The sequence below is a fragment of the Rhizobium sp. P1_B8 genome (assembly GCF_056406515.1).
Genome location: NZ_JBFTZZ010000027.1, coordinates 1 through 92,075 on the forward strand (window position 1 = coordinate 1; position 92,075 = coordinate 92,075).

The following is a 92,075-nucleotide window of genomic DNA, read 5'->3' on the forward strand; positions in this document are numbered from 1 at the left end:
TGACATCGGTCCCGGTACGCTCGGCCTCGCTGCTGTGTACTCTTCCGGCCCGAACTCCTACTACTCGACGGCTGAATGGGCAGTTGCTGCCGAATACGCCATCAAGGCAACCGACAAGCTGAAAATCACCCCGGGTGTTCAGTACTACGCCAACTACATCGGCGGTGCCAGCGCGTTTGAAACCGTTCCTACCGATTACGACGGTGCCGGTGATGCATGGAAGGTCGGTCTGACCGTTGATTACCAGATCGTCGACAACTTCTACGCCAAGGCTTCGGTTCAGTACCTCGATCCGGAAGATGCTGACGACTCCACGACGGGCTACTTCCGTCTGCAGCGTTCGTTCTAATCTGATCTGACTTCGGTCAATCAGGAAAGCCCGGCTCTCGAGCCGGGCTTTTTGTATTTGGGCGAGACTGGCACGTTGTGCCAGCTGACCAGTGTCGATGAGGTTATCGGCAGGTGGCGAGAAAAGTGCGAATTGCTGTGGGGATGTTATCGAGATACAGGAGCGGGGCATGGCCTTGCCCTTCGGCAGTATGTCGGATCAAGCCCGAATGCCGCCGCGCCATTTCGCCGGCGCTTTCCTGTGAAAGCAGCGACGTATTTTCGCCGCGGATCAGCATGAGTGGCAGCCGACTCAGGCTTTCGAATTGCCCCCAGAGATCAGGCAGCGGCTGGCTGAAATCGATCGATTTCAGTGCCTCCGCGATCGCTGGGTCGAAATCGGCGATCGGCCTTCCGCTGATATCGCGATAAAGGGCAAGCGCCATCTCGCGCCAGTCTTCCTCTGCAAGCGCGGTAAACGACGCGCCATGATTTTCCTTCAATAGATCGACTGCCTCGTTCCAGTCCGCTGGCTTCCTGCCGCTGTTGAGGTAATCGCGGATCCGTGCCAGCCCCTCAGCCTCGAGCACAGGTCCGATATCGTTGAGGATGACGGCTTCGAGAAGATCCGGCTGCGTCGCCGCGATCAGATGCAGGATCAGCCCGCCGCGCGACGTGCCGATGAAAATCGCCCGCTCAATGCCAAGCGCTGCGCAGGCGGCAATGACGTCGCCGGCCTCGACGGCGAGATTGTAGTTCGCCTTGTTGTCGTCCCATGCCGAGTTTCCCCGCCCGCGCGAATCGAGCGCGATCACCCTGCGCGGTGCTGTCATATCCCGGGAGAGAAGCAGCGCAAGCGGATGAAAATCCCGTGTATTGCGGGTCAGGCCGGGCAGGCAGATCACCGGCAGCCATCCGGCAGTTGCTGCCTGGTCGGGTGGGTAGTCGCGGGCATAAAGCCTCAGCCCATCAGAAGAAGTGAAAAATCGCTCCTGGAAACCACCTGCATCCGTATCCGGCATCACATCCCTCGAGACCTGTTTGACCCCGAAGATGTAACTTGCTTTTCAAGCCGCGCCAAACGGCTTCAAGAGGCGCTGCGTCCGCCGATCAGGTCACGCTCGATATCGGTGGGCTGGCCGAGGCGAGCCTTGTAAACTTCGTAATTCTCCATCACCCGCTGCACATAGTTGCGCGTTTCGGGGAAGGGGATGCGCTCGATCCAGTCGACGATCTCGTCGATCGGCCTGCCGCGCGGATCGCCGTAGCGGCCGATCCATTCCGGCACCCGCTTCGGCCCGGCATTATAGGCAATGAAGGTGAGGATATAGGAACCGCCGAAGGCGTCGATCTGCTCGCCGAGATAATGCGCACCGAGTGTCGCGTTATAGCCGGCATCGGCCGTCAGCTTGTCCTTGGAAAAGGCGATGTTATTGCGCTTGGCTACCGCCTGGGCCGTGCCCGGCAGAAGCTGCAGCAGGCCGCGCGCATTCGCCGCCGAAACGGCGGCCGGGTTGAAGGCGCTTTCCTGCCGGGCGATGGCATAGGCGAGTGCCTTGCCGGAGCCAGATATATTGGCGTTCGCCGGGATCACGCCGATCGGAAAGGCAAGCGCTGCGACATCGATGCCGCGCCCATAGGCGATCTTGCCGATTTGCAGCGACAGATGATGATCGCCGGATTGCTCGGCCTGTGCCGCAAGGACAGCCAGTTCACCGGGGCTTTGCAGTTGATCGGCGAGCGCGAGATAGAGAATGGCGGCCCGCCATCCATGGCCGGCGGCCTCCAGTCGGGCGATCGCCTGCACGGCTTCGCGTGCCTGGAAGCGTTGCCGGTCAGCCGTGCTCGGTGCAGGATAGGTGACATTAAGCGTCTTTCGCCCCAGCCTTTCCGCCGCGAGCTGGCCATAGAAGGTGCCGGGAAAATTCGCGGCCTTCGCATAGAATTCGCTGGATTTGCCGGGGCCTCCGGCCTCCGCGGCGCGTCCCAGCCAATACCAGGCGCGTGAGACCGAGATCGGCCCGTTTGAGGTATCGAGGATCTTGCGGAAGTGTTTTTCCGCCGTTGTCGGGTCCTGCAGGCCGCGAAGCGCGTACCATCCGGCGTGGAATTCAGCCTCGACGATATCCGTCGGGCTCGTTGCGGCGTAGTTTGCGACGATGCGATAGGCCGGCTTGAATTGTCCCTGGTCGACGAGACCACGGCTGACGATACGTTGCTCGTTCCACCATTCGCCGGAATTGACGAGTTCGCTACGCTCGGGCGGCATCTGCTCGAGAAGTGCTGCCGCCTCGGCATATTTGTCCTGTTTGCGCAGATATTCGATCCGCGCAAACAACAGGCCGGCATCGGCTCGCCACTTCGCATCGACGGCGTTGAGCAAGGCGCCGGCATTGCCGGCTTTGGCGTCAACGGCAGCCCAGGCCTTGTAGAGCGACTGGGCTTGGCCCATGTCGCCGAAGCGCTTGGCCTGCGCCACCCGGCCGCGATACATCAGATAGTCCATCCGCGCCTTATGGTCGGCGGGCGTCAACAGCGCGGAAAACTCGACGAGGATCTTGTCCTCGGTCGCCTTGTCGAGAGCCTCTCCTCGCCAGCGTTTGCGGATATGTTTTGCCGCCTGCGCCTGCTTGCCTGATGCAACCAGCGCCCGGCCGAGGATGACGGCGCCCTGCATCGTCTCAGGCGCGGTATCGCCGAAGGCGGCAAGTATGGCGGAAGGGGCGGGATTTTCGTCATAGAGCGCGCGCTCGGAATAGGCGCGCAGCCGCGAAAGACCCGGCCAGCCCTTGAGCTCCTGCGCGGCGCTGGCGATTTCATAGGAGGGAACGCCCTTCAATCCGGAAACGGCAATCGCCCAGGTGAGGATATGCCGGTCGAGCGTAGCGTCGCGCATGCTGTCACGGATCGAAAGCGCCAGTTGCGGGTCCTTGTCGGAAAGCGCATCCAGGCCGGCTTTCAGGTCGCCGCTGACAGGCGCGATAGCCGGGTTGCGCGGAATGGCGCCCGTTGTCATCGATTCCGGTATGGCTGTCTCGGGAATGAAGCCGAGCGGCTTGACATCAGGCATAGGAGTGCTCTCGCCGGGAAGCGGCGACGCAACACTGCCCCACGCGGCGGCAACAAAGCCGAAGGCGGACAGAATCAGGACAGCTTTCTTCATCCGGGATCTCGCAACGAAAACACGCCCTGCCATTAGGCTAGAGGCATCTTAACGAAACCTTACCGTACCAGGTAAAATTCATTCACATCTGCTATCGGAATTTGCCCTAAACCGAACTCTACGCGCTTGTCGCGATGATTTCGGCGCTCTATGGTGCGCAACTCTTATTCATGGAATGCGGCCGAAGCAAGGATTTGGTCGTGAGGAGCTTTGCATGTTCAATGGGTCCATTCCCGCCCTCGTCACCCCCTTCACCGATGCCGGACTGATCGACGAAGATAGCTTCGCCGCGCATGTCGACTGGCAGATCAAGGAAGGCAGCGCCGGTCTCGTCCCGGTCGGCACGACGGGCGAATCCCCGACGCTGTCGCATGCCGAACACAAACGGGTGGTGGAACTCTGCATCGAAGTTGCCGCAAAGCGCGTTCCCGTCATGGCCGGCGCCGGCTCGAACAATACGCGGGAGGCGATCGAGCTCGCCCAGCATGCCGAAAAGGTCGGTGCGAACGCCGTATTGGTCGTCACTCCCTATTACAACAAGCCGACGCAGAAGGGGTTGATCGCGCATTTTTCAGCCATCGCCGAGGCCGTCGATCTGCCGATCTATATCTATAATATCCCCGGCCGCTCGGTGGTCGACATGACGCCGGAAACGATGGGTGCGCTCGCCAAGGCGCACAAGAATATTGTCGGCGTCAAGGATGCAACGGGCAAGATCGAGCGCGTCTCCGAACAGCGCATCACCTGCGGCACGGATTTCAGGCAGCTGTCCGGAGAGGATGCGACGGCGCTCGGCTTCAACGCCCATGGCGGTGTCGGCTGTATTTCGGTAACCGCCAATGTCGCCCCGCGCCTCTGTGCCGACTTCCAGGCGGCGACACTGGCAGGCGACTATGCCCGCGCGCTGGAATTTCAGGATCGGCTGATGCCGCTGCACAAGGCGATCTTCCTTGAGCCGGGTCTTTGCGGTGCCAAATACGGGCTCTCCAAGCTTGGTCGGATGAGCCGCAACGTCCGCTCGCCGCTGCTTTCGACGCTGGAGCCGGCAACGGAATCAGCGATCGACGCCGCCATGCGCCATGCAGGCCTTTTGAACTGACGGGACCGGCCTTCTTCACAAGACGGGGTCTCTCCCTTACATAAAGGGCAAGAAATGAGGGCGCGGCTTTTCGCGCCCTAAAAAGAAATTGGAATGTCGTCATGGCCCCCAAAGGCAGCCAGCGCGTGGTGAACAAGGTCGTGGCCGAAAACCGCAAGGCCCGCTTCAACTACGAGATCATCGATACCTACGAGGCCGGCCTCGTGCTGATGGGCACGGAGGTCAAGGCGCTGCGCGAAGGCAAGGCCAATATCGCCGAATCCTACGCCTCGGATGAGGGCGGCGAGATCTGGCTGATCAATTCCTACTTGCCGGAATATCTGCAAGCCAACCGCTTCAATCACGAACCGCGCCGACGCCGCAAGCTGCTGCTGTCGGGCCGTGAAATCCATCGCCTGCGCTCGGCCATCAACCGCGAAGGCATGACGCTGATCCCGTTGAAGATCTATTTCAACGATCGCGGTCGGGCGAAGATGGAGCTGGCGCTGGCCAAGGGCAAGAAATTGCACGACAAGCGCGAGTCGGAGAAGGAACGCGATTGGAATCGGCAGAAGAGCCGCCTGCTGAAGGATAGAGGCTGACCACGACGCCGTGGCTGACGATCACCGGTCCAATCCGGCCCCTATCGCGCGACTTCGAGACGCCCGACGAGATCAGTCTTCGAAATCGCTGGCCGGGGCGACTTCGGCCTGGCGTGGCGCCCGCTCCGAGGGATCGCGACCGATTTCAGCCTTCAGAGACAAGAGATCGATGAAATGATCGGCCTGACGGCGCAGGTCGTCGGCAATCATTGGCGGCTGGGTTGCCATGGTTGAGATCACCGAGACCTTGCGGCCTCTGCGCTGCAACGCCTCGACCAGGTTCGTGAAGTCGCCGTCGCCCGAGAAGATGACGAGATGATCGACCGTTTCGGACTGTTCCATCGCGTCGATCGCAAGCTCGATGTCCATGTTGCCCTTGATCTTTCGGCGACCCATGGAATCCGTGAATTCCTTGGCAGGCTTAGTGACGACTTTGTAGCCGTTGTAATCGAGCCAGTCGATCAGAGGCCGGATCGATGAATACTCCTGATCCTCGATCAGAGCGGTATAATAATATGCGCGCAGCAGGTATCCGCGTTTCTGGAATGCTTTCAAGAGCTTGCGGTAATCTATGTCAAATCCCAGGCTCTTGGATGCAGCGTAGAGGTTGGCGCCGTCAATGAAGAGTGCAATTTTTTCGCGTGGGTCAAACATCGCTTACCAATCCAATGAGAGCAATCGAAATTCGCAGGTGCCAAACTTCAATAAAAACAATAGCTTGTGTTTCGATTTCGATTTGATCCTTACTTTATGAATTATTCATATATGAAAGATTTAGGGCACGATTCGACATATTCCAAGCAACCTTCGGTGGAATTATGACATTCTCCATGGAAATCTAGCTCAGCCGCGGATAAAGACGAGGGGAGCCGGAATGAAAAACTTGTATTTGCCCGGTTTTAATTGTATCGGGCGTGCTAATCCCGAAATGACGACCGTAAAGGACAGGCAATGGCCCGTGTCACAGTTGAAGATTGCATCGACAAGGTGGAGAACCGCTTCGAGCTGGTTCTGCTCGCCAGCCACCGCGCCCGGCTGATTTCCCAAGGTGCCTCGATCACCATCGATCGTGACAATGACAAGAATCCCGTTGTGGCCCTGCGCGAAATCGCCGACGAGACGCTTTCGCCCGACGACCTCAAGGAAGATCTGATCCATTCGCTGCAGAAGCATGTCGAAGTCGACGAGCCCGAGCCCGATCCGGCAAGCATGATCGCCGCCGGCAGTGTCGCCGCAGCCGACAGCGAAGAGCAGGACGACCTGCCGGAGACGATCACTTTCGACCAGATGTCGGAAGAAGAGCTGCTTGCCGGCATCGAAGGCCTTGTGCCGCCGGAAAAGAGCGACGACTACTAAGCGCGTCGGCCGGATCCCCGGTCGCATCGCTTGGGCATGATCCTCCCGGTCGCATTGATGCGATCCGGAAAAATGCTTCATGCGATGCAAAAGAGCGACGATTACCAATCGTCAATCTTGCACCTTTATTGCTTAGGCATATTATTGCCCATGTGTGCGCCAATCGTTGATTGGCGCGCTTTTATTTTTATCGGAGTGGCTTTGGAATGATGCGGCAGTACGAGCTCGTGGAGCGGGTTCAGCAATACAAGCCCGATGCCAATGAAGCACTGCTGAACAAAGCCTATGTCTACGCCATGCAGAAGCACGGCCAGCAAAAACGCGCGAGCGGCGATCCCTATATTTCCCATCCGCTCGAGGTCGCTGCCATCCTCACCGACATGCACCTCGATGAATCGACGATCGCGGTTGCTCTGCTGCACGATACGATCGAGGATACGACGGCGACACGCGCCGAGATCGATGAACTCTTCGGCGAGGATATCGGCCGCCTGGTCGAGGGTCTGACGAAGATCAAGAAGCTCGATCTCGTCACCAAGAAGGCCAAGCAGGCGGAAAACCTGCGCAAGCTGTTGCTCGCCATTTCCGACGATGTGCGCGTGCTGCTCGTCAAGCTGGCCGATCGCCTGCACAATATGCGCACCCTCGATCACATGTCGGCCGACAAGCGTGCCCGCATTTCCGAGGAGACGATGGAAATCTATGCGCCGCTCGCCGGCCGCATGGGCATGCAGGACATGCGCGAGGAACTCGAGGAGCTTTCCTTCCGGCATATGAACCCGGAAGCCTATGAGACCGTCACCAAAAGACTGGAAGAGCTTTCGAAGCGCAACGAGGGCATCGTCAAGAAGATCGAGGCCGAACTGCGCGATCTGCTGGTGGCAAGCGGCCTGACGAGCGCCTACGTCAAGGGCCGGCAGAAGAAGCCCTATTCGGTCTTCCGCAAGATGCAATCGAAGTCGCTTTCGTTCGAGCAGCTTTCTGATGTCTACGGTTTCCGCCTGATCGTCGAGGATATCCCTTCCTGTTACCGGGCGCTCGGCATCGTCCACACGCGCTGGCGCGTCGTGCCCGGCCGCTTCAAGGACTATATCTCGACGCCGAAGCAGAACGATTACCGTTCGCTGCACACCACCATCGTCGGTCCTTCCAGCCAGCGCATCGAACTGCAGATCCGCACCAAGCGCATGCACGAAATCGCCGAATTCGGCATCGCCGCCCACACACTCTATAAGGACGGCGCCACCAATGCCGATGGCGACATCCTTTCTCGCGAATCCAATGCCTATTCCTGGCTGCGCCATACGATCGAGGCCCTGGCCGAGGGTGACAGCCCGGAAGAATTCCTCGAACACACCAAGCTCGAGCTGTTCCAGGATCAGGTTTTTTGCTTCACGCCGAAGGGCAAGCTGATTGCCTTGCCGCGTGGCGCCACCCCGATCGATTTCGCCTATGCGGTGCACACCAATATCGGCGATACCACCGTGGGCGCCAAGATCAACGGCCGCATCATGCCGCTGGTGACGCGGCTTGCCAATGGCGACGAGGTCGAGATCATCCGCTCCGGCGTGCAGGTTCCGCCCGCCGCCTGGGAGGAAATCGTCGTGACCGGCAAGGCGCGCGCCGCCATCCGCCGGGCAACCCGCATGGCGATCCGCAAGCAATATGCCGGCCTTGGCCACCGCATTCTCGAGCGCACCTTCAATAGGGCCGGCAAGATCTTCTCGCGTGAGGCGATGAAGCCGGCGCTGCACCGTCTTGGCCAGAAGGATGTCGAGGATGCGATCGCCGCCGTCGGTCGCGGCGAGATGTCCTCGCTCGACGTGCTGCGCGCCGTCTATCCCGATCATCAGGATGAGCGCGTCACCGTGAAGCCCTCCGGCGACGACGGTTGGTTCAACGTCCGCAGTGCCGCCGGCATGATCTTCAAGATCCCCGGCAAGACCAAGGCCGGGCACGACGGTGGCCATTCGGAAATCGACGCGGATGCCGATATCGGGCCGATCCGCGGACTGTCCGGCAATGTCGACGTCAAGTTCGCTCCAACCGGCGCCGTGCCCGGCGATCGCATCGTCGGCATCATGGATCAAGGCAAGGGCATCACCATCTATCCGATCCAGTCGCCGAGCCTGCAGCGCTTCGACGATCAGCCCGACCGCTGGATCGACGTTCGCTGGGATCTCGACGAAGCCAACAAGTCGCGTTTCATGGCGCGCATCATGGTGAATGGGCTGAATGAGCCAGGCACGCTTGCCAAGGTCGCCCAGACGGTCGCAGGCCTCGACGTCAATATCCGCTTGCTGAACACAGTGCGGGTGGCTGCCGATTTCACCGAAATGATGCTCGAGGTCGAGGTCTGGGATCTGCGCCAGCTCAATCAGTTGCTCGCCCAGATGAAGGAACTGGATTGCATCGCCACGGTCCGGCGGCTCTACGAGTAAGCTTTTGTTAAGCCCTTCAGGGGTTTGGACGAAAAATTGCACATTTTATGATCTTGGCGGCGCATCAAAAAGGCAAGCAATGCGCACAGCGCATGGCTGTCTCCATGTTGCGGCGGTGGTAATTAACCTTTGCCGAGCCTATCTTCTGGTCTTCGAAACGCAAACAGAAGATGAGACAAGGTAATGTTTGACCCTATCAAGAAATTCGCTCGCGCCTTTCGCGCTCCGACCACGCAGGAACGTGAAATGGCATATTTGAACGGCTCGCTCGATCGTATCGATCTCGAGTTTCGTCAGCGCCAGGTCGACCGCGGTCTGTTCCGCAATCGCTGATACTGAACTTAATACTTGAGGCGGGTGAGGGACGTTATGCATAACGGACGCCCCTCGGCATGAGAAGCTCCTCTTCGCAGAGAGAACTGAGGGGCTGTTTTTCGAGCGGTATCATTTGCCGCTCTTGTCATGGCGGTGTGCGCTGCACTAAATACCGGCCATGTTGTTTCGCCGTCGCAAACCTGCGGGATTCAGGGAAAAGATGCGGGAGCTTTTGTGGCCTCGCAAGGGTTTCCTTCGCCCGATCCGTTACCTGACAATGCGCGTCCTGCGCCTGAGCGCTTCGCCGCATGCGGTTGCCGCCGGCGTCGCTGCGGGTGTCTTCGTCTCGTGGACGCCTTTCATCGGCGTGCATTTCGTCATGGCTTTCGTCATCACCTATTTCCTTTCCGGCAGCATGGTGGCCGCCGCCCTCGGTTGCGCCGCCTTCGGCAATCCGCTGACCTATCCCTTCATCTGGGGCATCACCTGGGAGATCGGACATCTGCTGTTGAGCCGCGAGGATCACCTGGCCGGCCAGACGGTGGATCTCGCCGCCCTTTTCCACAAGCTGAACTTCACTGAGCTATGGAAACCGGTGCTGGAGCCAATGCTGGTCGGCGCCATTCCGCCGGCGGCCGTCACCTCCGTTGCGCTCTATGCGCTGACATTCTACACCGTGAAGGGTTTTCAGACGCGCCGCCATATACGGCTGATGGAGCGGGCGCGCCTGCGCCTTGCCGTTCCGGCCGGCGACATGCCGAGCATATGAACCCGATCAAGAATTCTTAAGCGACGGAAGGTTCCGGCATGATCATCGGCATTGGCAGCGATCTGATCGACATTCGCCGTATCGAGAAATCCATCGAGCGCTTCGGCGAGCGCTTCACCCATCGCTGCTTTACCGAGATCGAGCGCGCGCGTTCCGACCGCCGGGCAAACCGTGGCGAATCTTATGCCAAGCGTTTCGCCGCCAAGGAGGCCTGTTCCAAGGCGCTCGGCACCGGCATAGCGCAGGGCGTCTTCTGGAAGGACATGGGCGTCGTCAACCTGCCGAGCGGCAAGCCGACCATGGTTTTATCAGGCGCGGCCGCCCTGATCCTCGAATCGCTGCTGCCCGCGGGTCACAGGCCCGCCATTCATTTGACAATAACGGATGATTATCCCTTGGCGCAGGCCTTCGTCATTATCGAGGCGTTGCCCGAGAGCCTCTGATCGTGACCGCGGGAGCGTTGATCGCGACCTCTCGTCGCTTTTGATGTTGTCGCCATTGCCGCAACCGGCCGAAGCCGCTAGAGAGAACGACAGAAAGAATTGCGCCGCCGCGGCGTCTTGAAGGAATAAGACTGCGTGTCCGAAAAAGTCGAAGCCAAGCCGAACGCCCTCTGGGAAAATATCAAAGTCATCATCCAGGCGCTGATTTTGGCGATGGTGATCCGAACGGTGCTATTCCAGCCCTTTACCATTCCGTCCGGTTCGATGATGCCGACGCTGCTCGTCGGCGATTACATCTTCGTCAACAAGTTCGCCTACGGCTATTCGAAATATTCGCTGCCCTTCTCGCCTGATCTCTTCAGCGGCCGCCTGTTCGGCGCCGATCCGAAGCGTGGCGACATCGTCGTCTTCCGCTTCCCGCCAAACCCCGAGATCGACTACATCAAGCGCTGCATCGGCCTGCCGGGCGACCATATCCAGGTTACCGACGGCGTGCTCTACGTCAACGGCAAGCCGGTTCCGAAGGTGGCGGACGGCAGCTTCACCTCGGATTACAAGCTTGATCCGGGCGCGGATGTGCCGGTGTTCCGCGAAACGCTCGACAACGGCAAGACCTACGACACGCTTGATCAGTCTCCGGTGTCGCGCGGCGATAACACCCGCGAATTCATCGTGCCGGAAGGCCATTATTTCATGATGGGCGATAACCGCGACAACTCGCTCGACAGCCGCTTCGACGTCGGATTCGTGCCCGCCGAAAATCTTGTCGGCCGCGCCAGCGTTATCTTCTTCTCGCTTGGCAACGATACCTCCTTCCGCGAAATCTGGAAGTGGCCGACGAACATGCGTTGGGACCGCCTCTTCAAGGTTGTTGAATGAGCAAGGCGCAGACGCTTTCTGCGGCGGACCGCGCAAAGCTTGAAGGCCTGATCGGTCATGACTTCGCTGAAAAGGAACGCCTGGATCGCGCGCTGACCCATGCCAGCGCCCGTACCGAAAAGGGCGGCAATTACGAACGGTTCGAATTCCTCGGCGACAGAGTTCTTGGGCTCTGCATCGCCGAGCTTCTGTTTCGCACCTTCGGGACGGCGGGAGAAGGCGAGCTCTCGGTTCGCCTCAACCAACTCGTCAGCGCTGAAACCTGCGCTGCGGTTGCCGACGAACTCAATCTTCACCTCTATATCCGTACCGGCGCCGATGTGAAGAAGTTGACCGGCAAGCGCATGATGAACGTGCGCGCCGACGTCGTCGAAAGCCTGATCGCCGCGATCTATCTCGACGGCGGCCTCGAAGTTGCCCGCCGGTTCATTCTGCGTTACTGGCAGGGCAGGGCAGTGCGGGCCGATGGCGCTAAGCGCGACGCCAAGACCGAGCTGCAGGAATGGTCGCACGCGAAATTCGGCGTCACGCCGATCTACCGGGTTGATGAACGCAGCGGACCGGATCATGATCCGCGCTTCAAGGTGACGGTGGAAGTTGCTGGCATTAAGCCGGAAACCGGCGTAGAGCGGTCGAAGCGTGCCGCCGAACAGGTCGCGGCAACGAAGATGCTCGAGCGCGAAGGCATTTGGCAGCAATCGTCTGCCGGAAACTGACGGGACAATGACACAAGAAGAAGATATCGCGGCCGAGGCTGCCGCAGAAACCAATGGTCCGACGCATTCGGGCTTCGTCGCGCTGATCGGACCGACCAATGCCGGCAAGTCGACGCTGGTGAACCGCCTCGTCGGCGCCAAGGTCTCGATCGTCAGCCATAAGGTGCAGACGACGCGCGCCATCGTTCGCGGCATCGCGATCCACGACAACGCCCAGATCGTCTTCATGGATACGCCTGGTATCTTCAAGCCGCGCCGCCGGCTTGACCGCGCCATGGTGACTTCGGCCTGGGGCGGTGCGAGGGATGCCGATCTGATCGTGCTGCTGATCGACAGCGAGCGCGGCTTGCGCGGCGATGCCGAAGCCATCCTCGAAGGCCTCAAGGAAGTCCGGCAGCCGAAGATCCTGCTGCTCAACAAGATCGACCGCGTCAACCGTGAGGATCTGCTGGCGCTGGCCGCTGCCGCCAACGAGAAGATCGCTTTCGAGCGCACCTTCATGATATCAGCCGAAAACGGCTCCGGCTGCGACGACCTCATGGACTATCTGGCGAAAACGCTCCCGGAGGGGCCGTGGTATTATCCGGAAGACCAGATCTCCGATCTGCCGATGCGCCAGCTCGCGGCCGAGATCACCCGCGAGAAACTGTTTCTGCGCCTGCACCAGGAGCTTCCCTATGCCTCGCATGTCGAAACGGAGAAGTGGGAAGAGCGCAAGGACGGCTCGGTGCGCATCGAGCAGGTGATCTATCTCGAGCGCGACAGTCAGAAGAAGATCGCGCTCGGCAAGGGTGGTGAAACCATCAAGGCGATATCGACTGCGTCGCGCAAGGAATTGTCGGAGATCCTCGAACAGCCTGTCCATCTCTTTTTGTTCGTCAAGGTTCGCGAGAATTGGGGGGATGATCCCGAGCGGTTCCGCGAAATGGGTCTCGATTTTCCGAAATAAGCGTGGCAAGGATTTCATCGGGCTGGCGCCAGCCCTTTGTTTTCGCATAAAAAATTAGCCTCGCTCATGGAACAAATCCGTCGCTTGCGCATTCCTTGATGGACGGCGCGCCAACGTTGGCGCGCCGGTTTTGTGACGGCAAGGGCAAGTATGGCGACGTCGAGACCCATCAATTCTTTCAAGACCCCTTGCGAGCAATGTCCCTTGCGGCCGCTGCCGCATTTCAGGGAGTTCAGCCGTGATGAGTTGGAGTTCGTCTCGAGCTTCAAGAGGGGTGAGCTTGCCGTCGATGCCGGCTCGACCATCCTCGTCGAGGGCGCACATAGCGCTCATCTCTTCACGGTGCTCGCCGGCTGGGGCTTCCGCTACAAGATGCTGGAGGACGGACGCCGCCAGATTCTGAATTATATTATGCCGGGCGACCTGATCGGCCTGCAGGGAACGATCGCCGGCGAGATGCAGCATTCCGTCGAAGCGCTTTCGCCCGTTTCCCTTTGTGTCTTCGAGCGTGACAGGCTGATGACGCTTTACAACAAGCACGCCTCGCTCGCCTTCGACATTACCTGGATCGCCGCGCGCGAGGAGCGCATCCTGGATGAGCATCTCTTGAGCATCGGCCGTCGCACGGCGCTGGAACGAGCAGCCTACCTGATCGCTTTCCTGTTTGAGCGCGGCCGGAAGCTGAATATCTTCAACGGCCGAAAATTCATCCCCATCACCCAGCAGCACATTGCCGACACGCTCGGTCTTTCCATCGTTCATACCAACAAAACCTTGAAAAAGCTCAGCGAACGTGGGTTGATCCGCTGGCAGGAGCGTGGCTGCGAGGTGCTGAACGGCGAGGAATTGATGGCGATCGCCGGCTGGGAAGGGCTCGGAGAGGGCAAACGCCCGTTCATCTAAGGCATGTCGCGCAAAGCAGCGGTTTGCGATAACGGCATGAGTTGGAAATATAGAGCTAAAGCGCGAGGAGCGTATCTGAAGGATTGCGACCCGCTTTAGAGCATTCCTCATTTCTCCCGGGTGACGGATATGCTCCGTCTTGTTTGGCGCAATTCCGGACGCCAACCACTGCGCAATTATACTGGAATTGCTCTCCAGCGCCGCGCGTCCTTTCGAGACGCCGCAAAGGACGCTGTAGCACTTTGAATGGCTGCACAAATATGCCGTAGCCAACCGGCCGGCTTATGTCTTTTTTAAATGCGCATTAGCAGCACGGAAAATAAAGTGAGCCGTCAACTTTCCTCCGATTTTGATTCTTATCGACCGGGCAGAAAAATGGTTTATTCAGAAAAGGTGGCGGAATTCACCGATAGCGTGGCATGCGGGGCACCGGAGGGCAATGATGTTGGCGAAACGGCCGGGGCGCTGCGACAGGCGCCCGACGGGGGGCATCGAATCATGAGCGCAATCCGTGTTCTGGTTCTTGAAGACAGTTTGATCATCGCGATGGAGGCGGAGGATATTCTGCGCCTGGCCGGCGTCGAGAGTATCGATATCGTCGGCAGTGTGGAACAGGCGAGGGCCGCCATTGCTGCGGAGACGTATGATTTCGCCCTTCTCGACGTCAATCTCGGCGAGGGCATGAGTTTCGGATTTGCCCGCCATCTTCTCGATATCGGCATCCCCTTCGGCTTCGTCAGTGGCTATTCCGATACCGGCGATTTCCCGCCCGACCTGCAACAGATACCGCTTCTGGTAAAGCCGTTCGACGAAACGGCGATGCGGGAATTCCTGCAGAGGCTTTTCCCGGCTGTAGCCTGACACGGTCCGTGACAGAATCCAGTCCTTGCTGACGGCGCCGCGCGTCTTTCAGACGTGCAAAGGACGCTGTAACGCCTTGAATTATGCAGTAGGATGGATTCGTCACCCGCAGGGACTTCTTTCGATGCAATGGCAGGACCAGGCGATCATTCTGGGCGTCAAGCGCCACGGCGAGACGAGCGTCATTGCCGAGGTGATGACGCGTGATCGCGGCCGCCATCTCGGCCTGGTGCGTTCCGGCCGCTCGCGCGCCATGCAGCCGGTGCTGCAGGCGGGCAATGCCGTGGAGGTCAACTGGCGTGCCCGGCTTGACGAACATCTCGGTGAATTCCGCGTCGAGCCGGTGACACTGCGCGCCGCCCGCCTGATGGAAACGGCGACCGCCGTCTACGGTGTCCAGGCGATGGGCGCGCTGCTGCGGCTGCTGCCGGAGCGTGACCCGCATCCACACCTCTTCGATGCGCTGGAGGTCATCCTCGATCACCTGCATAATCCGGCCGATGCCGGCGAACTCTTCGTGCGTTTCGAGCTTGCTGTGCTGAATGATCTCGGCTTCGGCCTCGATCTTGCCGAATGCGCTGCGACCGGCGCCCGTTCCGATCTCGTCTATGTCTCGCCGAAATCTGGCCGCGCCGTCAGCCGCACCGCGGGCGAGCCCTGGGCGGACAAAATGCTGCTCCTGCCGCCGTTCCTCAGCATCGAAGGCAATCATGCAGCCGACTTTGATAGTCTCTCGGCTGCATTCCGCCTGACAGGGTTCTTCCTGCATCGTCATGTCTACGAGCCGCGCGGCATCGAGGCGGCAGCTGCCCGCGACGGTTTCGTTCAGGCGGCGCTCAAGGCGCTTAATCCAGCCTTGCGGACGCTTTCCGGCCCGAACGGTATTTCCGCCTGACCTCGTTTTTTACGGGTGCAAAACATCCTCCGGATTTGGCGGTTTACCTGCTGATGAGCGCTTCCTATGTCTTCACAGGATTGCCAATCAAGGAGGACCCCATGCTGACCAAGACCGCATCACCGACGACGATCACGCTCTGGAACGGCCGCGAAATTCCGCGTCTCGGCATGGGATGCTGGGCGATCGGCGGCCCCTTCTTCGCCGGCGACACGCCGCTCGGCTGGGGCGATGTCGACGACGATGAATCCGTGGAGGCGATCGACCGTGCCACCGAACTCGGCATCCGCTTCTTCGACACGGCCTCGAACTACGGCGCCGGCCACTCGGAGGAAGTGCTCGGCCGGGCGATCGGTAATCGCGACGATGTCGTCATCGCTACCAAGTTCGGCTTCGCCACCGATCCGGCAAGCAAGCAGGCAACCGGCGCCTTTGCCGACGAGGCCTTCATCCGCCGTTCGGTCGAGACCTCGTTGCGCCGCCTCAAGCGCGATCGCCTCGATCTCCTGCAGTTCCACCTCAATGATTTTCCGATGGATCAATCGGATGCCGTCTTCGATACGCTGGAGGCGCTTCGCACCGAAGGCAAGATCGATGCGTTCGGCTGGAGTACCGATTTTCCGGATCGTGCCGCCCGTCATGTCGGCCGACAGGGCTATGTCTCGATCCAGCATACGATGAATGTTTTCGAACCGGTGCCGGAGATGATCTCGGTGATCGAGGGGAAGGGCCTGATCTCCATCAATCGTGGCCCACTGGCGATGGGGCTGCTGACCGGCAAGTTCACCGCCGACAAAGCGGTGGGCGCGGGGGATGTCCGCGGTGCTGCCCTCGATTGGATGGTCTATTTCAAGGATGGACGTATGGCCCCGGAATTCGCCGCGAGGCTCGATGCCGTCCGCGATCTCCTGACGTCAGGCAGCCGCACGCTGACGCAGGGCGCGCTTGCCTGGCTCTGGGCACGCTCGCCGCGCACCCTTCCCATTCCGGGCTTCCGCACCGTCGCTCAGGTGGAGGAAAATGCTGGCGCGCTGGAGAAGGGACCACTGCCAGCCGATGTCATGGCGGGGATCGATGCCGCGCTCGATCGCTTCTGAGGGTTTTAATGCATGTCGCCCAAAAAGCATGCTTTTGGGCGACATGCATAAGTCAAAGACTCAAAGCGCATCGGATGAATCCGGTTTGAAGCGATGCCCTTCAGGCTGCGGCTCGACGTTTGAGCGCCCAGCCTTCCGGCCGCTCTTCAACGATGTTGACGGTGTCACCGATCGTGACCTTGCCGTTGCCGCGCGGCGTGACGTTCCAGCCGAAAAGCGGGCCGGGCACGCGCCGGTCGGCGGACATGCGGATGCGGCCCATGGCCTGCATTGGGTTTGGTCCCTCGCGGGACCCGGTCAACTGGTCTTGAGTCGTCATGATGCAGCGGGAGCAGGGTTTGACGAGATCGAAGCGGATGCCGGCGATCTCGATCGCCGCCCAGCGGTCCTCCGGCCAGGCCTCGTCGGTATCGATGACGATGTTCGGACGGAAGCGTTCCATGCCGACACTGCCTTCGCCATGGGCGGCGAGATCGGCATTCAATGCCTTCAGCGAGCCCGTCGTCGTCACCAGGATCTGATAACCGTCGGTAAAGGTGACGGGCGTGGCTTCGCCGGCCCATTCAGCATTTGCCGTCCGCCGTGCCTGGCCGTCGAAGAAGACTAGGCGCACCTCGCGGCCAAGCCATTCGGAAAGCTGCCGGTTGCTCTCCGGATCGGCGACGGCGGCGCTGACGGCAGATTTCCACACGGTCACATCCATGCGGTTTTCGGGCTGAGGCGGTGTTACCGATATGTCCGTTTTCCCCTGCATCAGCAGCCGAAAGGCGGTCGCCTCCGGTCGTACCTCGATGCGTGCGAGGTCGGGCAACTCGCGCTGGGTGATGAAGTGCCCTTGGGCATCGGTGATCATCGCCCGCCGGTCGCCGGGAAGCCCATAGGCGTCAATGTCGGCGGCCGGCAGCGCAATGCCGCGGGCGCTCTTGAGCGGGTAGATGAAGAGGTCGCTGACACGCATCTTGTGCTCCTAGATTTCGTCCATGAAGGCCGAGAGGAAGTCGCGCAGGCTTTTATCACGCGCGGCGGCCAGCCTGCGGCCGGTCTCGGTCTGGAAACCTTCCGCCAGTTTGAACAGCTTCGTCTGGAAATGGTCAATGGCATAACGCTTATCATCAAGCGGGCGGTCCGCTGCCGCCGGGTCGAATGGATCGTAGAGCCCGGATCCCAGTCGCCCGGCGATATAGAAGCAGCGGGCGGCGCCGACCATGCCGATCGCGTCCAGCCGGTCGGCATCCTGCAGGATCTTCGCCTCCAGCGTTTGCGGTGCCACCCCGGCGGAGAAACTGTGTGCAGTGATTGCGTGGGCCGCGGCTTCGACATCCGCCTCGCTCCAGCCGAGTTCCGCCAGGATCGCCGATGCCTTCTGCGCCGCCAAAGCCGATGCTTTTGCCCGCAGCGGCGAATTCTTCTCGACGGCGACGCAGTCATGCAGCAGCACGGAAGCGGCAAGAACCCGCCCGTCGCCGCCTTCTCCCGCATGGATGCGCATGGCATTTCTGAAGACGCGCAGAATATGGGCAAGGTCGTGCGAGCCGTCGTCGCCATCGGCCGCATGCGCAATCAGCGCCGCCGCAAGCGTTTCGTATGGGGAGAAGGCTTCAGCCGCGAACATAGCGCCACCTGTCATGAGGAAGATCGTTTTCCGCCGATAGGGCATCGGCGCGGAATTGAATGCGGGCGGTAAAAGGATGCGACAACGAAGATCTCAGGAATCGCAGCCGATTTTGTAGCGACTTGCCATGCGAGTCGCAATCGAGGGGGATCTCAGTGCTTGGCTTCAGGAAGATAGGTCACGCCGCCGTTCTTCGGCGGCAGGGAGAGAAGGTGGGGCACGTCACGCGCCGGTCGCGGCGGACTGATGTGATAGCCCTGGATCTCGTCGCATTCCTCGCATTCGAGCAGCGCCAGCTGCGCGGCCGTCTCGACGCCCTCGACGGTGACGCGCATGCCGAGCGCATCGCCGAGCAGGATGATCGCGTGCATGATCGCATGCGCTTCCTTGTTGTCGACGATGTCGTTGACGAAGGACTTGTCGATCTTGATCTTGTCGAAGGGGAAGCTCGAGAGATAGCTCAGTGAGGAATAGCCGGTTCCGAAATCGTCCATCGAGATGCGGATGCCGCGCTCCTTCAGCGCATGCAGGATCGGCAGCACTTCGCTGAGATTTTCCATCAGCACGCTCTCGGTGATTTCGAGTTCAAGCCGCGACGGCGACAGCGCGGCGGCGGCAAGTGCCTCGCTGACATCTCGCGTCAGGTCGCTGCTGCTGAATTGGATTGCCGAAACGTTGACGGCGATCTTGATGCCCTCCGGCCATTGCGCTGCATCGTTGCAGGCCCGACGCAAAACCCAACGGCCGATATCGACGACGAGGCCGACCTCCTCTGCCAGCGGAATGAAATCCATCGGCGGAACGCGGCCTCGGACCGGATGGTTCCAGCGGATCAACGCTTCGAAGCCGCAGATACGTCGCTGCGAGAGGTCATAGAGCGGCTGATAATGCAGCTCGAATTCCTCTTTCTCAACGGCTGTTCGGAGGTCTGCCTCCAGCGCGTGTCGCAACTGCATCTGCGCTTCCATCTCACTGGCGAAGAAGCGCTCGCGTTTGCGCCCGTCCGCCTTGGCATGTGACAGCGCCACGCCGGCATTTTTCAGCAGGATATCGGTTTCCTCACCATCATCAGGGGCGATTGCGATGCCCATGGAGACGCTGAGCTCCAGCTGTTTCTCGCCGTGGAGGAATGGTTCGGAAAGCTCACGGCGGATCTGCTCTGCAAGCGCCGTCACGTTCCGCGGCTGCTGCTTGCCCGTCTGCAGGATGGCGAATTCGTCCGAGCCGAGGCGCGCCAGGGTGTTTTCCGAACCGGCCGAGGCTCGGATGCGCTCGGCGACCTGCTGCAGGATCTTGTCGCCGGCCGAAACGCCCATCGTGTTGTTGATCGATTTGAAACCGTCGAGATTGAGGTGAACGAGGGCAATCCGCTGATCTGGCCTGCGCTCTGCGAGCGTCGCATCGACCTGCTCGCGGAAATGGATGCGGTTCGGAAGGCCGGTCAGCGGGTCGTGGTGGGCGAGATAGGTGATGCGTTCGGCCGCCCTTCGATCCTCGGTAATGTCGGCGTGAATGGAAATGTTGCTGCCGTCGGAAAGGATGGTCACCATGCTCTGGATGATGCGGCCATCGTCCATCAACCATTCGCGCCGACGGAGGCTATTGCTTCTTGCGGTTGCGGAGGAATGTCGCCCGGTCCGCCGGCCGGGTTTGGTGCTGGCGCTCTCCGTGCCGCGCATTTTAGCCGTGAGATCGGCGATTGTCGCGCCGGCAATGACATCTTCGTCCGTCAGGTCGAAGAGCTGACGGAAGCGGATGTTGGAAAGCGTCAGCCGCTGGTCGGCGTCGAAGACGCTGAGACCGAGCGGCAGGTTGTTGAGAATGACTTCGAAGAGTTTTTTCTGTCCGTCGAACGCCTGGCTAAGGGCTGATATATTGCCTCTCAGCGCATGGTTTTCCCTCAGCAGCGTTTCCGCGCTTCTCTCGATTTCGTCATAGTCGCTTTCATGGACGCGATAGGTCGCGATCACAAGATCCATCAGGCGCTGCGCATCGATCGATCCGTCGGCGGTGACGGCCTCGGTGCATTGCCGCCAGAAGAGCGCTTCAGCTTTCATGTGCATACGTCTCGCGGGACGACAGCAGAGGAAAGCGTCCTCGTTTGATGAACGTGCCTCATTTCGCCGGACATGAAAGACCTTTCTAAAATGAATACAGAGATTGATTTTTTATACGCTGGACGCCTGCTGGTGATGCGTGATGTCCATTTTGTATGGGCCGGATTAATATTCGGTTGCAGTGCAGCAGCGGGGTCGATGCGTTAGACGTTTGTTTTATATGTGAAAAATAGCTGAAATACGCAGGAAAGCGGCCTTCTGACGCTGGCGGAGGCCTGCGTTCAGGCGTTCCGTTAACTTTTGTCAATCATCGTTAATGAGAAGTTAACAACTTATTGACGCACTGCGCAAATCAGTTTAACCACCGAGTCAACAGTGATTTTCCAACGTTCGTATTGCGTGCAAACACCACCGGCAGAAGGCGGTGAATGGAGGTTTGTATGACCAGCACCACATCCGTTTCAGACACCTCATACGCATATCTGGCGACGCTTTCGCGGCTCGATGCCAATGGCGATGGCGTACTCAGCCGCGGCGAACGTGCCGCCGATGAGAAGCCAGGCATCATCAAGGAACTCCTCGAAGACGATAAGGCCAGCGACACGCAGCCGAAATTTTCCGGCAGCCTGATTGCGCTGATGATGGACACCCGTGACGGCGGCAGTGCAAGCAGCATCGCCGTTCCCTATCCGCTGCAGCAGGCCGCGCCGACATCAGGCGATCAGTCCGACGATCTCTACCGCAAGACCTACGGTCAATTCGATTTCGACGCCGTCGCCTGAGCGGCGTCTCAAATCGAAAGATCTGCAAGCCGGCCGGTTGTCCGGCTTTTCTCGTTCGATATTCCTGCGCATAACCCGAAAATCAGAGTGATTTTCGGAAAGGATTAGGCGCCACGCAAAGTGCTGGAGCGTCCTTAGCGCGTCCTATCGGACGCGCGGCTCAGGAACACCTTCCGGTTTGACACGTTCAGAAGGACAACCGGACGCAAGGAGATCTCCATGAAAGCCATGAGCATTATCGCCACCTTGAGCCTGCTTGCGGTTGCATTGCCGGCAGGCGCTCAGGACAAGCAAACGGCGGTCGCCAATTTCGTCGGCAAGGACGGCAAGGAGGACGGTCGCGCGCAACTGACGGCTGCCGCCAATGGCGGCGTCCTGATCGAAGTCGAGATATCGGGATTGCCGGCGAACAAATGGGTGGCGTTCCATGTTCATGAGACCGGCCGCTGCGACGCCGCGACCCATCACGAATCAGCGGGCGGTCACTTCAACCCTGATAAGGCCGAGCATGGCATCCTTGCCGCCAAGGGACCGCACGCCGGCGATATGCCCAATCAATATGTCGGGCAGGACGGCAGGTTGCGGGCACAGATCTTCGACGGCATGGTCACGCTCGACGGCAAGACTGACGGCATTCGCGGCCGCGCATTGATGGTGCACGCCAATTCGGATGATTATCGCAGCCAGCCTTCGGGTGATGCCGGGGAAAGACTCTCCTGCGGCGTCATCCAATAGGCTACGGCGCAATTCTTAGATCGGCATCGATTTAGGGACAAAATTAACAATTCAAACTGCACAGCGCCACGGGTCTTAAAAAGATCGGTGGCGCTGCAATGTCTTACTGCCGCGTCGGCGTCGGTTTTTCGGCCGTCGCCTTGCCGTTGGACTTTTTTGCCGGCGCGGCATCTGAAGCATCCGGCACGGCGTCAGGATTGTCATCGAAGGCGAGTTTCACGCGTTTCACCATGTCACGGCTGACCAGCCACCAGTCACCTGTCTTTGCCCAGTAGCGCAGCGCGACGGAGATCGTGCCATCACCGAGGCTGTCGATGAAGACGCTGGGTGCCGGTGACGTCAGCACCCTGGAGTCGGCTTTAGCAAGGTTCATCAGCGTCTCCATTGCCAGATCGATGTCATCCTCATAGGCGACGCTGATTTTCAGCTCGTTCCGCCGGGTGGGCTCGCGGGTGAAATTGGTAATGGGCGTGTTCCAGAGCGTCGAATTCGGCGCCAACCGGTAGAGCCCGTCGCCGGTTTTGAGCTCGGTTGCAAACAATCCGATTTCGCGCACCGTGCCGGCCACGCTGCTGGTCTCGATATATTCACCGACGCGGAAAGGCCTGAGGATCAGCAGCATAATGCCGGCGGCGATATTCTGCAGCGTCCCTTGCAGCGCTAGTCCGATCGCCAGGCCCGCTGCGCCGAGGGTTGCTATGATCGAGGCGGTCTGGACGCCGAATTGACCGAGGACGGTGATGAACACCAGGATGAGCAGCGCATAGCGCAGCACATTGGTGAAGAAACGCGCCAGCGTCTCGTCGATGCCATGAACGCGCGACAGGCCTTCATAGGCCCAGCGGCTGGTAAAGCCGGCCAGCGCCCAGCCAAGAACGAGCAGGATCACCGCCCCGAGGACGGAGAACGAATATTGCACCGCAAGCGCGCTTGCCTGGCTGAGTGCCGTTTGCGTGGCGAGGAGGACATCGGCTGCCTGTTGTTCCATGATCTGGCCCTGTAGATTGTGCGTGGTCGGGGGCTAGATGGAGCGGCTGGCGGCAGCGTCAACCGCCAACGGCGTCCCGGATCGCAAGCACGAAGGGCGCATTGCCGTCGGCATCCGCACCACGTCCGATTGCCCGTACCGCCGCGACCAGCCGGCCGCTGCGGCCGAGCAGCGCGTCACCGATCTCGATCAGCCGGGCGTTGGGCGTCGCGAAAGGTGAGGCGGCTCGGAGTCGGCGAGCAAGCGTTTCATCGCTCTGATCCGGTGCCAGCGACAGCGCGGCGATGAGGGCTGCGGCCGGCGAGCGCGACACGCCCATCCAGCAATGGATGAGCAGCGGCGTCTCCTGCCGCCACGATGCGGCAAAGTCGATAATCTCGCGGACATGCGTCTCGTCAGGCGCCACGAGATCGCCGGTGCCCTTGAAGACGATATCGTTCATACCAAGTGTCAGATGACGTTCGACCGCAATCACGCCCGGCCGGTGAAAGGCCTGATTCTTGGCGATCAGGCTGATCATGTCGCGCGCCTTGTGACGCACCGCCATTTCCGCGATGCGCGACAGCGGCGAGACGACGATGAAGGTCACGAGACCATCCCCCGCTCGGCCTCGATCGCCGCGAAGCGCGCGCAGAACAATCGCTGCGCTTCGAGCGCAGGCAGGGGCTCGATCATCAGCATGTCCTTGCTGATGCCGCGCGGCTGCCCGAAGAATTTCTGCGCCTCGGCGGGTGTGAAACCGGCAAGCACGGTCGCCTCGAAATAGGCGGCGATCGTGTCGGCCTTCTTGATCCGGTCCTTGAGGTCGCGCGAGGGATGCGGCGGCAGGCCGAAACGCAAGTGCACGGCCGCCTCCAGCCGCTTTTCCACCGTCTTGTAGCCGCCGCCGACCACCGATTTGAACGGCGAGATCATGTCGCCGATCACATATTCAGGTGCGTCGTGCAGCAGCGCCATCAGGCACTCCTGCGGCCGCGCATCGTTGAAGCGGCGGAAGATATCCTCGACGACGAGACTGTGTTGCGCCACCGAAAAAGCATGATCGCCGGAGGTCTGGCCGTTCCACCGGGCAACCCGCGCAAGCCCATGGGCGATGTCGATGAGTTCGACATCGAGCGGCGAGGGGTCGAGCAGGTCGAGCCTGCGCCCGGACAGCATGCGTTGCCAGGCACGCGGAGCTTTCGTCGTTGTCACGCGCTGGCCTCGTCGCCGCTTGTGGGAAAGACAAGGCCGGACCATGCCGGCAGGACGAGGGAAACGGGCGTTTCGCCGGCGAGCAGCGGCGTACCTGCCGCCATCGCGGCGCCGGCGCGGTCGATGCGCACGATCGCAAGGCCGCTGCCGCCCTCGACAGAACCGAGCGCTCCCACGGGCTTGCCGCCGGCGGTGATCTCCGTCCCGGTCTCCGGCAAGGTTGTCGCGGCGGACACCGTGACGACGCGCCGGCGGGCGGTGCCGCGGTGCTGCATGCGCGAGACGACCTCCTGCCCGACATAGCAGCCTTTCCTGAAGGAGAGGCCGCCGTTGAAATCCATCAGCACGTCATGCGGGAAGGCGTCCTGCAGGGCGAAGTCCGATCCTGATGTGACGATGCCGTGGCTGATGCGCAGTGCGTCGTAGAGCGCTTCGTTGCCATCGCCATGTTTGCCGGGCCGGCGGATCAGCGTGACGCCCGCCTTGGCGAAGCGGCTGTCTCGGACGCCCTGGCTGTCTCGGACGCCCTGGCTGTCCCGGACGCCCTGGCTGCCCTCGGCATCCTCGCTCCAGGAAACGGTGACGCCCTCTTCAGTGCTTGTCGCCAGTGTGACGGCGGCGCGCAGCTTGTACATTGTCAGCCGCTTCAGCAGGCCGTCGCGCTGGCCGGCATCGGTTTCGATCATGTAGCCGTCGCCGTCCTGCCAGATCATGAAGTCGAACAGGATCTTGCCCTGCGGGGTCAAGAGTGCCCCGGGCCGTGCCTCGTCGGCGCCGAGCGAGGTGATATCGGTTGTGATCAGGTTCTGCAGGAAGGATTGGGCTTCCGCGCCGCTGACAAGGAGCAATGAGCGGTCATTCAGGAATACGGCTGGCATGGCGGAACCTGTCGCGTTGGTCATCGCTCAGAGGTATGTCTTCATGAGGTGGATCGCAAGCGCCATGCGTAACGTGAAAAGCGCAGGCGAGACGGGCATCAATCGCCTGCTGTGAAGAATTTCCATTTGCCTTGAGGCGTAATGCCGAGGCGGTAGAAATTATATCCGCCGAACTCCTGCATGTCGGAGAGATCGCCGGCAGTGACGATGCGCAGGAGCTCGACGCGCTCCGGCGGCGTCAGCGACTTTAGGTCCTTCTCGGCAAAATAGGGCCAGACATACATGTCGTCTGCTGTGCCCTGGCCGACATGCACGAAGCCGGTCGAGACGATATCGAGCATGATGGCAAGGATCTCGTCGCCATCAGGATCGCCCGACAGATCCTTCAGCGCGCCGATCGGATCGTCCGTCGGTTCACCCACCGTCACCTGTGTCTGGTCGGTGCCGGTGCCCATCAGTGGCCGCAGCCGTTCGAGATCGCCGGAGGCGGCCGCTTCGACGATCTGCTCGCGCATCTTGCGAACCGGCTCTGGCACCTTGCTGATGTCGTAGATCACCTCGGTGGGCTTGGAATTATCCTGGGTGCCGGGCGTCTTGTCGACACCCTGATTGTTCTGGCTGTTGACCAACGGATCGGCCATGGGAACGCCGGGAGTGGTCTGCGGCTGGCTCTGTCCTTGAGCGCTTCCCTGTGCGGGCGGCGTCTCGTTGGCCGCCTGGCCGGGGATGTTGTGCAGTTCGGAAAGCGCGTAGGCGGCCGGTGCAAGGAAAACATTGCCGGCGGCGAGGCTGAACGCAAGCAGCACCGGCGCGAGCGAAATTCGCGAAACTTTCTCTTTACCGGTGTGCATCAAACTCTCTGATAACAATTATTGCAGGGTGCGGTTCGCGGAGAATTCGCCGGCAAGCATGCGCTCACGCAGCGAATCCAGCAGGGCTTCGGCGCTCTTTTCCCCATGCAATCTGATCGTCTCGCGCAGCGCATGTGCAATGGCGGCATCAGCGATGATTTCAGGCTCGATCCCGTCGGCCATGCCGTCGGCCCAAGCCTCGTTCTGGTACTCCAGAGCTGCCTGCATCTTTTCGTGGACGATCATGTCGTCGATGTCGTTGAGGCTTGCTTCCATTGTTTTTTCCTCAGCACTTCTCATGTCTTACTGCACCGTTAACAACACTAACAGCCTTTTCCCAAAACGACACGTCCGCATGCGAAAACAGGTTAATTAAACGTCAATTTCCAAAGCGCGAGGTAATTTCTGTGGCAAGTGTTGCACCTTCGTTACGGTAGCGCTCTTCTGCCACGATGGCCGCCGGGGTGCAATCCGTATAGACCGAGGCGAAGGCGCGATAGCCGCGATTGAAGGCCGCTGTGAGCTTTTCCTTGCGCTGCTGCTCGTTACCGGTCTCCGAATCGAGCAGCTGCTGCATGCCGTTTCGCCACTCATCGCCGCCAGGCGCCTTGCAGAGCGTTCTGAGATAATGCACCGAACCCAGCACCTCGGCGAACCGCACCAGCTTGTCGTCATAGGGCACGTTCACGATCGGCGGTGCAATCTGCTCCTCCTGTGGAGGCGGCGTATTCTTGCCCTGCGCCATCGTGGGGCCGGCGAGGACGAGCAGGGATAGAAAAACACGTCGAACGGGAATCATGCTCGTAGTTGATACGCTGAGCATGACGGCAACAAGGCGTGCTTGAAAGTTTCCACGTCTATTCGCCGCCCGCCAGCCGCTCAGCGCATTCAAGTACGCTCTGTGGCACGGGCAGCCGCCGGATTTCCTCCACCGTGTACCAACCGAGGGCGGCTGCATCGTCGGCGGCTTCCGCCACCGCGTCCCGATCCGCGTCGACGCGGAAGACCGACAGCAGGAAATGGCTGTTGACGCTGCCGTCGGCCGCATGCGTCTTCAGGTCGTAGGTCGAAAATAACCGCGGATTCCGTGCCGAAATGCCGGTCTCTTCATGGAATTCGCGCAGTGCCGTTTGCTCCGGCGTTTCGCCGGGCTCGGCGCGCCCGCCGGGAAAGGCGTACATGTCGGCGGAAGGCGGGTTGCGGCGCAACACCAGAAGGAATCGTCCGTCGCGTTCGAGGATGGCGGCGGAGCCGGGTTTGGCGGTGGAGGTCATCGGGACTGCTCTTGCTGTGATCGCCTATCCTATCCGATGAACCGACATTTGCATGCCGGCGCTGCTTGGCTTCCACACTTTTCGCAGGGATAGTTGCCAATGCATGTCGCTCAAAAGTGTGCAGCGGCTTTGAGATAGCGACATGCATGAAGCAAAAAGCCGAAGGATTCGAAAGGGCTTCCGTGACCTACATCATCTATGCCTTTGCCGCGGTCTTCGAGATCGCCGGCTGCTTTGCTTTCTGGGCATGGCTGAAGCTCGAAAAGTCCATCTGGTGGCTGGCGCCGGGCATGGTCTCTCTGGTGCTTTTCGCCTGGCTTCTGACGCTGGTGCCGAGCGAGGTCGCCGGCCGTACCTTCGCGGCCTATGGCGGCATTTATATCCTCGCCTCGCTGCTTTGGCTGTGGCTGGTCGAAGCCCGCGTGCCTGATCGTTACGATATCGGTGGTGCGCTGATCTGCCTTGCCGGCGCCAGCCTCATCCTCTTCGCGCCGAGAGGCTGAGGTGTCTTGACCGAACACCAGCCGGGTGCAAAGACAAGCCGATGTGTGGACGTTTCGCCCTGACAATCTCCAGCGCCGACCTGCGCGACGTCTACTCCGGTCTCGATCTCGACGACTTTCCGGCGCGTTACAACATCGCGCCGACGCAACCGATCCTCGTCGTCATATCAGGCGAGGGCAGGGAGCAGGGCAGCAACTTGGCCGACCGGCGCGCCGTGCTCGTGCGCTGGGGCCTCACGCCGGGTTGGGTCAAGGACCCGAAGGATTTCCCGCTGCTGATCAACGCGCGCTCCGAAACCGCGATCGGCAAAGCCTCTTTCCGCGCAGCCATGCGTCATCGTCGCGTGCTCATTCCGGCCTCCGGTTTTTATGAATGGCATCGCCCGTCCAAGGAAAGCGGCGAGCGGCCACAGCCCTACTGGATCAGGCCGCGCCAGGGTGGGGTCATCGCCTTTGCCGGGTTGATGGAGACATGGTCGTCGGCCGACGGCTCCGAGGTCGATACCGGCGCGATCCTGACGACAGCAGCCAATTCAGCCATATCAGCGATCCACGACCGCATGCCTGTCGTCATCAGACCTGAGGATTTCTCCCGCTGGCTCGATTGCAAGACCCAGGAACCGCGCGAGGTGGCCGACCTGCTGCAGCCCGTTCAGGATGATTTCTTCGAGGCCGTCCCGGTCTCCGACAAGGTCAACAAGGTCGCCAATATGGGTCCCGACCTGCAGGAGCCGGTCGTCATCGAAAAGCCGCTGAGGGCGCCCGAGAAGCAAAGGCCTGACGACGGCCAGCTCAGCTTCTTCTGAACACTATCGGCCGCACCTGCGGGCCCGTCGGTGACCGATCGGCGTCGACGTCTCAGATAGGCGGCGGCGATGCGTCGCTTCGTCCATCAGGTTTTTCGGGTTGTGCTTATGTCGCCAGAGCGTTGTCGGGAGATTTCCGGCGATCGCCTCGTCATTCACTTCGTCAGCGGTGCCTAACGCATGTAACCCGAAAGCACGCATGTTTCCGATTTGAAGCTTTCCGCCTCAAGCGGATTTTTTGACGCCGGTCGGCTTATGCTTGGCCATCAGCGATGCTGCGGCAACAGCCTTCAGGCCGACGGGGCGATAGTTGGCGGCGAGGTCTGGCTTGGCCACCTGCTGTTCGCCGGTACTGCTCTTCTTCGAAGTCACGATACTCTCCTTGCGTGGTTCTTCCCTGGGCATTTTATAGTTTGATGTTTCGTCACGAATAGCGACAAAACGGGGGCGTCGCTTATCAGGATTTGTAAACGCCCACCATAATTCGCGAGGCTTAACTGAAGCCTACGTTGGTTAATACTTACTGAAGAGAGCAGTTCCAATAAAAGTCCGAAAGCGGTTTTCGGGGAAAAGCGCGGAACGGTTCTCACCCGGATAAAGCGCATGCTTTTCCCGGGGATCCGTCAGAACGAAGGGAGAGAAGCATTTCCGTCATTCGAAGAAATCCGGAAATGCTCGGAGGTCAGATGTGCCGGCCGATATCGTCGTCGCCGATGCCCGGCTCCTCGATCGTCAGCGTCCCGTATTTCCGCCGCCATTTCCGGGCGCCGAAGGGAAGCGATACGAGGTAGGCGGCAACGGTGAAGACCATCACTTCCCAGGTGTAGCTCATCAGCAGAGCCACATAGAGCACGACGCCGAGCATCATCGGCAGCACGAGATCGCGCCGCAGGCGGTTGCCTTCCGATTTGCCCGACCAGACCGGCAGCCGGCTGATCAGCAGGAAGGCGATGAGCACGGTGTAGATCGACGAGAGATAGGCAAAGGTGCGGTCCGTCGCCAGCCCGAGGAAGCCGAGATAGACCGGCAGCAGCACCAGCATGGCGCCGGCCGGCGCCGGCACGCCGACGAAATATTCCGATTGCCAGCTCGCCTTGTTTTCGCGTTCGGCCATGACGTTGAAGCGAGCAAGGCGAAGCCCGGCGGCGATCGCATAGATCAGGGCGGCAATCCAGCCGAGCGAGCGTGCCTGGTCGAGCGCGAAGACATAGACGACGAGGGCGGGCGCGACGCCGAAATTGACGATGTCGGCAAGCGAATCCATCTGCGCGCCGAACTTCGAAGTCGCCTTCATCAGCCGCGCTACGCGTCCGTCGATGCCATCGAGGAAGGCAGCGAGCAGCACCATGGAGACGGCGAGCTCATAACGATTCTCGAAAGCCAGCCGGATGCCGGTCAGTCCGGCGCAGATCGCCAGAATGGTGATGAGGTTCGGAAAGACGAGCCGGAGCGGGATTTCGCGCAGACGCGGGCCGCGGGCGGAATCATCCGGTCCATTGGGCTCGAAAGGCGGAAAAGGCGTTTCCATATCGCGTTCCAATCGTTCCTAAAGCAATTCCAGCAAAACTGCGCAGCGGTCGCTTCCGAGGAAACTGAACCGCTTTAGCTGCGGCGGCTGATGACGGGACCCTTGGCGGAGGCGAATTCGGCGATGACAGTTTCTCCCGCAACCGCCGTCTGGCCGAGCGAGACGCGTGGCGCGGCACCGGCGGGCAGGAACACATCGAGCCGCGAGCCGAAACGGATCAGCCCGAAGCGCTCGCCGGCATCCACCGGCTCGTTGGGGTTCGCCCAGCAGAGGATGCGTCGCGCCACGAGGCCGGCGATCTGCACGACGCCGATCTGGCCGTGGCGGGTTTCGATCACCAGTCCATTGCGCTCATTGTCCTCGCTCGCCTTGTCGAGCTCGGCGTTGACGAAGCTGCCGGAGCGGTAGTTGATGCTGACGATGCGCCCGCGCATCGGCGCCCGGTTCACATGGCAATTGAAGACGTTCATGAAGACCGAGATGCGCAGCATCGGCTCGGAGCCGAGGTTGAGCTCTGCCGGAGGGGTCACCATTTGGATCGCCGAGACCTTGCCGTCGGCGGGAGAGATCACCAGGTCGTCGTCCTGCGGGGTCACGCGCTCGGGATCACGGAAGAAATAGGCACACCAGAGCGTGAAGATCATGCCGATCCAGAAGAGCGGCTTGAAGATCCAGCCCAAGACCAGCGACGCGACGAAGAAGGCGGCAACGAAGGGATAACCCTCCTTGTGCACGGGAACGATCGTGTTGCGAACCGTGTTGAACAGGCTCATGGCTGCCGGTCTCCTTGCGTTTTCATTTTTGCTGGTTAGCGAAAAACCGTCTCCGGGGCAATGCTGCGGCCTCGGCCCTGGTTCCCATGCCGGGGTTCTGAACAACAAAAGCCGGCCGGCGTCAGTCTCCCGGCTCAGCTTGCCGGAGCAAGCCGCGTTATCACGCCGAGGTCGTCGCTTTCGCGCACCTGCTTCAGATGTTCCTCCGCCTGTGTCGCTTCGCGCTGGCGGTTCCACATCGAGGCATAAAGGCCGTTTCTTTCGAGGAGGGCGGCATGTGTTCCGCGCTCGGCGATCTCGCCGCTTTTGAGCACGATGATTTCATCGGCGCCGATCACCGTCGAAAGCCGGTGGGCGATAACCAGCGTCGTGCGGTTCTTCGAAACCAGGTCGAGTGCTTCCTGGATTTCCCGTTCCGTCGTCGTGTCGAGCGCCGACGTCGCCTCGTCGAGGATCAGGATCGGCGGTGCCTTGAGGATGGTGCGGGCGATCGCCACCCGCTGCTTCTCTCCGCCCGAAAGCTTCAGCCCGCGCTCGCCGACCTTGGTTTGGAACCCCTCGGGCAGCATTTCGATGAAATGCGCGATCTGCGCCACCTCTGCGGCTGCAAAGACCTCGCCGTCGCTGGCCGATGTGCGGCCGTAGCGAATGTTGTAGGCGACCGTGTCGTTGAAGAGCACCGTATCCTGCGGCACCATGCCGATCGCCGTACGCAGGCTCTTCTGCGTCACCGTGCGGATATCCTGGCCGTCGACGGTGATCGCGCCGCTCTGGATATCGTAAAAACGATAGAGCAGGCGCGACAGCGTCGATTTGCCGGCACCCGACGGGCCGACGACGGCGACCGTCTTGCCGGCCGGCACCTCGAAGGAAATGCCCTTCAGGATCGGACGGGCAGCGTCGTAGGCGAAGTGCACGTCCTTGAAGGAGATCGCGCCCTGGCCGATCCGAAGCTCCGTCGCATCGGACGCGTCATGGACCTCGGCCTTCACCTCAAGCAGGTCGAACATCTGCTCGATGTCGGTCAGCCCCTGGCGGATTTCGCGGTAGACGAAGCCGATGAAGTTGAGCGGCACGGAAAGCTGCAGCAGCATCGAATTGACGAAGACGAAATCGCCGACTGTCTGCTCGCCGCGCCGCACCGCCATCGCCGACAGCACCAGCATGATCGTCGTGCCGATGCCGAAGATGACGCCCTGTCCGAAGTTCAGCCAGCCGAGCGAGGTCCAGACATCGGTCGCGGCCTTCTCGTAGCGTTCCATCGATTTGTCGAAACGCTTGGCCTCCATCTCCTCATTGCCGAAATACTTGACGGTCTCGAAATTGAGGAGGGAGTCGATCGCCTTGGTGTTGGCGTCGGTATCGCTGTCGTTCATCGACCGGCGGATGGCGATGCGCCAGTCGGAGGCGCGGATCGTGAACCAGATATAGGCCCAGACTGTAAAGGCGGTAACGGCGAGATAGGAGAAGCCGTAGCCCCACCAGAAGATCACTGCCGTCAGCAGGAATTCGATGACCGTCGGGACCGAATTGAGGATCGTGAAGCGCACGATCGTCTCGATGCCCTTGGTGCCGCGCTCGATGATGCGCGAAAGCCCGCCAGTCTTGCGCTCCAGATGGAAGCGCAGCGACAGCTCGTGCATATGCACGAAGGTCCTGTAGGCGAGCTGGCGCACGGCATGTTGTCCGACGCTGGCAAAGAGCGCGTCGCGCAGCTGGTTGAGGCCAAGCTGGATCAGCCGGGTGATGTTATAGGCGATCACCAGCGCGATGGCGCCGGCCAGCAGCGGCGGCACAGAGCCGGCAAGATCCATCCTGCCGTTCAGCGCATCGGTCGACCACTTGAAGAAATAGGGAACGAGCAGCAGGACGAACTTGGAGATCAGCAGAAAGACCGAGGCCCAGACGACGCGCATCTTGAGGTCGGGCCGGCCGGCCGGCCACATATAGGGCCAGAGGTTGAGAAGCGTCTGCAGCAGGTTGGATTCCGAGACTGTCTTGCCGTTTGCCATGCTTGTCTCCAGCCCGGATGGGCTTGCCGCGACTACGGCGCTTCGATGCCGGCAAAAGCACGGAACCGGGATGTGCCTAAAAGCGCTTCCCATAGCCCGCAGCCGCCACCGCCAGATAGGGTGCCAGGCGGACGAATACAACAATTGCAGGGCTGAGGAAAAGACAGGCCGGGCGACGACAGCGCCGCGCATCTTTTCAGACGCGCAAAGGACGCTGTAGCACTTTGAACTGCAGTATGTTGCCCGGCCTCGTCATGATGTCTGCTGCTTAGAGGTGCTGGCCGGAAAGGCGCTTGCGGTGCAGCTCTTCGGCATTCGGCAACACATCCTTCGGCAGGCCGAAGATCTGACCGGGGCGAATGCGATCGGGATTGATGATCTTGTCCTCGTTGGCGATGTAGATCGTCGTGTAACGAACACCGAGGCCATAGGTGCGGCGCGAGATCTGCCACAGCGTGTCGCCGCGGCGAATGATGACCGCCGCGTTGTTCGCCGTCAGCGGCGCCTGTTCGATCGTCTTCGGCTGGCTGCTTCCGACATCGTTTGCAGATGGCGCTGCCGGCAGGGGTGCAGCGGTGAGTTCGGCGATCATCCCGCCCAGTCTTTCGAGCGCGGCGCCGACGGACTTTGCATCCTTAGGCAGGCCCTGCAGCAGCTTCAGCGCATTGCCGGCGATCTGCGAGGACGAGCCGGACGCTTGCTTGAAGCTGTCAGACGCATCGGCGGCCGGGCGGAAGTCGGCGACGGAGCGCAGCGCGAATTCCGTTGCCGAGCGCGCCGCCGCAAGCTGTTCGGCCCCCGGCAACTTGCCCTCGGTAAACAGTCCCTTCAGCAGGCCGTAGGCCTTGCCGGCCTCGGCTTTGAGTTTGCCAAGCTCGCCTTCGTCGAGCGGCACCATCGAGGAAGCGCCGTTCGCGTCGGCGGGGACCGATTGCGCGGCGACCCTTATCTGATCGCCGGCCGGGCGATTGAAGTTCACCGCCGCACGCACGATCACCTTGCCTGTGGGATCGACGACATCGACGCGGATCTTGTGGTCGCCGACCGAGAGCGACACCACACCGTCGATGACGAAATGCCCGTCGGAGCCGGCGGTATCCTGGCCGACGAGGCTGTCGTCGGCATAACCGATGACCTTGGCATTGGAACGAGTCGTGCCGGCGATGAAGATCTTGTTGCCCTCGATTTCGACGGCATTGACAATCACATCGGGCACATTGGTCTTATCCGGTGCCGTAGCTGCGCCATTGGAGGAGGTGTCGGTGAGGTTCGGCGTCTGCAACGCCAGCTCGCCGGTTGGTGCAGGTGTTGCAGCAGGCGCAGCCGAGCTTTCGCCCGTTGCCGGCTTGTCCGCAGGCGGCGCCATCGGATTGGAGGCATCGGCAACTTCGGTTCCGGCCTTTGGCGCGGCAATGATGCGGCTCGCCGCACCGGGTTTGGAGACCATGGCGAGCAGATTGGCGCCATTGCCGTCCTTCGGCACGGAAATGGTCGCGACTTCTTCGGAAAGCATGCTCTTGCCGTCCTTGCCCGTGAACTTGAGCACGAGCTGGTGGTCGCCCGCCGGAAGCGGATCGTCGAGGACCGCGGCGAAATCACCGCTCGCATCGACATTGGCCGTCGTCACCACCTTTTCGCCGTCGAGCACCTCGAGCTTGCCGTTCGGTTCGGCGGAGCCGGCAATCACCGTCGAGCCGTCGGGCTCAACGCGCAAGACGTCGAAGGCCGGAAGCTTCGGGCCGGTATTCTCCGCTGCCGTGTTCGCCGCAGGGGCAGGCTCCGGCGCACCGGTCAGCGCAGTTTCGGCCTTGGCGATCGCCGTAAGCGCATCGGCGATATTCTCGGGCAGCGACTGGACGATGGCGAGCGCTTTCGCGCCGCCGTCCTTGGCTTTGGCGGCAAGGGTCTGGGTCGCGGGATCGAGGCCCTCGGGAATTGTGAAATCGGCAAGTGCGGTCAGTGCGCTGACGGCCTTGGTCTTGGCGGCGGTGAAGACATCGATGGCGGGGCCTTTGCCGTCGGCAAACAGCGCCTTGACCTCGCTGAGCGACACGCCGGCATCGGCCGAAAGGCGACCCACCTGGTCGGCGACCGCAGCCGAGTCGGCAACGGCGGAGCGCGATGTCTTTGCGGCCTCGTTAACCGTGTTCTTGAGCTCCGTGCTCGCCTGGTTGATGGCGTCGCCGACCTTGGTTGCATCGCCGCCGATGCGCGGCATGACGAAAAATACCATCAGTAGGATTGCGATTACGAGCACTGCAAGGGCCAGCAAGCCGGCACGGTTCTTCATCATTATGTCTCCCAGAGCGGCAATTTGCCGTAGTAACCGAAATTGCTAGCGATTCCCGTTGCTTTTCACAAGCATTCAAAGCAATGAGGCAAGCTAGGCACGCTGCTTTTCAGTCAATTTTCTTGACTGCATTGAAATGGAATAGTTGTTTGCCTCTATGACCGAACAATCTGTATCGATTCGATCCATCTGCGTTTACTGCGGCTCAAGGCCGGGACGCGATCCTTCCCACATGGCGGCCGGGCGTGCTCTCGGAAGAGAGATCGCCGAATACGGCCTGCGCCTCGTCTATGGCGGGGGTACCAAAGGCATCATGGGCGCGGTTGCAAGCGGCGTGCTTTCAGGCGGCGGTCAGGTCACGGGCATCATTCCCGAATTCCTGATCGATATGGAAGCGACTCGCCATTCGCTTGGTCAACTCAACGAACTCATTGTAACCCCTGACATGCATGCGCGCAAACACACCATGTTCGAGCGCTCCGATGCCTTCGTCGCGCTGCCCGGCGGCATCGGTACGCTGGAGGAGATCGTCGAGATCATGACCTGGGCGCAGCTCGGCCGCCACGAGAAGCCGATGGTCTTTGCCAACGTCAACGGTTTCTGGGATCCGATGATGGAGCTGATGCGCCATATGACCGAAGAAGGCTTCCTGCACACCGCCCATCGGGTGCAGCCGCTCGTCGTCGACGAGATCTCCGGCATCATTCCGGCGATCATGGCCCAGGCAGCCCAACTCGCTGCCGATCGTAACGGCGAGGACGAGGTGATTTCGAAGATGTAGGCGCGCGCGCCTTTGGAGCGGTTCGGCTGTCGCGCAAGCGCAGAACCGCTCCAAGCTTTTGTTTTACGCAATCCCGGACGCAGAACCGCTGCGCATTTTTGCTGGAAAGGCTCTAGCGCCCGCGACTTCCCTTCAGCATCGACCAGCTATAGAGGAACAGCCCCGCCCAGATCAGCGGGAAGGCGATCATGCGCGCCGTACCGAGCGGCTCGTGGAAGACGAAGACGGCGATCAGGAAGATCATCGTCGGCGCGATATACTGCATGATACCGATCGTCGAGAGTTTCAACAGCTTGGCGCCGTTCGCATAAATCATCAGCGGCACGGCGGTGATGACGCCGCAGCCGAGCAGCAGGGTCGTGTCGGCAAGACCGGTGCGATAGAGGTGGCCCTGGCCGCTGCCGAATTCCAGATAGAGGATATAGAGGAGGGCCGGCCCGCTGAGGATCAACACTTCGAGGAAGAAGCCCTGGTTCGGCCCGAGTGGCAGCGTCTTGCGCAACAGGGCGTAGAAACCCCAGCTGATCGCCAGCGTCAGCGCCACCCACGGGATGCCGCCGCTGTCCAGCGCGAGAATGCCGACGGCAAGCGCCGCAAGCGCGATCGCCGCGATCTGCAGCGGCTGCAGCCTTTCCTTGAGCAATACCGCGCCGAGGAAGATGCTGAACAGCGGATTGATGAAATAGCCGAGTGCTGCATCGAGCGAATGGCCGGCGCCGATCGCCCAGACATAGGTACCCCAGTTGACGGTAATCAGCGACGCCGTCAGCGCCGCCATCGCCAGCATGCGCGGCGAGCTGAGTGCTGCGCGGATATCCCCAGTGCGCCCGAGCACGATCAGCACGATGCCCGCCAGCGGTAGCGACCAGACGATCCGATGCGCGATCACCTCGGCCGGCGAGATATGCGCCACCGCCTTCATGTAGATCGGCAGGAAGCCCCAAAGCAGATAGGCCGTCAGCGCGAAGGCGAACCCGCGCGGACTGTCTTCGTTCTTGGCCAACGGAACGGATGCATCGGTTGACATCGGTGTTTCCATCTTTGTTCTTCTTCTGATCCGGCCTAGCTTAAGCGCCGTGAATAGGCCAATTCATTTCGTTGAATGAAGGGTGAGAGGATTTGAAGCGGGAGACGAAGTGATGGACGAAGATATCCGACGCCCTTGGTTGGAAGACGAAGCCTGAGGGAAGCGAATGGCATTCGGGCGAGGGCTGGGGTCTCGTCGCCGAGCCGGCGGAATAGGTTTATTCCGCCGCGACCTTGCCCGCCAGCTGCCGGTTCTTCATCAGCTTGTAGATGACGGAATCCATCAACGCCTGGAAGGAGGCGTCGATGATGTTCTCCGAGACGCCGACCGTCCACCAGCGCACACCATCGCTGTCGGTGGATTCGATCAGCACGCGGGTGATCGCCTCCGTGCCGCCATTGAGGATACGCACCTTGAAATCGGCGAGCACCAGATCGTCGATCTCGTGCTGGTACTTGCCGAAATCCTTCCGTAGCGCGAGGTCGAGCGCGTTTACCGGGCCTTCGGCATCGGCAACCGACATCAGCGTCTGGCCGTCTATGGTGATCTTGACCACCGCCTCCGAGACGATCTTCACGCGGCCGAGACTGTCGAAGCGGCGCTCGATCATCACGCGGAAGCCTTCGATGGTGAAGAATTCCGGGATCGTGCCGAGCGTGCGGCGCGCCAGCAGTTCGAAGCTCGCATCCGCGCCCTCATAGGCATAGCCGATGGATTCGCGTTCCTTGACGATGGAGATCAGCAGGTCGAGCTTCGGATCGTCCTTGGCGACCGCGATGCCGCGCCGTTTCAGCGCATTGATGAAGTTCGCCTTGCCGCCCTGGTCGGAGACCATGACCTTGCGGAAGTTGCCGACGGTTTCCGGCGGCACGTGTTCATAGGTCCGCGGGTCCTTGATCAGCGCCGATGCATGGATGCCGGCCTTGGTGGCGAAGGCGGAAGCGCCGACATAGGGCATCTGGTGGTCGGGCGAGCGGTTGAGCAACTCGTCGAAGGCATGCGAGAGCCGGGTGAGGTTGATCAGCCGTTCCTCGTCGATCGCCGTTTCGAAACGTGTGTTGTAGGCGCTCTTCAGCGCCAGCGTCGGGATCAGCGTCACCAGATTGGCATTGCCGCAGCGCTCGCCGATGCCGTTCAGCGTGCCCTGGATCTGCCTGACACCGGCTTCGACGGCGGCAAGCGAATTGGCGACCGCCTGGCCGGTGTCGTTATGCGCATGGATGCCAAGACAGTGCCCGGGAACGCCCGAGGCGATCACCGCCTCGACGATCGCCCGCACCTCCGGCGGCTGCGTACCGCCATTGGTGTCGCAGAGCACCACCCAGCGGGCGCCGCTCTCATAGGCCGTCTTGGCGCAGGCGAGCGCATAGGCCGGGTTGGCCTTGAAGCCGTCGAAGAAATGCTCGCAATCGACGATCGCCTCCTTGCCCGCGCCAACCGCCGCCTTGACGCTTTCGGCGATGCATTCGAGGTTTTCCTCGTTGGTGCAGCCAAGCGCCACCGCGACGTGATAATCCCAGCTCTTGGCGACGAAACAGATGGCATCGCTTTTGGCCTGAAGCAGCCCGGCAATGCCGGGATCGTTGGAGACCGAAACGCCCGCCCGCTTCGTCATGCCAAAGGCGACGAAGCTGGCCTGGCTGGTGCGCTTCTCACTGAAGAAGGCCGTATCCGTCGGATTGGCGCCGGGATATCCGCCCTCGACGTAGTCGAGGCCGAACTCGTCCAGCATGGCGGCGATCGCAATCTTGTCCTCGACGGAGAAATCGATGCCGGGCGTCTGCTGCCCGTCCCGGAGCGTCGTGTCGAAGAGGTAGATGCGTTCTTTCATGTCGTTTCCTGCCGCCAAGCGGGTGTTGTTTTCTGTTGTGCGGAAGCCCCCTCATCCGCCCTACGGGCGGGGAGAAGGTTAGGGTGAGGGGGCCTCACGGTACAGCTTATACCTTCCCGGCAAACTTATCCGTCGCCCGGATCAGTTGATCGAGAATCCCCGGTTCCGAATAAGCATGGCCCGCGCCCTCGATCAGGTGGAATTCCGCCTTCGGCCAGGCCATGTGCAGCAGCCAGGCATATTTGGCCGGGCAGGGCATGTCGTAGCGGCCATGCACGATGACGCCGGGAATATCCTTGAGCCTGCCGGAATCGCGGATCAGCTGTCCCTCATCCATCCAGCCGGCATGGACGAAGAAATGGTTCTCGATGCGCGCAAATGCATAGGCGAATTCCGGCTCTTCGAACTTGAAGCTCGTCGAAGGTTCCGGCAACAGCGTGATCGTTTCGCCTTCCCAGATGCTCCAGGCCTGCGCGGCCGCGAGGCGGACGTTCCTGTCCTCATGCGTCAGACGCCGATGATAGGCATGCATCATTTCATGCCGCTCTTCCGGCGGAATGGGGGCGACGAAGCGCTCCCACTTGTCAGGGAACATCTCCGAGACGCCGAATTGATAATACCAGTCGAGTTCGGCCTTGGTCAGCGTATAGATGCCGCGCAGGATGAGCTCGGAGACATGCTCTGGATGCGTCTCGGCATAGGCGAGCGCCAGCGTCGAGCCCCAGGAGCCGCCGAACACCTGCCAGCTGTTGACGCCGGCCATCTCGCGCAGCCGCTCGATATCGGCAACGAGGTGCCAGGTCGTGTTGGCATGGAGTTCCGCATGCGGTGTCGACCTGCCGCAACCGCGCTGGTCAAACAGCATGACGTCGTAGCGAGCGGGATCGAAAAGCCGGCGATGGGCGGGCGAGATGCCGCCGCCCGGGCCGCCATGCAGGAAGACGGCGGGCTTGGCGCCAGGCGTTCCCGAGCGCTCCCAATAGATCACATGGCCGTCGCCGACATCGAGATGGCCGGAAGCGTAGGGTTCGATTTCGGGATAGAGCGTGCGCAGTATCTCGGTCATATCTTCACGCCTTTCGCGGGCCAGACTTCTGTGTCGTGATCGGGATGCTGGAAGGAGATGATCGCCTCCTGCCGTGCGTAGAAATCCTGATCCTTCAGCACCGGCGCCTCGAAGATTTCGTCGACCCAGGGCAGGCGGGCCTCGTAGTTGACCTGGATCAGCGGTGCGAGGTCGCTGCGGTCGTCGAAGGTGCCGATCGCAAGCTCCAGCCCGCCCGGATGACGATAGGTCATCGGCGTGCCGCAATTGCTGCAGAAGCCGCGGTCGATGTTGACCGAGGACTGGAAGTAGCTCGGCTCGCCGCGCGTCCATTCCATCCCTTCCTCAGGCGCGGTGACGAGCGCCGAGAAGAAACCGCCGAACTGCTTCTGGCACATGCGGCAATGGCAGATCGAGGGGCGTCCTAGTTTGCCCGAGATGCGGAAGCGCACGGCGCCGCACTGGCATCCGCCTGTCTTTATCGTGTCCGTCATGAGCTTTCTCCGAGGGGCCAGCTTTTCGTGTCGTGGTCGGGGTGCTGATGGTTGCTTGCCGCAATCGCATTCTCGCGGTCGGGTGTTTCAGGCTGTGGTTCAAGCGGCAGGCCGTCGAGCGCGTGAAACCAGGACATCTTGCGGCCGGTGTTCGATTGCATCACCGGCTTGACCGTATCGGGATTATCCAGCGATCCGAGCGTGAGATTGATGAAATCTGTATCCGGAATGTCGTAGAACAGCGGCGTGCCGCAATCGCCGCAGAAACCGCGCCGTACCAGATCCGAGGACTGAAACCATTTCGGTTCGCCGCGCGTCAGGGTGAAATCGCGGCGCATCGCGGCGGCCAGCGGCATGAAATAGTTGCCGGCCGCCTTCTGGCACATGCGGCAATGGCAAAGATGGGGATAGCCGAGTTCGCCTTTGGCGCGGTAGCGCACCGCCCCGCACTGACACCCGCCGCTTCTGTCTGATTCCGCCGTCATCTGAGCTCCTTCGGTGGCCATGCCTGCGTCTCATGATCGGGATGCTGGTAGGAGACGAGTTCGAGCAGGAAGGGGGCGGCCTGCGCATCCTCCTCCGTCCGGTGCCCCGGCAATTCATGCAGATGATCGACGAAACCGATCTTGCCCTCGATGCCGAATTGGATCACCGGCGGAAACGCCGAAGGGTCGTCAAAGGCGCCGGCGGCAATTGCCATTCCATCCGGCGCCTCATAGGTCAGCGGCGTGCCGCAATCGCCGCAGAAGCCGCGCTCGACGAAGTTGGAAGAGCGGAATCTTTTCCGCTCTCCGCGTGTCCATTCGAAATCGGCGCCGCGCACCGAGACCAGCGGTGCATAATAGGCCCCGAACGCCTTCTGGCACATGCGGCAATGACAGATCGACGAATCCTTGATGTCGCCGCTGACGTGGAAACGGATCGCTCCGCATTGGCAGCCGCCGCTAAAGGTCGTCATCTCTTGACCTCCCACGTCGTCACGCGCTCGCCGGTCACCGGGTCCTTGCCGTCCTTCAGCTGGATGCCCTTCGCCGTCAGCTCGTCGCGGATCTTGTCGGCCTCAGTGAAGTTCTTCGCCTTCAGCATTTCGAGACGCATTGCGATCAGCGCATCGATTGCCGATGCCACGGCTTCGTCGATCTCCATCTTTTTCGGCAGCAGGCCCAGAAGGTCGGCCGTTGCCGCAAAAGTGGCGCCCACGGCAGGATCCGTGTGGGCAGCTTGCGCCAACGCATGCAATGCCTGCACCGCCGCCACCGTATTGAGGTCGTCCGAAAGCGCGTTCAGCACGCTTTCATCAGGCGCCGCATCGCCGGCATCTGTTGCCGGCCATTTGGCGAGCAGACGTTCGGCCTCTTCCAGTCGCCTGATCGAGAAATCGATCGGCTCGCGGTAATGCGTCATCAGCATGGCAAGGCGCAGCACCTCGCCCGGCCATTTGCGGCCGCCGAAGGTTTCCGTGTGCAGCAACTCGTGGATGGTGACGAAATTGCCTTCGGATTTCGACATCTTGCGGCCTTCGACCTGCAGGAAGCCGTTATGCATCCAGACATTTGCCATCACCTCGGTACCGTGGGCGCAGCGCGACTGGGCGATTTCGTTTTCATGATGCGGGAAGATCAGGTCCAGCCCGCCGCCGTGAATGTCGAAGACATCACCGAGATAACGCTTGCTCATCGCGGAGCATTCGATGTGCCATCCGGGCCGGCCACGGCCCCAGGGGCTCTCCCAGCCGGGCTCGTTGTGGCTCGACAGTTTCCAGAGCACGAAATCGCCCGGATTCTTCTTGTGTGCGTCGACGGCGATGCGCGCGCCGGCCTGCTGCTCGTCGAGCGGGCGCTTCGAAAGCTGGCCATAATCCGCCATGGATTTGGTGTCGAACAGCACTTCGCCCGATGCGACATAGGCATGGCCGTTGCCGATCAGCTTCTCGATGATCTCGGTCATCTCAACGATATTGTCGGTGGCGCGCGGCTCGAAGCTCGGCTCCAGGCAGCCGAGTTCGGCGACATCGGCGTGAAATTGCGTCTCGGTCTTTTCGGTGACCGCGCGGATCGCGTCATTGAGCGGCAGGCCCGGATGGTCCCGAAGCGCCCGCGCATTGATCTTGTCGTCGACGTCGGTGATGTTGCGGGCATAAGTGACGTGGTCTTTGCCATAGGCATGGCGCAGCAGCCTGAACAGCACGTCGAAGACGATGACCGGCCGGGCATTGCCGATATGAGCGAAGTCATAGACGGTCGGGCCGCAGACATACATGCGGACATTGTTGGGATCGATCGGCGAAAACACCGATTTTTCCCGTGTCAGCGTGTTGTACAGCTTCAGTTCCGGCGTCGCGTCCATTTCACTCTCCCAAATGCACGATCAGAAAAATATCGCGACCGGCGGACCGGGGCGTTTCGCATCTTGACTATTTGGGAGACGAAAACGGCCGGGCCAGCGCTCGCGCTAGCGAATAATCTTCCGGCAGATAATGCAGATAACCGTTTTCATGGCGGGTTTTATGGCCCGGTTCGCGCTTCCGGTCAAGGGGGGCGAAGAGCGATCCAGCGGCAACAGGATCCATCCATGCGATGATGAAACCCGTTGGCGCGCCCTTGAAATTCGCCCGCCATTTTCGCGGCGCAAAATTCGCATAGCCGGTTGAGAAGCCGTTGTTAATAGGGAGGAAGGGATGCGGAGACTGGCTCGATCGGCGATCGGAGCGACTGCAATTCTGGTTGTCGCATTCGCGGCATATTTCGCATACGATTTCGGAATGCTTCGCTTCAACAATCCCTCCTTAAGCAGTTATCCGATCCAAGGCATCGATGTCAGCCATCACCAAGGTGATATCGATTGGAAGGTGGTTGCCTCGCAGGCGAATGTCCGCTTCGCCTTCATGAAGGCGACCGAAGGTGGAGATCATCGGGATTCCAAATTCGCCGACAACTGGCAGCGCGCCGGAGATGCCGGATTGGTCAAGGGCGCTTATCATTTCTTCACCTTCTGCCGACCGGGCAAGGAACAGGCGCAGAATGTCCTGGCGACCGTGCCGAAGGAGCAGGGAACTCTGCCCATCGCCATCGATCTGGAGTTTGTCGGCAATTGCAACAAAATCCCGACGCTCGAGGAAATGGCTGCCGAGGTGAAGGCCTTCTTCACCGAGGTGAAAGGCACTTTTCCGGAGAAGCCTATTTTTTACGTCACTCAGGAGTTCTTCGATCAATATCTGAAAGGCAATGAATCGCGCTTTCCTGACCACTATCTGTGGCTGCGTAGTGTGTTCAGGGCACCGAGACAGGAAGAGTGCAGTCGTTGGTCAATCTGGCAATTTGCCGACAACGGCACCTTGGACGGCATCCAGGGACCGGTTGACCTCAATGCGCTATGCCCGTCAGAAGCCGGCCTGGCGCATCTGTTCTCAGCCGTTGCAGCGAACTGAGACGTCGACAACGCCGCGCGTCTTTTCGGACCCGCAAAGGACGCTGTAGCACTTTGAATTGCCGCATAATTTTGTCCTTGAATCGATTCCGACTTAAGGAATTATACAGGTGCTTATTCCGGCAGGCGATAATCGACGAGCTTGTTCTCCCGCACAATGAACAGCTTGCCCGTCTCGGTCACACCAGGCCCCAGCAATGGCAGGATCGCCTTTGCGACCTCGGAGGGATGCGGTAGCGTCTGTGGATCTTCGCCCGGCACCGCCTGCGCTCGCATCGCCGTGCGTGTCGCTCCCGGATCGACGCTGGTGACCCGCAGCGGTGTGCTTTGACTTTCGCCGGCCCATGTGCGTGCCAGCGCTTCGACCGCAGCCTTGGAAGCGGAATAGGCGCCCCAGAAGGGGCGGCACTTGTGGGCAGCCCCCGAAGAGATGATCACCGCGCGGCCGGCATCCGAGCGGGCAAGCAGTGGGTCGACTGAGCGGATCAACCGCCATGTCGCGGTGACGTTGATGGTCATCACCTTCTCGAACACCTTCGCCTCGATATGGCCGATCGGCGAAATGATGCCGAGCACGCCGGCATTGGCGACGAGGATGTCGAGCTTGCCCCAGCGCTCGAAGATCGAGCCGCCGAGCGCGTCGATCGCGTTCATGTCGGCAAGGTCGAAGGGCACGAGCGTCGCCGCGCCACCAATGGCCTTGATCGCATCGTCGAGGTCCTCGAGCCCGCCGACCGTGCGTGCGCAGGCAATCACATGCGCGCCGGCTTTCGCAAGCTCCAGCGCCGTGAAATATCCGATGCCGCGCGACGCACCGGTGACGAGTGCGATCTTGCCCTCAAGATTGATATTCATGATGTCGTGTTCCCTCACGAGGGGAGAGGGGTGCGGTGAACCCCTCGGGATGGATAAAGGGAAAGCCGAGCCGTGTCAGCCGTTGCTGGCGAGCATGGAAATCTTGTTGCCCATGGATTCGCCGTTCTTGTCGAGCAGGCGGGTCGGATAGTCGCCGGTAAAATAGTGGTCGGTGAACTGCGGCCGGGCCGGATTGCGATCCTCGCCGCCAACGGCGCGATAGAGGCCGTCGATCGAGAGGAAGGCGAGCGAGTCCGCACCGATATATTTGGCCATGGCTTCGACATTGGCATATTGGTTTGCCAGCAGCTTGTCTGCGTCAGGCGTGTCGATGCCGTAAAAATCCGGGAAGAAGATCATCGGGCTTGCGACGCGGACATGGACTTCGCGCGCGCCGGCTTCACGGATCATCTGGACGATCTTGAGAGACGTCGTCCCACGCACGATGGAATCATCAACCAGTACCACGCGCTTGCCTTCGATCATCGCCCGGTTGGCAGAATGCTTCAGCTTCACGCCGAACGCGCGAATCTGCTGCGTCGGCTCGATGAAGGTGCGCCCGACATAATGGTTGCGGATGATGCCGTATTCGAAGGGAATGCCGCTCTGCTGGGCATAGCCGAGCGCCGCAGGCGTGCCGCCATCCGGCACTGGCACGATCACGTCGGCATCGACGGGCGATTCCTTGGCAAGGTTCATGCCCATGCTCTTGCGCGTCGTATAGACGTTGCGGCCGCCGACGACCGAGTCCGGGCGGGCGAAATAGACATATTCGAACAGGCAGAGGCGCTCCGGCTGCGGCTTGCTCGGCTTGCGCGCATCGATGCTGATCGAGCCGTCAGGCTGGATTTCGCATATGACGACCTCGCCGTTCTCAACGTCGCGGATGAACTTGGCGCCGATGATGTCGAGCGCGCAGGTTTCCGAACAGAAGATCGGCTTGCCGTCGAGTTCGCCCATCACCAGCGGGCGGATGCCGGTCGGGTCGCGCGCGGCAATCAGCTTCGTGCGCGTCATGGCGAGCATCGAATAGCCGCCTTCCATCTGGCGAATGGCATCGATGAAGCGGTCGGATGTGGAAGCGTGGCGGGAACGGGCGATGAGGTGGAGGACGACTTCAGTATCGGACGTCGACTGACAGATGGCGCCGGTCGCGATGATCTGGCGGCGCAGCGTCAGGCCGTTGGTGAAATTGCCGTTATGGGCAATGGCGATGCCGCCTTCTTCCAGTTCGGCAAAGAGCGGCTGCACGTTGCGCATGGCCACTTCGCCGGTTGTCGAGTAGCGGGTATGACCGATCGTAATGCTGCCGGGCAGGCGGGCGAGCGTCATCGGATTGGTATAGTGGTCGCCGACGAGGCCCATATGGCGTTCCTGGTAGAAGCGCTTGCCGTCGAAGGAAACAATGCCGGCCGCTTCCTGTCCGCGATGTTGAAGCGCATGCAGGCCAAGCGCCGTGAGCGCGGCGGCATCGGGATGTCCCAAAATTCCGAAAACCCCGCATTCTTCATGCAGCGTATCTCCGTCGAGCGGATCGTCGGTCGGGAAGGAATGGGACTGGTTCATTTCTGCGGGCCTCTGCTCTCACAAGAATGGATCGGCATTTCCAGAAATAGCTGAGCCCGGCGGAGCTGGAATGCCCGGCCGGACCCTCATTTCATGTCCCGCTCAAATGGCAATTGCCGGAAGGCGGGTCAAGCTCTTGAACACTGTGTCAATTCGCCGGCTGCTGTGCGCCGTCTGCGGGCGCGGTCGGTGCGTCTTCCGCCGGAGCCTGGTCGCCCGTCGGCGGAGTGGTACCTTCGGCGCCCTGTGCCGGCGGCTGCAGCTTATCACGGATGCTTTCCGGTATCATCTGGGCAAATTGCTCCGGCAGAACCGATTTCAGCTTCACGACCATCGAATCCAGGAAAGGTTTCGACTTCGCTTCGTTAACCCAGGCCGGACGGTGGTCGACATCGACCAGCCAGTTCCAGAAGGCGACGGCGACGACCAGGAGCAGCACGCCGCGCGCTGCCCCGAACAGGAAGCCGAGCGTGCGGTCGAGCGCGCCGACGCGGCTGTCGATGATGAAATCGGCGATCTTCATCGTAATGAAGGAGATGACGATGAGCGCGATCAGGAAGACGACCGCTGCCGAACCGACGATCGCGATGCGGTCGTCATCGGTATATTTTTTCGCGTAGGGCAGCAGGTAGGGATAGAGGTAATAGGCAGCGGCGGCCGAACCGCCCCAGCTCGCGATCGAGAGGATCTCGCGCGAAAAGCCGCGGACCATCGCCAGCACGGCGGAGAAGAGCACGACGCCGATGACAATACCGTCGAAAATCGTAATGGGCATGTAAATTCAACTCCAGGACTGCCGCTTGGCGGCCGTGTCGTGCCTTATCGTGTGCCTCCTATATCATCACCATTCCTGGCAATGAAAGGATCAAACATCGTCTTCCACACGCAGCGCTCCCTTCGATCCGGCGATGCGCGCGACCAGATCCGGCAGGCTTCCGACTTCGCTCCAGCGCCCGCCGGAGCCCTTCGGCAGTTCGGCGGAGGCGGATGGAAGCAGTGCAGCGGAAAAACCCAGCTTCTCGGCTTCCTTGAGACGCTGGGCGGTGTGCGCAACCGGTCGGATGGCGCCCGACAGGCTGACTTCGCCGAAATAGACGCAATCGGCAGGAAGGGCAATACCGGCAAGTGAGGAAACGAGTGCCGAGGCAACGGCCAGATCGGCCGCCGGTTCGGAGATACGGTAACCGCCGGCGACGTTGAGGTAGACGTCGTGCTGGCCGAGCCGGACGCCGCAATGAGCCTCAAGCACCGCCAGGATCATCGACAGCCTGGCCGAATCCCAGCCGACGACGGCGCGCCGCGGCGTGCCGAGCGAGGTCGGCGCAACAAGCGCCTGCACTTCGACGAGAATGGGACGCGTGCCCTCCATGCCGGCGAAGACGGCAGCACCCGGCGATTTCTCGTTGCGCTCGCCGAGGAAGAGCTCCGAGGGATTGGCGACTTCGCGTAAGCCTTTGTCTGACATTTCGAAGACGCCGATCTCGTCGGTCGGGCCGAAGCGGTTCTTGACCGTGCGCAGGATGCGGTAGTGATGGCCGCGGTCACCTTCGAAATAGAGCACGGCGTCGACCATGTGCTCGACGACGCGCGGCCCGGCGATCTGCCCGTCCTTGGTCACATGCCCGACCAGCACCATGGCGGCCCCCGTCTGCTTGGCGAAACGGATCATTGCCTGGACGCCGGTGCGCACCTGCGTCACCGTTCCCGGCGCGGATTCGGCAAGTTCGCTCCATAGCGTCTGGATAGAATCGATGATGACGAGGTCCGGCCGCTTGCCCTCGGCGAGTGTCGCCAGAATATCCTCGACATTGGTTTCGGCCGCCAGCATCACGTCGGTATCGGCCGCCGCAAGGCGTTGCGCCCGCAGCCGCACCTGCGCCACGGCTTCTTCGCCGGAGACGTAGATGATCTTATGGCCGCGCCGCGCAAGGGCGGCGGCTGCCTGCATCAGCAGCGTCGATTTGCCGATGCCGGGGTCGCCACCGATCAGCACCGCCGAACCGCGCACGAAGCCGCCGCCGAGCGCCCGGTCGAGCTCCGACATGGCGGTATGGATGCGCGGCGCCTCCTCGATCTCGCCCGACAGCGCCGTCAGCGCCACCGGTCGGCCCTTCTTCGGTGTCTTGCCGGGACCGGAGCCGATCCCGCCCATCGGGTCTTCCTCGACGATGGTGTTCCACTCGCCGCAGTTCTCGCATTTGCCGGCCCAGCGGTTATGAACCGTGCCGCAACTCTGGCAGATGAATTGTGTCCTGGCCTTCGCCATCAATTACTCTTTCAGTCCGGGTTTCCAAGTGAAGCAGACGCGCCGCCTCATCGAATCAATATCGTGCTTGAGATAATGGCTGTCGTGACGGATCAAAACTAATGATTTCCCCATCAGCGCACCCGTGCCTATCCTTTGCTCCTAGTCATCCGGAACGGTGGAAGATGTTCGATTATTCGCTCGCACACTGGCTTGCATTTCTGTCGGCGGCGGTTTTGCTCAACCTCTCGCCTGGCCCCGATATCGCCTTCATCCTCGGCCACACGATGAGAAGCGGAAAACGTGCCGGTTTTTCCGCGCTGTTCGGCGTCTGGTCCGGCGCCTGTCTGCATGTCCTGATGGCGGCACTCGGCCTTTCGGCCATACTTGCCGCTTCCGCCGTCGCCTTCTCGACAGTCAAATGGATCGGTGCCGCTTATCTCGTCTGGCTCGGCATTCAGGCTTTGCGCGCCGGCGGCGGCAATGGACTGATAAAGGCTGACGGTGAAGAAATGCCGGTCGCAAGGATCTACCGGCAAGGAATCCTTGTGTCGCTGCTCAATCCGAAGGTGGCGATCTTCTTCCTGGCCTTCCTGCCGCAATTCGTCGTCGAAGGGGCAGGACCGGCATGGGCCCAACTCCTGCTGCATGGCGGGCTCATCATTGTCGTCGCTGCCTTCATCGAGCCGCCGCTCGTCCTTCTCGGAGGGCGCCTTGCCGATGCGCTCAGGCATAATCAGAAAGTCGGGCTATGGCTCGATCGCAGCCTCGGCGCGCTCTTCGTGGCGCTCGGGGTCCGGCTTGCGCTCAGCAGCCGTTGACGGGCGAACTCTACTCCTCGGCGACATAGCGCCGCTCGTGGCGGAGCCCCATGCTGGTCAGGATCTCGTATCCGATCGTGCCTGCTGCCCGCGCCACGTCGTCGACTGGCATATTCTTGCCGAACAGCTCGACATAATCCCCGGCGCGCACGGCATTGTCAGGCAGGTCGGTGATATCGAAGATCGTCAGGTCCATGGTGATGCGGCCGGCAACCGGCACCTTGTGTCCGGCGATGAAACCTTGCCCACCTTGCGGCACCACTTGGCGCAGCGGCACGCCACCGCTCGACTGGCTGCGCATATAGCCGTCGGCATAACCGGCCGAGGCGATCGCCAGCCGGCTTTTGCGGTTGAGCTGCAGCGCCCGCCCGTAGCTGACGGTCTCGCCGGCCTCGACATTTCGCACCTGGATGATGCGCGCTTCCGCTGTTGCCACCGGCCGCATCGGGTTCGTCATGCCGCAGACCGCTTCGCCGCCATAAAGCGCAATGCCGGGGCGGGTCAGGTCGAAGTGATAATCCTCGCCGAGAAAGATGCCGGCCGAGGCGGCAAGACTTGAATCGATGCCTTCATAGGCGGCGCTAACCCTGTGGAATGATTCGAGCTGCCGCCGGTTCATCGCATGGCTGGGATCGTCGCCGCAGGCGAGATGGCTCATGACAAGCACCGGCGCGAAACTCGCCGGCCGCGAAACGTCGTCGACGAGCGCGATCGCATCGTCGATATGCAGTCCGAGCCGATTGAAACCAGTATCGACATGCAGCGCGCAGGGATAGTCGCCGTAATCGGCCAGCACCGCCATCCAGAAGGCGAGTTGCTCGTCGGAGGAAATCACCGGCACCAGATCATTGTCGAAGAAGCGCCGCTCGGTGCCCGGCCAGATGCCGGAGAGCACGAATATGCGCGCCTCCGGCGCATAGAGGCGAAGGGTGACGCCCTCGTCGACGGTCGCGACGAAGAAGTCGCGGGCGCCCGCCATATAGAGCGCTTCGCCGGCATCCTCGATGCCCATGCCGTAGGCATCCGCCTTGACGACGGCCGAGGCGCGCGCTGCGCCGGAGCGGCGCGCCATATCGCGCCAGTTCTCCGTCAGCGCGGTCAAGTCGACGGTCAGCCGCAGGCCTGCGGAAGCGAAAAGATCGTCGTCGTCGAAGGGAATGGGAAAATCTGTCATGAATCGCCGTGAAGAAATGAAGGGAAAATCACCTCACCCAGTCTAGTGAGCATTGCGACCAAGGGAAAGCGCGGGCGGTCACATACCATCCTTTGCCGCCTGTACGATCACTTTTGTTCAAGACGCATGGCGGCTTCGGCGCTAATCTACCCGCATGCAGAACGTATCTCAGAAAGAGGCGGCGGAGGCTATGCCGCTCGCCAACGTGGAATCGGCCCGCTTTTGGCGGGACAGCCGCTTCCGCGACATGGAGTGTCTGAGCGCTACCTTCCTCACTCATGAATATGCGCCGCATGCGCACGATACATTCAGCATCGGCGCGATTGAAAGCGGCAGCCAGATCGCCACGCTGAGCGGCAGGCGGGAGGAAACCGGCCCCGGCGACCTTTATCTTATCGATCCCGGCGTCATTCATGACGGTGCTCCCGGCGGCGAGGGCTACCGTTACCGCATGATCTATCCGGACATGAAATTATTCATCGATATTCTGGAGGATGTGACCGGCAAGGCCTTTCACGCGACGCCGTCTTTTTCCGGCGGGCTTCCACGCGATCCGCAGCTCGCCAATGCTTTTCACTCCGCCCATCGCACGCTCGAAAGGGGTGCAGGTGCATTGGAGTCCGATGAAAGCATGTTCTCGGTGCTGGCGGCGATCTTTGCGCGCCACGGCAGCACCATGGTCGTGCCTGTCGATACGCAGGAGCGAAGCGCCGTCGCCCGCGCCCGCGAATACCTCATCGAGAATTTCGACAGCGACGTCGGCCTTGAGGAACTGGCCGGGGTGGCGAGGTTGAGCCGCGCGCATCTCATCCGCGCCTTCCGCAAGGAATACCACATCACGCCGCATGCCTTCCTGACGGACCGGCGCGTGCAGGTGGCCCGCAGGTTGCTGCGGCAGGGGCGCATGCCGGCCGATATTGCGTTCGAATGCGGTTTTGCCGATCAGGCGCATTTCACCCGGCACTTCAAGGCGCGCACAGGCGTAACACCCGGTCAATTCCGAACGGGCTGATCACTTACGTTCAATACGGCTGGGTCGGGCTGGGCTACTGCTCCGCGATCTTAATCGGGAGGTTGCCATGTTGCAGCAGAGCCGGCCGGCCGGCGAATTTCTTGCCGGAATGCGCGCCATCTTTCCACTTGTCGTCGCCGTTGCTCCGATCGGCCTGGTTTTCGGCGCGATTTCGGCCACCAAGGGGCTTTCGGTCTTGGAAACAGCGCTGATGAGCGCGCTGGTCTTTGCCGGTGGCTCGCAGTTCGTGGCAATGGATATATGGGCGCATCCGGCAAGCTGGGTCGGCGTCGGCTTTGCCACCCTGCTGGTCAACATCCGCCATGTGCTGATGAGCGCCTCCATCGGCATGAAGATGCAGTCCTTCTCCACCATCAGGCGCTATGCCGCCATGTTGTTCCTTGCCGACGAACTCTGGGCCATGGCGGAGTTCCGCGCCGGCAGCACACGGCTGACGCCCGTATGGTATGCCGGTATCGTCATGCCCTTCTATGCCGCCTGGGTCGGCTCTTCGCTGGCAGGCGCGTTGCTCGGCGCCTTTCTGGGCGATCCCGCGGTCATCGGTCTCGATTTCGCCTTTCCGGCCGTGTTTGTCGTGCTGGTCATGGGCTTCTGGAAGGGACCGGAAACGGGCGCAATTCTGGCCGCGAGCGGAATTGCAGCCGTTGTCGTCCATCATTTCGTGCCGGGCGTCTGGTATATCGCAGCCGGTGCTTTGGCCGGACTGGTGATGGCTTTCTGGAAGGGTCGGGTACAGGAGCAGGCCGCATGACGCTTGATATCAATACCCTGCTTGCCATCCTCGCTATGGCATTCGCGACGATTTTCACGCGCATCAGTGGTCTCGTCCTCATCCGTCATGTGCAGCTGGACGAACGCTGGAAAACGGCGATTGAGGCGATCCCGCCGGCGGTCCTGATGGCCGTGATAGCTCCGACCGCCTTTGCGACCGGCTGGGCGGAGACACTGGCATGTGCCGCAACGGCGCTGGCCGCCCGCCGCCTGCCGATGCTTGCCAGCGTCGTCGTCGGCGTTGTGGCGGTGGCCTTGTTGCGGGCCGCAGTTTTCTAAGGGAAATTGACCCGGAAAACCGCGTCAATGTTCCTCGTACTGTGTGAAGGAAGGATCGGCGAGATCGGCAAAGCGCGTGAATTCTGACTGGAAGGCGAGTTTCACCGTGCCCGTCGGCCCGTGGCGCTGCTTGGCGATGATGACGTCGGCCGTGCCCTTCACCTTGTCGAACAGCGCTTCCCATTCCGGATATTTCGGATCGTGGATGTCGCGCGGCTCCGAATTCTTGACGTAATATTCCTCGCGGAACACGAAGAGCACAACGTCGGCATCCTGCTCGATCGAGCCGGATTCGCGAAGGTCGGACAGCTGCGGCCGCTTGTCGTCGCGGCTTTCGACCTGACGCGAGAGCTGCGACAGCGCGATGATCGGAACGTTGAGTTCCTTGCCGAGCGCCTTGAGGCCGGTGGTGATCTGGGTGATTTCCTGCACGCGGTTGTCGCTGGATTTGCCCGAACCGGTCATCAGCTGAATGTAGTCGACCACAAGCACGTCGAGGCCGCGCTGGCGCTTGAGGCGGCGGGCGCGCGCCGAAAGCTGGGCGATCGAGATGCCGCCGGTCTGGTCGATATAGAGCGGCACCTTCTGCATCATCATCGAGCAGGCGACGAGCTTTTCAAAATCGGCATCGTTGATGTCGCCGCGGCGGATCTTCGAGGAGGAGACTTCCGTCTGCTCGGAGATGATACGGGTGGCGAGCTGTTCCGACGACATTTCGAGCGAATAGAAGCCCACGACGCCACCGTTCTTCGCCTTCATGCTGCCGTCCGACTGGACTTCGCCTTCGTAGGCGGCGGCAATATTATAGGCAATGTTGGTGGCAAGCGAGGTCTTGCCCATGCCGGGGCGTCCGGCCAGCACGATCAAGTCCGAACGCTGCAGGCCGCCCATCTTGGAATCCAGCGAATGGATGCCGGTGGAAATGCCGGAAAGCCCGCCGTCACGTTCCTTGGCGACAGCCGCCATGTCGATGGCTAGCGCAACCGCATCGTTGAAGGCCTGGAAGCCGCCGTCGTAGCGGCCGTTTTCCGCCAATTCGAAGAGGCGGCGTTCCGTATCCTCGATCTGCGACTGCGGCGGCATGTCGAGCGGCGCGTCATAGGCGATGTTGACGACGTCCTCGCCGATGGTGATCAGCGCCCGGCGCAGCGCCAGGTCGTAGATCGCCCGGCCGTAATCCTCGGCATTGATGACGGTGACGGCATTGCTGACGAGACTCGCCAGATATTGCGAAACCGTCATGTCGCCGACCTTCTCGTCGGCTTTCAGGAAGGTCTTGATCGTCACCGGGTTGGCGATCTTACCCATGCGGATGATATCGCCGGCAACCTCGAAGATCTTCCGGTGCAGCGGTTCATAGAGATGGATCGGCTTCAGGAAGTCCGACACCCGGTAATAGGCGTCGTTGTTCATCAGGATCGCACCCAGAAGCGCCTGCTCGGCTTCGATATTGTTGGGTGCTTCGCGATAATGCTGCTCCGACGGGGCAACAGCTGTAATCTTTCGAGCGGCGTCGTTCATCATCATCCGTTCTGTCTTTTTCCAGCTCCGGAGTTGCAATTCCGGACGCGAAAATCAAGAGGCTACGAAAGGAGCGGGGGCTCGCTTCGCCTAAATCCTGAACGCTGTGCACGTTGTTCGACTTCTCCACAGTCTTGGGCGACACAAAGGAGAAATACTGGCAGTGTCACCCGCACGACACGGTATGGCGCCGACTCAGCCCATCCGTTTCGGAGAACGCTACTTTAGCGCGATGCCATAAGGCACGCAGCAAAAACATCCGGACAATCCCCTTAAAAAGCGACCCAGTCCACTACGCCTATGGAAGGGATGGAAACGAAAAAGCCCGGCGCGGTGGCCGGGCTTCCCTGTCGCGGATCGCTCCGACGAAATTATGCTTCGTCTTCGTCGACGCCGTCGGCTTCCGGATCGAAGAAGTCTTCCGGACGCAGCGCGTCTTCGTCGACGCCGTAGATCGCGTCGACCGAGGTGAGTTCTTCACCCTTGGACTGGCGCTCTGCCTCTTCGGCCGAACGGGCAACGTTCAGCTCGACGTGGATTTCGACTTCGGCATGCAGCTGCAGTTCGACCTTGTGCAGGCCGATCGACTTGATCGGCGTGTTGAGGTGAACCTGGTTGCGGCCGATGTTGAAGCCTTCGGCGGCGAGAATCTCGACGACGTCACGGGCAGCAACCGAACCGTAGAGCTGGCCGGTTTCGCCGGCGGAACGCACGACGATGAAGGACTTGCCGTCGAGAACGTCGGCGACCTTCTGGGCTTCCGACTTGCGCTCGAGGTTGCGGGCTTCGAGCGTCGCACGCTCGGCTTCGAAGCGGGTCTTGTTGGCGGCGTTGGCGCGCAGCGCCTTGCCGAGCGGCAGCAGGTAGTTACGGGCAAAGCCGTCGCGAACCTTTACGGTTTCGCCCATCTGGCCGAGCTTGGAGATGCGTTCGAGAAGGATGACTTCCATTTTCTTTTTCCTTTCTTGTGTCTCAGATTTTCGTATCGGATTGTTTGGGGGCATCAGCATCTTTCGTCGGGGTCAGCGCGATCGCCTTGCGCGTATCGCTGAGACCGAGAACGAGGATGAGGAGAGCTGGCAGCAGCATGAGCATCGAGGCCAGATAGCAGAGGATGAGAGCCGGTATGCGCCAGTCCTTGCCGCGCGTGCGGAAATGCAGCGAGGCGAAACCGGAAAGCATGAAGCCGGCGCCGAAGGTGCCGATCACGGTCGCACCGACCAGCGCCGGAATGCCGCCGAAAAAGCAGGCGGCAAGCCCGGCCAGGAAGATGAAGATCGAGTTGCGGTTCATGCGCAGCGACGAGGGAATATCCTCGCGCGGGCGAAGGCCGCGGCCGGACGCTGAGACGATGCGCACGGCGAAGTAATAGGCGGCAAATAACATGCTGACCCACATGCCGCCCTGCAAAGCCGGCAGCATCAGCAGGATCAGCGACTTGGTCTGCGCAGTCGCCGCCGGATCGGGCATGAATTCCGGCTGCTGCTGCTTGAGCGAGGTGATCAGCAGATCGACGATCGGATCGGTAATCTCAGGTCCGTAGCCGATGATCACACCGATGACGATGACGGCGAGCGTCACCAGACCGCAGAGATGCAGCAGGATATCGGAGAGCGGATACCAGGCAAGCAGATGGTCGGGGCCGCCGAGTTCGGCGGCCGGACGCGCCAGATTGGCGAGATGGCTGAGCCAACCGGCCGGCAGAAGCGTCACCAGCGTCATGATCAGCGCGAAGGAGGGCGAGATCAAGATCGCCCCGAGGGCCGCAGCGGTGACGACGGCCGAGACCGCGGCGGCATTGCCCCATCCGAGCCCGACGATCAGGATCGGCAGCGCCGAGGCCGTGTAGAGAAGCGCACTGAAAAACGACGGCTGCATGCTCGCGCCCAGCACCAGCAGGGCGGCGGTCAATCCGGCGAGTGCGCCGATCAGCAGCGTTCTAATGTTCGGTCGTTTCAAGGTCGCTGTCCTGCTTCATCAAGCAGTTAGAGGATGTTGCTGAATCAAATTCAGAAACGTCTCAACATGGGTTTTAAGAGTTCCGATCCGCGCCCATCGCGGAAGGGAGAAGGGAAGGCACGAATGCCTTCCCTAAAAGGTGTCGGCGTCGACCGATTAGGCGACGACGTAGGGCAGCAGGCCGAGGAAACGGGCGCGCTTGATCGCCTGGGCGAGTTCGCGCTGCTTCTTCTGGGAAACGGCCGTGATGCGGGACGGAACGATCTTGCCGCGCTCGGAAATGTAGCGCTGCAGCAGGCGTACGTCCTTGTAGTCGATCCGCGGCGCATTGGCGCCGGAGAACGGGCAGGTCTTGCGGCGGCGATGGAACGGGCGGCGGACCGGAGCGGAGGAAGTTTCAGACATATCTCAGATCTCCCTTATACACGGTCTTCGCGCGGACGGCGCGGACGGTCGTCACGGTCGCCGAAGCCACCTTCACGCGGCGGACGCGGGCCGCGGTCGCGATCACCGAAGCCGCCTTCACGCGGGCCACGGCCGCCTTCACGCGGACGGTCGTCACGGTCGCGCTTCTGCATCATGGCAGACGGACCTTCTTCATGCTTCTCGACGGCGATCGTCATGTAGCGAAGAACGTCTTCGCTGATGCGCATCTGACGTTCCATTTCCTGGACGGCAGCAGCCGGGGCATCAATGTCCATCAGGGCGTAGTGCGCCTTACGGTTCTTCTTGATGCGGTAGGTGAGGGACTTAAGGCCCCAGTTCTCGATACGCCCGACCTTACCGCCATTCGCTTCGATCACACCCTTGTACTGTTCTACGAGGGCATCGACCTGCTGAGCGGAAATATCCTGCCGGGCAAGGAATACATGTTCATAAAGAGCCATGACAGCTTTGCCTTTCTTGCGTTTGGTTCAACCCGATATTCGGCGGCTAAGCCTCAACGACTGCTCCTGATTGGGCGGACCCAGGCAAGAAAGCGTTTCCGAGACGGTCGAGAGCGGAGACACGGGAGGCTGGAACGCTTCCGTTCCGAACGATTTCCGAAAGGAAACCGGCCCTCCGTTCAGCCACCAGCCAGAAGACCGGGTTAACGAACAGCGCGGCTTATACGGATTTTTCGCGGAAAGGCAAGCGCAATCGGACAATCGAACCCGACGCAGACCGGTGAGTAGAGCGTGATGCCGAAAACTGTGAGCGGTTTTCGGGCGACATCATGCTCTCATCCCGTTCGGCGTCGGGCAGGCGTTAAAGGAATATGATCAAAGCGTCAGCGGATACTGCCGGTGCACCTTGGCGATCTCCGTGAGCACCTCGTCCGAAAGCGTTAGGTCGGCCGCACTGATATCGACTTTCAACTGCTCCATCGAGGTTGCGCCGATGATGACCGACGCCATGAACGGCCTTGATCGGCAGAAGGCAAGCGCCATCGCTGCCGGATCGAGACCATATCTGGCCGCGATCTGCAGATAGGCTTTGGTCGCCGGCTCTTGCAGGGGCTGCAGGCGGCCTCCGATATCGGGGTTGATCGAACCGCGCGAACCCTTCGGCCTGACACCATCGACATATTTTCCGGAGAGGATGCCGCCGGCGAGCGGCGAATAAGCGAGCAGCCCTACATCCTCGTGATGCGAGAGCTCGGCGAGATCGAGATCGAAATGGCGGTAGAGCAGATTATATTCGTTCTGGACGCTCGCAACGCGCGGCAGGTTCTTCTGTTCAGAGAGCGTCAGATATTTCTGTATGCCCCAGGTGGTCTCGTTGGAAAGACCGATCGCGCGGATCTTGCCTTCCTTCACCAGCGCACCGAGCGTTTCCAGGATGTCGAGCATATTGGCGACGGCCTCGTCGCGATCCTGGTTGAAGGGATTGTAGCTCCAGTTCTGGCGGAAATGGAAATGGCCGCGGTTCGGCCAGTGGATCTGGTAGAGGTCGATATAATCGGTCTTCAGCCGCGCCAGACTGGCCTCGAGCGCCAGGCGGATATTCTTTGCATCGGCACCTTCGCCGCCGCGTATATAGTCGCGGCCGCGGCCTGCGACCTTGGTGGCGAGCACGATATCGCCGCGCTTGCCGGTCTTCTTGAACCAACTGCCGATATAGTCTTCGGTCCAGCCCTGTGTCGCCGCCGAAACCGGGGTGGTCGGATAAAGCTCGGCCGTGTCGAAGAAATTGACGCCCTTTTCGACGGCGTAGTCCATCTGCGCATGAGCATCGGCTTCGCTGTTCTGCGAACCCCAGGTCATCGTGCCAAGGCAAATCTCTGAAACGGAAATCTCAGTGCGGCCTAGTGAATTGTACTTCATGAAAAAACCTTGGGAGAGAGGTGAAAGCCTTGGGGAGGTCCGCGCAAATCTAGGCTGGATTTGGCGGAGCGCAAGAGCAAAAACCGGGCTTTTGCGCCGGTGCGAAAGGCTTTGCGGAGAATGAGCCGCCACTTGACTCTGCCGGAAAGAATGTCAATTGGAGGCAAAACAGCCTTAAGGGGCGTAATCAGGGACATGAAAATGACCATCGCTTTCACTTTTCCCGGTCAGGGCAGTCAGGCCGTCGGCATGGGCAAGGATCTCGCCGAGAATTTCGCGGAAGCTCGCGCCGTTTTCGAAGAGGTCGATCAGGCGCTCGGTGAAAAGCTTTCGGACGTCATGTTCAACGGTCCCGAGGATACGTTGACCTTGACGGCGAATGCCCAGCCGGCGCTGATGGCCGTCTCGATCGCCGTCGTCCGCGTTCTCGAAGCCAAAGGGCTGGATCTGAAGTCGAAGATCGCCTACGTCGCCGGTCATTCGCTCGGCGAATATTCGGCACTTTGCGCCGCCGGCACCTTTTCGCTCGCCGACACCGCGCGGCTGTTGCGCATCCGCGGCAATGCCATGCAGGCGGCCGTCCCAGTCGGCGTCGGCGCTATGGCCGCGATCATCGGCCTCGAACATGCCGACGTCGTTGCCGTTTGCGAGGCAGCGGCCGCTGCCGGCGCCTGCCAGATCGCCAACGACAATGGCGGCGGCCAGATCGTCATCTCGGGCGAGAAGGCAGCCGTCGAAAAGGCGGCCGGCCTTGCGACCGACAAGGGCGCCAAGCGCGCCATCCTGCTGCCGGTCTCCGCTCCGTTCCATTCGACACTGATGGCGCCGGCCGCCAACGCCATGCGCGAAGCGCTGGCAACGGTCGCCAAATCCGATCCGGTCGTGCCTGTCATCGCCAATGTCCGTGCTGCGCCCGTGACAGGCGCCGACGAGATCGCCAGCCTCCTGGTCGAGCAGGTGACCGGCCAGGTCCGCTGGCGCGAGACGGTGGAATGGTTCGCCGGAAATGGCGTCACGACGCTTTATGAACTCGGTTCCGGCAAGGTGCTGACCGGCCTTGCCCGCCGCATCGACAAGACGATCAACGGCATCTCCGTCAACGGTCCGGCGGATATCGACGCGGCCGTCGCCGCCCTCATGGCCTGATTGGTATCTCCAGATATAAGGAACGTTTCCATGTTCGATCTTTCCGGCCGCAAGGCTCTCGTCACCGGCGCATCCGGCGGTATCGGCGAGGAAATCGCCCGACTTCTTCATAAGCAGGGCGCTATCGTCGGCCTGCACGGCACCCGCGTCGAGAAACTGGAAGCGCTGGCCGCCGATCTCGGCGAGCGCGTCAAGATCTTCCCGGCCAATCTGTCCGACCGCGATGAGGTCAAGGCGCTCGGCCAGAAGGCCGAAGCCGACCTCGAAGGCGTCGATATTCTCGTCAACAATGCCGGCATCACCCGCGACGGGCTCTTTGTACGCATGAGCGACGAGGATTGGGACGCCGTCCTCGAAGTGAACCTGACATCGACGTTCCGCCTGACGCGCGAATTGACGCACCCGATGATGCGTCGCCGCTATGGTCGCATCATCAACATCACCTCCGTCGTCGGCGTCACCGGCAATCCAGGGCAGGCCAATTACTGCGCCTCCAAGGCCGGCATGATCGGCTTCACCAAGTCCTTGGCGCAGGAAATTGCCACCCGCAACGTGACGGTCAATTGCGTGGCACCGGGCTTCATCGAGAGCGCCATGACCGGCAAGCTGAACGACAAGCAGAAGGAAGCGATCATGGGGGCGATCCCGATGAAGCGCATGGGCACGGGCGGCGAGGTCGCTTCGGCGGTGGCTTACCTTGCGTCCTCCGAGGCTGCTTACATGACGGGTCAGACGCTGCACGTAAACGGCGGCATGGCGATGATCTGAAACGACAAACTGTTGGCATGGGAATAATTCCGCCAATAGCATGTTGAGCAATCACGAACCGTTGATTTTCTGGCTTTGCGGCAGACATAAAGCATGTTAAGCGGGCCATGACTGTCAACAGTCGTCCCGAGAAAGCAGACGGACCGGCGGGCTTTTTTGCAAGCCTGGGACATCTCTGAAGCCGGGTAAACGAGTTTGCCGAGGATGTCTGAAAACATCGCAGGCTGAAACAGGGTAGGGGTGCCGCGATGGCATTCCGATCAGGACATAAGGTCGAGGAAACCGACATGAGCGATATCGCAGAACGCGTAAAGAAAATTGTTATTGATCATCTTGGCGTTGATGCCGACAAGGTCGTCGAGAGCGCCAGCTTTATCGACGATCTGGGCGCTGACTCGCTCGACACGGTCGAACTTGTCATGGCTTTCGAAGAAGAATTCGGCGTTGAAATTCCTGACGACGCTGCCGACTCGATCCTGACGGTCGGCGATGCCGTRAAGTTTATTGAGAAGGCCCAGGCCTGATCCTGTGAATTTGAGAAAGGGCGGGCCTGGAGTCCGCCCTTTTCTTTTCGGCATACTTCTCCATAGAACATAAGAGACGGGGGAAAGCACGCGATGAGACGTGTCGTCATCACCGGTACCGGCATGGTATCACCCTTGGGATGCGGAACCGAGGTGACGTGGTCGCGGCTGCTTGCCGGTCAGAACGGCGCCCGCCTCGTCACCGAATTCGAGGTCGATGACCTTCCCGCCAAGATCGCCTGCCGTATTCCTATCGGTGACGGCACCGACGGCACCTTCAATGTCGATCAGTGGATGGAGCCGAAGGAGCAGCGCAAGGTCGACCCCTTCATCATCTACGGCATGGCCGCCGCCGACATGGCGCTTGCCGATGCCGCCTGGCATCCTGAAACCGATGAGGACCAGATCGCCACCGGCGTGCTGATCGGCTCTGGCATCGGTGGTATCGAAGGCATTGTCGAGGCGGGTTACACCCTGCGCGACAAGGGCCCGCGCCGTATCTCGCCCTTCTTCATTCCCGGCCGCCTGATCAACCTCGTCTCCGGCCAGGTCTCGATCCGCCACAAGCTGCGCGGACCCAATCATTCGGTCGTCACCGCCTGCTCGACGGGTGCGCATGCGATCGGCGATGCCGCGCGGCTGATCGCGCTGGGTGACGCCGACGTCATGGTCGCCGGCGGCACGGAATCCCCCGTCAGCCGCATTTCGCTTGCAGGCTTTGCCGCTTGCAAGGCGCTGTCGACCCAGCACAACGACGACCCGCAGAAGGCTTCGCGCCCCTATGATCGCGACCGCGATGGCTTCGTCATGGGCGAAGGCGCCGGCATCGTCGTGCTCGAGGAACTGGAACACGCCAAGGCGCGCGGCGCCAGGATCTACGCCGAAATCGTCGGCTACGGCCTGTCAGGCGATGCCTATCACATCACTGCGCCGTCCGAAGACGGCGAGGGTGCCGGCCGCTGCATGGCGATGGCGCTGAAGCGCGCCGGGCTGACGCCGGCCGATATCGATTACATCAACGCCCATGGTACCTCGACCATGGCCGATACGATCGAACTCGGTGCCGTCGAGCGGCTGGTCGGCAACGCGGCGTCGAAGATCTCCATGTCTTCGACCAAGTCGGCGACTGGACACCTTCTTGGTGCAGCAGGCGCCATCGAGGCGATCTTCACCACGCTCGCCATCCGCGACAATATCGCGCCGCCGACGCTCAATCTCGACAATCCCGAACGTGAGACGGCGATCGATCTTGTTCCGCACAAGGCTCGTGAGCGGGAAATCAATGTGGCGCTGTCCAACTCGTTCGGGTTCGGCGGCACGAACGCGTCGCTCGTGCTGCGCCGTTACGCGCAATAAAAGTCCTGTGCGGTGGAGCGGGTCTCCCTTACACCGCAACCGGCCGTCCTCTACGTTGCGTAGGAGGGCGCGCGAAAGCATAACGACCGGCAACGGCGTCTTTGAACGGCGGCAGAACCTGCTTTTGCCGCATTGCTTCGCGAAATAGCGAAGTGAGGGTCAAGTTTTAGAGGATTGCCGGTGAGCGATACGACGAACCAGAGCAACGATAGCCAGGCGCAGAAGGGACCGATCATCCCGAAGTCGCCGAACGAAGCCCTGCGTCCTGAGCGTGTCCCGGAGCCGCCGCGGCGGTCCAGGAAAGCCCGCGGCCAGGTCGTTCTTTTCCTGAACTTCATCATGACGCTGGCGGTTCTGGTCTGCGTCGTCGCCGTCATCGGCTTCTACTATGCCACATCGACCTATCGGAACCCCGGTCCGCTGCAGACCAACACCAATTTCATCGTCCGCAACGGCGCTGGTCTGGCCGAAATCGCCTCGAACCTCGAGCGCAACGCAATTATCAGCGATGCCCGCATCTTCCGCTATCTCACGGCAACGCATCTTTCTGCCGGTGAGAGCCTGAAGGCGGGTGAATACGAGATCAAGGCGAAGGCCTCCATGAGCGATATCATGGAGCTTCTGAAATCGGGCAAGTCCATTCTCTATTCCGTTTCCTTCCCTGAGGGCTTGACGGTCCGCCAGATGTTTGACCGCATGCTGCAGGACACCGTGCTCGAAGGTGACTTGCCGGCCGCACTGCCGACCGAGGGCAGCCTGCGTCCGGATACCTACAAATTCTCGCGCGGCACCAAGCGCGCGGAGATCATCGACCAGATGGCGGCTGCACAGCAGAAGCTCGTCGATCAGATCTGGGACAAGCGCGACTCCTCGCTGCCGCTGCGATCCAAAGTGGAATTCGTGACACTCGCCTCGATCGTCGAAAAGGAAACCGGCGTTCCCGACGAGCGTGCCCATGTCGCCTCCGTTTTCCTGAACAGGCTCGGCAAGGGCATGCGCCTGCAGTCCGATCCGACGATCATCTACGGTCTCTTCGGCGGCGAGGGCAAACCCGCCGACCGGCCGATCTACCAGTCGGACCTCAAGCGGGACACGCCTTACAACACCTATGTCATCAAGGGTCTGCCGCCGACGCCGATCGCCAATCCCGGCAAGGATGCGCTGGAAGCCGTCGCCAATCCCTGGAAGACGCAGGACCTCTATTTCGTCGCCGACGGCACCGGTGGCCATGTTTTCGCTGCGACGCTCGAGGAGCACAATGCCAACGTCAAGCGCTGGCGCAAGCTCGAAGCCGACAAGGGCTCGGACCCGAACATCGCAGTCGACGGCCAGCCGGAAGAGCAGCCGGCGGATAATGGCGCCACCGTCGTGCCGCCGAAGAAAAAGAAGATCAACTGATACTTTCGGGAGGCACGCATGGCTTTGCAGTCCATGACCGGTTTTGCGCGGCGCGAGGGAACGAGCGGCCGCTGGCGCTGGGCATGGGAATTGCGCTCGGTCAACGGCAAGGGCTTCGACCTGCGCCTGCGCCTGCCGCCTGGCCTCGAGCGCATGGAGGCAGACGTCCGCCGCCTCGCCGGCGAGAGCTTCAGCCGCGGCAACCTGCAGGCATCGCTATCCGTCACCGCCGACGAGAACCGTTTCGAGGCGGTGCTGAACAAGGAGGCGCTCGCTGCCGTGCTGGCCATGCGCGAGCAGTTGGACGGCGTCATCGATCCGTCGCCACTGAAGCTCGATACGCTGCTCCTGGTGCGCGGCATCATGGAATTCCGCGAAAGCGAGGATGGCGAGGAGGCGCTTGCCGCCCGTGACGCCGAGATCGCTGCCGGCTTGCTGGCCGCGCTTTCCGATCTGAGAGCAATGCGCGAACAGGAAGGTTCGGCGCTGACGCGTATCCTCCTCGACCATGTCACGACGATCGAAGGCCTGACACGAACGATCGAGCTCGATCCGTCTCGCTCGCCGCAGGAGATCGCCGCGCGGCTGGTCGCGCAGGTCGCCTTGTTGATGGATGGCATGGCCGCACTCGACCGCGACAGGCTGCATGCCGAAGCCGCACTGCTGGCGACCAAAGCGGATCTGCGCGAGGAAATCGATCGTCTCAAGGCTCATGTCGCCGCAGCGCGCGATCTCCTGGTGAAAGGTGGGCCTGCCGGGCGCCGGCTGGACTTCCTTGCACAGGAATTTAACCGCGAATCGAATACCATCTGCTCGAAGTCGAACGCCTCGGCGGTCACCGCTGCCGGCATCGAGTTGAAAGTCGTGATCGACCAGTTCCGCGAGCAGGTCCAGAATTTGGAGTAAGACATGAACCCGGCGAAATCCTCGCCCGTGCAGATCGCCCGCCGCGGTCTGATGCTTGTCATCTCGTCGCCGTCGGGCGCCGGCAAGTCCACCATCGCGCGCACGCTTCTGGAGACCGACAGGCAAATCGGTCTTTCCGTCAGCGTCACCACACGTCATCGCCGCCCGAGCGAAGTCGAGGATGTGCATTACCACTTCAAGAGTGTGCGCGAGTTCGAGCGGCTGCGCGATAGCGACGCGCTGCTCGAATGGGCCGAGGTGCATGGCAATTTCTACGGCACACCGCGCGAGCCGGTCGAGCAGGCCATGGCCGAAGGCCGCGACATGCTCTTTGACATCGATTGGCAGGGCGCCCAGCAATTGCAGGAGAAGATGTCGGCCGACGTGGTCTCGATCTTCGTGCTGCCTCCGACCATGACGGAACTCCAGTCGCGGCTGCATCGCCGTGCCGAGGATTCCGAGGAGGTCATCCAGACGCGCCTCGCCAATAGCCGCGCCGAGATCGCCCACTGGCGCGAATACGACTACGTCATCATAAACGACGATCTCAACGCCGCCCTCGACGCCGTCCAGTCGATCGTCAAGGCCGAACGCCTGCGCCGCGACCGCCGCCATGGCATGTTCGACTTCGTCCGTGCATTGCTGGAAGAGACGCCCTCGCTTTAGAGCAGCTCCTGGGAAAACCGCTTCGCACGTTCCTGAATTGCCCTACAGGCTGTTTGCCAGAAGGCAGAATTCCTCGACAGATAGGGTTTCCGCCCGCCGCGCCGGATCGATCCCGGCCTTGACAAGCAGGCTCTCGCCGCCGAGCGATTTCAGGCTTTGGCGCAGCATCTTGCGACGTTGGCCGAAAGCGGCCTGCGTCACTTTTTCCAGATTGGCGACAACGCAGGGGATCGGGTTTTCGCGAGGGGTCAGCTGCACGACCGTCGAAGTCACCTTCGGCGGCGGCGTGAAGGCTTGCGGCGGCACGTCGAAGGCCATGCGTGCCTCTGTTCGCCAGCCGCAGAGCACGCCGAGACGGCCGTAATGGTCGTCGTCTTCGTTGGCGACGATGCGCTCGCCGACTTCTTTCTGAAACATCAGCGTCAGCGACTGCCAGAACGGTGGCCAGGCTTTCGGCAGCAGCCAGTTGACCAGCAACTGCGTGCCGACGTTGTAGGGGAGGTTGGCAATGATCTTGATCGGGCCTTCCGGCGCCAATGTCTCGAAATCCGTCTTCAGCGCATCGCCTTCGATCACCTCCAGCCGGCCGGGATAATGATCAGCGATCTCGGCGAGCGCCGGCAGGCAGCGTGTATCCCGCTCGATAGCGATAACCTTCCTGGCACCGAGCGCCAGGATCGCGCGCGTCAGCCCGCCGGGGCCGGGGCCGACTTCGAAAACGGTCGCATCGTCGAGCGCCCCCGCCGTGCGGGCGATCTTCTGGGTGAGGTTGAGATCGAGCAGGAAATTCTGCCCGAGCGCCTTGCGCGCGTCGAGGCCGTGACGCTGGATCACGTCGCGAAGCGGCGGCAGGCCATCGAGTGCTGCCATCAGCGGCGGCTTTCCGCGCTGCGGCCGAGCTGGGCGGCAAGCTTCAGCGCCGCAACAAGGCTCTGCTCGCGCGCCAGTCCCTTGCCGGCGATGCCGAAGGCGGTGCCGTGATCCGGCGAGGTGCGCACGAAGGGAAGCCCGAGCGTCACGTTGACGCTGTCGTCGAAACCAAGTGCCTTGGCTGGGATCAGTGCCTGGTCGTGATACATGCAGACGGCGACGTCGTATCGCGCCCGCGCCTCGTCATGGAACATCGTATCGGCGGGCAGGGGGCCGATCGCATCGATGCCCTCGTCGCGCAGGCGCTCGATCGCCGGTCGGATGATATCCTCGTCCTCCTTGCCGATCGCCCCGCCTTCGCCCGCATGCGGGTTGAGGCCGGCAACGGCGAGCCGGGGCGCCTCGATGCCGAAACGCTGCCTCAGGTCTTCATGGGCGATCCGGCAGGTCTCCACGATCAGTTCGCCTGTCAGCGCCTGCGGCACGTCCCGGACTGGAATGTGGATGGTGACGGGAATCGCCCGGAGCTTCGGTCCAGATAACATCATCACCGGTGTCACCGGCCGGCCGGTCGCCCGGGCGGCGAGATCGGCGAGAAATTCGGTATGGCCGGGAAATCGGAAACCCGCCTCGTAGAGCACGGCTTTAGAGATGGGATTGGTGACGACCGCGAGCGCCTCGCCGGTGATGACAAGCGACACGGCTTTCTCGATCGCCGCGATCGTGCCTTTCGCCGTTGCCGCATGCGGCTCGCCGGCCACCACCTCGATACCGGCCGGTATGGTCATGACGGGCAGCGCGTCGGCAAACATGCCGGCGGCCTCGCTGGCTTTATCGGTCTCGCGGATCGAAACCGCCAGATTGAGCTGGCGGGCTCTCAGCGCCAAGACATCAGGATCGCCGATCAGGAAGAAAGGCGGCAGCCCGAGTTCACGCCGCCGGAGCCAGGCCATCAGAGTAATGTCCGGCCCGATGCCGGCGGGGTCGCCCTGGGTCAGCGCAAGCGGTCGCGAAAACGGTATCGCCATTGTCGGTCAGCGATAGGCGATCTGCGCCTTTTTGCGCAGTTCATCCAGGTATTTCTTGCTGTTTTCGTTTTCCGGGCTGGCGTCCTTGCCGCCCTTGGACTTGTCGAGATCTTCCTGGCGGAAGACCATTTCGGCGGCCTGGTCGTCGGAGACCTGCCGCTGGCTGCAGATTGCCAGGTATTCGACGCCCTTGTCGGTGACGCGGGTCCCTGTCGTGTTGCCCTTGGCCTGCTCGACCAACGGCTTCCAATCCGGCGGGATCTCGGGGGCGAGCATGCGGCCGAGATCGCGCACGGAAACGTCACGCATCGTCGCGGCAAACACCTTTGCCTGGTCGCAGCCCGGAAATTTCGAGCGCGACGCCTCGGCCTCGCCCTTGCGCTTGCCGGTGATGGCCCCGCGCTTGGCTTGCGGAATGACGAAGATGATCTGCTGCAGCATATATTCCGTCGTTACCGGCTTCTGCTTGTTGTTCTGCATCATGCGCGAGACGAGATCGTAGTTCGACAGCCGCGACGTCGAGCCGTAGCGGGCGTTGACCACACGCGGCCAGCTCATCTGCACGGCGATGAAACCCTTGAAATGGTCGACGCCGACACCGGCGCGATCGAGGATCTGCGACATCTGCTCGGGGGAAAGCTTGTTGCCGCTCGAAAAGCGCGCGAAAGACGCATCGACGTCCTGCTGCGAAACCGACATATGAACGCGAGCGACCTCCTGCCGCTTGAGCGCCTCGTCGATCAATTGCTCCTCGGCGGCCTTGGCATCGGCCTTCGTATGCTGCAGGCGCAGGAAGGCCTGGCGCTTGGCGACATCGCCGCTGGTGATGGCGGTGCCGTTCACCACGGCCTTGACTTCACTTGCCGCAAGCGCTGGACCGGCAAGGCCTGTCAGCAATGCAAGCGCTGCCCCGGCGAGGAACTTGGTTATGGCCTTTTTCGCGTCAATCATCTGTTGACCTCCCGATAGCGCCGCGAGACGTTGTTCGCGGCGTTCTTACCACAGTGCGAGACACGCGGAAATCGCTTCCATCACGGCGCGAAACCCCTATGCCTCAGATACCGACTGGCGGCAATGTCCTGCACAGGCATACGGCGAAAGAATGGCTTCAGGCCATGTTTGCGCCGACCGTCCGTCAGTTGAGGCCATCCGAGCTGTCTCCAGAATAGCCGACCTTGATGTCGCCGAGCGTGCGGAAGGTCAGCCGCGCGCCGATCGTCCAGTCACTTGCCGACTCGTCGTCGGAATCCCTGCTGTCGGTATAGGCGATCGTGAAGATCGTGCATTCGTCCTCATAGGACAGGCCAAGCGTCCGGCGGCTAATCACATCATTGTTCAGATCCCAGGCGATGCCGCCGAAAATCGACCAGTAATCCTTGAACTTGATTTTGCTGCTGGTCTGGATCTCGTCATTGTCCTCGTCGAAGCCATATGCCGGCTGGGCGCTGAGATGGGTGAAGGTCACCTGCGAAGAGAAGGTGTCGTTCTGGTAGGCCGTCGTCAGGTCGCCGCGGCGGAAATCGAAATCCTTCTCGTCGAGGCGGTAGGAGGCGGTCACGGAAACGCCGTACGGTGTCTCGATGCCACCGAGGCCGACATAGTCGGAGCGAGTGGTTTCAAGGCCGGAATCGGCGCCGACATTGACGAGGTCATCGGTCGCAAACGAGTTCTGACCGGCGATCTGGTACGATTGGCCGAAAATGCCGTGCAGCTTGTAACCGCTGTCGAAAGTACCGGTGTACTGGATGCCGACATTGGCGCGGGTACCGCCTTCGACGCGGTCGTAGCCCGAGAATTTGTCGCGGTCGAACAGTGAGGTGGCGTCGAAGACGAAGCTTTGAGCATCCTCGTTCGGCAGGCGGCCTGCGAGTTGCTCGTCGGGGCGGGCATAGATCTGTGCGATCGGCTCGAGGACATGAGTGCTATTGTCAGTCGTCATCAGGATCGGATAACGCATCTCTAGCCCGGCCGTGACCATCGAGCGGGTGGCGGAATTGCCGTCGTCGTAGTTGCCGGCGTAACCTGTGGGATCGTCCATGTTCAGCGCGAAGGCGTCGCCGCGCGCGGCCAGCAGCGGCGTGATCACCAGGCCGGTCGGCGTGACGTAGGTGCGCTTCCACTGTAGCTCGGCAGTCAGCCGCGAGGTCTGACCCTTCAGGCCGCGGAAGCGGTCGAAGCCGTCGACGGTATAGAAGTCGTCATGGGTGCGCGAAATATTTGTCAGGTTGACATCAGCCGAAAGCTCGCCGCCTGCCAGCGGCTGCGGCGCCACATAGTGATAGTCGAGCGACGGATAGACGATCGCCTGCTGTTTTTCGGCAGTGTTCTTCCGGTCGGCATCCTGGACGTCGAAATAGAACGCCCGCATGTCGAAATAATTGCGTTTCCCAAGTCCCGTCAGGTAGATCTGGTTGGTACGATCGGTGCTGGTCAGGCCGCGCAGCTTGTAGGTGCGCGAGAAGTTGTTGTCGCTCTGCATCATGACGTCCCAGCCGAACGTCCAGCGCGGATTGATGCGGAATTCGGCCTTCGATGCCACCATGCCACGCTGGCCGGCTTCGGCATCGCTGGTGCCGGAGCTGAAATTGTCCGGCTTTGCCTGGTCTATACCGGCGACGCGCAGGATATGCGTGCCATTTTCGAAGCGCTGGCGGAATTCGCCTTCGACGAGGAAGCCCTGGGCGGTGTAGCCGGTGGCGGTGACCGTCGCGTCCATGCTCGGCGAGATCACATAATAATAAGGAACGGAAAGTCCGAAGCCAAGATTCTGCGACAGGCTCATCGTCGGGAAGAGAAAGCCCGACTTGCGCTTCACCGTATTGTCGGGAACTTCCATGACCGGGACGAAGGCGATCGGATAGCCGAGCAGCTCGAAGCGGGCTCTCTCCAGGCGGATCGTGTGGGTCACGCCGTTCTGGATGACACGCTTGGCCTTGACCTGCCAGAAGGGTGCGCGCTTCGGATCTTCGGCGCAAGGAAGGCAGGCCGTGTAGACGCCCTTGTTGAGAATCATCTGCGTGCCGCCGACGCGCTCGCCGGTTTCGGCGACGATACGGGTATTGTCGGCAGTTTCGATGCGCAGCGAGTTCATGAACCCGTCAGCGAAATTGTCAGTCACGTCAAGGTTGTCGGCATAGATGCGGTTGCCGTCGGGGCTGACCAGCTCGATATTGCCGATCGCCATCATCCGGCCGGTCTTCTGATTGTACTCGACCTTCTGCGCGACCATCTTGTAGCCGGCATAATTGATCTGCACGCCGCCGACCGCCGACACCAGATCGGCGTCACGGTTATAGACGAGTTCATTGGCCGAAAGCAGAAGCTTGGCCTCTGCAGGAATCTTCTTCTCGATCGTTTGTTCGGGCGCGCTGACCTGGCCGTATGAGACCGGGACACTGCCGAAATAGGAACATAGAGTCGCGCCGACAAGCAGGGCAACCAGCTGTTTACTAAAATACTTGCGGTCGCCTACCGCCACTAGCCGTCCTCCTGATGAAGCAGAATAGTCGCACCCAAGGCCAGCGCGACGACCACCGGTATCCACGTCGCCACGAAGGGAGGCACGACTCCACTGCTTCCGAATGCCTTTACAAGCACGGTGATGACATAAAGCATGAAGCCCGAAAGGATGCCACCCAGAATCACGGAGCGGGATTGGTTGAACCGGCTAAATTTTAGAGACACTGTTGCAGCAATGAGAGTCATGGCCACCAGCAGCAATGGCTGGGACAACAGGGAGTTGAATTGCGTCTCCAACGCCTTGGTTGAGATGCCGAAGGATTTGGCCGCCGCAATCCGGTTGGAAAGGTCAAAGAAACCAATTGTTTCCGGCGCTGTCAGCCGCTCCTGGACGAAGTCCTGTTTCAGATTGGTGCGAAGTTGAACCGAAGCTTTACGCACCGGGATTTCGCCAGGCTGGCGCTCGACAACATTGTTAAGTTGCCAGTAACCATCTTCCAATTTTGCCGTGGCCGCGTCCTGTCTCAGAATGACCTGACCCCTTGAATCAAAATGGATCAGCACGGCGTCGATCAGCTTGGTTCCGTTATCCTGGACCGTCTGGGCGCCGATGATGACATCGTCCCGGCCACTGATCTGGCGCAGCCACGGAATCTGCGGGGCCTTGCGCAGAACCGCGTTCTCGCCGCGCCAGTCGGATTCGACCAGCAGTGCCTGGCGCTGTCCCCAGGCCGCAAGCGGGTTGAGCGCCGCCATCGTCAACAGGCCGAGCGCCAGCGAGCCGGCGATGAAGGGGAACATGAACTGCCAGACCGAAATCCCGGCTGCGCGCGTCACGACGAGCTCGTATTTGCGGTTGAGGCCGATCAGCACCGTCATGCCGACGAACAGCGCGATGAACGGCACCGTCTGCTGCAGGATGAGCGGCAGGCGCACGGCGGTCATCAGCACGCCGCCGCTGATCGTGTAGCCGGGCAGACCGGACATGCGGCCTGCCGTCTCGCTGAAATCGAGGAGGAAAGAAATCGCCGAGACGCCGATCAGGAACCAGCCCGTCGTTACTAGGTAGCGGCGAAAGAAATAACGCGACAATGTCCCGAACATCATTGGGCGGTGCCCCCGCCGGTCCTGCCGGTCGCGGCAAGCAGCCTTTCCTGCATCTGTCTCCAGAAAGACGAAATCCGGTCCCGAATGAACGAAGGCATGACCAATCGTTTGTGCAGGCCGAGGAAGACGATCGAGACGATGCTGCTGACAATCGGTATGGCATAGAGGACGGCGATATATTCAGGGTCGGTGTCGATCTGATTGGCCGCGTAGAAGGCCGCCCATCGCATCGCGAAGGCATAGGCGAGAGCGCTCACCATCGGATGCAGCCGCGCTTCACGGTGCGAGCGCGCATCGCCGGCGATCGCCAGTGAAAACAGGGCAAAGACAACGGGCAGGATCCAGTCCGTCAGCCGGCGGTGCAGTTCGGCGCGGTAGCTTTGCGGCCGGATCGTATAGTCCTTGTCGGCAGGATCTGGATTGAACAGGAACCACAGGTCACGGTCGCTGGCGCGCAACGTCGCCTGACCGCGACTCTCCGTCATGTCCGAGAGGTCGAAGGAATAGGAATCGAAATTGATGACCGAGACGTTGCCATCGGGTGTTTTGCGGTGCACTTCGCCTTCATGCATGATCAGGGTCGTGCCCGTATCGTCGACGGCGCCTTCCTTCGCATAATAGATCAGTTCGTAGGCCGGATCGCGCTCGTCGGCGACGAAAAGGCCCTTCAGCATGCGGCCGGCCATCCGCTGCGAGATCTGCACATAGAGGCCTTCATCAAGCTTGCGGAAGGTCTTTTCTTCGATCACCGAAGAGAGGAGATCAGCATAGGTCTCGGCGATCATCTGGCGCACGACGGTTTTTGCGCGCGGCTCGACAACGTTGTCGACGAAGAAGGAAAAGACGCTGATGACGGCGGCAAGCAGCAGGATCGGGCGGATCAACACGCTGCGCCGCGCCCCGGCCGCGTCGATGACGGTCAGCTCGGAATCGTTGTTCATCGTCGTCAGCGTCTGGGTGATCGCGATAACGAGGGCGAAGGGCAGCACGACGGGAATGATCGACGGCAGGATCATCGTTGCGAGCTTGGCGAACGAGCCGATCGACTGGCCGCTGTCGGTAACCAGATTGATGCGCTGCAGAACCTGAGTCGTCCAAATGATCGCCAGAACGGGCAGGAGCGCCACGAGAAACATCTGGCCGACGCGCCGCAATATGTATGTCTCGAGTAGTTTCATGCCTGCCCTTGAAAGCACCTGCACGCCCAAACGGCTTTGCAGGAGAATCCCTCTACGCTCTTTGTCGCGCTTTTGCGACAAGCTGGTGTCAAAAATTCATTCAAATTTCAGAATTTTTTTGATGCTGTTGCGACTCAGTTAACGCCAGCAACGCGGCGAAGACGACAAGCGATGAAAGCCATCCAAGAACGACGTCGGAAAGATAGTGCGCGCCGAAGGATAGCCGCATCGCCGGGGTGAGGATCGAGATCGCCGCCACAGGCGCCGCCAGCGTATAACGCAGGGGCTTCGGAACGAAGAGCAGAAGGCAGAAGAGCCAGCCGGCGCTTGCTGCCTCGCCTGATATGAACGAACAGTTCGAAACGCATTTCCCGGCAAGCGAACCTGCCTCGGTGAAATGCAGCGCACCGCCGAAAATGTCCGTCTGTATCGGCCGCGGCCGGCCCCAATGCTCCTTCAGGATGACATTGACGAGCAGCACCGGCCCGATCAGCAGCGTTCCGAGCGCGACTTTGAGCTTCTGCGCCCGCTCGGTGTTAAAGGTTGCGCCATGCTGCTGGTAGCATTCGACGAGTTTCCACAGCATCACGATCGCCACCACATAGGGCAAGCGGAAGAAGAGGGTGCGCAGTAGGTCGAAGGCCGCGACGTCGCGATAGGGAAAGCCGCCGCAGATGCTCCCGGCGGCGGCAGCCGCGTCGCAATCTGCGCCTACGAAAAAAAGCTGGGAAAAATAGATGTCTATTTCGGGGAAAGCCCGGAAGACGGCAAGCAGCGCCCACCACGTCCAAAACAGCAGCATGAATGCACCGAAAGTCGTTTTCGGCAGGCGGATTGCGAGGTCCCGCCATCGATTTTTCGAAAAAACTGTCAACGCGAATATCTACGAAACTGACGAAAACATGAGGGCCGTGATGGCCGCGGGCGACCATAACAATTGTCGCAAGCCATTGACAGACCCGCTAAACGCGAAATTATCCGCCAGGGACGGATTTCAAAGAATCCCAGCGGAGAAGACATGTCAGTAAAGATGGAAATTTCATTCTCGAAGTCGGCAAAGCTCAGTGGCGGCCTGGCGATCCTGTTGAAGACTGCGGAGGCCGACAGCGCTGCCGGTGCCGAAACAGTCGACCCGGCAGGCGTGATCGCCAAGGCTGCCAGGATCGCCCGATTCTCCGCGAAATCCATGGGCGCGCTCGATATTGTCGCCCCCGAAGGCGCGTCCGTCGACCGCATCGTTGTTATCGGGCTTGGCAAGGTCGCCGAACTCACCGCCCATGACTGGCTGAAGGCCGGCGGTGCCGCAGCATCGAGAATCAAGAATACCGATAAGGCTGCTGTCTTCATCGACGTGCCCGGGCTCGAGACGAGCGCCCGGGCAGCCGCCGATTTCGCGCTGGGTATGCTGCTACGCGCCTATAGCTTCGATACCTACAAGACAAAGAAGGGCGACGAGGAGGAAAAACCGGCGAAATCCGTCAAGGTGACGATCGTCAGCGCCGATCCGGGTGGTGCCAAGAAGGCGTTTTCCGATTCCGAAGCGATCGCCGGTGGCGTCAATCTTGCCCGTGACCTCGTCAACGAACCACCGAACGTGCTCGGCCCCGTCGAGTTCGCCGCCAAGGCGAAGGAACTGGAAAAGCTCGGCGTCGAAGTGGAAATCCTGACGGAGCGGGAGATGCGCCGCCTTGGGATGGGCGCCCTTCTCGGCGTCGCCCAGGGCTCCGTGCGCCCGCCGCGCCTGGCGGTCATGCAGTGGAAGGGCGGCAAGGGCAAGGATCGTCCCGTCGCCTTCATCGGCAAGGGTGTCGTCTTCGATACCGGCGGCATTTCGATCAAGCCGGCCGCCGGCATGGAGGACATGAAGGGCGATATGGGCGGTGCGGCAGCCGTCACCGGCCTCATGCATGTGCTCGCCTCCCGCAAGGCTGCCGTCAACGCGGTCGGCATCATCGGCCTAGTCGAGAACATGCCTGACGGTAACGCCCAGCGTCCAGGCGACATCGTCACGTCGATGTCCGGTCAGACGATCGAGGTGATCAACACCGATGCCGAGGGTCGCCTCGTGCTCTGCGATGCGCTCTGGTACTGCAACGACCGCTTCAAGCCGCAGTTCATGATCAATCTCGCCACGCTGACCGGGGCGATCGTCGTGGCGCTCGGCAATGTGCATGCCGGCCTGTTCTCCAATGACGACCAGCTTTCCGCCCAACTGACGGCAGCCGGCCTTTCGAGCAATGAGAAGCTTTGGCGCATGCCGCTCGGCAGGGACTACGACAAGCTGATCGACAGCAAGTTCGCCGATATGAAAAACACCGGCGGGCGACAGGCGGGCTCGATCACGGCGGCGCATTTCCTCAAGCGCTTCGTGCAGGAGACGCCTTGGGCGCATCTCGATATTGCCGGCACGGCGATGGGCTCGCCGCAGGACGAGATCAACCAGTCCTGGGGTTCCGGCTTCGGCGTGCGCCTGCTCGACGAGCTCGTTCGCGCCCATTATGAATCCTGATGACGGACGTTCTCTTCTATCATCTGACCGAAACCAGGCTGGAGGACGCGCTTCCGCCGCTCATCGACAAATGCGTCGAGCGCGGCTGGCGCGTTGCCGTCCAGACGCGTGAGCCGGCGCGGCGTGACGCTCTCGATCAGCATCTTTGGACTTTCCGCGAGGAGAGCTTCCTGCCGCACGGCACCGACGAGGCAGATTTTGCCGAAAGCCAGCCGGTGCTTTTGACGGTGACATCAGGCAATGCCAATGCGGCGACCGTGCGTTTCATCGTCGACGGCGCCGAGCCGCCGCCGGCCGATGCCTATGAGCGAATCGTCTTCATGTTCGACGGTCACGACCAGGTGCAGCTGGAAGCCGCCCGTGCGCAATGGAAGAAGCTGAAGGGCGAGGGGCATAACCTCACCTATTGGCAGCAGACGTCAGAGGGGCGGTGGGAGAAAAAGGCCTGAGCGGTTTACCGCGACACGACGCTGTAACACTTTGAATTGCTGCATGAAGCCGTCCAACTTCCCTCTCACCGGCCGATGGAAGCCATTACCCGTTCGACCCTTTGTCCTCGTCGAGGTTCGTCAGGATGTTGAGGGGGACGATCCCTCCCGCACCTTCCGACGGATTGAGCGCCTCCACTGCCAAAACCCGCTTTCCGCTCGGACTGACGAAAGCGAATGCCCACGCGCTGTCGGCAAAAGGGCTGACCGGCATTTCCGCCCAGCCGGCTTGATGGACAAGGCGTTCGGCATAATAAGCCTTGATGCTCTGCGGGTTGGTGGTGCTGTCGAGATTGCGCGCCAGGATACGCACCGATTTCTCTCCGAACCGCCCTTCCAGTTGGTCCAGCACCTTTTTGGTGGCCTGCCAATCCTGGGCCTGGGTCGCCGATCCGAAGGAATATTCCTCGGATCGGGAAACGCCCGGTGCATCAGGAGGCATGACGACCTGTTCGCCCGAACATGCTGCAAGGCCGAGAAGCGGCACCGCAAGGATGCCAATCTTCAACACGCGGAAAAATCGGCCCATGCGGCGGATTTTGTTGCTCATGAGCGGCTGCCCCCGAACATTATTGCCATAGGCCGGCAAATCTTGCCGGTTTCTATGACGTTATTACGACCCTCAGTCGTGGAACGCGTCGACGAACTTCCGCTTGCCGAGCATGAAGGCGTCGGCGACGTGGCGTAGCGGCGCGAGGTCGACATCCGATTTGCCGGCCTTGATGATTTCGGCGAAGCGACGGTAGAGCGAGGGATATTCCTGCTCCGGCTCGGCGAATCTCAGCGCGCCGTCGATCAGAAGCTTGGCGCCGCCCTCGGCGAGCACCATCTGGCCGGCTGCCGTCTCCGCGACGATGTCCCAGCTTTGCTTGCCGGTCTGAAGCCAGTCGAATTCGGCGTGAACCGGCAGGCCATCGGCATTGCGGAAGTGAATGTCGGCCGCGATCGGCGCATCGCGATTCTCGGGAAATTCGAGCACGGCCTCGGTGATGAAGATCGGCCGCGGCAGGATATGGGTGACGATCGACAGCGCATTGATGCCGGGATCGAAAACGCCGAGGCCGCCGGCCTGCCAGATCCATTCCTGGTTCGGATGCCAGTGGCGGACATCCTCCTTCCAGATCACATGCACGCTTTTGATCGTTGTCGAGGCAAGAAACGCCTTGGCGGCCTCGACGCCCGGCGCATAGCGCGAATGCCAGCTGGCAAAGAGCGACGCCCCCTGCTTGCTCGCCAGTGCTTCGAGATCGGCCACTTCGCTCAGCGTGGCGCCGGGCGGCTTTTCCAGGAAGACGTGCTTGCCGGCGACGAGCGCCTTATAGGCTGCCTCGTAGCGGTATTGCGGCGGCATGCAGAGCGAAACGGCATCGATCGACGGCTCGGCGTCGAGCATCGCTTCGATCGTCGTATAGCTCTTGACGCCTTCGACCGTGCCGTGGCGGCTTGCCGTGGCGACGAGCGCAAAATCCGGGTTCTTGGCGATGGAGGGAAGGTGCTGGTCGCGGACGATCTTGCCGACGCCGACGATGGCGAGATTGATAGGAGACATGGTGTTTCGCTCGAGCCTGTATGAAAAGTATGATTATTGACGCGTTTGTATCAGAAAGAGGCGTGCCGACAAGCTCTCCTCCTCCATTCTATGACATCCTATCGCATGATAGTTTGGCGAAGGAAGCTGTAACCCATCGCTGCGCGGGCGGCGCGCTCTTCGGAGTTGCCGTCGCCGCCATGCCCGCCGGAGCCGAATTCATGGAAGAGCGGCCGGTGTCCTTCTTCCTCCAGCCGCGCGGCAAAGCGGCGCGCATGCGAGGGATGCACACGGTCGTCATTGGCTGAGCTTTCGACATAGATCGGCGGATAGGTGACCTCGGTCGCCGGCCTGACATTGTGAAGCGGCGAATAGCCGAGCATGAAATCCCGGTCCACCGGCGTCTCCGGGTCGCCGTATTCGTCCATCCAGGCTTGCCCTGCGCTGAACAGGTGGAAGCGTGTCATATCGAGGACCGGCACCTGGCACCAGACAGCGCCGAAATCATTGGGATAGCGCGTCAGCATCACGCCGGTCAGCAGACCGCCATTGCTGCCGCCCTGGCAAGCGATCCGCGACGCCACGGTATAGCCGCGGGCGACGAGATCGCGGGCGATGGCGACGAAATCGGCAAACGCCCGGTCTCGCCCCTGCCGCTTGGCGCTGCGATACCAGTCGGGCCCGAATTCGCCGCCGCCGCGGATATAGGCCTGCACATAGGCGCCGCCTTGCTCCAGCCAGCGTCCTGTTACCCCGGAATAGTTCGGCGATAGCGAAACATCAAAGCCGCCATAGCCGTAAAGCAGTACCGGCAGCGCGCCCTTGGTCCACTGCTTCGGCAGGACCAGCCGGTAGGCAACCTTCGTTCCGTCCTCGGAAACAGCCTCCAGCAGTTCGGATGACATATCGGTCGCATCGAAATAGCTCGGCGCTGTGGCGACGAAAATCGGTTCGGCCTGCTTGCCGCGATCCGACAGCTCGAGGCGGTAACAGGCCGGAGGCTGCAGGAAGCCCTGGCCGACGATGTAGAGCGTATCGTCGCCAAGATGCAGATCCGCATGGAGCGGCCTGAAATGAGCCGTCTGCATGTCCGCCGGCAGTGCGATTTCGCGCTGCTCGGCGTCGGGCCTCGTCAGGTCCAGCACCACGAGACGCGGACGCAGCCGATCGGAGATGAGGAAGACGCACCACTCGCGCATCAGCATCATCTGCGAGACCGACTGGCCCTCGCCAGGCTGAAACAGGATCCGCTCCGGCCCAAGCAGGGCTGTCTCCGAGCGGGGATCGAAGCGCTGCAGCACGAGGCTGCCGGTCGCAACGCGCTCATCGGTCTTTGCCCGCCAAAGGCAATGATCATGATTGAACTGGAAATCGGCTTCCTTAGGCAGATCGATGCGCCGCTGCGTCCCGTCGTTGGCGATCAGGAAAGCGCTGGCGACGCCGATCTCGTGGGCGGCGACGAAAATGTCGATCAATCCATGATCCGCCGAAGCGCCTGATAGAGCAGGGTCGATGATGAGATTGAAGCCGTAGACGTCCTCATCTGCTGCTTCGAACATGACGGCAGCCTCTTCCGGTCGCTGCCCGCGCTTCAATCGCCGCCCGACCCGTGGCCATCCGGAGCGGGTCGCCGAAAATCGGTCGATGGAACCGAAATAGCAGATTTCGTCGCGGCTCAGCCAAGTGGCATGCGATCGTGCAGCCGGCGTATCGAAGCCGCCCTCGACAACCTGTTTCCGCCCGGCGTCGAATTCGAGCAGGCGGAGAAGGTCGGAGCCGCCGTCCGAAAGTGTGAGCAGTACCCGTGTCGGTTCCCATGGGCAGGTGACGGCGCCGCGCCAGTTCCAGCGCTTGCCTTCGCGCACGCAGAAGGCATCGAGATCGAAGACCGGTTCCCAGCCGGCATCGGGCAAGGGCTGCTGATCCGCGGGCAGGCGGAGCCAGACGCCGAGCGGATTATCCTTGCTCTGCCGGAAATCGAACAGCCACCCGCCTCGGCGCATCGGGACAATCAGCCTGTCCTGCCGTTCGATCAATGCTTTTATCGCATCGCGATCCCTAGCGAATTCCGGTGTTCTCAGTGCCTTGTCGGAAAGCCCGTTATGCTCGTCGATGAATTGGCGGGTACGCGGATCGTCGTCCGTTTCGAGATGAAGGTTCATGTTCGGCCTGCCTGATTCCATTGACGTGGTGTATCTAGCCAATATTTCGCACAGTTAGGGCGAAAATAGTGCCGGCCGCGCGAGGCCGAGATGCTCGCGCAGTGTCGAGCCATCATATTGGGTGCGGAACAGGCCGCGTTCCTGCAGGATTGGCACGACCATCTGCGTGAAGTCTTCGAGCCCTTCGGGAAAAAACGGCGGCATGACGTTGAAGCCGTCGGCGGCGCGGCTTTCAAACCATTGCTGCATCCGGTCGGCGATCTCGACCGGCGTGCCAAGCACGATATGGTGGCCGCGGCCGGCGGCAACGCGCAGCGCCAACTGACGGATGGTCAGGTTCTCGCGCCTTGCAAGCGCGGTCAGCAATTCGGCACGGCTGCGCAACTGGTCGGAGATCGGAAGGTCCGGCAGAGGGCCATCGACATCGTAATCGGCAAGGCTGTGGCCGATGCGTTCTTCCAGAAGCGGCATGGCGCTTTTGATGTCAGTCCACTTGTCGAGTTCTGCAAGCTTGTCCGCGGCTTCCCTGGCGGTGCGGCCGATCACCGGCAGGAAGCCCGGCATGATGGCGACCTCGTCCGGCTGACGTCCGAAGCGCGCGACGCGCTCCTTGACGCTCTTGTAGAAGGCCTGCGCCTCTTCGAGGCTCTGCTGCGCGGTGAACACCACGTCGGCGGTGCGGGCGGCAAGATCCTGGCCGGGGCCGGATGAGCCGGCCTGGATCAGGATCGGATGGCCCTGCGGTGTGCGCGGAATGTTCAGCGGCCCCTTGACTGAGAAATACTTGCCCTTGTGATCGAGCACATGGAGCTTGGCAGGGTCGGCATAGACGCCGCTCTGCTTGTCCTTGACGAAGGCGTCGTCATCCCAGCTGTCCCACAGTCCGCGCACGACGTCGACGAATTCCTCGGCCACGGCGTAACGCTCATCGTGCTCCGGGTGCGCCTTGGAGAAATTGTTCGCCGTGCGGGCATAGGATGTCGTGACCACGTTCCAGGCGGCCCGGCCGTGGCTCAAGTGGTCAATCGAGGCGAAGGCGCGGGCAGTGTGATAGGGCTCCCCATAGGTCGTGGATGCGGTTGCCGCGAGGCCGATCTTGTCTGTCACCACGGCGAGCGCCGAAAGCAGCGTCAAAGGCTCGAAACGCGCGATCGTCGAGGGATGAGCATCGATGCCGCTGGTCAATCCGTCGGCCAGAAAGACCATGTCGAATTTCGCTGCTTCGGCGATCTGGGACACGCGTCTCAGCAAGTCGAAATTCTCGCTTCCCGCCTCGGCGTGAGGATGACGCCAGCCGGATACGTGGTGGCCGGCCCCTTGCAGAAACAGGCCCAGGTGGATTTCTCTTTTGCGAGTCATGACAATATCCTTCGTCATTCTGGATTTTGGGCGGCATCCTGGTTGAGCAGCGCCAGAAGTTGGCGAAGGTCGGCCGTGCTGCTCATTGTCCGGACGAGCGACGGGACATCCGCGAAGGCGGGATTGCGCGCAGTTGCGTCGCGAAATTTTTCGGCCGGATCGCTCAGCCCCGGCAGGCCGTCGAAGCGGCGCTGTATCGCGCTGCCGTCGCGAAGCACGATATCGACGATCACGAAGCGGGTGCGTGGATCGCTCGACATGCGCGGCGCAGTCTCGTCGTGGCGGCGGCCGGCGCGCCGGGCAAGGTCCATCAGGCGCGGCAAGACAGGCCGCTCGTCGAAATGGTCGAGCCGCAGAGCCCCGTCGATGAGGGCGGCGGCGAACACGTATTCGGGACTGAAGCGCGCCTCGATCCCATTGCCGGGCTTGCTCACCACCAGGGCGGCATCGGCGCCGGGCGGGTAGGTGAAGGTGATATACTCGATCGCATCAGCCTCCAGACCTTCCCGGTTGAGGCCGATGCCGAGAGACGCGACCGGATGGCTGGCGGTGCAGCAGGGATAGGCCTTCAGCGTCAGCCCGGGCGCCACGATCTGCCATGGCGAACCCCAGTTCTCGGTCACGGCGGACGGGCGTTCCGCGCCGAAGGCATAGACCGAATGGAAGCCGACCGGATTGTCGAGGAAATCCGGCGCGCCGCCGAAACCTGCAGCGGCCATCCTCGCCGACAGGAGCCCGGATCGCGCCGCCATGCCGGCGTGGAAAGGTTTGGCGTCCGTGCCGAACTGCAGCCGCAGGCCGGACGATTGCGTTGCCGCAAGGCCCAGCGCGACGGCGGTCTCGTCGATGGAGGCGCGGGTCAAGTGGGCGATTGCCGCCGCCGCGCCGATCGTCCCGAGCGTCGCCGTGGCATGGAAACCGTTCTCGTAGTGCTTTGAGCCGAGCGACAACCCCAGCCGCGCCATGGCTTCGAGCCCGACGATATAGGAGGCGATCAGCGCATCTGCGGAAAATTCGCGCTCGGCGGCGAACGCCAGCAGGGCCGGGATGATCACGGTCGTCGGATGGCCGCGCACGCTTGCATGCACGTCGTCATAATCGAGCACATGGCCGGCATGACCGTTGACGAGCGCCGCGACCAGCGGATCGGTTCGGCGCGAGCTGCCGAGCAGGATCGCTTCGCCCGCCAGATTGGCACCGACGGTATCTGCCAGAATGCCGGTCGTGCGGTCGCCGGCGCCTGCGATCGCACAGGCGAGAAAATCGATGCTCGCCGTGCGCGCCGCGTCCAATGCCACGGGATCTTTCGATGGATCCGAGGAGATGATCGCCTGGGCGAATGCCGAAGTCAGGGGCGCGAATGTGCTCGTCATGAAAAAATCCTAGATGCCTTCGCGCACTGGCCCGCGCCCACCGGCGAGACCACCGACGAATTGGCGGATACGGGGATTGTCGAAGGTGTGGAAAATCTGTTCAGGCGAGCCTTGGTCGACGATGCGGCCGTTCTCGGTGAAGACGACGATGTCGCTGATCTCCTCGGCGAACCGCATTTCGTGGGTCACGAGGATGCTGGTCATGCCGTCGCGGATGAGGTCGCGGATCACCCACAGCACTTCGCCCACCGTCTCGGGGTCAAGCGCCGAGGTGACTTCGTCGAACAGCACCAGTTCCGGCTTCATCGCCAGCGCGCGGGCGATCGCGACGCGCTGCTGCTGACCACCGGAAAGCTGGCCGGGATAGGCGCCGGCCTTTTCCGAAAGCCTGACCTTGTCGAGCAGTTCGCGTGCGAGTTTTTCCGCTTCGCGCCGCTCGACGCCGAGGATGCGGGTCGGGGCCAGCACGATATTGTCCAGCACGCTCAGGTGGGGAAAGAGATTGTACTGCTGGAAGACGATGCCGATACGCTTGCGCAGCGCGATGCGTTCGCTCTCCTTGGCCAGTTGATCGACGCGGGTGCCGTCGACCGTGATGCGGCCGCGCTGCGGCGCCACCAATGCGTTGATGCAGCGCAGGATCGTCGACTTTCCCGAACCGGACGGGCCGATAATGGAAACCGCATTGCCCTTATTGACGGTGAGGTCTATGCCCTTCAGCACCTCCGTCTGGCCGAAGGACAGGTGCACGTCTTCCAGTCGCACGATCGTTTCGTCGGTTTTTGCGTTCATCATTCAAATCCTCAGGCCGTCTTGAAGCGCCGCTCGAGGCGTCGGGTCAGGCGGGCGATCGGGTAGCAAAGCGTGAAGAAGGCGGCCATCACCACGATATAGGCGATGATCGTGAAATCGAGGCGGCGCACGGATGTGCTGGCATCGGTTGCCGCATGCAATAGTTCGTGCACGCCAACCAGCGAGGCGAGCGACGTGCCCATGGTGATGGAGGCCAATATGTTCATCCATGGCGGCAGCGAGCGCCGCAGGCATTGCGGCAGGATGATCCAGCGCAGGGCCTGGCCGCGCGAAAAACCGAGCCCCTTTGCCGCTTCCCATTGCGTGGTCGGGATCGAAAGGATGGCGCCGCGGGTGATCTCGGCCACATAGGCGCTGGCCGGTATGGCAAGGCCGATCACCGCCTTCATCCAATCCGGGAAGGGCAGATAGTTGCCGGCCACCACGATTTCGAAGGGAAAGATGTAAGTCGTCGCGAAGATCAGCACGAGATGCGGGGCATTGCGGAAGACTTGCACATAGGCGACGACCGGGTAGCGCACCAGCTTGAAGGGAACCAGTTCCAGTATGCCGAACACGGCTCCGACGGTCGTTCCAAGCGTCATCGCGCACAGGCTGATGACGACGTTCATCATGAAGCCCGAGCCGAGATAGGGAAGCCACGTCACCAGTTCGCGCCCCAGCGTCAGGTCGGCCAGCGACCAGAGGACGATAACAAGCGGGAGTGCCGTAAAGCCGATATTGCGCAGCAGGCGACCACTCCTGCGCTGCTCGGAAAGTACCGCAGTCGTCATAGGCCATACCCCGGAATGGCGAGCTTGCGCTCCACCCACAGGCCGATGCGGGCAACGGCAAGGTTGATGATGCTGAAGAACAGCAGAATGACGATCATCAGTGACACCACGTTGTCGCGCTGCGTCCAGACCATGATCGAGGCATAGGTAATCTCGCTGACTGCAATCGCATTACCCACCGTCGTCAACTTCACGAGATTGATGAGATTGTTGACGATCGCGGGCAGCGATGCCCTCAATGCCAGGGGAACTTCGACGTAACGGAGGATCTGCAGCGTGCTGAAGCCGATGCCGCGCGCCGCTTCCACCGTGGCCGACGGCACCGCCTCGATACCTGCGCGGATCGCCTCGGCATGCAAGGCGGCGATGTGCAGTCCGACCACCGCCACCACCCAAAAGAAGGGTGTCAGCGGATTGTTCTGCGTCCCGCCGACCAGGTTCGATACGAATGTATTGAGAACGAGGAAGCTGAACATCAACTGTACCAGCGTCGGCGTGTTTCGGGTGATTTCCACGAAAGCGCGGACCGGCGTCGATAGCCAGGGCTTGCCGGATGTCAGGCAGGCGGCAAACAGCAGCCCGGCAATCAGGCTGACGGGGATCAAGAGGGCAATCAGATAGAGCGTGGTGATGAAACCATCACGCCATATCTGCGCCTCGTACCCCGTCGCTAGGAACTCGTAGTTAAGGCCAAGCCTGTTCGTCAGGTTGACGAACAGGCTGGTCATGCTGGTGTCGTGCATGTCGATCCGCCAGTGTAACCTGTCTTACTTGCCAGCCGACAGGGTCTTGCGCTCTTGTTCGAGATAGTCGGTATTGCGGAGCCGGTTCGCCTTCGCAAATTCCAGGAGCTTTCCTGACGTATGGAGCTGCCGGATCGACTTATCGAGTGCCTCGGCCGTCTCCTTTTCGCCTTTTCGCACCCAGATTACCGAGTCGGAAGGGAGCAGTTCGGTCGGGAAGAGAATGGTGTAGTCCTTCCACTCCTCGGGCCGGTCCTCCAGCAGAAGGCCGACGGTTGCGCCGACATGGACGGCGGCGACACAATTGCCGCCCTGCAGTGCCAGCAGCGATTCCGGCTGGCTCGGCAAGCCCTTTACCTCGGCGCCGTATTGTTCGATGAGCGGCTGCGTGAAGTTCGACCCTTGCGAAACGCAGACCGGCTTTCCCTTGAGATCTGCCCAGTCCTTCAGGCCGCTGTCCTTGCGTCCGACGGCAGCACCGCCGCTGCGATCATACGGCGTCGCCACCCAATCAAGAACTTTGGCGCGGTCCTCGGTATATTGCATGTTCGCAATCAGGATATCGACCTTGCCCTGCTGGAGAAATTGCACCCGGTTCGGGGGCGTGACGGTGACTGTTTCCAGCTTGACGCCAAGATCGTCCGAGAGCGCTTTTGCAATATCGAGATTGTATCCCTTCTGCGTTTGCGATGTCGGATCGATATAGCCGAAGGGCGCCCCCGAGAGGATGACGCCAACGGTAAGGGTGCCGCGGGCTTTGATGCGGTCGAGTGTGGCATCCGCGGATGCCTGCGTTGCCGCCAACAAGGTAATCGACATGGCGAGGAGCGCCTTCGGGAGAAATTTGCGTGACATGTTTGAGCTCCGTCTTGGGAAGGTAGAAGGACCGGTTCAGGTCCCCGAGCAATTGCAGCACTCTTTGGCTCGACTGCTATGGCGTGGATGTGCGCCACTTTGAGGTGAGGCCGAAAAGGCTGGTGATGAGATGGACGTCGGCTTCCCGCGCAATATTGGCCATGCTTCTCCGCGCTGATAGAAAAGAACGCTGACCGCATCGCATTCCTGCGCGAATCGGCAACTGGACGGCTTTGAAAGGCATAGGGAACCAATGAGAGAGAAGGAACGTTCTGTCTCAGAGAAAATCATCATTGTGATGGATTTTGTAGATTTTATTTTCTGAAATAGGCGCGTTCGTTGAAAAATCTTGTGCACGAGAGGGTTGCTGATCGGCAACCTTCCCGCCCGGTAATGGCATCAAAAATCGGATTTTGCTCGGCCGAACTCCGGCCGTCTTGCGGCTAATCCCGACTGGGCAACCCGCCTTAGCGGATCGTCACGAAATCGGCCGAGGCGAGGACGTTGTTCGGCGCCGGCGTCTTCTTGAATTTCAGCGTCACCACCTTGTAGCCTTCGGTTTCGAGTTTCGAGAGCAGGGTTGGTAGCATCGTCGCCGTGCGTTTGTGGATGTCATGCATCAGGATGATGCCGCGGCCGCGCTTGTGCAAGAGGTTCATCGTCCGCTGCGTTATGGAGACCGGCGTCGTGGTGAAGTAGTCCTTGCTGTCGATATCGACATCCATGACCACCATGTCGCGCATGGCGACCGCGGCGCGCAGCCTGTGGCTCTCGGCAAGATAAGGGAAGCGGAAGAAGGAGACATCGGTTCCGGTCGCCTTGGTCACCGCCAATTCGCCCTTGATCACCTCGGCCATCGCCGCGTCGAAACTCAGCGAAGCGAGGTTGGCGTGGTCATAAGTGTGGCTGCCGATCGTGTTGCCGTCCTGGGCGACCTTGCGGGCGAGCGCCGGATGCATCTCGGCCATCTCGCCGACCATCATGAAGGCGCCCTTGACGCCGAACTGGTCGAGGATTGCCAGCACCTTATCGGTCCGGCCGGGGATCGGGCCATCGTCGAAGCTGAGGATCACTTCCTTGTCCTGGAGCTTGAGATCGGCGAGCGAGGAGACCTCCAGCGTTCGTCCGGCCAGATGGTGCCAGCCGGTTAGGCGCGGCGTCGCATCGTCGCCGGCATAGGCAAGTTTCCGCTCTTCGGGCGCGATCACCGAGGAGGTCTTGATCGATGTGTCAGGAGCGGATTGTCTGGTGGTGCTGCAGGCGGAGAGGGCGGCCGTGAGGGCCATGCAGGACAGAACGAAAAGACGATACATGGAAAGGGCTCAACAAATCGGTAACGAATGTTGAGACAACCTTTCGGATTATGGTTAACGATCGGTTGATAATGGCCCAAATTGCGTTGATGCGCGGCACTTCGCCACGCATTCGATGAGACCTGTGGCTATCCCGCCATCGCTTCTTCGTATTCGGCCGACAGCATCAGCCAGTCTTCCTCGGCGGCAGCCAGTTTTGCAGCAGCTTCGCCGCGCTGTTTTGCCTTCTCGGCGGCTTTAGCGGGCGTCTTCTCGTAAAGGACCGGATCCGCAAGTTCCGCGTCAAGCGCCTGAATCTGTTTCTCCAGCTTCGCCGTCAAGGATTCGATTTCGTTGATCTTTTTCTTAAGTGGCGTCAGTGAGGCGCGACGTTCGGCATTGAGCTTGCGCTGGTCGGCCTTCGATGTCGCGTCTTCAGTTAGCTGCGGCTTTTCTTCTTTTTTTTTACCGGATGTGACGATGAGGTCGCGGTACTCGTCCATATCGCCTTCGAAGGTCGTCACCGTACCGCCATTGACCAGCCACAGCCGATCGACCGTCGCCTCGATCAGATGGCGATCGTGCGAGATCAGGATGACGGCGCCTTCATAGTCGTTGAGCGCCTCGATCAGCGCGCGGCGGCTGTCGATGTCGAGGTGGTTGGTCGGCTCGTCGAGGATCAGCAGGTTCGGCGCATTGAAAGCGGCGAGCCCCATCAGCAGGCGGGCTTTTTCGCCGCCGGAAAGATCCTTGGCGGCCGTCGCCATCTTTTCGGTCGCAAGCCCCATCTGGGCGACGCGGGCGCGCACCTTGGCTTCCGGCGCACCCGGCATCAGCCGGCGCACATGCTCCACCGGCGATTGCTCGGGGATGAGGTCGTCGAGTTGGTGCTGCGCGAAGAAGCCGATCTTCAGGCTCGGCGCGATCTTCACTTCACCGCTCTCCGGCGCGAGCCGGCCGGAGATGAATTTGGCGAAGGTCGATTTGCCGTTGCCGTTCGAGCCGAGCAGGGCGATCCGGTCGTCATTGTCGATACGAAGATTGAGGTTCTTCAGGATCGGATTGCCGGGCTCATAGCCGACGGCGCCACTCTGGATCGCGACGATCGGCGAAGCCGGCTGCTTTTCCGGCTCGGGAAAAGTGATCGGCTGCACATGGTCCTCGATCACCGCAGCGACCGTTCCCATGCGCTCGAGCGCCTTGACACGCGATTGTGCCTGTCGGGCCTTGGAAGCCTTGGCCTTGAAGCGATCGATGAAGCCCTGCAGATGTTTGCGTGCCGCGTCGTTCTTGGCCTTGGCCTTCGTCTGCAATTCGTCGGCTTCCGCCTTCTGCCGCTCGAACTGGTCGTATCCGCCGCGATAGAAGGTAAGCTTCTTCTGGTCGAGATGGACGATCGCATTGACCGCATTGTTCAGGAGGTCGCGATCGTGGCTGATGATGATGACGGTGTGCGGATAGCGCCTGACATAGTCTTCCAGCCACAGCGTGCCTTCGAGGTCGAGATAGTTGGTCGGCTCGTCGAGCAGAAGCAGGTCCGGCTCGGAAAACAGCACGGCGGCGAGGGCGACGCGCATGCGCCAGCCGCCGGAGAAGGAGGAGGCGGGGCGGGCTTGCGCCGCCTTGTCGAAGCCGAGGCCGGCAAGAATACTCGCCGCGCGCGCTTCGGCCGAATGCGCGTCGATATCGACAAGGCGCATCTGGATTTCGGCGATGCGGTGCGGGTCGGTCGCGGTTTCCGCCTCGGCAACGAGGGCGGTGCGTTCCTTGTCCGCGGCAAGCACGATCTCGATCAGAGCGTCCTCGGTCGCCGGTGCTTCCTGCGCCACCTGGCCGATGCGTGCGGCCTTCGGGATCGACACCGATCCGCTCTCCGAGCCGAGATCGCCGGTGATGACGCGAAAAAGCGTGGACTTGCCGGCGCCGTTGCGCCCGACGAGCCCTGCCTTCGTACCTGAAGGCAGCGAAACGCTGGCATTGTCGAGAAGCAGGCGCCCTGCGATGCGGGCGGAAATATCGGTGAGCGTGATCATGGCCGGCGTTTTGGCCGAAAGCGCTCGCCAAGGCAAGAGCGCTTATCCCGCGCCAAGCTTGCTTGTGCGCTGACAAGCCTGCTTATCCCGGGGACTAGCCTGCTTGTCCCACCGCAAGATTGCTAGTGCGTCTCAGCGGCCGAAAGCCTGCACCGGCAGTCGGGGGTTCGATTGTGCGGCGAGAAGCGCCACCCGGGCATTGGCCTGTAACTGTCCTGGCGTTGCCGCATCTGTGCTGAGTGCCACGCCGATCGAGATGGTGAGCCTGCCGGGATCGGCCTTGTCGGATGTCGCAAAGACCAGATTGTCCTCGACGGAGGAGCGAAGGCGTTCGGCGATCGTCATTGCATCCTGCATGCCGACATTGGAAAACAAAAGGGCGAATTCGTCAGCCTCGGTGCGGGCAATAAAATCGTTCTTCTTGATCGACTTTTGGAGGAGGCCGGCGAGCTTCTTCAGGAGCTTGTTGCCTGCCTGGGTGCCGTATTTGCCGTTGAGATCGGTGAAATTGTCGATATCGACCATGATCAGCGCGCTGCCGGCGGCACCTTCTTCCCGCTCGTAGAGGTCGGCAATCGTCCGGTTCAGTGCGATGCGGTTCGGAAGTCCGGTGATCCTGTCGGCGATCGCAGCCGATTGCATCGCGGAAATACCGCGCTCCAGCGTTTCCAGCGTCTTGATGTCGTCCTGCAGCCTGGCGCCGATTTCCATCTCCGCCGCAAGAACGGTCGAAAGCGAAGCCGTGAGGTAGTCGACCTCGCCGAGGAAAGCGGCAAGGCTCTGGTCGTCGTGGCCGGAAACGGATTTCAGGATCGTGCCGCAGGCGCGCGCAAAGGCGTTCTTGTGCTTCAGCCCTTCGGCAAGCCTTTCCGCCACGCCGCGCAGCATCCGGCTCGCCTCGTTCCGTGATGTCTCGCCCGCCAGCCCGCAATGGCCGACGAGGCGGTATTTCAGGCCGAGTTCGTCGAGCATCGGCTGCTGCGGCTGCGGTCCGAGTGCTGCGATATCCTGCGCAAGGCCGGCATTGAGCCCGACGATCGCCTCATGAAAGAGTTCGTAATTGCGCGGTAGTGCCGCGACGTTCAGGCGCGCCATGTGCTGGGCGATCTTCTGAATATCCGCCATCGGCGTCGGGCGCACAGCCTCGCGCGGCACCAGTGCGTTTGCGCTTGCATTCTGCATGACGATCCCTCGCGGCCCGGCCTCATCTCTCACATCCGCTATGCCCGCAAGCTTTTAAGAGAGGCTGAATTTTCAACGGCGAAGCCCTGGATTGGCGGTGGAACCGGCAAAGGCGGTTAATGCCGTGTTGAGAGCGAAGGCCTCACACCCTGTAGCGTGCAAGATCGAATGGCTTTTCGCGCAACATCGAATGGCTACAGAGTATTTTGATCTCCCGGCCCCAAAAGGCTTGTAAAAAGGCCCCTGGTGATAGCTGGTTTCAAGAAGAGCAACGCTGCTAGGCTGGACTCTCGGAACACACGGAAATCAGTCGCTGTGAAAGTTGGGAGCAATGTCCGATCGGCTGGCGGACCATCTTCGTCTCACATTTCGTATTGCCGGCTTAAGCCTTCTTGAGGCGAACTAATATTATTTTCGGGTTGTCCGGTGCTCGCTCGACATCGACGATACCGAACGACCTCACGAGATCGCTTAGTCTGGGGAAGCCGTAATTGCGTGCATCGAAGTCGGGCGCTTGCTTCGCCAGATGCCCTCCCACTTGGGCCAGATTGGCTCGACCGTCTTCATCAGCAGTTGCGATAATCGCTTTGGTCAACATGTCTCGTGCCGTTTTATTCAAGTCCGCCTTTTTAGACGTCGCCTTGGTGGCGGCAGGCTTGGCCTGGACTGGGTTTTGGGTGGGAGCCGCTGCTTCTTCGAGCTCCGCAGCCTGAGCATTGAGCACATCGAAATAGACGAACTTGTCACAGGCAGTGATGAAGGGGCGCGGAGTCTTCCGCTCACCGAACCCATAGACGGTGACAGCTTGCTCCCGGATTCTCGCCGCCAGCCGCGCAAAATCGCTGTCACTGGAGATAATACAGAATCCCGCGAAACGACCAGTATACAACAAGTCCATGGCGTCGATGATCATTGCGCCATCGGTCGCGTTCTTTCCAGTCGTGTAGGCGAATTGCTGAATTGGCTGGATGGAATGTTCGAGCAGGCATTCCTTCCAGCCCTTTAGGTTGGGAGCGGTCCAGTCACCGTAGATGCGTTTGACGCTAGCGATTCCGTAGTTGGCAATCTCAGCCATGAGGCCGCGGACGATCTTTGGCGAAGCGTTGTCGCCATCAATCAACAGCGCTAGGTGTTTAGTTCCGGAATTTTCTGTTGCCATTTATCTCTCCCGCGATGCTCGCAAAACTATATGTCGTGCAGTCTATTGCAGCTGCGACAATGTGGAAACAGGAGGTTGATAAGGATAACGAGAACGGAAAGAACACTTGGGCGGTCGCCGCGAAGTATATCTACCCAAAGGCGTCCTGGATCGCTTAGGGCATTAGGCTCTGTTGACAAAGTTGATGGTGAAGATGCGATAAGGTCGCTTCCTGATGGAGGGGTTTCATGGCCGGACCTGTTTTGCAGATACTCGAGCTTGTCGACAGGCTCTTTCAAGAGAAGGCCTCGTGGCCAGAACTCATCAAGGAGATAAGAGGCGCATCCGGCGTTGACATTTTGACCGCGGAAAGGATTGCCTTTTCCCACACCGGTTGGAGACGATTGTGTAACCATCGGATCAATCACGATCCTGAATGCAAAAAACAAGCAGCACGACACATCAAAATCCATGGGCCAAGCTCACTGATTTCGTCTGTAGGTGAAACCTTTTCCGTTGCAGCGCCAGAGGTGACCTAAAGACGTTCCACAAAGTGCGGCAGCCATATTTTTGCCGCAGCCAGTGAAAGGAACGCTTCGAAGGAAGTTCGGGTTTTGTCGTAACGAGTGGCGATTCTACGGAACTGCTTGAGCCGGTTGAACATTCGCTCGATACGGTTGCGGTCTTTATATATCTCAAAGTCGCAGGAAGGCGGGTTTTTGCGGTTCGCTTTCGGCGGGATAACCGGACGAATACCATGGATGAGCAGCACTTCGCGAACAGCGTCGCCGTCATAGCCCTTGTCGGCTAGAAATGACCTTGGTTTGCCCACGGGTATGGCAAGAAGAGCGGGAACGGCACGATAATCGGAGGTCTCGCCGCCTGTCAGGACAAACCAAGAGGACGCCCCTGACCGTCTGCGCGGGCATGGATTTTTGTCGTAAAGCCGCCGCGTGATCGACCAAAACCCTCCTTGTGAGCCCCCCCTTTAGTGCCCGCTGCCTGCGAATGGCCGCGAACCGTGGTGCTGTCGATCATATGTTGCCAGTCGTCGGTCATCCTGACCTGCCACTGAACTTTCATCCAGCGGCGGTTAGAGCCTCGGCGGCTTTGAATACGCCAAATGGCGCGGTGTGAGCAACCGGCGGAAACGCGGAGCTTTCATCTTGCGTAGCGTTGGAGCCGGTTGCGGCGATGGTCCCGGCATAGT

92 protein-coding genes and 2 pseudogenes are annotated in these 92,075 nt (G+C 61.1%); 35 read left to right on the forward strand and 59 right to left on the reverse strand.

Translation table 11 applies throughout. The annotated features are described in order from the left end of the window. The coding region (locus AC1D2N_RS26825) for a porin (RefSeq protein ID WP_477982338.1) at positions 1-349 on the forward strand (349 nt) is incomplete at its 5' end. A 103-nt stretch (positions 350-452) separates the two neighbouring features. On the opposite strand, the gene AC1D2N_RS26830 is transcribed toward AC1D2N_RS26825, so the two are convergent. Both AC1D2N_RS26830 and AC1D2N_RS26835 read right to left on the reverse strand, forming a co-directional pair. Beyond that, on the reverse strand, positions 453-1,349 hold the full coding sequence (locus AC1D2N_RS26830; RefSeq protein WP_018447373.1) for an alpha/beta fold hydrolase: 897 nt from the start codon (positions 1,347-1,349) through the stop codon (positions 453-455). A 65-nt stretch (positions 1,350-1,414) separates the two neighbouring features. After that, on the reverse strand, positions 1,415-3,490 hold the full coding sequence (locus AC1D2N_RS26835; protein ID WP_477982341.1) for a lytic transglycosylase domain-containing protein: 2,076 nt from the start codon (positions 3,488-3,490) through the stop codon (positions 1,415-1,417). A gap of 214 nt (positions 3,491-3,704) precedes the next feature. Here AC1D2N_RS26835 and dapA point away from each other — a divergent pair, with 214 nt between their 5' ends. Both dapA and smpB read left to right on the forward strand, forming a co-directional pair. Continuing rightward, positions 3,705-4,589: a 4-hydroxy-tetrahydrodipicolinate synthase gene (gene dapA / locus AC1D2N_RS26840; protein WP_018241393.1), complete on the forward strand. Its 885-nt coding sequence runs from the start codon at positions 3,705-3,707 to the stop codon at positions 4,587-4,589. A gap of 101 nt (positions 4,590-4,690) precedes the next feature. Beyond that, complete coding sequence (smpB, locus tag AC1D2N_RS26845) at positions 4,691-5,170, forward strand: SsrA-binding protein SmpB (protein ID WP_018241394.1); 480 nt, start codon at positions 4,691-4,693, stop codon at positions 5,168-5,170. A gap of 72 nt (positions 5,171-5,242) precedes the next feature. Here smpB and AC1D2N_RS26850 read toward each other — a convergent pair whose 3' ends face one another. Then, a complete protein-coding gene (locus tag AC1D2N_RS26850) occupies positions 5,243-5,824 on the reverse strand; it encodes a LabA-like NYN domain-containing protein (RefSeq protein ID WP_018241395.1) in 582 nt (193 codons plus the stop codon). A 297-nt stretch (positions 5,825-6,121) separates the two neighbouring features. On the opposite strand from AC1D2N_RS26850, the gene rpoZ reads away from it, so the two are divergent. From rpoZ to AC1D2N_RS26910, 12 genes are all read left to right on the forward strand, one after another. Then, complete coding sequence (rpoZ, locus tag AC1D2N_RS26855) at positions 6,122-6,526, forward strand: DNA-directed RNA polymerase subunit omega (RefSeq protein ID WP_018241396.1); 405 nt, start codon at positions 6,122-6,124, stop codon at positions 6,524-6,526. A gap of 206 nt (positions 6,527-6,732) precedes the next feature. Beyond that, positions 6,733-8,967 carry a RelA/SpoT family protein gene (locus tag AC1D2N_RS26860; protein ID WP_018070607.1) on the forward strand — a complete coding sequence of 745 codons (2,235 nt, stop codon included), beginning with the start codon at positions 6,733-6,735 and terminating at the stop codon, positions 8,965-8,967. Positions 8,968-9,150: 183 nt separating this feature from the next. Then, complete coding sequence (locus AC1D2N_RS26865; RefSeq protein WP_003558084.1) at positions 9,151-9,300, forward strand: DUF3563 family protein; 150 nt, start codon at positions 9,151-9,153, stop codon at positions 9,298-9,300. 160 nt (positions 9,301-9,460) lie between these two features. Beyond that, positions 9,461-10,051 carry a DUF2062 domain-containing protein gene (locus AC1D2N_RS26870; RefSeq protein ID WP_026230826.1) on the forward strand — a complete coding sequence of 197 codons (591 nt, stop codon included), beginning with the start codon at positions 9,461-9,463 and terminating at the stop codon, positions 10,049-10,051. Positions 10,052-10,089: 38 nt separating this feature from the next. Beyond that, positions 10,090-10,494 carry a holo-ACP synthase gene (gene acpS, locus AC1D2N_RS26875; protein ID WP_018447376.1) on the forward strand — a complete coding sequence of 135 codons (405 nt, stop codon included), beginning with the start codon at positions 10,090-10,092 and terminating at the stop codon, positions 10,492-10,494. Between the two features lie 135 nt (positions 10,495-10,629). Beyond that, complete coding sequence (gene lepB / locus AC1D2N_RS26880) at positions 10,630-11,373, forward strand: signal peptidase I (RefSeq protein ID WP_018241399.1); 744 nt, start codon at positions 10,630-10,632, stop codon at positions 11,371-11,373. Beyond that, entirely contained in the window at positions 11,370-12,089 is a 720-nt protein-coding gene (gene rnc, locus AC1D2N_RS26885) for a ribonuclease III (protein WP_130652114.1), read from the forward strand. Before lepB ends, rnc begins: the two co-directional genes overlap by 4 nt. 7 nt (positions 12,090-12,096) lie before the next feature. Then, the gene (gene era, locus AC1D2N_RS26890; protein WP_018070602.1) at positions 12,097-13,038 is read left to right on the forward strand and encodes a GTPase Era; all 942 of its coding nucleotides are present in this window, start codon (positions 12,097-12,099) and stop codon (positions 13,036-13,038) included. Positions 13,039-13,188: 150 nt separating this feature from the next. Beyond that, on the forward strand, positions 13,189-13,941 hold the full coding sequence (locus tag AC1D2N_RS26895; RefSeq protein ID WP_020049310.1) for a Crp/Fnr family transcriptional regulator: 753 nt from the start codon (positions 13,189-13,191) through the stop codon (positions 13,939-13,941). 375 nt (positions 13,942-14,316) lie between these two features. Further along, positions 14,317-14,802 carry a response regulator gene (locus AC1D2N_RS26900; RefSeq protein ID WP_018447378.1) on the forward strand — a complete coding sequence of 162 codons (486 nt, stop codon included), beginning with the start codon at positions 14,317-14,319 and terminating at the stop codon, positions 14,800-14,802. A 124-nt stretch (positions 14,803-14,926) separates the two neighbouring features. Further along, positions 14,927-15,697, forward strand: coding sequence for a DNA repair protein RecO (gene recO, locus AC1D2N_RS26905; protein ID WP_026230827.1), 771 nt, complete (start codon positions 14,927-14,929; stop codon positions 15,695-15,697). Between the two features lie 101 nt (positions 15,698-15,798). Continuing rightward, positions 15,799-16,794, forward strand: a complete 996-nt coding sequence (locus tag AC1D2N_RS26910; RefSeq protein ID WP_130652115.1) for an aldo/keto reductase — start codon at positions 15,799-15,801, stop codon at positions 16,792-16,794. A gap of 100 nt (positions 16,795-16,894) precedes the next feature. On the opposite strand, the gene AC1D2N_RS26915 is transcribed toward AC1D2N_RS26910, so the two are convergent. The 3 genes from AC1D2N_RS26915 to AC1D2N_RS26925 all read right to left on the reverse strand — a co-directional run bounded on the left by AC1D2N_RS26915 (position 16,895) and on the right by AC1D2N_RS26925 (position 20,463). Continuing rightward, a complete protein-coding gene (locus AC1D2N_RS26915) occupies positions 16,895-17,752 on the reverse strand; it encodes an MOSC domain-containing protein (protein ID WP_130652116.1) in 858 nt (285 codons plus the stop codon). A 9-nt stretch (positions 17,753-17,761) separates the two neighbouring features. After that, on the reverse strand, positions 17,762-18,421 hold the full coding sequence (locus AC1D2N_RS26920; protein ID WP_197728239.1) for an HD domain-containing protein: 660 nt from the start codon (positions 18,419-18,421) through the stop codon (positions 17,762-17,764). Between the two features lie 137 nt (positions 18,422-18,558). Continuing rightward, positions 18,559-20,463, reverse strand: a complete 1,905-nt coding sequence (locus AC1D2N_RS26925; protein ID WP_130652117.1) for a putative bifunctional diguanylate cyclase/phosphodiesterase — start codon at positions 20,461-20,463, stop codon at positions 18,559-18,561. Between the two features lie 440 nt (positions 20,464-20,903). Between AC1D2N_RS26925 and AC1D2N_RS26930 the strand changes: the two genes are divergently transcribed. After that, positions 20,904-21,245 (forward strand): hypothetical protein, encoded by a 342-nt coding sequence (locus tag AC1D2N_RS26930; protein ID WP_130652118.1) that lies wholly within the window; start codon positions 20,904-20,906, stop codon positions 21,243-21,245. A 219-nt stretch (positions 21,246-21,464) separates the two neighbouring features. Further along, positions 21,465-21,980, forward strand: coding sequence for a superoxide dismutase family protein (locus tag AC1D2N_RS26935; RefSeq protein WP_130652119.1), 516 nt, complete (start codon positions 21,465-21,467; stop codon positions 21,978-21,980). Positions 21,981-22,083: 103 nt separating this feature from the next. Here the strand turns inward: AC1D2N_RS26935 and AC1D2N_RS26940 are convergent, their stop codons facing one another. From AC1D2N_RS26940 to AC1D2N_RS26975, 8 genes are all read right to left on the reverse strand, one after another. Further along, the gene (locus tag AC1D2N_RS26940; protein WP_018447385.1) at positions 22,084-22,968 is read right to left on the reverse strand and encodes a mechanosensitive ion channel family protein; all 885 of its coding nucleotides are present in this window, start codon (positions 22,966-22,968) and stop codon (positions 22,084-22,086) included. A 58-nt stretch (positions 22,969-23,026) separates the two neighbouring features. Beyond that, entirely contained in the window at positions 23,027-23,557 is a 531-nt protein-coding gene (locus AC1D2N_RS26945) for a tyrosine phosphatase family protein (RefSeq protein ID WP_130652120.1), read from the reverse strand. Next, positions 23,554-24,162 (reverse strand): HD domain-containing protein, encoded by a 609-nt coding sequence (locus tag AC1D2N_RS26950; RefSeq protein WP_018241411.1) that lies wholly within the window; start codon positions 24,160-24,162, stop codon positions 23,554-23,556. The genes AC1D2N_RS26945 and AC1D2N_RS26950 overlap by 4 nt, the downstream gene beginning before the upstream one ends. Continuing rightward, positions 24,159-25,040 (reverse strand): CAF17-like 4Fe-4S cluster assembly/insertion protein YgfZ, encoded by an 882-nt coding sequence (gene ygfZ / locus AC1D2N_RS26955; protein WP_130652121.1) that lies wholly within the window; start codon positions 25,038-25,040, stop codon positions 24,159-24,161. The genes AC1D2N_RS26950 and ygfZ overlap by 4 nt, the downstream gene beginning before the upstream one ends. A 98-nt stretch (positions 25,041-25,138) precedes the next feature. After that, positions 25,139-25,891 (reverse strand): hypothetical protein, encoded by a 753-nt coding sequence (locus tag AC1D2N_RS26960; protein ID WP_047621504.1) that lies wholly within the window; start codon positions 25,889-25,891, stop codon positions 25,139-25,141. Between the two features lie 18 nt (positions 25,892-25,909). Then, positions 25,910-26,167: a hypothetical protein gene (locus tag AC1D2N_RS26965; protein WP_003546972.1), complete on the reverse strand. Its 258-nt coding sequence runs from the start codon at positions 26,165-26,167 to the stop codon at positions 25,910-25,912. Between the two features lie 103 nt (positions 26,168-26,270). Beyond that, a complete protein-coding gene (locus tag AC1D2N_RS26970) occupies positions 26,271-26,714 on the reverse strand; it encodes a TIGR02301 family protein (RefSeq protein ID WP_130653522.1) in 444 nt (147 codons plus the stop codon). Between the two features lie 34 nt (positions 26,715-26,748). Continuing rightward, on the reverse strand, positions 26,749-27,165 hold the full coding sequence (locus tag AC1D2N_RS26975) for an NUDIX hydrolase (RefSeq protein WP_112906466.1): 417 nt from the start codon (positions 27,163-27,165) through the stop codon (positions 26,749-26,751). A gap of 182 nt (positions 27,166-27,347) precedes the next feature. Here AC1D2N_RS26975 and AC1D2N_RS26980 point away from each other — a divergent pair, with 182 nt between their 5' ends. Then, positions 27,348-27,668, forward strand: a complete 321-nt coding sequence (locus tag AC1D2N_RS26980) for a YnfA family protein (RefSeq protein WP_026188339.1) — start codon at positions 27,348-27,350, stop codon at positions 27,666-27,668. A 41-nt stretch (positions 27,669-27,709) separates the two neighbouring features. Continuing rightward, the gene (locus tag AC1D2N_RS26985; protein ID WP_130652122.1) at positions 27,710-28,474 is read left to right on the forward strand and encodes an SOS response-associated peptidase; all 765 of its coding nucleotides are present in this window, start codon (positions 27,710-27,712) and stop codon (positions 28,472-28,474) included. A 225-nt stretch (positions 28,475-28,699) separates the two neighbouring features. Here AC1D2N_RS26985 and AC1D2N_RS26990 read toward each other — a convergent pair whose 3' ends face one another. From AC1D2N_RS26990 to AC1D2N_RS27010, 5 genes are all read right to left on the reverse strand, one after another. Then, a complete protein-coding gene (locus AC1D2N_RS26990) occupies positions 28,700-28,846 on the reverse strand; it encodes a hypothetical protein (protein WP_018447394.1) in 147 nt (48 codons plus the stop codon). A 310-nt stretch (positions 28,847-29,156) separates the two neighbouring features. Further along, positions 29,157-30,002, reverse strand: coding sequence for a CDP-diacylglycerol--serine O-phosphatidyltransferase (gene pssA / locus AC1D2N_RS26995; RefSeq protein ID WP_018447395.1), 846 nt, complete (start codon positions 30,000-30,002; stop codon positions 29,157-29,159). A 74-nt stretch (positions 30,003-30,076) separates the two neighbouring features. Continuing rightward, a complete protein-coding gene (locus tag AC1D2N_RS27000; RefSeq protein WP_280758191.1) occupies positions 30,077-31,012 on the reverse strand; it encodes a phosphatidylserine decarboxylase in 936 nt (311 codons plus the stop codon). Next, positions 30,910-32,787 carry an ABCB family ABC transporter ATP-binding protein/permease gene (locus AC1D2N_RS27005; RefSeq protein WP_130652123.1) on the reverse strand — a complete coding sequence of 626 codons (1,878 nt, stop codon included), beginning with the start codon at positions 32,785-32,787 and terminating at the stop codon, positions 30,910-30,912. Before AC1D2N_RS27005 ends, AC1D2N_RS27000 begins: the two co-directional genes overlap by 103 nt. Positions 32,788-33,055: 268 nt before the next feature. Beyond that, positions 33,056-35,080, reverse strand: a complete 2,025-nt coding sequence (locus AC1D2N_RS27010; protein ID WP_477982350.1) for a LysM peptidoglycan-binding domain-containing protein — start codon at positions 35,078-35,080, stop codon at positions 33,056-33,058. Between the two features lie 154 nt (positions 35,081-35,234). On the opposite strand from AC1D2N_RS27010, the gene AC1D2N_RS27015 reads away from it, so the two are divergent. After that, positions 35,235-35,858, forward strand: a complete 624-nt coding sequence (locus tag AC1D2N_RS27015; RefSeq protein WP_018241422.1) for an LOG family protein — start codon at positions 35,235-35,237, stop codon at positions 35,856-35,858. Between the two features lie 112 nt (positions 35,859-35,970). Here the strand turns inward: AC1D2N_RS27015 and rarD are convergent, their stop codons facing one another. The 7 genes from rarD to cysS form a co-directional block, all read right to left on the reverse strand. Further along, positions 35,971-36,885: an EamA family transporter RarD gene (gene rarD, locus AC1D2N_RS27020; protein WP_047621510.1), complete on the reverse strand. Its 915-nt coding sequence runs from the start codon at positions 36,883-36,885 to the stop codon at positions 35,971-35,973. A gap of 217 nt (positions 36,886-37,102) precedes the next feature. Further along, the gene (gene cimA / locus AC1D2N_RS27025) at positions 37,103-38,716 is read right to left on the reverse strand and encodes a citramalate synthase (RefSeq protein WP_130652125.1); all 1,614 of its coding nucleotides are present in this window, start codon (positions 38,714-38,716) and stop codon (positions 37,103-37,105) included. A gap of 106 nt (positions 38,717-38,822) precedes the next feature. Beyond that, entirely contained in the window at positions 38,823-39,782 is a 960-nt protein-coding gene (gene pip / locus AC1D2N_RS27030) for a prolyl aminopeptidase (protein ID WP_130652126.1), read from the reverse strand. Further along, entirely contained in the window at positions 39,779-40,255 is a 477-nt protein-coding gene (locus AC1D2N_RS27035) for a GFA family protein (protein ID WP_130652127.1), read from the reverse strand. The genes pip and AC1D2N_RS27035 overlap by 4 nt, the downstream gene beginning before the upstream one ends. Next, positions 40,252-40,740 (reverse strand): GFA family protein, encoded by a 489-nt coding sequence (locus AC1D2N_RS27040; RefSeq protein ID WP_026230831.1) that lies wholly within the window; start codon positions 40,738-40,740, stop codon positions 40,252-40,254. The genes AC1D2N_RS27035 and AC1D2N_RS27040 overlap by 4 nt, the downstream gene beginning before the upstream one ends. Next, complete coding sequence (locus AC1D2N_RS27045) at positions 40,737-41,213, reverse strand: GFA family protein (protein WP_130652128.1); 477 nt, start codon at positions 41,211-41,213, stop codon at positions 40,737-40,739. Before AC1D2N_RS27045 ends, AC1D2N_RS27040 begins: the two co-directional genes overlap by 4 nt. Beyond that, positions 41,210-42,601 (reverse strand): cysteine--tRNA ligase, encoded by a 1,392-nt coding sequence (gene cysS, locus AC1D2N_RS27050; RefSeq protein WP_130652129.1) that lies wholly within the window; start codon positions 42,599-42,601, stop codon positions 41,210-41,212. Before cysS ends, AC1D2N_RS27045 begins: the two co-directional genes overlap by 4 nt. Positions 42,602-42,932: 331 nt before the next feature. On the opposite strand from cysS, the gene AC1D2N_RS27055 reads away from it, so the two are divergent. Then, positions 42,933-43,682 carry a glycoside hydrolase family 25 protein gene (locus tag AC1D2N_RS27055; protein ID WP_130652130.1) on the forward strand — a complete coding sequence of 250 codons (750 nt, stop codon included), beginning with the start codon at positions 42,933-42,935 and terminating at the stop codon, positions 43,680-43,682. 113 nt (positions 43,683-43,795) lie between these two features. Here the strand turns inward: AC1D2N_RS27055 and AC1D2N_RS27060 are convergent, their stop codons facing one another. The 4 genes from AC1D2N_RS27060 to radA form a co-directional block, all read right to left on the reverse strand. Further along, positions 43,796-44,536, reverse strand: a complete 741-nt coding sequence (locus AC1D2N_RS27060; protein ID WP_130652131.1) for an SDR family NAD(P)-dependent oxidoreductase — start codon at positions 44,534-44,536, stop codon at positions 43,796-43,798. 75 nt (positions 44,537-44,611) lie between these two features. Beyond that, entirely contained in the window at positions 44,612-46,102 is a 1,491-nt protein-coding gene (gene purF, locus AC1D2N_RS27065; RefSeq protein WP_018241433.1) for an amidophosphoribosyltransferase, read from the reverse strand. A gap of 148 nt (positions 46,103-46,250) precedes the next feature. Further along, positions 46,251-46,877 (reverse strand): CvpA family protein, encoded by a 627-nt coding sequence (locus AC1D2N_RS27070; protein WP_003547015.1) that lies wholly within the window; start codon positions 46,875-46,877, stop codon positions 46,251-46,253. 90 nt (positions 46,878-46,967) lie between these two features. After that, positions 46,968-48,368: a DNA repair protein RadA gene (gene radA / locus AC1D2N_RS27075; RefSeq protein ID WP_012756823.1), complete on the reverse strand. Its 1,401-nt coding sequence runs from the start codon at positions 48,366-48,368 to the stop codon at positions 46,968-46,970. Positions 48,369-48,532: 164 nt separating this feature from the next. Here radA and AC1D2N_RS27080 point away from each other — a divergent pair, with 164 nt between their 5' ends. Next, entirely contained in the window at positions 48,533-49,168 is a 636-nt protein-coding gene (locus AC1D2N_RS27080) for a LysE family translocator (protein WP_018241435.1), read from the forward strand. 10 nt (positions 49,169-49,178) lie between these two features. On the opposite strand, the gene alr is transcribed toward AC1D2N_RS27080, so the two are convergent. Further along, positions 49,179-50,342, reverse strand: a complete 1,164-nt coding sequence (alr, locus tag AC1D2N_RS27085) for an alanine racemase (RefSeq protein ID WP_115156996.1) — start codon at positions 50,340-50,342, stop codon at positions 49,179-49,181. Between the two features lie 190 nt (positions 50,343-50,532). On the opposite strand from alr, the gene AC1D2N_RS27090 reads away from it, so the two are divergent. The 3 genes from AC1D2N_RS27090 (at position 50,533) to AC1D2N_RS27100 (ending at position 52,425) form a co-directional block, all read left to right on the forward strand. Continuing rightward, positions 50,533-51,354: an AraC family transcriptional regulator gene (locus AC1D2N_RS27090; protein ID WP_018241437.1), complete on the forward strand. Its 822-nt coding sequence runs from the start codon at positions 50,533-50,535 to the stop codon at positions 51,352-51,354. A 67-nt stretch (positions 51,355-51,421) separates the two neighbouring features. Further along, on the forward strand, positions 51,422-52,126 hold the full coding sequence (locus tag AC1D2N_RS27095) for an AzlC family ABC transporter permease (protein WP_130652132.1): 705 nt from the start codon (positions 51,422-51,424) through the stop codon (positions 52,124-52,126). Then, positions 52,123-52,425: an AzlD family protein gene (locus AC1D2N_RS27100; RefSeq protein ID WP_018241439.1), complete on the forward strand. Its 303-nt coding sequence runs from the start codon at positions 52,123-52,125 to the stop codon at positions 52,423-52,425. Before AC1D2N_RS27095 ends, AC1D2N_RS27100 begins: the two co-directional genes overlap by 4 nt. Positions 52,426-52,449: 24 nt before the next feature. Here the strand turns inward: AC1D2N_RS27100 and AC1D2N_RS27105 are convergent, their stop codons facing one another. The 6 genes from AC1D2N_RS27105 to AC1D2N_RS27130 form a co-directional block, all read right to left on the reverse strand. Further along, complete coding sequence (locus AC1D2N_RS27105; protein ID WP_026188341.1) at positions 52,450-53,946, reverse strand: replicative DNA helicase; 1,497 nt, start codon at positions 53,944-53,946, stop codon at positions 52,450-52,452. Positions 53,947-54,317: 371 nt separating this feature from the next. Next, positions 54,318-54,896: a 50S ribosomal protein L9 gene (rplI, locus tag AC1D2N_RS27110; protein WP_018241441.1), complete on the reverse strand. Its 579-nt coding sequence runs from the start codon at positions 54,894-54,896 to the stop codon at positions 54,318-54,320. 22 nt (positions 54,897-54,918) lie between these two features. Next, positions 54,919-55,905: a DUF2232 domain-containing protein gene (locus tag AC1D2N_RS27115; protein ID WP_018241442.1), complete on the reverse strand. Its 987-nt coding sequence runs from the start codon at positions 55,903-55,905 to the stop codon at positions 54,919-54,921. A 156-nt stretch (positions 55,906-56,061) separates the two neighbouring features. Further along, the gene (gene rpsR, locus AC1D2N_RS27120; protein ID WP_003547038.1) at positions 56,062-56,310 is read right to left on the reverse strand and encodes a 30S ribosomal protein S18; all 249 of its coding nucleotides are present in this window, start codon (positions 56,308-56,310) and stop codon (positions 56,062-56,064) included. Between the two features lie 14 nt (positions 56,311-56,324). After that, on the reverse strand, positions 56,325-56,792 hold the full coding sequence (gene rpsF, locus AC1D2N_RS27125) for a 30S ribosomal protein S6 (protein ID WP_003547040.1): 468 nt from the start codon (positions 56,790-56,792) through the stop codon (positions 56,325-56,327). Positions 56,793-57,167: 375 nt separating this feature from the next. Further along, positions 57,168-58,211 (reverse strand): aldo/keto reductase, encoded by a 1,044-nt coding sequence (locus AC1D2N_RS27130; protein WP_130747958.1) that lies wholly within the window; start codon positions 58,209-58,211, stop codon positions 57,168-57,170. Positions 58,212-58,412: 201 nt separating this feature from the next. Between AC1D2N_RS27130 and fabD the strand changes: the two genes are divergently transcribed. The 7 genes from fabD (at position 58,413) to gmk (ending at position 64,975) form a co-directional block, all read left to right on the forward strand. Continuing rightward, positions 58,413-59,357, forward strand: coding sequence for an ACP S-malonyltransferase (gene fabD, locus AC1D2N_RS27135; RefSeq protein WP_018241445.1), 945 nt, complete (start codon positions 58,413-58,415; stop codon positions 59,355-59,357). A gap of 30 nt (positions 59,358-59,387) precedes the next feature. Then, a complete protein-coding gene (gene fabG, locus AC1D2N_RS27140; protein WP_018241446.1) occupies positions 59,388-60,125 on the forward strand; it encodes a 3-oxoacyl-[acyl-carrier-protein] reductase in 738 nt (245 codons plus the stop codon). Between the two features lie 287 nt (positions 60,126-60,412). Beyond that, on the forward strand, positions 60,413-60,649 hold the full coding sequence (locus tag AC1D2N_RS27145) for an acyl carrier protein (protein WP_003547058.1): 237 nt from the start codon (positions 60,413-60,415) through the stop codon (positions 60,647-60,649). Between the two features lie 93 nt (positions 60,650-60,742). Next, positions 60,743-62,005 (forward strand): beta-ketoacyl-ACP synthase II, encoded by a 1,263-nt coding sequence (gene fabF, locus AC1D2N_RS27150; protein ID WP_130728931.1) that lies wholly within the window; start codon positions 60,743-60,745, stop codon positions 62,003-62,005. A gap of 180 nt (positions 62,006-62,185) precedes the next feature. Continuing rightward, positions 62,186-63,403: an endolytic transglycosylase MltG gene (gene mltG, locus AC1D2N_RS27155; protein ID WP_026230833.1), complete on the forward strand. Its 1,218-nt coding sequence runs from the start codon at positions 62,186-62,188 to the stop codon at positions 63,401-63,403. Between the two features lie 18 nt (positions 63,404-63,421). After that, positions 63,422-64,309 (forward strand): YicC/YloC family endoribonuclease, encoded by an 888-nt coding sequence (locus AC1D2N_RS27160; protein ID WP_477982360.1) that lies wholly within the window; start codon positions 63,422-63,424, stop codon positions 64,307-64,309. A 3-nt stretch (positions 64,310-64,312) separates the two neighbouring features. Next, entirely contained in the window at positions 64,313-64,975 is a 663-nt protein-coding gene (gene gmk, locus AC1D2N_RS27165; RefSeq protein WP_065277875.1) for a guanylate kinase, read from the forward strand. Between the two features lie 42 nt (positions 64,976-65,017). Here gmk and rsmA read toward each other — a convergent pair whose 3' ends face one another. The 7 genes from rsmA to AC1D2N_RS27200 form a co-directional block, all read right to left on the reverse strand. Beyond that, complete coding sequence (gene rsmA / locus AC1D2N_RS27170) at positions 65,018-65,845, reverse strand: 16S rRNA (adenine(1518)-N(6)/adenine(1519)-N(6))-dimethyltransferase RsmA (protein ID WP_112906488.1); 828 nt, start codon at positions 65,843-65,845, stop codon at positions 65,018-65,020. Next, complete coding sequence (gene pdxA / locus AC1D2N_RS27175) at positions 65,845-66,873, reverse strand: 4-hydroxythreonine-4-phosphate dehydrogenase PdxA (protein ID WP_130728933.1); 1,029 nt, start codon at positions 66,871-66,873, stop codon at positions 65,845-65,847. Before pdxA ends, rsmA begins: the two co-directional genes overlap by 1 nt. A gap of 6 nt (positions 66,874-66,879) precedes the next feature. Beyond that, positions 66,880-67,824 carry a SurA N-terminal domain-containing protein gene (locus tag AC1D2N_RS27180; protein ID WP_018241453.1) on the reverse strand — a complete coding sequence of 315 codons (945 nt, stop codon included), beginning with the start codon at positions 67,822-67,824 and terminating at the stop codon, positions 66,880-66,882. A gap of 184 nt (positions 67,825-68,008) precedes the next feature. Next, entirely contained in the window at positions 68,009-70,351 is a 2,343-nt protein-coding gene (locus AC1D2N_RS27185) for an LPS-assembly protein LptD (protein WP_128401253.1), read from the reverse strand. Continuing rightward, a complete protein-coding gene (lptG, locus tag AC1D2N_RS27190; protein WP_018241455.1) occupies positions 70,351-71,439 on the reverse strand; it encodes an LPS export ABC transporter permease LptG in 1,089 nt (362 codons plus the stop codon). Before lptG ends, AC1D2N_RS27185 begins: the two co-directional genes overlap by 1 nt. Further along, positions 71,436-72,617, reverse strand: a complete 1,182-nt coding sequence (gene lptF, locus AC1D2N_RS27195) for an LPS export ABC transporter permease LptF (RefSeq protein ID WP_026188342.1) — start codon at positions 72,615-72,617, stop codon at positions 71,436-71,438. Before lptF ends, lptG begins: the two co-directional genes overlap by 4 nt. Before the next feature lie 100 nt (positions 72,618-72,717). Next, complete coding sequence (locus AC1D2N_RS27200; RefSeq protein ID WP_047621539.1) at positions 72,718-73,491, reverse strand: phosphatase PAP2 family protein; 774 nt, start codon at positions 73,489-73,491, stop codon at positions 72,718-72,720. A 144-nt stretch (positions 73,492-73,635) separates the two neighbouring features. On the opposite strand from AC1D2N_RS27200, the gene AC1D2N_RS27205 reads away from it, so the two are divergent. Then, positions 73,636-75,126, forward strand: a complete 1,491-nt coding sequence (locus AC1D2N_RS27205; protein WP_130728934.1) for a leucyl aminopeptidase — start codon at positions 73,636-73,638, stop codon at positions 75,124-75,126. Then, positions 75,126-75,575: a DNA polymerase III subunit chi gene (locus AC1D2N_RS27210; RefSeq protein WP_130728935.1), complete on the forward strand. Its 450-nt coding sequence runs from the start codon at positions 75,126-75,128 to the stop codon at positions 75,573-75,575. The genes AC1D2N_RS27205 and AC1D2N_RS27210 overlap by 1 nt, the downstream gene beginning before the upstream one ends. A gap of 85 nt (positions 75,576-75,660) precedes the next feature. Here the strand turns inward: AC1D2N_RS27210 and AC1D2N_RS27215 are convergent, their stop codons facing one another. From AC1D2N_RS27215 to AC1D2N_RS27275, 13 genes are all read right to left on the reverse strand, one after another. Next, on the reverse strand, positions 75,661-76,164 hold the full coding sequence (locus AC1D2N_RS27215; protein ID WP_018241460.1) for a hypothetical protein: 504 nt from the start codon (positions 76,162-76,164) through the stop codon (positions 75,661-75,663). Positions 76,165-76,236: 72 nt separating this feature from the next. Beyond that, on the reverse strand, positions 76,237-77,163 hold the full coding sequence (locus AC1D2N_RS27220) for a Gfo/Idh/MocA family protein (protein WP_018241461.1): 927 nt from the start codon (positions 77,161-77,163) through the stop codon (positions 76,237-76,239). Positions 77,164-77,261: 98 nt separating this feature from the next. Further along, positions 77,262-79,304: a prolyl oligopeptidase family serine peptidase gene (locus AC1D2N_RS27225; protein WP_020493382.1), complete on the reverse strand. Its 2,043-nt coding sequence runs from the start codon at positions 79,302-79,304 to the stop codon at positions 77,262-77,264. Positions 79,305-79,358: 54 nt separating this feature from the next. Continuing rightward, positions 79,359-80,663 carry an LLM class flavin-dependent oxidoreductase gene (locus AC1D2N_RS27230; RefSeq protein ID WP_026230837.1) on the reverse strand — a complete coding sequence of 435 codons (1,305 nt, stop codon included), beginning with the start codon at positions 80,661-80,663 and terminating at the stop codon, positions 79,359-79,361. A 14-nt stretch (positions 80,664-80,677) separates the two neighbouring features. After that, positions 80,678-82,036: an MmgE/PrpD family protein gene (locus AC1D2N_RS27235; RefSeq protein ID WP_130728936.1), complete on the reverse strand. Its 1,359-nt coding sequence runs from the start codon at positions 82,034-82,036 to the stop codon at positions 80,678-80,680. A 9-nt stretch (positions 82,037-82,045) separates the two neighbouring features. Next, positions 82,046-82,828 carry an amino acid ABC transporter ATP-binding protein gene (locus AC1D2N_RS27240; protein WP_047621640.1) on the reverse strand — a complete coding sequence of 261 codons (783 nt, stop codon included), beginning with the start codon at positions 82,826-82,828 and terminating at the stop codon, positions 82,046-82,048. A gap of 11 nt (positions 82,829-82,839) precedes the next feature. Further along, positions 82,840-83,622: an amino acid ABC transporter permease gene (locus tag AC1D2N_RS27245; protein ID WP_018241467.1), complete on the reverse strand. Its 783-nt coding sequence runs from the start codon at positions 83,620-83,622 to the stop codon at positions 82,840-82,842. Further along, positions 83,619-84,365 (reverse strand): amino acid ABC transporter permease, encoded by a 747-nt coding sequence (locus AC1D2N_RS27250; protein WP_130728937.1) that lies wholly within the window; start codon positions 84,363-84,365, stop codon positions 83,619-83,621. Before AC1D2N_RS27250 ends, AC1D2N_RS27245 begins: the two co-directional genes overlap by 4 nt. Positions 84,366-84,389: 24 nt before the next feature. Continuing rightward, positions 84,390-85,220 (reverse strand): transporter substrate-binding domain-containing protein, encoded by an 831-nt coding sequence (locus AC1D2N_RS27255; protein WP_130728938.1) that lies wholly within the window; start codon positions 85,218-85,220, stop codon positions 84,390-84,392. A gap of 467 nt (positions 85,221-85,687) precedes the next feature. Continuing rightward, complete coding sequence (locus tag AC1D2N_RS27260) at positions 85,688-86,533, reverse strand: polysaccharide deacetylase family protein (RefSeq protein WP_018241470.1); 846 nt, start codon at positions 86,531-86,533, stop codon at positions 85,688-85,690. Positions 86,534-86,661: 128 nt separating this feature from the next. Next, positions 86,662-88,545 (reverse strand): ABC-F family ATP-binding cassette domain-containing protein, encoded by a 1,884-nt coding sequence (locus tag AC1D2N_RS27265; RefSeq protein ID WP_018447434.1) that lies wholly within the window; start codon positions 88,543-88,545, stop codon positions 86,662-86,664. Positions 88,546-88,677: 132 nt separating this feature from the next. Continuing rightward, on the reverse strand, positions 88,678-89,727 hold the full coding sequence (locus AC1D2N_RS27270) for a GGDEF domain-containing protein (protein ID WP_130728940.1): 1,050 nt from the start codon (positions 89,725-89,727) through the stop codon (positions 88,678-88,680). 382 nt (positions 89,728-90,109) lie between these two features. Then, complete coding sequence (locus AC1D2N_RS27275; protein WP_130728941.1) at positions 90,110-90,886, reverse strand: NYN domain-containing protein; 777 nt, start codon at positions 90,884-90,886, stop codon at positions 90,110-90,112. A 227-nt stretch (positions 90,887-91,113) separates the two neighbouring features. Here AC1D2N_RS27275 and AC1D2N_RS27280 point away from each other — a divergent pair, with 227 nt between their 5' ends. Further along, a complete protein-coding gene (locus tag AC1D2N_RS27280; protein WP_130728942.1) occupies positions 91,114-91,404 on the forward strand; it encodes a hypothetical protein in 291 nt (96 codons plus the stop codon). On the opposite strand, the pseudogene AC1D2N_RS27285 reads toward AC1D2N_RS27280, so the two are convergent. After that, positions 91,401-91,921, reverse strand: a pseudogene (locus AC1D2N_RS27285) (IS5 family transposase); the annotation flags it as partial. The gene AC1D2N_RS27280 and the pseudogene AC1D2N_RS27285 sit on opposite strands and share 4 nt — an antisense overlap. A gap of 23 nt (positions 91,922-91,944) precedes the next feature. Continuing rightward, positions 91,945-92,075, reverse strand: a pseudogene (locus tag AC1D2N_RS27290) (IS3 family transposase); the annotation flags it as partial.

What these genes read in the sequence shown, in the direction of transcription:
- AC1D2N_RS26830 (WP_018447373.1), bottom strand. Translation starts at nt 1,349, where the DNA reads ATGCCGGATACGGATGCAGGTGGTTTCCAGGAGCGATTTTTCACTTCT.
- AC1D2N_RS26835 (WP_477982341.1), bottom strand. Translation starts at nt 3,490, where the DNA reads ATGAAGAAAGCTGTCCTGATTCTGTCCGCCTTCGGCTTTGTTGCCGCC.
- dapA (WP_018241393.1), top strand. Translation starts at nt 3,705, where the DNA reads ATGTTCAATGGGTCCATTCCCGCCCTCGTCACCCCCTTCACCGATGCC.
- smpB (WP_018241394.1), top strand. Translation starts at nt 4,691, where the DNA reads ATGGCCCCCAAAGGCAGCCAGCGCGTGGTGAACAAGGTCGTGGCCGAA.
- AC1D2N_RS26850 (WP_018241395.1), bottom strand. Translation starts at nt 5,824, where the DNA reads ATGTTTGACCCACGCGAAAAAATTGCACTCTTCATTGACGGCGCCAAC.
- rpoZ (WP_018241396.1), top strand. Translation starts at nt 6,122, where the DNA reads ATGGCCCGTGTCACAGTTGAAGATTGCATCGACAAGGTGGAGAACCGC.
- AC1D2N_RS26860 (WP_018070607.1), top strand. Translation starts at nt 6,733, where the DNA reads ATGATGCGGCAGTACGAGCTCGTGGAGCGGGTTCAGCAATACAAGCCC.
- AC1D2N_RS26865 (WP_003558084.1), top strand. Translation starts at nt 9,151, where the DNA reads ATGTTTGACCCTATCAAGAAATTCGCTCGCGCCTTTCGCGCTCCGACC.
- AC1D2N_RS26870 (WP_026230826.1), top strand. Translation starts at nt 9,461, where the DNA reads ATGTTGTTTCGCCGTCGCAAACCTGCGGGATTCAGGGAAAAGATGCGG.
- acpS (WP_018447376.1), top strand. Translation starts at nt 10,090, where the DNA reads ATGATCATCGGCATTGGCAGCGATCTGATCGACATTCGCCGTATCGAG.
- rnc (WP_130652114.1), top strand. Translation starts at nt 11,370, where the DNA reads ATGAGCAAGGCGCAGACGCTTTCTGCGGCGGACCGCGCAAAGCTTGAA.
- era (WP_018070602.1), top strand. Translation starts at nt 12,097, where the DNA reads ATGACACAAGAAGAAGATATCGCGGCCGAGGCTGCCGCAGAAACCAAT.
- AC1D2N_RS26895 (WP_020049310.1), top strand. Translation starts at nt 13,189, where the DNA reads ATGGCGACGTCGAGACCCATCAATTCTTTCAAGACCCCTTGCGAGCAA.
- AC1D2N_RS26900 (WP_018447378.1), top strand. Translation starts at nt 14,317, where the DNA reads ATGGTTTATTCAGAAAAGGTGGCGGAATTCACCGATAGCGTGGCATGC.
- recO (WP_026230827.1), top strand. Translation starts at nt 14,927, where the DNA reads ATGCAATGGCAGGACCAGGCGATCATTCTGGGCGTCAAGCGCCACGGC.
- AC1D2N_RS26910 (WP_130652115.1), top strand. Translation starts at nt 15,799, where the DNA reads ATGCTGACCAAGACCGCATCACCGACGACGATCACGCTCTGGAACGGC.
- AC1D2N_RS26915 (WP_130652116.1), bottom strand. Translation starts at nt 17,752, where the DNA reads ATGCGTGTCAGCGACCTCTTCATCTACCCGCTCAAGAGCGCCCGCGGC.
- AC1D2N_RS26920 (WP_197728239.1), bottom strand. Translation starts at nt 18,421, where the DNA reads ATGACAGGTGGCGCTATGTTCGCGGCTGAAGCCTTCTCCCCATACGAA.
- AC1D2N_RS26925 (WP_130652117.1), bottom strand. Translation starts at nt 20,463, where the DNA reads ATGAAAGCTGAAGCGCTCTTCTGGCGGCAATGCACCGAGGCCGTCACC.
- AC1D2N_RS26930 (WP_130652118.1), top strand. Translation starts at nt 20,904, where the DNA reads ATGACCAGCACCACATCCGTTTCAGACACCTCATACGCATATCTGGCG.
- AC1D2N_RS26935 (WP_130652119.1), top strand. Translation starts at nt 21,465, where the DNA reads ATGAAAGCCATGAGCATTATCGCCACCTTGAGCCTGCTTGCGGTTGCA.
- AC1D2N_RS26940 (WP_018447385.1), bottom strand. Translation starts at nt 22,968, where the DNA reads ATGGAACAACAGGCAGCCGATGTCCTCCTCGCCACGCAAACGGCACTC.
- ygfZ (WP_130652121.1), bottom strand. Translation starts at nt 25,040, where the DNA reads ATGCCAGCCGTATTCCTGAATGACCGCTCATTGCTCCTTGTCAGCGGC.
- AC1D2N_RS26960 (WP_047621504.1), bottom strand. Translation starts at nt 25,891, where the DNA reads ATGCACACCGGTAAAGAGAAAGTTTCGCGAATTTCGCTCGCGCCGGTG.
- AC1D2N_RS26965 (WP_003546972.1), bottom strand. Translation starts at nt 26,167, where the DNA reads ATGGAAGCAAGCCTCAACGACATCGACGACATGATCGTCCACGAAAAG.
- AC1D2N_RS26970 (WP_130653522.1), bottom strand. Translation starts at nt 26,714, where the DNA reads ATGCTCAGCGTATCAACTACGAGCATGATTCCCGTTCGACGTGTTTTT.
- AC1D2N_RS26975 (WP_112906466.1), bottom strand. Translation starts at nt 27,165, where the DNA reads ATGACCTCCACCGCCAAACCCGGCTCCGCCGCCATCCTCGAACGCGAC.
- AC1D2N_RS26985 (WP_130652122.1), top strand. Translation starts at nt 27,710, where the DNA reads ATGTGTGGACGTTTCGCCCTGACAATCTCCAGCGCCGACCTGCGCGAC.
- pssA (WP_018447395.1), bottom strand. Translation starts at nt 30,002, where the DNA reads ATGGAAACGCCTTTTCCGCCTTTCGAGCCCAATGGACCGGATGATTCC.
- AC1D2N_RS27005 (WP_130652123.1), bottom strand. Translation starts at nt 32,787, where the DNA reads ATGGCAAACGGCAAGACAGTCTCGGAATCCAACCTGCTGCAGACGCTT.
- AC1D2N_RS27010 (WP_477982350.1), bottom strand. Translation starts at nt 35,080, where the DNA reads ATGATGAAGAACCGTGCCGGCTTGCTGGCCCTTGCAGTGCTCGTAATC.
- AC1D2N_RS27015 (WP_018241422.1), top strand. Translation starts at nt 35,235, where the DNA reads ATGACCGAACAATCTGTATCGATTCGATCCATCTGCGTTTACTGCGGC.
- rarD (WP_047621510.1), bottom strand. Translation starts at nt 36,885, where the DNA reads ATGTCAACCGATGCATCCGTTCCGTTGGCCAAGAACGAAGACAGTCCG.
- cimA (WP_130652125.1), bottom strand. Translation starts at nt 38,716, where the DNA reads ATGAAAGAACGCATCTACCTCTTCGACACGACGCTCCGGGACGGGCAG.
- pip (WP_130652126.1), bottom strand. Translation starts at nt 39,782, where the DNA reads ATGACCGAGATACTGCGCACGCTCTATCCCGAAATCGAACCCTACGCT.
- AC1D2N_RS27035 (WP_130652127.1), bottom strand. Translation starts at nt 40,255, where the DNA reads ATGACGGACACGATAAAGACAGGCGGATGCCAGTGCGGCGCCGTGCGC.
- AC1D2N_RS27040 (WP_026230831.1), bottom strand. Translation starts at nt 40,740, where the DNA reads ATGACGGCGGAATCAGACAGAAGCGGCGGGTGTCAGTGCGGGGCGGTG.
- AC1D2N_RS27045 (WP_130652128.1), bottom strand. Translation starts at nt 41,213, where the DNA reads ATGACGACCTTTAGCGGCGGCTGCCAATGCGGAGCGATCCGTTTCCAC.
- cysS (WP_130652129.1), bottom strand. Translation starts at nt 42,601, where the DNA reads ATGGACGCGACGCCGGAACTGAAGCTGTACAACACGCTGACACGGGAA.
- AC1D2N_RS27055 (WP_130652130.1), top strand. Translation starts at nt 42,933, where the DNA reads ATGCGGAGACTGGCTCGATCGGCGATCGGAGCGACTGCAATTCTGGTT.
- AC1D2N_RS27060 (WP_130652131.1), bottom strand. Translation starts at nt 44,536, where the DNA reads ATGAATATCAATCTTGAGGGCAAGATCGCACTCGTCACCGGTGCGTCG.
- purF (WP_018241433.1), bottom strand. Translation starts at nt 46,102, where the DNA reads ATGAACCAGTCCCATTCCTTCCCGACCGACGATCCGCTCGACGGAGAT.
- AC1D2N_RS27070 (WP_003547015.1), bottom strand. Translation starts at nt 46,877, where the DNA reads ATGCCCATTACGATTTTCGACGGTATTGTCATCGGCGTCGTGCTCTTC.
- radA (WP_012756823.1), bottom strand. Translation starts at nt 48,368, where the DNA reads ATGGCGAAGGCCAGGACACAATTCATCTGCCAGAGTTGCGGCACGGTT.
- AC1D2N_RS27080 (WP_018241435.1), top strand. Translation starts at nt 48,533, where the DNA reads ATGTTCGATTATTCGCTCGCACACTGGCTTGCATTTCTGTCGGCGGCG.
- alr (WP_115156996.1), bottom strand. Translation starts at nt 50,342, where the DNA reads ATGACAGATTTTCCCATTCCCTTCGACGACGACGATCTTTTCGCTTCC.
- AC1D2N_RS27090 (WP_018241437.1), top strand. Translation starts at nt 50,533, where the DNA reads ATGCCGCTCGCCAACGTGGAATCGGCCCGCTTTTGGCGGGACAGCCGC.
- AC1D2N_RS27095 (WP_130652132.1), top strand. Translation starts at nt 51,422, where the DNA reads ATGTTGCAGCAGAGCCGGCCGGCCGGCGAATTTCTTGCCGGAATGCGC.
- AC1D2N_RS27100 (WP_018241439.1), top strand. Translation starts at nt 52,123, where the DNA reads ATGACGCTTGATATCAATACCCTGCTTGCCATCCTCGCTATGGCATTC.
- AC1D2N_RS27105 (WP_026188341.1), bottom strand. Translation starts at nt 53,946, where the DNA reads ATGAACGACGCCGCTCGAAAGATTACAGCTGTTGCCCCGTCGGAGCAG.
- rplI (WP_018241441.1), bottom strand. Translation starts at nt 54,896, where the DNA reads ATGGAAGTCATCCTTCTCGAACGCATCTCCAAGCTCGGCCAGATGGGC.
- rpsR (WP_003547038.1), bottom strand. Translation starts at nt 56,310, where the DNA reads ATGTCTGAAACTTCCTCCGCTCCGGTCCGCCGCCCGTTCCATCGCCGC.
- rpsF (WP_003547040.1), bottom strand. Translation starts at nt 56,792, where the DNA reads ATGGCTCTTTATGAACATGTATTCCTTGCCCGGCAGGATATTTCCGCT.
- AC1D2N_RS27130 (WP_130747958.1), bottom strand. Translation starts at nt 58,211, where the DNA reads ATGAAGTACAATTCACTAGGCCGCACTGAGATTTCCGTTTCAGAGATT.
- fabD (WP_018241445.1), top strand. Translation starts at nt 58,413, where the DNA reads ATGACCATCGCTTTCACTTTTCCCGGTCAGGGCAGTCAGGCCGTCGGC.
- fabG (WP_018241446.1), top strand. Translation starts at nt 59,388, where the DNA reads ATGTTCGATCTTTCCGGCCGCAAGGCTCTCGTCACCGGCGCATCCGGC.
- fabF (WP_130728931.1), top strand. Translation starts at nt 60,743, where the DNA reads ATGAGACGTGTCGTCATCACCGGTACCGGCATGGTATCACCCTTGGGA.
- AC1D2N_RS27160 (WP_477982360.1), top strand. Translation starts at nt 63,422, where the DNA reads ATGGCTTTGCAGTCCATGACCGGTTTTGCGCGGCGCGAGGGAACGAGC.
- gmk (WP_065277875.1), top strand. Translation starts at nt 64,313, where the DNA reads ATGAACCCGGCGAAATCCTCGCCCGTGCAGATCGCCCGCCGCGGTCTG.
- rsmA (WP_112906488.1), bottom strand. Translation starts at nt 65,845, where the DNA reads ATGGCAGCACTCGATGGCCTGCCGCCGCTTCGCGACGTGATCCAGCGT.
- pdxA (WP_130728933.1), bottom strand. Translation starts at nt 66,873, where the DNA reads ATGGCGATACCGTTTTCGCGACCGCTTGCGCTGACCCAGGGCGACCCC.
- AC1D2N_RS27180 (WP_018241453.1), bottom strand. Translation starts at nt 67,824, where the DNA reads ATGATTGACGCGAAAAAGGCCATAACCAAGTTCCTCGCCGGGGCAGCG.
- lptG (WP_018241455.1), bottom strand. Translation starts at nt 71,439, where the DNA reads ATGATGTTCGGGACATTGTCGCGTTATTTCTTTCGCCGCTACCTAGTA.
- lptF (WP_026188342.1), bottom strand. Translation starts at nt 72,617, where the DNA reads ATGAAACTACTCGAGACATACATATTGCGGCGCGTCGGCCAGATGTTT.
- AC1D2N_RS27205 (WP_130728934.1), top strand. Translation starts at nt 73,636, where the DNA reads ATGTCAGTAAAGATGGAAATTTCATTCTCGAAGTCGGCAAAGCTCAGT.
- AC1D2N_RS27210 (WP_130728935.1), top strand. Translation starts at nt 75,126, where the DNA reads ATGACGGACGTTCTCTTCTATCATCTGACCGAAACCAGGCTGGAGGAC.
- AC1D2N_RS27215 (WP_018241460.1), bottom strand. Translation starts at nt 76,164, where the DNA reads ATGAGCAACAAAATCCGCCGCATGGGCCGATTTTTCCGCGTGTTGAAG.
- AC1D2N_RS27220 (WP_018241461.1), bottom strand. Translation starts at nt 77,163, where the DNA reads ATGTCTCCTATCAATCTCGCCATCGTCGGCGTCGGCAAGATCGTCCGC.
- AC1D2N_RS27225 (WP_020493382.1), bottom strand. Translation starts at nt 79,304, where the DNA reads ATGAACCTTCATCTCGAAACGGACGACGATCCGCGTACCCGCCAATTC.
- AC1D2N_RS27230 (WP_026230837.1), bottom strand. Translation starts at nt 80,663, where the DNA reads ATGACTCGCAAAAGAGAAATCCACCTGGGCCTGTTTCTGCAAGGGGCC.
- AC1D2N_RS27235 (WP_130728936.1), bottom strand. Translation starts at nt 82,036, where the DNA reads ATGACGAGCACATTCGCGCCCCTGACTTCGGCATTCGCCCAGGCGATC.
- AC1D2N_RS27240 (WP_047621640.1), bottom strand. Translation starts at nt 82,828, where the DNA reads ATGAACGCAAAAACCGACGAAACGATCGTGCGACTGGAAGACGTGCAC.
- AC1D2N_RS27245 (WP_018241467.1), bottom strand. Translation starts at nt 83,622, where the DNA reads ATGACGACTGCGGTACTTTCCGAGCAGCGCAGGAGTGGTCGCCTGCTG.
- AC1D2N_RS27250 (WP_130728937.1), bottom strand. Translation starts at nt 84,365, where the DNA reads ATGCACGACACCAGCATGACCAGCCTGTTCGTCAACCTGACGAACAGG.
- AC1D2N_RS27255 (WP_130728938.1), bottom strand. Translation starts at nt 85,220, where the DNA reads ATGTCACGCAAATTTCTCCCGAAGGCGCTCCTCGCCATGTCGATTACC.
- AC1D2N_RS27260 (WP_018241470.1), bottom strand. Translation starts at nt 86,533, where the DNA reads ATGTATCGTCTTTTCGTTCTGTCCTGCATGGCCCTCACGGCCGCCCTC.
- AC1D2N_RS27265 (WP_018447434.1), bottom strand. Translation starts at nt 88,545, where the DNA reads ATGATCACGCTCACCGATATTTCCGCCCGCATCGCAGGGCGCCTGCTT.
- AC1D2N_RS27270 (WP_130728940.1), bottom strand. Translation starts at nt 89,727, where the DNA reads ATGCAGAATGCAAGCGCAAACGCACTGGTGCCGCGCGAGGCTGTGCGC.
- AC1D2N_RS27275 (WP_130728941.1), bottom strand. Translation starts at nt 90,886, where the DNA reads ATGGCAACAGAAAATTCCGGAACTAAACACCTAGCGCTGTTGATTGAT.
- AC1D2N_RS27280 (WP_130728942.1), top strand. Translation starts at nt 91,114, where the DNA reads ATGGCCGGACCTGTTTTGCAGATACTCGAGCTTGTCGACAGGCTCTTT.